This window comes from Haloechinothrix sp. LS1_15 (genome assembly GCF_033042135.1).
Classification (GTDB): domain Bacteria; phylum Actinomycetota; class Actinomycetes; order Mycobacteriales; family Pseudonocardiaceae; genus Haloechinothrix.
This window is the reverse complement of sequence record NZ_WBXM01000007.1, coordinates 1-115,343: the sequence shown is the minus strand read 5'-3', so window position 1 is coordinate 115,343 and position 115,343 is coordinate 1. Positions and strand designations below refer to the sequence as shown.

The 115,343-nt window shown below is 69.5% G+C and carries 103 protein-coding genes and 1 pseudogene (1 of these 104 running past the window's edge); 73 read left to right on the top strand and 31 right to left on the bottom strand.

Going from position 1 to position 115,343, the window contains the following annotated elements; all coding sequences use genetic code 11:
- Both F8178_RS12585 and F8178_RS12580 read left to right on the top strand, forming a co-directional pair.
- On the top strand, positions 1–196 hold the end of the coding sequence (locus tag F8178_RS12585) for a shikimate dehydrogenase (protein WP_317494945.1). It extends 704 nt beyond the left edge of the window; the window shows 196 of its 900 coding nt (coding positions 705–900); the start codon falls outside the window, past its left edge; the stop codon is at positions 194–196.
- A 49-nt stretch (positions 197–245) separates the two neighbouring features.
- Positions 246–1,214, top strand: a complete 969-nt coding sequence (locus F8178_RS12580) for a D-2-hydroxyacid dehydrogenase family protein (protein WP_317494944.1) — start codon at positions 246–248, stop codon at positions 1,212–1,214.
- Between the two features lie 70 nt (positions 1,215–1,284).
- Here the strand turns inward: F8178_RS12580 and F8178_RS12575 are convergent, their stop codons facing one another.
- The 8 genes from F8178_RS12575 to F8178_RS12540 all read right to left on the bottom strand — a co-directional run bounded on the left by F8178_RS12575 (position 1,285) and on the right by F8178_RS12540 (position 6,592).
- Positions 1,285–1,551: a DUF1876 domain-containing protein gene (locus F8178_RS12575; protein ID WP_317494943.1), complete on the bottom strand. Its 267-nt coding sequence runs from the start codon at positions 1,549–1,551 to the stop codon at positions 1,285–1,287.
- A 157-nt stretch (positions 1,552–1,708) separates the two neighbouring features.
- Positions 1,709–2,452 carry a hypothetical protein gene (locus F8178_RS12570; RefSeq protein ID WP_317494942.1) on the bottom strand — a complete coding sequence of 248 codons (744 nt, stop codon included), beginning with the start codon at positions 2,450–2,452 and terminating at the stop codon, positions 1,709–1,711.
- Positions 2,453–2,471: 19 nt separating this feature from the next.
- Entirely contained in the window at positions 2,472–2,966 is a 495-nt protein-coding gene (locus F8178_RS12565; RefSeq protein WP_317494941.1) for a hypothetical protein, read from the bottom strand.
- Positions 2,967–2,976: 10 nt separating this feature from the next.
- Positions 2,977–3,426, bottom strand: a complete 450-nt coding sequence (locus tag F8178_RS12560; protein ID WP_317494940.1) for a hypothetical protein — start codon at positions 3,424–3,426, stop codon at positions 2,977–2,979.
- A 46-nt stretch (positions 3,427–3,472) separates the two neighbouring features.
- The gene (locus F8178_RS12555; RefSeq protein WP_317494939.1) at positions 3,473–4,330 is read right to left on the bottom strand and encodes a hypothetical protein; all 858 of its coding nucleotides are present in this window, start codon (positions 4,328–4,330) and stop codon (positions 3,473–3,475) included.
- Complete coding sequence (locus F8178_RS12550; RefSeq protein WP_317494938.1) at positions 4,320–4,661, bottom strand: hypothetical protein; 342 nt, start codon at positions 4,659–4,661, stop codon at positions 4,320–4,322. Before F8178_RS12550 ends, F8178_RS12555 begins: the two co-directional genes overlap by 11 nt.
- A gap of 134 nt (positions 4,662–4,795) precedes the next feature.
- A complete protein-coding gene (locus F8178_RS12545; protein ID WP_317494937.1) occupies positions 4,796–5,608 on the bottom strand; it encodes a serine hydrolase domain-containing protein in 813 nt (270 codons plus the stop codon).
- Between the two features lie 108 nt (positions 5,609–5,716).
- Positions 5,717–6,592 carry an NAD(P)-binding domain-containing protein gene (locus tag F8178_RS12540; RefSeq protein WP_317494936.1) on the bottom strand — a complete coding sequence of 292 codons (876 nt, stop codon included), beginning with the start codon at positions 6,590–6,592 and terminating at the stop codon, positions 5,717–5,719.
- Positions 6,593–6,679: 87 nt separating this feature from the next.
- Between F8178_RS12540 and F8178_RS12535 the strand changes: the two genes are divergently transcribed.
- From F8178_RS12535 to F8178_RS12505, 7 genes are all read left to right on the top strand, one after another.
- Complete coding sequence (locus F8178_RS12535; protein WP_317494935.1) at positions 6,680–7,027, top strand: helix-turn-helix domain-containing protein; 348 nt, start codon at positions 6,680–6,682, stop codon at positions 7,025–7,027.
- 95 nt (positions 7,028–7,122) lie between these two features.
- Positions 7,123–7,839, top strand: a complete 717-nt coding sequence (locus F8178_RS12530; RefSeq protein WP_317494934.1) for a prepilin peptidase — start codon at positions 7,123–7,125, stop codon at positions 7,837–7,839.
- A gap of 28 nt (positions 7,840–7,867) precedes the next feature.
- Complete coding sequence (gene aroC / locus F8178_RS12525) at positions 7,868–9,061, top strand: chorismate synthase (RefSeq protein ID WP_317494933.1); 1,194 nt, start codon at positions 7,868–7,870, stop codon at positions 9,059–9,061.
- A complete protein-coding gene (locus tag F8178_RS12520; RefSeq protein WP_317494932.1) occupies positions 9,058–9,591 on the top strand; it encodes a shikimate kinase in 534 nt (177 codons plus the stop codon). Before aroC ends, F8178_RS12520 begins: the two co-directional genes overlap by 4 nt.
- Complete coding sequence (gene aroB / locus F8178_RS12515) at positions 9,588–10,697, top strand: 3-dehydroquinate synthase (RefSeq protein WP_317494931.1); 1,110 nt, start codon at positions 9,588–9,590, stop codon at positions 10,695–10,697. Before F8178_RS12520 ends, aroB begins: the two co-directional genes overlap by 4 nt.
- Positions 10,694–11,128 (top strand): type II 3-dehydroquinate dehydratase, encoded by a 435-nt coding sequence (gene aroQ, locus F8178_RS12510; RefSeq protein WP_317494930.1) that lies wholly within the window; start codon positions 10,694–10,696, stop codon positions 11,126–11,128. Before aroB ends, aroQ begins: the two co-directional genes overlap by 4 nt.
- 218 nt (positions 11,129–11,346) lie before the next feature.
- Positions 11,347–12,918: a family 43 glycosylhydrolase gene (locus tag F8178_RS12505; protein WP_317494929.1), complete on the top strand. Its 1,572-nt coding sequence runs from the start codon at positions 11,347–11,349 to the stop codon at positions 12,916–12,918.
- Here F8178_RS12505 and F8178_RS12500 read toward each other — a convergent pair.
- Positions 12,891–13,385 carry a B-4DMT family transporter gene (locus F8178_RS12500; protein ID WP_317494928.1) on the bottom strand — a complete coding sequence of 165 codons (495 nt, stop codon included), beginning with the start codon at positions 13,383–13,385 and terminating at the stop codon, positions 12,891–12,893. The genes F8178_RS12505 and F8178_RS12500 overlap by 28 nt on opposite strands.
- Positions 13,386–13,521: 136 nt before the next feature.
- Between F8178_RS12500 and F8178_RS12495 the strand changes: the two genes are divergently transcribed.
- From F8178_RS12495 to nusB, 3 genes are all read left to right on the top strand, one after another.
- Positions 13,522–14,619, top strand: coding sequence for a Xaa-Pro peptidase family protein (locus F8178_RS12495; RefSeq protein ID WP_317495091.1), 1,098 nt, complete (start codon positions 13,522–13,524; stop codon positions 14,617–14,619).
- Between the two features lie 170 nt (positions 14,620–14,789).
- Entirely contained in the window at positions 14,790–15,353 is a 564-nt protein-coding gene (gene efp, locus F8178_RS12490; protein ID WP_317494927.1) for an elongation factor P, read from the top strand.
- A gap of 91 nt (positions 15,354–15,444) precedes the next feature.
- Positions 15,445–15,894: a transcription antitermination factor NusB gene (gene nusB / locus F8178_RS12485; RefSeq protein ID WP_317494926.1), complete on the top strand. Its 450-nt coding sequence runs from the start codon at positions 15,445–15,447 to the stop codon at positions 15,892–15,894.
- A 9-nt stretch (positions 15,895–15,903) separates the two neighbouring features.
- Here the strand turns inward: nusB and F8178_RS12480 are convergent, their stop codons facing one another.
- Positions 15,904–16,395: a transcriptional regulator gene (locus F8178_RS12480; RefSeq protein WP_317494925.1), complete on the bottom strand. Its 492-nt coding sequence runs from the start codon at positions 16,393–16,395 to the stop codon at positions 15,904–15,906.
- A 337-nt stretch (positions 16,396–16,732) separates the two neighbouring features.
- Between F8178_RS12480 and pyrR the strand changes: the two genes are divergently transcribed.
- From pyrR to metK, 12 genes are all read left to right on the top strand, one after another.
- Complete coding sequence (gene pyrR, locus F8178_RS12475) at positions 16,733–17,356, top strand: bifunctional pyr operon transcriptional regulator/uracil phosphoribosyltransferase PyrR (RefSeq protein WP_317494924.1); 624 nt, start codon at positions 16,733–16,735, stop codon at positions 17,354–17,356.
- Positions 17,353–18,291: an aspartate carbamoyltransferase catalytic subunit gene (locus F8178_RS12470; protein WP_317494923.1), complete on the top strand. Its 939-nt coding sequence runs from the start codon at positions 17,353–17,355 to the stop codon at positions 18,289–18,291. Before pyrR ends, F8178_RS12470 begins: the two co-directional genes overlap by 4 nt.
- Positions 18,288–19,676, top strand: a complete 1,389-nt coding sequence (locus tag F8178_RS12465; RefSeq protein WP_317494922.1) for a dihydroorotase — start codon at positions 18,288–18,290, stop codon at positions 19,674–19,676. Before F8178_RS12470 ends, F8178_RS12465 begins: the two co-directional genes overlap by 4 nt.
- The gene (locus F8178_RS12460; RefSeq protein WP_317494921.1) at positions 19,676–20,260 is read left to right on the top strand and encodes a transporter; all 585 of its coding nucleotides are present in this window, start codon (positions 19,676–19,678) and stop codon (positions 20,258–20,260) included. Before F8178_RS12465 ends, F8178_RS12460 begins: the two co-directional genes overlap by 1 nt.
- Positions 20,257–21,414: a glutamine-hydrolyzing carbamoyl-phosphate synthase small subunit gene (gene carA / locus F8178_RS12455; protein ID WP_317494920.1), complete on the top strand. Its 1,158-nt coding sequence runs from the start codon at positions 20,257–20,259 to the stop codon at positions 21,412–21,414. Before F8178_RS12460 ends, carA begins: the two co-directional genes overlap by 4 nt.
- On the top strand, positions 21,414–24,755 hold the full coding sequence (gene carB, locus F8178_RS12450; protein WP_317494919.1) for a carbamoyl-phosphate synthase large subunit: 3,342 nt from the start codon (positions 21,414–21,416) through the stop codon (positions 24,753–24,755). The genes carA and carB overlap by 1 nt, the downstream gene beginning before the upstream one ends.
- A complete protein-coding gene (pyrF, locus tag F8178_RS12445; protein WP_317494918.1) occupies positions 24,755–25,570 on the top strand; it encodes an orotidine-5'-phosphate decarboxylase in 816 nt (271 codons plus the stop codon). Before carB ends, pyrF begins: the two co-directional genes overlap by 1 nt.
- A 170-nt stretch (positions 25,571–25,740) precedes the next feature.
- Positions 25,741–26,058 (top strand): integration host factor, actinobacterial type, encoded by a 318-nt coding sequence (mihF, locus tag F8178_RS12440; RefSeq protein ID WP_089301118.1) that lies wholly within the window; start codon positions 25,741–25,743, stop codon positions 26,056–26,058.
- Positions 26,055–26,663: a guanylate kinase gene (gene gmk / locus F8178_RS12435; protein WP_317494917.1), complete on the top strand. Its 609-nt coding sequence runs from the start codon at positions 26,055–26,057 to the stop codon at positions 26,661–26,663. Before mihF ends, gmk begins: the two co-directional genes overlap by 4 nt.
- A 143-nt stretch (positions 26,664–26,806) precedes the next feature.
- Positions 26,807–27,079 (top strand): DNA-directed RNA polymerase subunit omega, encoded by a 273-nt coding sequence (rpoZ, locus tag F8178_RS12430; RefSeq protein WP_317494916.1) that lies wholly within the window; start codon positions 26,807–26,809, stop codon positions 27,077–27,079.
- Between the two features lie 136 nt (positions 27,080–27,215).
- A complete protein-coding gene (gene coaBC, locus F8178_RS12425; RefSeq protein ID WP_317494915.1) occupies positions 27,216–28,475 on the top strand; it encodes a bifunctional phosphopantothenoylcysteine decarboxylase/phosphopantothenate--cysteine ligase CoaBC in 1,260 nt (419 codons plus the stop codon).
- 40 nt (positions 28,476–28,515) lie between these two features.
- Positions 28,516–29,721 (top strand): methionine adenosyltransferase, encoded by a 1,206-nt coding sequence (metK, locus tag F8178_RS12420; protein WP_317494914.1) that lies wholly within the window; start codon positions 28,516–28,518, stop codon positions 29,719–29,721.
- Between the two features lie 20 nt (positions 29,722–29,741).
- On the opposite strand, the gene F8178_RS12415 is transcribed toward metK, so the two are convergent.
- A complete protein-coding gene (locus F8178_RS12415; RefSeq protein ID WP_317494913.1) occupies positions 29,742–30,389 on the bottom strand; it encodes a GNAT family N-acetyltransferase in 648 nt (215 codons plus the stop codon).
- 179 nt (positions 30,390–30,568) lie between these two features.
- Between F8178_RS12415 and F8178_RS12410 the strand changes: the two genes are divergently transcribed.
- Positions 30,569–32,629 carry a primosomal protein N' gene (locus F8178_RS12410; RefSeq protein WP_317494912.1) on the top strand — a complete coding sequence of 687 codons (2,061 nt, stop codon included), beginning with the start codon at positions 30,569–30,571 and terminating at the stop codon, positions 32,627–32,629.
- A 904-nt stretch (positions 32,630–33,533) separates the two neighbouring features.
- Here F8178_RS12410 and F8178_RS12405 read toward each other — a convergent pair.
- Together F8178_RS12405 and F8178_RS12400 are read right to left on the bottom strand one after the other, a co-directional pair.
- A complete protein-coding gene (locus tag F8178_RS12405) occupies positions 33,534–34,124 on the bottom strand; it encodes a hypothetical protein (RefSeq protein ID WP_317494911.1) in 591 nt (196 codons plus the stop codon).
- A gap of 378 nt (positions 34,125–34,502) precedes the next feature.
- Complete coding sequence (locus F8178_RS12400; RefSeq protein ID WP_317494910.1) at positions 34,503–39,302, bottom strand: cation-translocating P-type ATPase; 4,800 nt, start codon at positions 39,300–39,302, stop codon at positions 34,503–34,505.
- A 523-nt stretch (positions 39,303–39,825) separates the two neighbouring features.
- Between F8178_RS12400 and F8178_RS12395 the strand changes: the two genes are divergently transcribed.
- The 11 genes and pseudogenes from F8178_RS12395 to F8178_RS12345 all read left to right on the top strand — a co-directional run bounded on the left by F8178_RS12395 (position 39,826) and on the right by F8178_RS12345 (position 52,242).
- Positions 39,826–42,165 (top strand): tetratricopeptide repeat protein, encoded by a 2,340-nt coding sequence (locus tag F8178_RS12395; protein WP_317494909.1) that lies wholly within the window; start codon positions 39,826–39,828, stop codon positions 42,163–42,165.
- Positions 42,149–43,582 (top strand): FAD-binding protein, encoded by a 1,434-nt coding sequence (locus F8178_RS12390; RefSeq protein ID WP_317494908.1) that lies wholly within the window; start codon positions 42,149–42,151, stop codon positions 43,580–43,582. The genes F8178_RS12395 and F8178_RS12390 overlap by 17 nt, the downstream gene beginning before the upstream one ends.
- Positions 43,583–43,705: 123 nt before the next feature.
- Positions 43,706–44,326 (top strand): GGDEF domain-containing protein, encoded by a 621-nt coding sequence (locus tag F8178_RS12385; RefSeq protein ID WP_317494907.1) that lies wholly within the window; start codon positions 43,706–43,708, stop codon positions 44,324–44,326.
- A 147-nt stretch (positions 44,327–44,473) separates the two neighbouring features.
- A pseudogene (locus F8178_RS12380) lies at positions 44,474–45,424 on the top strand (DUF222 domain-containing protein); the annotation flags it as partial.
- 493 nt (positions 45,425–45,917) lie between these two features.
- Positions 45,918–46,859 carry a methionyl-tRNA formyltransferase gene (fmt, locus tag F8178_RS12375; RefSeq protein ID WP_317494906.1) on the top strand — a complete coding sequence of 314 codons (942 nt, stop codon included), beginning with the start codon at positions 45,918–45,920 and terminating at the stop codon, positions 46,857–46,859.
- Entirely contained in the window at positions 46,856–48,280 is a 1,425-nt protein-coding gene (locus tag F8178_RS12370) for a transcription antitermination factor NusB (RefSeq protein ID WP_317494905.1), read from the top strand. The genes fmt and F8178_RS12370 overlap by 4 nt, the downstream gene beginning before the upstream one ends.
- Positions 48,281–48,422: 142 nt before the next feature.
- Positions 48,423–49,097 carry a ribulose-phosphate 3-epimerase gene (gene rpe / locus F8178_RS12365; protein ID WP_317495090.1) on the top strand — a complete coding sequence of 225 codons (675 nt, stop codon included), beginning with the start codon at positions 48,423–48,425 and terminating at the stop codon, positions 49,095–49,097.
- A gap of 101 nt (positions 49,098–49,198) precedes the next feature.
- Positions 49,199–49,870, top strand: a complete 672-nt coding sequence (locus tag F8178_RS12360) for a riboflavin synthase (RefSeq protein WP_317494904.1) — start codon at positions 49,199–49,201, stop codon at positions 49,868–49,870.
- A complete protein-coding gene (locus F8178_RS12355) occupies positions 49,867–51,204 on the top strand; it encodes a bifunctional 3,4-dihydroxy-2-butanone-4-phosphate synthase/GTP cyclohydrolase II (protein ID WP_317494903.1) in 1,338 nt (445 codons plus the stop codon). Before F8178_RS12360 ends, F8178_RS12355 begins: the two co-directional genes overlap by 4 nt.
- On the top strand, positions 51,201–51,707 hold the full coding sequence (ribH, locus tag F8178_RS12350) for a 6,7-dimethyl-8-ribityllumazine synthase (protein WP_317494902.1): 507 nt from the start codon (positions 51,201–51,203) through the stop codon (positions 51,705–51,707). The genes F8178_RS12355 and ribH overlap by 4 nt, the downstream gene beginning before the upstream one ends.
- Positions 51,708–51,843: 136 nt before the next feature.
- Positions 51,844–52,242: a PH domain-containing protein gene (locus F8178_RS12345; RefSeq protein ID WP_317495089.1), complete on the top strand. Its 399-nt coding sequence runs from the start codon at positions 51,844–51,846 to the stop codon at positions 52,240–52,242.
- A 21-nt stretch (positions 52,243–52,263) separates the two neighbouring features.
- Here the strand turns inward: F8178_RS12345 and F8178_RS12340 are convergent, their stop codons facing one another.
- The gene (locus F8178_RS12340) at positions 52,264–53,061 is read right to left on the bottom strand and encodes an exodeoxyribonuclease III (protein ID WP_317494901.1); all 798 of its coding nucleotides are present in this window, start codon (positions 53,059–53,061) and stop codon (positions 52,264–52,266) included.
- A gap of 274 nt (positions 53,062–53,335) precedes the next feature.
- Here F8178_RS12340 and uvrC point away from each other — a divergent pair, with 274 nt between their 5' ends.
- The 12 genes from uvrC (at position 53,336) to F8178_RS12280 (ending at position 69,460) form a co-directional block, all read left to right on the top strand.
- A complete protein-coding gene (gene uvrC / locus F8178_RS12335) occupies positions 53,336–55,441 on the top strand; it encodes an excinuclease ABC subunit UvrC (RefSeq protein ID WP_317494900.1) in 2,106 nt (701 codons plus the stop codon).
- 65 nt (positions 55,442–55,506) lie between these two features.
- The gene (gene rapZ, locus F8178_RS12330; RefSeq protein WP_317495088.1) at positions 55,507–56,364 is read left to right on the top strand and encodes an RNase adapter RapZ; all 858 of its coding nucleotides are present in this window, start codon (positions 55,507–55,509) and stop codon (positions 56,362–56,364) included.
- Between the two features lie 87 nt (positions 56,365–56,451).
- Positions 56,452–57,423: a uridine diphosphate-N-acetylglucosamine-binding protein YvcK gene (gene yvcK, locus F8178_RS12325; protein ID WP_317495087.1), complete on the top strand. Its 972-nt coding sequence runs from the start codon at positions 56,452–56,454 to the stop codon at positions 57,421–57,423.
- Entirely contained in the window at positions 57,414–58,403 is a 990-nt protein-coding gene (whiA, locus tag F8178_RS12320; protein ID WP_317494899.1) for a DNA-binding protein WhiA, read from the top strand. The genes yvcK and whiA overlap by 10 nt, the downstream gene beginning before the upstream one ends.
- A gap of 101 nt (positions 58,404–58,504) precedes the next feature.
- Complete coding sequence (locus tag F8178_RS12315) at positions 58,505–60,061, top strand: hypothetical protein (protein ID WP_317494898.1); 1,557 nt, start codon at positions 58,505–58,507, stop codon at positions 60,059–60,061.
- Positions 60,058–60,849, top strand: a complete 792-nt coding sequence (locus tag F8178_RS12310; protein ID WP_317494897.1) for a hypothetical protein — start codon at positions 60,058–60,060, stop codon at positions 60,847–60,849. Before F8178_RS12315 ends, F8178_RS12310 begins: the two co-directional genes overlap by 4 nt.
- Before the next feature lie 78 nt (positions 60,850–60,927).
- A complete protein-coding gene (locus F8178_RS12305) occupies positions 60,928–65,490 on the top strand; it encodes a hypothetical protein (RefSeq protein WP_317494896.1) in 4,563 nt (1,520 codons plus the stop codon).
- A gap of 271 nt (positions 65,491–65,761) precedes the next feature.
- The gene (gap, locus tag F8178_RS12300; protein WP_317494895.1) at positions 65,762–66,766 is read left to right on the top strand and encodes a type I glyceraldehyde-3-phosphate dehydrogenase; all 1,005 of its coding nucleotides are present in this window, start codon (positions 65,762–65,764) and stop codon (positions 66,764–66,766) included.
- 4 nt (positions 66,767–66,770) lie between these two features.
- Complete coding sequence (locus F8178_RS12295) at positions 66,771–68,000, top strand: phosphoglycerate kinase (protein ID WP_317494894.1); 1,230 nt, start codon at positions 66,771–66,773, stop codon at positions 67,998–68,000.
- Positions 67,997–68,782, top strand: a complete 786-nt coding sequence (gene tpiA / locus F8178_RS12290) for a triose-phosphate isomerase (protein ID WP_317494893.1) — start codon at positions 67,997–67,999, stop codon at positions 68,780–68,782. The genes F8178_RS12295 and tpiA overlap by 4 nt, the downstream gene beginning before the upstream one ends.
- A gap of 100 nt (positions 68,783–68,882) precedes the next feature.
- Positions 68,883–69,113: a preprotein translocase subunit SecG gene (secG, locus tag F8178_RS12285; RefSeq protein ID WP_317494892.1), complete on the top strand. Its 231-nt coding sequence runs from the start codon at positions 68,883–68,885 to the stop codon at positions 69,111–69,113.
- A 5-nt stretch (positions 69,114–69,118) separates the two neighbouring features.
- Positions 69,119–69,460 (top strand): RNA polymerase-binding protein RbpA, encoded by a 342-nt coding sequence (locus tag F8178_RS12280; RefSeq protein ID WP_317494891.1) that lies wholly within the window; start codon positions 69,119–69,121, stop codon positions 69,458–69,460.
- Positions 69,461–69,497: 37 nt separating this feature from the next.
- Here the strand turns inward: F8178_RS12280 and F8178_RS12275 are convergent, their stop codons facing one another.
- From F8178_RS12275 to tkt, 5 genes are all read right to left on the bottom strand, one after another.
- A complete protein-coding gene (locus tag F8178_RS12275) occupies positions 69,498–70,364 on the bottom strand; it encodes a histidine kinase (RefSeq protein ID WP_317494890.1) in 867 nt (288 codons plus the stop codon).
- Between the two features lie 275 nt (positions 70,365–70,639).
- Positions 70,640–71,419 carry a 6-phosphogluconolactonase gene (gene pgl, locus F8178_RS12270; protein WP_317494889.1) on the bottom strand — a complete coding sequence of 260 codons (780 nt, stop codon included), beginning with the start codon at positions 71,417–71,419 and terminating at the stop codon, positions 70,640–70,642.
- Positions 71,416–73,077: a glucose-6-phosphate isomerase gene (locus tag F8178_RS12265; protein ID WP_317494888.1), complete on the bottom strand. Its 1,662-nt coding sequence runs from the start codon at positions 73,075–73,077 to the stop codon at positions 71,416–71,418. Before F8178_RS12265 ends, pgl begins: the two co-directional genes overlap by 4 nt.
- 1 nt (position 73,078) lies before the next feature.
- Positions 73,079–74,212: a transaldolase gene (gene tal, locus F8178_RS12260; RefSeq protein ID WP_317494887.1), complete on the bottom strand. Its 1,134-nt coding sequence runs from the start codon at positions 74,210–74,212 to the stop codon at positions 73,079–73,081.
- Between the two features lie 82 nt (positions 74,213–74,294).
- Positions 74,295–76,403, bottom strand: coding sequence for a transketolase (gene tkt, locus F8178_RS12255; protein ID WP_317494886.1), 2,109 nt, complete (start codon positions 76,401–76,403; stop codon positions 74,295–74,297).
- A 403-nt stretch (positions 76,404–76,806) separates the two neighbouring features.
- Here tkt and F8178_RS12250 point away from each other — a divergent pair, with 403 nt between their 5' ends.
- From F8178_RS12250 to F8178_RS12215, 8 genes are all read left to right on the top strand, one after another.
- Positions 76,807–77,841: a heme o synthase gene (locus F8178_RS12250; protein WP_317494885.1), complete on the top strand. Its 1,035-nt coding sequence runs from the start codon at positions 76,807–76,809 to the stop codon at positions 77,839–77,841.
- Between the two features lie 230 nt (positions 77,842–78,071).
- Positions 78,072–80,420 (top strand): UvrD-helicase domain-containing protein, encoded by a 2,349-nt coding sequence (locus tag F8178_RS12245; RefSeq protein WP_317495086.1) that lies wholly within the window; start codon positions 78,072–78,074, stop codon positions 80,418–80,420.
- A 115-nt stretch (positions 80,421–80,535) separates the two neighbouring features.
- Complete coding sequence (locus tag F8178_RS12240) at positions 80,536–81,120, top strand: FKBP-type peptidyl-prolyl cis-trans isomerase (RefSeq protein ID WP_317494884.1); 585 nt, start codon at positions 80,536–80,538, stop codon at positions 81,118–81,120.
- Between the two features lie 181 nt (positions 81,121–81,301).
- The gene (locus F8178_RS12235) at positions 81,302–82,009 is read left to right on the top strand and encodes a LuxR C-terminal-related transcriptional regulator (RefSeq protein ID WP_317494883.1); all 708 of its coding nucleotides are present in this window, start codon (positions 81,302–81,304) and stop codon (positions 82,007–82,009) included.
- A gap of 693 nt (positions 82,010–82,702) precedes the next feature.
- A complete protein-coding gene (locus F8178_RS12230) occupies positions 82,703–83,092 on the top strand; it encodes a hypothetical protein (protein WP_317494882.1) in 390 nt (129 codons plus the stop codon).
- A 41-nt stretch (positions 83,093–83,133) separates the two neighbouring features.
- Complete coding sequence (locus F8178_RS12225) at positions 83,134–83,913, top strand: hypothetical protein (protein ID WP_317494881.1); 780 nt, start codon at positions 83,134–83,136, stop codon at positions 83,911–83,913.
- Complete coding sequence (locus tag F8178_RS12220; RefSeq protein WP_317494880.1) at positions 83,910–84,620, top strand: ABC transporter ATP-binding protein; 711 nt, start codon at positions 83,910–83,912, stop codon at positions 84,618–84,620. Before F8178_RS12225 ends, F8178_RS12220 begins: the two co-directional genes overlap by 4 nt.
- Positions 84,617–85,789 (top strand): ABC transporter permease, encoded by a 1,173-nt coding sequence (locus tag F8178_RS12215; protein ID WP_317494879.1) that lies wholly within the window; start codon positions 84,617–84,619, stop codon positions 85,787–85,789. Before F8178_RS12220 ends, F8178_RS12215 begins: the two co-directional genes overlap by 4 nt.
- Before the next feature lie 12 nt (positions 85,790–85,801).
- Here the strand turns inward: F8178_RS12215 and F8178_RS12210 are convergent, their stop codons facing one another.
- Positions 85,802–86,767 (bottom strand): quinone oxidoreductase, encoded by a 966-nt coding sequence (locus tag F8178_RS12210; RefSeq protein WP_317494878.1) that lies wholly within the window; start codon positions 86,765–86,767, stop codon positions 85,802–85,804.
- A 102-nt stretch (positions 86,768–86,869) separates the two neighbouring features.
- Between F8178_RS12210 and F8178_RS12205 the strand changes: the two genes are divergently transcribed.
- Positions 86,870–87,199 carry a hypothetical protein gene (locus F8178_RS12205; protein ID WP_317494877.1) on the top strand — a complete coding sequence of 110 codons (330 nt, stop codon included), beginning with the start codon at positions 86,870–86,872 and terminating at the stop codon, positions 87,197–87,199.
- Positions 87,196–88,089 carry a hypothetical protein gene (locus F8178_RS12200; protein WP_317494876.1) on the top strand — a complete coding sequence of 298 codons (894 nt, stop codon included), beginning with the start codon at positions 87,196–87,198 and terminating at the stop codon, positions 88,087–88,089. The genes F8178_RS12205 and F8178_RS12200 overlap by 4 nt, the downstream gene beginning before the upstream one ends.
- On the opposite strand, the gene F8178_RS12195 is transcribed toward F8178_RS12200, so the two are convergent.
- The 4 genes from F8178_RS12195 to mptB all read right to left on the bottom strand — a co-directional run bounded on the left by F8178_RS12195 (position 88,026) and on the right by mptB (position 92,732).
- Positions 88,026–89,051 (bottom strand): COX15/CtaA family protein, encoded by a 1,026-nt coding sequence (locus tag F8178_RS12195; RefSeq protein WP_317494875.1) that lies wholly within the window; start codon positions 89,049–89,051, stop codon positions 88,026–88,028. The two genes, F8178_RS12200 and F8178_RS12195, sit on opposite strands and share 64 nt — an antisense overlap.
- 128 nt (positions 89,052–89,179) lie before the next feature.
- Positions 89,180–89,929 carry an ABC transporter permease gene (locus F8178_RS12190; protein ID WP_317495085.1) on the bottom strand — a complete coding sequence of 250 codons (750 nt, stop codon included), beginning with the start codon at positions 89,927–89,929 and terminating at the stop codon, positions 89,180–89,182.
- 77 nt (positions 89,930–90,006) lie between these two features.
- Positions 90,007–90,951, bottom strand: a complete 945-nt coding sequence (locus tag F8178_RS12185; protein WP_317495084.1) for an ABC transporter ATP-binding protein — start codon at positions 90,949–90,951, stop codon at positions 90,007–90,009.
- Positions 90,952–91,094: 143 nt separating this feature from the next.
- Positions 91,095–92,732, bottom strand: coding sequence for a polyprenol phosphomannose-dependent alpha 1,6 mannosyltransferase MptB (gene mptB, locus F8178_RS12180; protein WP_317494874.1), 1,638 nt, complete (start codon positions 92,730–92,732; stop codon positions 91,095–91,097).
- A gap of 241 nt (positions 92,733–92,973) precedes the next feature.
- On the opposite strand from mptB, the gene F8178_RS12175 reads away from it, so the two are divergent.
- From F8178_RS12175 to F8178_RS12135, 9 genes are all read left to right on the top strand, one after another.
- Entirely contained in the window at positions 92,974–93,786 is an 813-nt protein-coding gene (locus F8178_RS12175; protein ID WP_317495083.1) for a metalloregulator ArsR/SmtB family transcription factor, read from the top strand.
- 108 nt (positions 93,787–93,894) lie between these two features.
- The gene (gene sufB / locus F8178_RS12170) at positions 93,895–95,358 is read left to right on the top strand and encodes a Fe-S cluster assembly protein SufB (protein ID WP_317494873.1); all 1,464 of its coding nucleotides are present in this window, start codon (positions 93,895–93,897) and stop codon (positions 95,356–95,358) included.
- Positions 95,358–96,569 carry a Fe-S cluster assembly protein SufD gene (gene sufD, locus F8178_RS12165; RefSeq protein ID WP_317494872.1) on the top strand — a complete coding sequence of 404 codons (1,212 nt, stop codon included), beginning with the start codon at positions 95,358–95,360 and terminating at the stop codon, positions 96,567–96,569. Before sufB ends, sufD begins: the two co-directional genes overlap by 1 nt.
- A gap of 80 nt (positions 96,570–96,649) precedes the next feature.
- Positions 96,650–97,420, top strand: a complete 771-nt coding sequence (gene sufC, locus F8178_RS12160; protein ID WP_317494871.1) for a Fe-S cluster assembly ATPase SufC — start codon at positions 96,650–96,652, stop codon at positions 97,418–97,420.
- A gap of 75 nt (positions 97,421–97,495) precedes the next feature.
- Positions 97,496–98,800 carry a cysteine desulfurase gene (locus tag F8178_RS12155; protein WP_317494870.1) on the top strand — a complete coding sequence of 435 codons (1,305 nt, stop codon included), beginning with the start codon at positions 97,496–97,498 and terminating at the stop codon, positions 98,798–98,800.
- 3 nt (positions 98,801–98,803) lie between these two features.
- Positions 98,804–99,280, top strand: coding sequence for a Fe-S cluster assembly sulfur transfer protein SufU (gene sufU, locus F8178_RS12150; RefSeq protein WP_317494869.1), 477 nt, complete (start codon positions 98,804–98,806; stop codon positions 99,278–99,280).
- 17 nt (positions 99,281–99,297) lie between these two features.
- On the top strand, positions 99,298–99,702 hold the full coding sequence (locus F8178_RS12145; protein ID WP_317495082.1) for a metal-sulfur cluster assembly factor: 405 nt from the start codon (positions 99,298–99,300) through the stop codon (positions 99,700–99,702).
- Between the two features lie 223 nt (positions 99,703–99,925).
- Positions 99,926–100,528, top strand: a complete 603-nt coding sequence (locus F8178_RS12140; RefSeq protein WP_317494868.1) for a LemA family protein — start codon at positions 99,926–99,928, stop codon at positions 100,526–100,528.
- A 20-nt stretch (positions 100,529–100,548) separates the two neighbouring features.
- Positions 100,549–102,534, top strand: a complete 1,986-nt coding sequence (locus F8178_RS12135) for a M48 family metallopeptidase (protein WP_317494867.1) — start codon at positions 100,549–100,551, stop codon at positions 102,532–102,534.
- 84 nt (positions 102,535–102,618) lie between these two features.
- Here F8178_RS12135 and F8178_RS12130 read toward each other — a convergent pair whose 3' ends face one another.
- On the bottom strand, positions 102,619–103,767 hold the full coding sequence (locus tag F8178_RS12130) for a lycopene cyclase family protein (RefSeq protein WP_317494866.1): 1,149 nt from the start codon (positions 103,765–103,767) through the stop codon (positions 102,619–102,621).
- 43 nt (positions 103,768–103,810) lie between these two features.
- Here F8178_RS12130 and F8178_RS12125 point away from each other — a divergent pair, with 43 nt between their 5' ends.
- The 4 genes from F8178_RS12125 (at position 103,811) to F8178_RS12110 (ending at position 108,295) form a co-directional block, all read left to right on the top strand.
- Complete coding sequence (locus F8178_RS12125) at positions 103,811–105,406, top strand: deoxyguanosinetriphosphate triphosphohydrolase family protein (RefSeq protein ID WP_396345396.1); 1,596 nt, start codon at positions 103,811–103,813, stop codon at positions 105,404–105,406.
- On the top strand, positions 105,403–106,074 hold the full coding sequence (locus F8178_RS12120; protein WP_317494865.1) for an acVLRF1 family peptidyl-tRNA hydrolase: 672 nt from the start codon (positions 105,403–105,405) through the stop codon (positions 106,072–106,074). Before F8178_RS12125 ends, F8178_RS12120 begins: the two co-directional genes overlap by 4 nt.
- Before the next feature lie 161 nt (positions 106,075–106,235).
- On the top strand, positions 106,236–107,864 hold the full coding sequence (locus tag F8178_RS12115) for an ABC-F family ATP-binding cassette domain-containing protein (protein WP_317494864.1): 1,629 nt from the start codon (positions 106,236–106,238) through the stop codon (positions 107,862–107,864).
- 218 nt (positions 107,865–108,082) lie between these two features.
- Positions 108,083–108,295: a helix-turn-helix domain-containing protein gene (locus tag F8178_RS12110; RefSeq protein WP_396345394.1), complete on the top strand. Its 213-nt coding sequence runs from the start codon at positions 108,083–108,085 to the stop codon at positions 108,293–108,295.
- A gap of 4 nt (positions 108,296–108,299) precedes the next feature.
- On the opposite strand, the gene F8178_RS12105 is transcribed toward F8178_RS12110, so the two are convergent.
- Positions 108,300–109,667 carry a glycosyltransferase 87 family protein gene (locus F8178_RS12105; RefSeq protein ID WP_317494863.1) on the bottom strand — a complete coding sequence of 456 codons (1,368 nt, stop codon included), beginning with the start codon at positions 109,665–109,667 and terminating at the stop codon, positions 108,300–108,302.
- Between the two features lie 293 nt (positions 109,668–109,960).
- Here F8178_RS12105 and F8178_RS12100 point away from each other — a divergent pair, with 293 nt between their 5' ends.
- Both F8178_RS12100 and F8178_RS12095 read left to right on the top strand, forming a co-directional pair.
- A complete protein-coding gene (locus F8178_RS12100) occupies positions 109,961–110,668 on the top strand; it encodes an alpha/beta fold hydrolase (RefSeq protein ID WP_317494862.1) in 708 nt (235 codons plus the stop codon).
- 100 nt (positions 110,669–110,768) lie between these two features.
- On the top strand, positions 110,769–111,911 hold the full coding sequence (locus F8178_RS12095; protein ID WP_317494861.1) for an LCP family protein: 1,143 nt from the start codon (positions 110,769–110,771) through the stop codon (positions 111,909–111,911).
- A gap of 18 nt (positions 111,912–111,929) precedes the next feature.
- Here F8178_RS12095 and F8178_RS12090 read toward each other — a convergent pair whose 3' ends face one another.
- From F8178_RS12090 to F8178_RS12070, 5 genes are all read right to left on the bottom strand, one after another.
- Positions 111,930–112,379 (bottom strand): peroxiredoxin, encoded by a 450-nt coding sequence (locus F8178_RS12090; protein ID WP_317494860.1) that lies wholly within the window; start codon positions 112,377–112,379, stop codon positions 111,930–111,932.
- Positions 112,376–112,564 (bottom strand): hypothetical protein, encoded by a 189-nt coding sequence (locus F8178_RS12085; protein WP_317494859.1) that lies wholly within the window; start codon positions 112,562–112,564, stop codon positions 112,376–112,378. The genes F8178_RS12090 and F8178_RS12085 overlap by 4 nt, the downstream gene beginning before the upstream one ends.
- A gap of 58 nt (positions 112,565–112,622) precedes the next feature.
- The gene (locus F8178_RS12080) at positions 112,623–113,498 is read right to left on the bottom strand and encodes an aminoglycoside phosphotransferase (RefSeq protein WP_317494858.1); all 876 of its coding nucleotides are present in this window, start codon (positions 113,496–113,498) and stop codon (positions 112,623–112,625) included.
- A complete protein-coding gene (locus F8178_RS12075; RefSeq protein WP_317494857.1) occupies positions 113,495–114,154 on the bottom strand; it encodes an AAA family ATPase in 660 nt (219 codons plus the stop codon). Before F8178_RS12075 ends, F8178_RS12080 begins: the two co-directional genes overlap by 4 nt.
- A 90-nt stretch (positions 114,155–114,244) precedes the next feature.
- Positions 114,245–115,138: a radical SAM/SPASM domain-containing protein gene (locus tag F8178_RS12070; RefSeq protein ID WP_317494856.1), complete on the bottom strand. Its 894-nt coding sequence runs from the start codon at positions 115,136–115,138 to the stop codon at positions 114,245–114,247.
- Positions 115,139–115,343 lie beyond the last annotated feature (205 nt).

The window sequence follows — 115,343 nt, the reverse complement described above, 5'->3', positions numbered from 1 at the left end:
CATCTACGACCCGTGGCCGACGCCGCTGGCTGAGGCGGTTCACGCCAGGGGAGGCCGGATCGCCACCGGCTTGGACATGCTGCTGCACCAGGCCTTCGGCCAGGTGGAACACTTCACCGGCCGTGCCGCCCCACGCGTGGCGATGCGGGATGCGCTGCGGGAGGCCACCGGGAACGTCGTGCCGCTGCCGCTATGAGCCTCGCCGGGGAGTGCCTGATCGGCCGGTGGGCGATAGCGTGACGATCATGCGGATCGCGATTCTCGACGACTACCAAAACGTCGCACTCGACTTCGCCGACTGGAACTCGCTGGATGCCGAGATCACGGTCTTCACCGATCCGTTCGGCGGCAGGCAGGAGGCCGTCGAGGCGCTGCGTGGGTTCGACGTGGTGGTCGCTATGCGGGAGCGCACCGCGTTTCCCGCAGAAGTGCTGCACGCGCTTCCGGAGCTGCGGTTGCTGGTGAGCACCGGTCAGCGCAACGCGGCGATCGATCTCGACGCGGCTAGCGCGGCGGGCATCGTGGTCAGTGGAACCGGCTACCTGCCGCACCCCACCGCCGAGGCAACATGGGCGTTGATCCTGGCTGCCGCGCGGCGCCTGCCCGCCGAGGAACGCTCGGTGCGTGACGGTGGCTGGCAGGTTCCGCTCACCGGAGAGGTCGGCACCGCGTTGCGCGGTAAGACGTTGGGTGTGCTCGGGCTGGGCAGGCTCGGTGCGCAGGTGTCCGCGATCGGGGCCGCGTTCGGCATGGAGCTGATCGCGTGGAGCCGGAACCTGACCGCCGAGCGCGCGGCCGAGCACGGCGCGACGGCTGTGCCCTTCGACGAGCTCCTGACATCGGCCGATGTCGTGACGATCCACTTGGTGCTCAGCGAACGCACGAGGGGGCTGCTCGGTGCGCGGGAGCTGGGGCTGATGAAGCAGGGGGCGCTCCTGGTCAACACCTCCCGCGGACCGATCGTCGACGAGGACGCGTTGCTGGCTGCGGTGCACCGTGGCGGCATCCGGGCCGCGCTGGATGTCTACGATACCGAGCCGTTGCCGGTGGATCACCCGTTGCGGTCCGCGCCGAACACCGTGCTCACTCCCCACATCGGCTACGTCAGCGACGATGTCTACCGGGTGTTCTACACCGATGCCGTCGCCGATATCGCCGCGTTCGCCGCGGGTGAGCCGATCCGCGTCATGAACGAGCCCGCAGGCCACCAGTGAGCGCGCGAGGACAGGCGCGTGGGCGGCGGTAGGGTCATGTGCCCACGCGATCCGGGTCGAGTGGCCGTCGTCAGTGTGTCAGGTGGGCCGGTTGATGGGTGACGCGCTCGATGTCCTCGGCCGTCACGTCCAGCAGCCGGTGGGCCAGGTCGGACAGTGCGCGTGATGTCGCGAGCTCGTCGCCGATCTCGGGAACGTTGCGGTCCTCGGGGTTCAACCTGGCCAGCCCGACACCGGTCATGTCGGTGCCTCGGTCGCTCTGCAACTTGGCTTTGGCGCGGGTGCGATCGTCGAACTCGTCGATGGTGATCTCGACGTTCCAGTGCTTCTCGTGCATGACCCTCTCCTCACCTCCGCTGCCTGCTGCGCGCAGGGGCATGGTGGTACCGGTGGTGATTCCACTGTCCTCCGCGCCGCGGTGCGAGGCCAGAGCCGTAACGTGTGCTGTACCGATACAGTGACGAGTCCCCGCCGGAGCATTGGGACCGAGCCGGTCAGCTGGCGACGCCGGTCGGTACGTGATCGGCGAGCTCGTGGAGATACCGAGCGCGCTTCTTCGCATCGGTCGGGTTGATCCTGCCCTCGCGCCAGGTGACCATCTCGTTGCCGTGGATGCGTACCGGGCTCTCGCGGGAGAGTGAGGATCGGAGCAGCCAGGAGCACGCGTCTGGCGTGAACATGCGCCGCGCGAACTCGGGATCCGCGGTGGCGATTTCGAACTCGGCGTCGAACTCCTCGGTGCCGATCTGCTGGCCGGTCAGGTCGACATCCTTGCTGGACAGGCCGAACCGGGATCGAATGGTGCGACCGAGAAACCCGCGCCTGGCGATGTCGAGGTCGGGCACGGCAACGGGCAGCTCGACCAGCACGACCTGATACCGACGGAGCGTCAGGCGCCTGCGATAGTCCCTGTCGCTGTCGGAACTCAGGCGCCGCAGGCCCCGCACGCCGCGTCGTGGCCGGTACTCGCGTCGCACGAGCACGAGCTCGAACGCGGTGAACGGCCGGTTGCCGCGCGTGCCGTGCAGCACGTGTCGAGCACGGCGCCACCACGCGGATTCGAACGGGTCGCCGGGAAACCGGCCGGAGTACCGACGGTCGGACGCGTGATAGGACCAGTCGAGCTCGGCCGCCTTGCGTTTCACGGTCTCGCTTCGCTGGCGGTCGGTATACCACAGGTAGCCGAGGACAGCGACGAGCAGTACGGGACCGGCGATGTACCAGAACCAGTCAGGCATGATATCGGCTCCGAAAAATCTAGGACGCTCCGTCGAGTATCGTTCCGGCGACCGTGTCGGCGAGCTCGCACGCGGACATGCCGCTGTTGTCGGACACCGGTGTCACGATGACGCCGAACTGCTGCTCGCCGTTGTCGGAGGTGAGGTTCACGTCGACCCCGCACCCTTCCGCCATCGGCCCGTCCAGCTCCAGGCGTATCGCTTCGATGTCGCGGATCTCGACGGTCTCCTCGGTGTGCATGGCAGAGAGGTCCTCGCCCCGGACGACATTGGCGCCGTCGTAGGTCTCGACCGATCGGTAGTCGCACTGGGTGGCGTCCGTGGACTCCACGTCGATCTGTGACGCGTCCAGGATGTCAGCGAACTCCGCTTCGGTGATGAGATCGCACGCTTGTTCGCCAGGTAGCGCAATGTCGTGCCCGGCCTCACCGTTGCCACACCCGGCGAGCAGTATCGCCAGCCCCGCGAACACTACCCACCTATGCGGGGATGGTCGGTGTGCCGAAACGTTCATCGTGTGCTCCTCACGGTTTCCTTCCGATGCTGAAGTTCGCGAAGTAGTCGTCATCGTCCTCGTCGTGATCGTCCGTCGGTGGTCGCGATCCTGCGGGCGTCGTGGCCGCACCGGCCTCCTCGGCAAGCGGCGCGGGCTGGGGCAACGCCTGGAACGCGGCACGCACATCCGAGTCGTTCGTCGCCGCCCCGGTGAGCACGTCCGACCAGCTCAGCTCCCCGGCCTCGATACGGCGGATCACCACGTCCCACTGCGGTGCGTATCCAGGCCCGGTGACGTACTCTTTGAACCGTTCGATCTCCTCGGCCGTGGGGGGCGTGTCGTTCCGCGCCTCCTTCGCGAGTAACTCGTCGGCCTTCCGGAGATCGGTCGCCGCGGCGTCGGCTGTTGCGTCAAGCCTGCGACGTGCGGCGTCCATCGCATCGAGGTAGTCGCTGGGTCGTGGTCGCTGCCCTGACACCTGAATTACCACCTGCCCGTTGCGCGTCCGGCGCGTCGCGCCGTGGTCACCGCACCTCGTCGGCGACCATATCGTCCAGTTCCTCGAGATCCTCGTCGAGCTTGTCTGCAGTCCGTTCGGCCTTGTCCCGCTGATTCTCCATCTCCGATAGCCCGCTGGTCAGCGAGTCGGCAAGATAGATCATGTCATGGGTGTGATCCACATCGGGGATCGAGGAGATCGCGTCGATGACGTCTTCGAAGGCGTCGAAGTAGTCCTGCATCGCCTCGACGAGCTCCTCGATCCGCCGGTGGATGGTCATGACCTGGTCGACAAGCTCGATGATCTCCTGGACATCGGAGACGTACGGGAAATCGCGGAAGCCGCTGGCAACCCAGTCGATGGCGGCGACGACCTGACCGACTTTCGGTACGACCTTGGCGGCGAGGCGGAGGAGCCGCTTGATGATGCGGTTGATCAGCTCGATGGCCCGCTCGCCAAGGGCGATCGACCAGTCGCCGAGCTGTTCGAACCCTTTGCCCATGGCCTCGGACAGTTTCCCGGCAATGTAGAGCCCGATTGTCCAATGGTTCTCGATATGCTGCTGGTAAGCGTCGGCGGCGTCGCCATACGTCCAGTGCTGGGACAGCAACGTGTGGGTATTGTCGGCGAGGTTCTGCGAGAAGCTCTCGAACTGCCCCGACACGTGCTCCCACGCCTTGCCGTTCTCCTTGATCCGGTTGAAATCTCCGGTGATCGGCGTGACCAGCGTGTCGTAGAGGCCGCGACCGTCGCTGCTGATGAACTGCTGCCAGAGGTGTTCGACGACATCCGTGGCATAGCTGCCGTCGAGCTCGCCGAGGAGATCCTTGGTTTCCCCCGAGGGTTCGAACATCTCGATCTCGGCGGTATCGCTAAACGACAAACTGGTCACCCCCCAGCGGGCCTTGGTGCTGCTCGAGCCGCTCCTCGGCTTCGGCTTCGGCAAGCCCGTAGTCCTCGGCCGCTGCCATGACTCCCTGCGCCGTGCCATTGAGCTTCTCGGTGGCCATCTCGAACAATGGCTCGACGACGCTGTCCTGCAACGCTGTACACGCCTCGCCCAGGGGCGTCAGCAGCCCGGTGAATCCGTCCGGGTTGCAGCCTTCGTACTGCGCGACGAGCCGGATGCGCCGGAACCCGTGGATGCTGAGATGACGGACGTAATCCGCGTAGTCACGCAACTGTAACGGATCGACCTCGTGGCCATCCCCCATAGCGATGATCCCACCCAGTTGTTGTCTCAGTGAACGGTGACCACACCACGCGCACGCGTGGTGAACTGGAGTAGCGCTACGTTAACGTGCCCTCCGCGGCACGGCAACACGTTTCCCCGCATTGCGACGTGGGCTCAGCGCAACTCGGCCAGCACCGCGTCGGTCAGCGTGGGCCAGGCCTCGATGGCCCACGGGCCGAAATCCCGGTCGGTGAGTACGACGCAGGCGGCTCGCGCCTCGGGATCGACCCACACGAAGGTGCCGGACTGCCCGAAGTGCCCGAAGGTGCGGGGTGAGCTGGTGGTTCCGGTCCAGTGCGGGTCCTTGCGGTCGCGGATCTCGAAGCCGAGTCCCCAGTCGTTCGGTTTCTGGTGGCCGAACCCGGGAAGCACGCCGTTGAGATCGGGATGGACCACGGTGGTGGCCTCAGCCAGGGTCGTGGGCGCGACCAGCCGGGGCATCTGCAGCTCGGCGGCGAACTTCGCGAGGTCGTCGACCGTGGACACGCCAGCCGCCCCTGGCGATCCCTCCAGCGTGGTCGCGGTCAGCGCCAGCGGTTCGAGCAGCGCCTCCCGCAGGTAGTCGGTGAACTTGATGCCGGAGCGCTCAGTCAGGGTGTCGGCGAGCTGCTCGAAGCCGGCGCTTGAGTAGATCCTGCGGCTGCGCGGGGCCGCCTGGACCTTGTGCTGGTCGAATGCCAGTCCCGAGGTGTGCGCCAGGAGGTCGCGCACGGTGGCTCCGGGGGGACCCGCCGGGGTATCGAGCTCGAATACGCCTTCCTCCACGGCGATCAGGGCGGCGTACGCGGTGAGCAGCTTGGTCACCGAGGCGATCGGGTAACGCCGCCCGGTGTCCCCGTGCCGAGCCACGACGGTGCCGTCGCTGGTGATCACGGCCGCCGCGGCGGTGTCCACCGGCCATTGGTCGATGAGGCTGAGACTCCGCATAGGCGCTACGGTACGCATTGCCGGTACCGGCGCGAGGTGTGCCCCACGGATGGTCGGCCGTTGCCCGCGGCGGCGCCGCGCCACCCGTGGGGCCGCCGCGGGCAACGGCTACCGGACAGCGAGGTGGTCGTAGACCTTGGACCACCCGAGGTGGCCGTCGCCTGCCGCGACGGTTCGGGCGGCCAGGTCACGCATGGACGCCGCGAGGCTGGTGTCCAACCCCGCACCCTGCCCGGTCTCGACGATGTGCTCCAACGCCGCGTGTTCCATCTCGACGCGGTCCTGCTCCCCCGAGTAGGCCCCGGCGTCGATGTCGCCTGCGATCGCGTCGAGCGTGTCCGGCAGTATCGACAGCATCCCGAGCGCGTAGGGCAGGAAGCTGCGTGCCGACACCTCGCCCGCGCGCCGTGCCATCGCGGCCGCGTGTACGAAGCTGGTCATGCCCGCGAAGAAAACCTCGAGCATGCCCACGTCGAACAGCGGAGCGAGGCCGTGGTCGTCGCCGAGGAAGTCGGCGTTGCCCGCGAGAGCCCGCAGTGTTTCGTGGTGTTGCCGGAAGGCGGATTCGTCGCCGGAGTAGAGGATCACGGCCTCGTCGGTGCCGATCAGCGGCACCGGCACCATGATCGCCGCGGTGACGTAGCGTTCGATACCGCGCTGTGCCGCCCACCGGGCGGTGTCCCGTGCCTGAGTCGGGGTCGCCGACGTGAAGTTCACCACCGGCACCGCCGTAGGAGTGTCGTGCAGCACCTCCCGGACGGCCTCGTGATCTCGCAGGCACACAAGCACCAGTTCCGATGCGTCGACCGCATCGCGCACCGTCGGCGCGATTACGGCTCCGTCGTCCTGCAGCCGCTCAGCCGCTGCGGCGCTGCGGTTCCAGACGGTGACCTTCGCGCCGGATGCCAGCAACGTGCGAGCCAGTGCCGAACCCATCGGGCCGAGTCCGATCACGGTGGTCGAGGGAATGTTGTGTCGTGTCATGCCTACAGATTCGTCAGAAGCGACATGCTGCACAAGTACGCACTAAATTGTCAGGTAGTGACCTTGTGGATAGTGAGGTGCTCGAACATGCCCGGTCCGAACTTTCTCTGTGGACTCGACGCGGCCATCGATGTCGTTGGTGGGAAGTGGAAGGCGCTCATCCTGTGGGCGCTGAGCGTGCAGCCGCGCCGGTTCGGTGAGCTCCGCCGCGAGCTCGATGGTGTCACCGAACGCGTGCTGACCCAGCAGCTCCGGGAGCTCGAACGCGACGGCATCGTGCACCGTGAGGTGTTCCAGCAGGTGCCACCGAAGGTCGTCTACTCGCTCACCTCGTCCGGTAAGGCCCTGGACCGAGCACTGGCCGACCTCGGACGCTGGGGTGAGGAGCACATGGCCGAGCTCAGTGCGATCCGGTCGGGCCACACCCTGAGCTGACACCCGGCGCAGCCGAAGGCCACGCATCGAACCGTGGTGCCACCGGTGTGAGGTTCCCGGCTGCCTGCCGGGCCTTGGGCGCTGAGACTGTATCTGTGACCAGCGCGGAGTATCTCGGAGCCGGCGCCGCGGCCACGGTGGCCGGCTGCGTCCTACCTGCCACGCTGACCGCGGCGATGGCGCGTAGCGTGCTGGCCCGGCTGCCCAACGGAGCCACATTGCCAGCCGGGCCGGTCGAGGCGGTGACCGCGGCCTGCGTGATGGTGGTCGCTGCCCGCTACGTGACGGGCGCGCTGCCGGGGGAGTGGTTGCCGGTGGTGGTGCCGCTCACTGTGTTGGCCGTCCCGCTTGCCCTGGTGGACCTGCGGGAACGCCGGCTGCCCGATCCGCTGACGCTGGCCGCCTGTGCCGCCATCGGCTGCGGGATCGGCTACGCTGCCGTCGCGTCCGGGCAGCCCGAGTTGCTGGCGGGCGCGGCGGCAGGCGCGTGCTTGTACGGCGGGGCGCACCTGGTGGTGCACCTGGCGCGCCCACGATCGCTCGGGGCGGGCGATGTGAAACTCGCGGTGAGTCTCGGTGCGGTGCTCGGCGCGCTCGGACCGTCCGCGCTGCTGCTGGCCGGTGTCCTCGCGCCGCTGGTGACGGTGGTGCTAGCGCTGGTGACGGTGGTGTCAGGGGCGGTAACGGCGCCGCGTCCGGCGCCCCGCTCGTATCGCGGCCGGTGGCCGGGCGACGGGATCCCGCACGGTCCCGGCTTGCTGCTGGCCACTTGGGTGCTGGCGATCGCACCGAGCGAGGGGCTGCTGCGCTGACTCCGCCGGTTCGTGACAGGATCGATGCGTGTTGCGCTGGATAACGGCAGGAGAATCACACGGCCCGAGCCTTGCCGCCGTGCTCGAAGGGATGGTGGCCGGAGTCCGGATCACCACGCGCGAGGTCGGCGAGCAACTGGGACGCAGGCGGCTCGGTTTCGGTCGCAGCCCCCGTATGGGCTTCGAGACCGACGATGTCGCGTTCACCGGCGGGGTGCGGCACGGGGTGACCCAGGGCGGTCCCGTCGCGGTCGAGATCCCCAACGCCGAGTGGCCCAAGTGGGAGAAGGTGATGGCCCCCGACCCGGTCGATCCGGCCGAAATCGAAGGGTTGGCGCGCAACGAGCCGCTGACGAGGCCCCGCCCGGGGCACGCCGATCTACCCGGCATGCTCAAGTACGGCTTCGACGAGGCACGGCCGGTGCTGGAACGCGCGAGCGCCAGGGAGACCGCGGCGCGGACCGCGCTCGGTACGGTGGCCCGCGCCTACCTCAGGCAGCTGCACGGCATCGAGATCATCAGCCACGTCGTGTCCATCGGGCGGGCCGAGGCGCTCCCGGGATCGCTGCCCACTCCTGAGGACCTTGCCGTCATCGACGAGAGCCCGGTGCGGGCCTTCGGGCAGGCCAGCACCGACGCGCTGGTAGCCGAAGTCGACGCGGTGCGCAAAGCAGGTGACACGGTGGGCGGCGTGATCGAGGTCATCGCCTACGGGTTGCCGCCGGGACTCGGCTCGCACGTCCACGCGGATCGCAGGCTGGACGCGCGGCTGGCGGGGGCGCTGATGGGCGTTCAGGCCATGAAGGGCGTCCAAGTCGGCGACGGCTTCACCACGGCGCGCCGGTGGGGAAGCGAGGCGCACGACGAGATCGACCCCGCTGCCCCTCCCACCGGTGTGACGCGCCGCTCGAACAGGGCGGGCGGCCTCGAAGGCGGCATCACCAACGGCGAGCCGCTGCGGCTGCAGGTGGCCATGAAACCCATCTCGACGGTGCCACGGGCGCTGGCCACCGTCGACGTCGCCACCGGGGAGGCCGCCACCGCGATCCACCAGCGCTCGGATGTGTGCGCGGTCCCGCGAGCCGGGGTGGTGCTGGAGTCGGTGACCGCGCTGGTTCTCGCGGACGCGGCGCTGGAGAAGTTCGGCGGTGACTCGCTGGCCGAGAGCAAGCGCAACGCGGAGTCCTATGTCGCGGGATTGAAGGAGTGGTGGAGCCGGTGACCTTCCCGAAAGCAGTGCTGATCGGGCCGCCGGGCTCGGGCAAGTCCACGGTCGGGCCGCTGCTGGCGCAGCGGCTGGGGGTGGAGTTCCACGACGCCGACACCGATATCGAGGCCGCTGCGGGCAAGCCCATCCCGGAGATCTTCACCAGCGAGGGCGAGCCCGCGTTCCGCGAGCTGGAGGCCAAGGTGGTCGCCGAAGGGCTGGCCAACCATCGTGGGGTGTACGCGCTCGGCGGGGGCGCGGTGCTCGACGAGGGAACCCGCGAGCTGCTGGCCGGTCGGACCGTGGTGTTCCTCTCGGTAAGCATGGCGACGGGAGTGCAGCGCACCGGCATGTCGGGCGCCCGGCCGGTGTTGGCGGGGGTGAACCCGCGGGCGACCTACAAGGCGCTGCTCGATGCCCGGCTACCGCTGTACCGGTCGGTGGCGACGGTGGAGGTCGCTACCGATGAGCGCAACCCGGACGAGGTGACCGAGACGGTGGTGCGCGCCCTCGGTGATCACGAACGTGTCGAGGAGGGAGCATGACGGCGCCGGAACGCCTCACGGTGGCCACCGAGCGGCCCTACGAGGTGGTGATCGGCCGAGGATTGCTTGGCGAGCTCACCGAAGCGGTCAGCGACGCCTCGTCGATCGCGATCATCCACCCGCCGACGCTGACCACGACGGCCGAAGCCGCCCGTGCCGAGCTCGCCGAGGCCGGGTTGGACGCGCACCGCGTGGAGATCCCCGACGCCGAGGAGGGCAAGGCGCTGACGGTGGCCGGGTTCTGCTGGGAGGTGCTCGGCAGGATCGGTCTCGACAGGCACGGCGCGATTGTCGCGCTCGGCGGCGGCGCGGTCACCGACATCGCGGGTTTCGTCGCGGGCACCTGGATGCGTGGTGTGCGCCTGGTCAACGTGCCGACCACGCTGCTTGGCATGGTGGATGCCGCGGTGGGCGGCAAGACCGGGATCAACACCGAAGCGGGCAAGAACCTCGTCGGCGTGTTCCACGAACCGCACGCAGTGCTGGTCGACCTGGCGACGTTGCAGACGCTGCCGCACAACGAGCTGGTGGCTGGCATGGCCGAGGTCGTCAAGTGCGGGTTCATCGCCGACCCCGCGATCCTCGAACTGATCGAATCCGACCCGGCGGCCGCGGTCGATCCCGACGGCGGGGCGTTCGCGGAGCTGGTGCGCCGGGCGATCGCCGTGAAGGCCGAGGTGGTGGCCGCCGACCTGCGCGAGTCGAACCTTCGTGAGATCCTGAACTACGGTCACACCCTCGGGCACGCGATCGAACGCAGGGAGCGCTACCGGTGGCGACACGGGGCCGCGGTCAGCGTCGGCATGGTCTTCGCAGCCGAGCTGGCGCGGCTGGCTGGCAGGCTGGACGATGCCACCGCCGACCGCCACGCTGCCGTGCTCTCGACACTCGGGTTGCCGACCAGGTACGACGCCGACGCGTTGCCGCAGTTGCTGGAGGGTATGCGGGCGGACAAGAAGGGACGTGCGGGCGTGCTGCGATTCGTGGTCCTCGATGCGCTCGGCAAGCCGGGCCGGCTGGAAGGTCCGGACCCGTCGTTGCTCGCGGCGGCGTACTCCGCCATCGCGAGCGAGCCCTCCGACGAGAGCGGGAGCGTGCTGCTGTGAAGGTTCTCGTACTCAACGGCCCCAACCTCAACCGGCTTGGCACCAGGGAACCGGCGGTGTACGGCAGCACCGGCTACGCCGATCTGGTGGCGATGTGCAGGCACGAGGCCGAGGAACATGGCCTCGAGGTCGACGTGCGCCAGACCAACCATGAGGGCGTGCTGGTCGAGTGGTTGCACGAAGCCGCGGACGCCGGCTACCCGGTGGTGCTCAACGCCGGGGCGTGGACCCACTATTCGATCGCGGTGCGCGACGCAGCGGCCCAGCTCACCGCGCCACTGCTGGAGCTGCACATCTCCAACGTCCACCAGCGCGAACAGTTCCGGCACCACAGCGTGCTGTCGGATATCGCGACGGGTGTCGTGGCCGGTCTCGGCGTCGACGGCTACCCGCTGGCTCTGCGGTGGCTGGCGCGGCACGCGGCCGGGTAACCGGCGGTACCGCACCGGTACAGCTGGCTGCCACGTGGAGAAAACGTTCGCGACAACTGCGATCACCACCCGGAAGTGCGACGATCACCGTAAGCTGGTGCGCAGCGTCGTGATCACGGCTGCCGGATTGGTTCTCGGCGGGCCGACCAGAGACCGACTGCAGCACACGCTCTCCTCTGGCGGGTACCTGGGCGCGAGCGACGGAGGATCACAAGGCGATGAGCAGGGCAGCGAGAGTGGTGCGGCGCCGCTGGCAGGTAGTCGCGGTGGCCGCGGGCGCGGCCGTGCTCATGGCGTGCACCTCCGCGATTCCGAGCCCAACGGGCACCGGCCACGCCGGTCTCGGCGGCTCCGGCACCGTCGCCGACGGGCTGGCCAACCCCACCGGGGAGGGCGATGGCCACGGCAGCGCCGCCGAGACGGTGACGCTGGCCACCGGTAACCCGCGCGCCAGCCGGGGTGTGGTCGCCGAGGGGGGCGCGGGGGCGCCGTACAACTACACGCCGACCGTGATGCGGGACGGGGACCACACCCGGATGTGGTGGTGCAGCCAGTACAACACCGCCCGGCCCGCGGGCGACGACATCGTGTACGGCGTCGCCGATTCCGGCGCTGATCACTTCACCGGTCCGAACGGGGGAATCCCGCTCGCGGTCTTCTCCGGGAGCTCCAGCGGCTTCGACGCAGTGCACACCTGTGACCCGTCGGTGATCCGTGTCGATGATCGCTACTACCTCTACTACACCGGCGCGGACGGCGACGGCGATTTCGCCAATGCCATCGGGCTGGCCAAGAGCGAGGACGGCAAGAACTGGCGGCGCGTCAACGGTGGCGAGCCGATCGTGCGGGCCGCGTTCGACACCGAGCGGGCCAACACTTACGGCGCTGGCCAGCCCGCGGTGACTTACCTGGAGGGCCGGTACTACCTGATGTTCACCGACACCACCGGACACGCCGCTGGCTGGAACGGTGCCGGTCAGTTCGTGCTGCGCTCACCCGACCCGGCGTTCGCCTCCGATGTCGAGGCGCTCGGCCCTGACGGGTTCGACCCTGTCACCTCACCGGAGGAGACCAGGGAACACGCGGTGATCGACGCGTTCAGCGTGGACCTGATGTGGGTGGCCGCGCTCGACGCCTTCGCGGTGGCCCACCAAACCACCGCAGGCACCACCGTCACCTTCTTCGACAGGGACTTCGCCACCACACCGTACGAGCCGGTGGTGATCGAGGGTCAGTGGCGGGAAGGTCCCGGCCTGCTGCGCGATCCGAAAGGTCATGCCCCGGTGTCGGCGCGCGAGCCCTGCGAGACCGTGCCGCTGGACGTCATCCGCGCGACGCGCAACACCGAAGCCCCGACCGACCTGCGACGTTTCGGGCTCGACCTGGTGGAGGTGGCCGCCTGCGCCGATGCCGGGATCGCGATGGCCGTGCTGGACGGCTACGCCGTCCCCGCCGCGGGCGGTGACGTGGTGGACGGCGAGATGGATGTGATCACCGATAGCGAGGTGGTGAGGGTCCAGCGACGCGAGGTGGCGGAGCTGCTGGCCGACCGGGTACTGGACGTCCGGCCCGGTTCGCTGGGGCCCCTGCGGGCCACGGCGCGGCTGGAGCCGGGCGCGCCGGTACTGTCTTCGCCGAATCACCGGGGCGGCGTGGTGCTCGACGACGACAGGATGTGGCCGGTGGCGGAGGACGGCATCGACGAGCTCGCCGAGCGTAATGGCTCACCGAACAGGACCGTCAGCGACGGTGAGTGGCAGAGCTACCCGGAAGCGCCGGGTTTCGGGTGATCCTCACCAGCCTGCTCATCCGGCAGCACCGATTTCTCTGCCGATGACCCGGTCGAGGAGCCTGCCGAGCGCGCGACCGGCGGCTCGAGCCTGCCGCCGACGAACAGGCCGAGCCCGGCTGGCAGGAGTACGAGCAACGCGACGAACGCCGCCCCCGCGGTCAGCGCGTCGCCCAGCGCGGAGATGCCGGTCTGGTCGACGAACGCAGCCCTGCCCGCCACGTCGAGGATTCCCGCACCGACAGCGGCGATCGCGGTGGCGATGACCCAGGTGCGGCCACGGTTCGGGGCGCGGAGCCAACCGTCCACCGCGCTCCAAGCAGCTGCCGTGCCGATGAGCAGCGCGAAGGCCAGCGAGGTGACCATGGGGGACTCAGTGGGGCGGATCACGGCGAGTTTCGCGAGCGAGACGCTCACCGCGGCGTGCACCACGGCGAGGACCAGGCCGCGTAGCAACCAGGCAGGCACGCCCCCACTGTACGAGCCACGCCGCCCACCTCGCTCGCGGTGGTCAAGCGCGGCCGCCGGTGCCTGCCTGCGACCCGGCGACCGCCCTTGCCGAGACGGCTCGTCCGGATAGGGTGGAGCGGTGTCCGACTCGCATATCCATCAGACGCACGAGGCGCGCAGGGACGCGCTGCGCGCCCGGCTTGTCGAGCACGAGCTCGACGCCATGCTGGTGACCGACCTGCGCAACATTCGTTACCTGACCGGCTTTACGGGATCGAATGCGGCGTTGCTCGTGCACAGCGCCGAGGACAAGCGCAGCGTGTTCTGCACCGATGGCCGCTACGAGCAGCAGGCCGCGGCCGAAGTCGGCCAGTTGGAGCAGGTGATCGAGCGTCAGTGCGGGAGCGCGCTCACCCGGCGCGCGGCGGCCGATCGGGAACGGTTCCGGCGTCTCGGGTTCGAGAGCCAGCACGTCAGCGTGGACACCTATGACGCGTTGCTGGAGCAGGCCGAGGGGGTCGAGCTGCGGCGGGCGCCGGGACTGGTCGAGCGGCTGCGGATGGTCAAGGACGAATCGGAGATCGAAGCCATCCGCATGGCCTGTGCCGCAGCGGATCGCGCGCTGGCCGAGGTGATCGAGCAGGGTGAGGTCCGTGCCGGGATGACCGAACGGCAGATCGCGCGTGAGCTCGAGAGCAGGATGATGGACAACGGCGCTGCCGGTCCCGCTTTCGAGACCATCGTCGCCGCGGGAGCCCACTCGGCGATCCCGCACCACCGGCCCACCGATGCCGAGCTCTGCACGGGTGATCTGGTCAAGATCGATTTCGGCGCCCTTGTCGACGGGTACCACTCGGACATGACGCGCATGCTCGTGGTCGGCCCGCCTGCCGACTGGCAACGCGAGCTCTACCAGCTGGTGCGAACCGCACAGGCGGCCGGGTGCCAGGCAGCCCTCGGTGGTGCGGAGCTCGCGGCCGTCGATCGCGCCGCGCGGGAGGTGATCGAGCGTGCCGGTTACGGTGAGCGGTTCCTGCACGGTCTCGGTCACGGCGTGGGGTTGGATGTGCACGAGGCACCACGGCTGGCCAAGGAGGCCACCGGTACACTGGCCGCCGGAATGACGGTCACCGTCGAGCCCGGTGTGTACCTGGCCGATCGCGGTGGTGTGCGCATCGAGGACACCCTCGCGGTGCGTGAGGACGGCAACGAGGTCCTGACGCTGTCCACCAAGGAACTGGTCACCGTGTGACGGCGGCGCCAGCGAACCGTGGCCGTGGGAGGGTCGTTCCCGCCCTACCGGAGCAAGTCCGGCGGGAACCGCGAGCGCTGCCTGCGCGCAGCGGCGACGGCCTGCGGTGACGTCATCCACCGAGAACATCGTACGAGAGCACCGCGAGCAGCACGGGAGCTAGAAGACCAGTGGCGACCACCAACGACCTGAAGAACGGCCTTGTTCTCAACCTCGACGGCCAGCTGTGGTCGGTCGTGAATTTCCAGCACGTCAAACCAGGCAAGGGCGGCGCCTTCGTCAGGACGACGCTGAAGAACGTGATGACCGGCAAGGTCGTGGACAAGACGTTCAACGCGGGCGTCAAGGTCGACACCGCCACCGTGGACCGGCGGGAGATGACCTACCTCTACAACGACGGCACCGACTACGTCTTCATGGATGGCGAGACCTTCGAGCAGGTGCCGATCCCGCCGGAGACCGTCGGCGACGCCGCACGGTTCATGCTGGAGAACTCCGAGGTGCAGGTCTCGTTCCACGAGAACGTCCCGCTGTTCGTGGAGCTGCCGACCACGGTGGAGCTGACGATCACCGAGACCGGCCCCGGTGTGCAGGGTGACCGCTCGACAGGGGGAACCAAGCCTGCGACGTTGGAAACGGGCACGGAGGTTCACGTCCCGCTGTTCCTCGACACCGGCGAGCGGATCAAGATCGACAGCCGGGACGGCCGGTATCTCGGCCGCGCCGCGAGTTGATCCCCGAGCACGTCCCATGACCCGGATTCGATGACCGCTGCGGCGGGTAGGCGGTAGGAATGTGCGTGACAACTTGCGGTGAGCGGGCGGAATGAGCGCTGATTCCGCGCCGAAGCGAGCTCCGTTCGGGCGGCATGCCGCCAGGCAGCGTGCCGTGGAGCTGTTCTACGAGGCCGAGCAGCGTGACGAGGACCCGGTGTCGCTGACTGCCGGTCGCGTCGGCTCGCCCGACGCCGAGCCGATCGCCGACTACACGATCAGCCTCATCGAGGGCGTCGGCGCCCATCGGGCGCGCATCGACGAGATCCTCGCCGAGCACTCGCACGGCTGGACCCTGGACCGGATGCCAGCGGTGGACCGTGCGGTGCTGCGCATCGGCCTCTACGAGATGCTGTGGGTCGCCGACGTGCCGGACGCCGTTGCCATCGACGAGGCCGTCGGCCTCGCCAAGGAGCTGTCGACCGACGACTCGCCCCGGTTCGTCAATGGCGTGCTGGGTCGCATCGCCACCATCGCGGACCGGTTGCGCGCCGTGCTCTAGCCTGTCTGGTCAGGCGTCGTCCTTGGCGGGCCGAGCCTCCGGAGGGAGGACTCCCCACTCGATGAGCTGCTCGGTCAGTTCACCGGGTGTCATGTCGTAGATGATCGCCAGCGAGCGGAGATCCTCGGTACGGATGGACAGCACCTTCCCGTTGTAATCCCCGCGTTGGCTCTGGATCGTCGCGGCATAGCGGGCCAGCGGCCCGACTTTCTCGGCGGGCAGTTGCTGCAGCCGTTCGAGATTGATCACGATCTTGGTGGCGGGTTCCGCCCCGGAAGGCACGCGTCCCTCCGGCAGCAGCTCGACCACCGGCACGCCGTAGAAATCGGCCAGCTCCGCCAGCTTCTGGACGGTGACGGCCCGGTCGCCGCGCTCGTAGGAGCCGACGACCACCGCTTTCCAGCGTCCACCTGACTTCTGCTCGACCCCGTGCAGGGACAATCCCTGCTGCTGTCGGATACCCCGGAGCTTGGCCCCGAGCGCTTTGGCGTAATCGCCCATATGGTCACATCTCCGTTTCGTGCTCCCCGTCACGCCGGGTTGGCTGGCGGGGACTCAGCGAGTCGAATACTCAGCGTAATGGTTACCTGTTGTCGTCACCAGGTCAACCCGATCCGGTGGCCGAATTGCATCGGTTTCACCGCATCGCCCGATCGGTCGAGCTCAGCGGATCGGCTCGGTGGGAACCGCGCGTATCGACAGCCACCCGGTTGGCGGAGCTCGGTGGCTGCTATTGTCGACGTGATCCCCGCGCACCGCTTCCATCGACGGCAGCGCGGGATGAGGGAGAAGCGGATCCTTTAATGAGCCGTCCAGCGAGGCGGAGAAGGAGAACACCGTGGCACCACCATCGCGTGGTGCGGACCGAACGGCAGGTCAGCCCGCCCCTCGCGAGCTGCTCACCGCCGATGACGTCGCGCGCACCATCGCACGGATGGCCCATCAGGTCATCGAGAAGACGGCGCTGGGATCGCCCGCCGCATCCGACGTCGTCCTGCTGGGCATCCCCACCCGCGGCGCGACGCTCGCGGCCAGGTTGGCTGAACGCATCGCCATCTTCTCCGGAGTGGATGTGCCGTACGGCACACTCGATATCACGCTGTATCGCGACGATCTCCGAAATCACCCGACCAGGCCATTGGAACCGATGGAGGTCCCCGGCGGCGGCGTGGACGACCGGGTCGTAATCCTCGTCGACGACGTGCTCTTCTCCGGCCGTAGCGCACGGGCAGCATTGGACGCGCTCGGTGAACACGGCAGGCCGCGCGCGGTACAGCTCGCGGTGCTGGCCGATCGCGGGCACCGGGAGCTGCCCATCCGGGCCGACTACGTGGGAAAGAACCTTCCGACGGCACGTGACGAGGAGGTGAGCGTGCTGCTGGAGGAGGTCGACGGCAGGGACGCCGTCCTGCTCGTCCGGCCGCACGGCGACGACGCGACGGGTGAGGCGGAACAGGAATGAAGCACCTGCTGGCAACCGCGGACCTCGACCGGGCGGGGGCGACCCAGCTGCTGGACACCGCGATGTCGCTGCAGCAGAACCTGCTCGGCAAGCAGGTGCGCAAGCTACCGACGCTGCGCGGTCGCACCGTGATCACGGTGTTCTACGAGAACTCCACCCGCACGCGCGTGTCGTTCGAACTGGCGGGAAAGTGGATGAGCGCTGATGTGGTCAACGTCTCAGCGGGTGGATCGTCGGTGGGCAAGGGTGAGTCGTTGCGCGACACCGCACTGACGCTGGCGGCGGCGGGCGCGGACTGCGTGGTGCTGCGCCACCCGGCCTCCGGCGCCGCCCACCGGTTGGCCGAGTGGCTCGACGGCACCGGAACCGCGGTCGTCAACGCGGGTGACGGGATGCACGAGCACCCGACACAGGCGCTGCTCGACGCGGCGACCCTGCGGGAGCGCCTCGGCGACCTCGACGGACGCCGCGTGGCCATCGTGGGCGATGTGCTGCACAGCAGGGTCGCGCGATCGAACGTGCACCTGCTCTCGGCGCTGGGTGCCGACGTGGTGCTGGTCGCGCCACCGACGCTGCTGCCTGTCGGGGTGGAGTCCTGGCCGGTGACGGTCTCGCACACGCTGGATGCCGAGCTGTCCGAGCTGGACGCGGTGATGATGCTGCGGGTACAGGCAGAGCGGATGCACGGCGCGTTCTTCCCGTCAGCACGGGAGTACGCGCGGTCCTTCGGGCTGACCGAGGCGCGCGCGGCAGCGCTTCCCGACCACGCTGTGGTGCTGCACCCCGGTCCGATGTTGCGCGGGATGGAGATCGCTTCCACGGTGGCCGACACCCCGAGTTCGGCGATCACTGAGCAGGTGCGCAATGGCGTGCACGTGCGCATGGCCATCCTGTACCACTTGCTGGCCGCGGCGACCGAGGAGGACGAGACGTGACGACTGCCAGCCTGCCGGAAACCGGAACGGTGCTGGTCACCAACGTGCGGCCCTACGGAGAGGGCGAGCCGGTCGACGTGCTGGTCACCGGCGAGCGCATCGCCGAGATCGGGCCGTCCGGCACGGTCACCGCCGAGGAGCACGCCGAGCGTCTGGACGGTCGGGGCGGCGTGCTGCTGCCCGGATTCGTTGACCTGCATACCCACCTCCGGGAACCCGGCAGGGAGGACGCCGAGACCGTGCGGACCGGGTCGGCCGCGGCCGCGCTCGGCGGCTACACCGCGGTGTTCGCCATGGCCAATACCGAACCGGTCGCGGACAGTGCCGTGGTCGTCGAGCACGTGTGGCGGGCAGGCAGGGAGGTCGGGCTGGTCGATGTGCATCCGGTGGGCGCGGTCACCGTGGGCCTGCGGGGCGACAAGCTCGCCGAGCTCGGCACCATGGCAGCGTCGGCGGCCGGGGTGCGGGTGTTCTCCGACGACGGTCACTGCGTCGCCGATCCGCTGATCATGCGGCGGGCACTGGAATACGCCAGGGGGCTGGACGCGGTGATCGCCCAGCATGCCGAGGAGCCGCGGCTGACCGAGGGCGCTCAGGCTCACGAGGGGGAGCGTGCCGCGCTGCTCGGCCTGGCAGGCTGGCCAGCCTCGGCAGAGGAAGCCATTGTGGCGCGGGACTGCATCCTCGCTTCCCACGCGGGAGCGCGGCTGCACGTCTGCCATGTCTCCACCCGCGGCACCGCGGACGTGCTCGCCTGGGGCAAGCCGCGGCACCCGCGCGGCGCGACGGCGATCTCGGCCGAGGTGACACCGCACCACCTGTTGCTCACCGACGAGCTTCTCGCGGGCTACGACCCGGTGAACAAGGTCAATCCGCCGCTGCGGACCGAGTCGGATGTGACTGCGCTGCGTGAAGCGCTCGCCGAGGGGACCATCGACTGCGTGGCGACGGATCATGCACCGCACGCGGTGCAGGATAAGGACACCGAGTGGGCGGTGGCGCGCCCGGGGATGCTCGGCCTACAGACGGCCCTGTCGGTGGTGGTCGAGACGATGGTGCGTCCCGGAATGCTCGACTGGCGTGGGGTGGCGCGCGTGATGAGCGAGCGGCCCGCCGAGATCGCCCGGCTGCCGGACCAGGGCAGGCCCATCGCGGTGGGCGAACCGGCCAACCTGGTGCTGGTCGATCCGGACGCGCGCTGGACGGTGCGCGGTGAGCAGCTGGCCAGCATCGCGGGTAATACCCCGTACGAGGGGATGGCACTGCCCGCCACGGTGCGCGCCACGATGCTGCGCGGCCGGATGACGGCGGCCGACGGTGCCACCGTCGGAGATGGGGTGCGGACAGCGACTGGGGCCACGGAACGGACAGGAGGCGCGCGCTGATGGAACGGTTCCTGCTCACCATGCTCGTGCTGGCATTCTTCGCGCTGCTGGTGTGGCTCATGTGGCGCGGCTGGCGACGCAAGGCCCGACACCAGAGCGCGCAGTACCCGCCGTTTCCCGAGGTTCCCGAACAGCTGGACGCCTCGGCGGCGCGCGACACCGCGACGGGCGTGTACGTCGCCACCACCAGCGCGGGCCGTTGGCAGGACCGCATCGTGGCCAGGGGAGTCGGGATGAGCGGACCGGCCACGCTGCGGCGCTACTCGGCCGGAGTGGTGGTGGACCGCGACGGGGCACCGGACTTCTTCATCCCCGCGGAGTCACTGGTCGACGCGCGGCTGTCGAAAGGGATGGCGGGCAAGGTGATGGGCGTCGACGGGCTGCTGGTGATCACCTGGCGACTCGGCGACCAGCTGGTCGACACCGGATTCCGCGCCGAGGACAAGGCGGCCTACGAGCACTGGTTGCGAGCGCTGCTCGCGATGGCCCCCTCGGAGCAGGATGGCCAGGGACACGCAGCCGACAGCGACCCGGCTACGGGCAGCGAACAGCGGACGATCGAAGGGCGAGGGCACGAACGGTGACGAGGCAGGCAACAGACACGTACCGGGTCAATGCCGGGGACCGGGCACCCGCGGCACTGGTACTCGAAGACGGCGCGGTCTACCGCGGCCTGAGCTACGGGGCGCAGGGAACGGCGTTCGGCGAGGTCGTCTTCTGTACCGGCATGACCGGCTACCAGGAGACGCTGACCGATCCCTCGTACCACAAACAGATCGTGGTGCAAACCGCGCCGCAGATCGGCAACACCGGGTGGAACGACGAGGACGACGAGTCGTCGCGTATCTGGGTGGCTGGCTACGTGGTGCGTGAACCCGCGAGGATTCCCTCCAACTGGCGTTCCCGCCGCCCGTTGCAGGAGGAGCTGGCACGGCAGGGCGTGGTCGGCATCGCGCAGGTCGACACCCGAACGTTGACGCGGCACATCCGCGAGCACGGCGCGATGCGGGCGGGCGTGTTCTCCGGTGACGGGTTGGCTACCACCGACGAGATGGTCGCGCGCGTGGCGGACTCGCCGTCGATGGCGGGCGCCGACCTCGCGGGGGAGGTCACCACCTCGGCGCCGTATGTGGTGCCCGCCGAGGGCGAGGCCCGGTTCCGGGTTGCCGCCATCGACCTGGGCATCAAGAGCAACACCCCTCGGATGATGAGCGCGCGTGGCATGGAGGTGCACGTGCTGCCCGCCACCGCCACGATGGCGGACGTGCGGGCCATCGAACCGGACGGGGTATTCCTGTCGAACGGGCCGGGCGATCCGGCCACCACTGCACACGCGACCGCCTTGACCAGGGAAGTTCTCGACCGCAAGCTGCCGCTGTTCGGGATCTGCTTCGGCAATCAGATCCTCGGGCGGGCGCTCGGCCTGGACACCTACAAGATGCGGTACGGCCATCGCGGCATGAACATCCCCGTGATGGATACGGCTACGCGCCGTATCGCGATCACCGCGCAGAACCACGGATTCGCCCTAGAGGGCGAGCCGGGCGCGCGGTTCACCTCGCCCTACGGCGCGGCCACGATCAGTCACTACTGCCCCAACGACGACACGGTCGAGGGGGTGCGCTGTCACGACGTGCCCGCCTTCGCCGTCCAGTACCACCCCGAAGCTGCCGCAGGACCACACGATGCCGCGATCCTTTTCGACGAGTTCGTGGCGCTGATGGAGGACGCACGCTGATGCCGAAAAGGACGGATCTTTCCCACATCCTCGTGATCGGATCCGGGCCGATCGTGATCGGTCAGGCCGCCGAGTTCGACTACTCGGGTACGCAGGCCTGCCGGGTGCTGCGCGAGGAAGGATTCCGGGTCAGTCTGGTGAACTCCAACCCGGCGACGATCATGACCGATCCGGAGTTCGCCGATTCCACTTACCTCGAGCCGGTCACGCCGGAGTTCCTGGAACAGGTCATCGCCACTGAGCGGCCGGATGCGCTGCTGGCCACGCTCGGCGGACAGACGGCGCTGAACGCCGCCGTCGAGCTGGACCGGCGTGGCGTGCTGGAACGCTACGGGGTGGAGTTGATCGGCGCCGACATCGAGGCGATTCAGCGCGGCGAGGACCGACAGAAGTTCAAGGACATCGTGCGCGCCGTCGGTGGCGACGTGCCGCGCAGTGCGGTGTGCCAGACGATGGACGAGGTCCGTGAGTGCGTCGCCGAGATCGGGCTGCCGGTGGTGATCCGGCCCGCGTACACCATGGGCGGCCGTGGCTCTGGTATGGCCCACACCCCAGAGGACCTTGAGCGGATGGCTGCCTACGGGTTGTCCGAGAGCCCGGTCTGCGAGGTACTGGTCGAGGAGAGCGTGCTCGGCTGGAAGGAGTACGAGCTCGAACTGATGCGTGATTACCGCGACAACGTCGTGGTGGTCTGTTCCATCGAGAACGTCGACGCGATGGGGGTGCACACCGGCGATTCGGTGACGGTGGCGCCGTCGATGACGCTGACTGACCGCGAGTACCAGCAGATGCGTGACGTCGGCATCGACGTGCTGCGCGAGGTCGGGGTCGACACCGGTGGCTGCAACATCCAGTTCGCCTTCCACCCGGACACCGGGCGCATGGTGGTCATCGAGATGAACCCGAGGGTGTCGCGGTCCTCTGCGCTGGCGTCCAAGGCCACCGGCTTTCCCATCGCCAAGATCGCCGCCAAGCTCGCGATCGGCTACAGTCTCGACGAGATCACCAACGACATCACCGGCGAGACCCCCGCCAGCTTCGAGCCCACGTTGGATTACGTGGTGGTCAAGACGCCGCGGTTCGCCTTCGAGAAGTTCCCCGGCGCCGACCCGGAGCTGACCACGACGATGAAGAGCGTCGGTGAGGCCATGGCGGTGGGGCGCAGCTTCGTCGAGGCGCTCGGCAAGGCGCTGCGGTCGATGGAGACCCGCTCGCTCGGGTTCTGGACGCAGCCGGACCCCGAGGGTGAGACGGTGGAGTCAGCGCTGGATGCGCTGCGCACCCCGCACGACGGCAGGCTCTACACCGTGGAGCGGGCGCTGCGCCTCGGCGCCACGGTCGAGCAGGTATGCGAGGCGAGCTGGATCGACCCGTGGTTCGTCGACCAGATCCTCTCGCTCGTGGAGCTGCGCGCCGAGATCACCGAGGCGGCTGTGCTCGACGAGGCGTTGCTGCGCAGGGCGAAGCGGTTCGGGGTGTCGGATCGGCAGATCGCCGCGTTGCGGCCGGAGCTGGCCGGGGAGGACGGCGTGCGCACGCTACGGCACCGGCTCGGCGTGCGGCCGGTGTTCAAGACGGTCGACACCTGCGCGGCCGAGTTCGCCGCCAGGACGCCGTACCACTACTCGGCATACGAGAGCGATCCCGCCGCCGAGACCGAGGTGGTCGCGCAGCGCGACAGGCCGAAAGCCATCATCCTCGGCTCCGGGCCGAACCGGATCGGGCAGGGCATCGAGTTCGACTACTCCTGCGTGCACGCCACGCTCGCGCTCCGCGAGGCCGGCTACGAGACCGTCATGGTCAACTGCAACCCCGAGACGGTCTCCACCGACTACGACACCTCCGACCGCCTGTACTTCGAGCCGCTGACCTTCGAGGACGTGCTCGAGGTCGTGCACGCCGAGCAGGAGTCGGGCACCGTCGGCGCGGTGATCGTGCAGCTGGGCGGGCAGACGCCGCTGAGCCTGTCGCGGCGGTTGGCGGCCGCCGGGGTCCCCATCGTGGGCACCTCGCCGGAAGCCATTCACCTGGCCGAGGACCGGGGTGCGTTCGGCGATGTGCTCGGCGCCGCCGGGCTACCAGCACCACGCTACGGGACCGCCACCTCGTTCGAGGGAGCCAAGCTCGTCGCCGAGGAGATCGGCTACCCGGTCCTGGTGCGGCCCTCGTACGTCCTCGGCGGGCGTGGCATGGAGATCGTGTACGACACCGAGCATCTCGCCTCGTACATCACCAGGGCCACCGAGGTGAGCCCGGAGCACCCGGTACTGGTGGACCGCTTCCTCGACGACGCCATCGAGATCGACGTGGATGCTCTCTTCGACGGCGAGGAGCTCTACCTCGGCGGGGTCATGGAACACATCGAGGAGGCCGGTATCCATTCCGGAGATTCCTCGTGCGCGTTGCCGCCCATCACCCTCGGCAAGGCCGACATCGAGCGCGTGCGGGCTTCCACGGAGGCCATCGCCAGGGGCGTCGGGGTGCGCGGTCTGCTGAACGTGCAGTACGCGCTGGCGGGTGACGTGCTGTACGTGCTGGAGGCCAACCCGAGAGCATCACGCACCGCACCGTTCGTGTCCAAGGCGACCGGTATCCCGCTCGCCAAGGCGGCTGCGTTGATCATGACCGGGGCCTCGATCAAGGAGCTTCGCGCGCGCGGGGTGTTGCGGGCGACCGGGGACGGCGGGACGTTGCCGCCCGACGCGCCGGTAGCGGTCAAGGAGGCGGTGCTGCCGTTCCACCGCTTCCGCACCCCGGAGGGACACGGGGTCGACTCGTTGCTCAGCCCCGAGATGAAGTCGACGGGTGAGGTGATGGGAGTGGATGCCGCCTTCGGCATGGCGTTCGCGAAATCACAGGTCGCCGCGTACGGGCCGCTGCCGACCTCGGGAACGGTGTTCGTGTCGGTGGCCAACCGGGACAAGCGGGCGCTGATCTTCCCGGTGAAGCGGCTGGCCGATCTCGGGTTCGAGATCCTCGCCACGTCCGGTACCGCCGAGGTGTTGCGGCGCAACGGGGTGCCGTGCGCGGAGGTGCGCAAGTACTCCGATGACACGGGAACCACCAGCGGTGCGCGGGGGCCCGGCGAGCCCACCATCGTCGACATCATCCTGGACGGCGGGGTGGATATGATCATCAACACCCCCTACGGCAACAGCGGCCCGCGCATCGACGGCTACGAGATCCGTACCGCCGCGGTGGCCCGCAACGTACCGTGCATCACGACGGTGCAGGGCGCCGCCGCGGCCGTGCACGGGATCGAGGCCTCGATCCGCGGGGACATCGGGGTGCGGTCATTGCAGCAGCTGCACGCGGCGATGGCCCCGGCAGGGGATTCCTGATGCGATTCGGTGCCCGGTTGGCCGCGGCCATGGCCGACCGGGCAGGCCCGTGCGCCGGGATCGACCCGCACCCGGCGCTGCTGCGGGAGTGGGGCCTGCCCGAGGACGTGACCGGGCTGGAGCGGTTCGCCGCCACCTGTGTCGAGGCATTCGGCGACCTGGCGCCGGTGATCAAGCCGCAGTCGGCGTTCTTCGAGGCGTACGGCTCGGCAGGGATCGCGGTGTTGGAACGCACCGTTCACGCCTGCCGCGAGGCCGGTGCGCTGGTGTTGCTCGACGCCAAGCGGGGCGATATCGGCTCGACGATGGCGGCCTACGCCCGTGCCTATCTCGCCGAGGACGCCCCGCTGGCGGTCGATGCCGTGACGCTGTCGCCGTACCTGGGGTTCGGCTCGCTGGAGCCGGCGCTGGCCGAAGCCGAGCGCAGCGGTCGCGGGGTGTTCGTGCTCGCGCTCACCTCGAACCCGGAGGGTGCCGAGGTGCAGCGCGCTACGGTCGACAACCGTAGCGTGGCGCAGCGGATCGTGGACGGGGCGGCCGAGCGCAACGCAGGCGCCGAACCGTGGGGCGATGTGGGCGTGGTGGTCGGGGCGACATACGGCCGCACGGGCCTGGACCTGAGCGGCCTGAACGGTCCCGTACTCGCGCCGGGGTTCGGGGCGCAGGGCGCCACGGTGGAAACGCTCCGCTCGGCGTTCGGCACGGGTCTGCGGGGGGTGCTGCCCGCCTCGGCGCGTGACCTCCTCACACCTGGTCCCGGCGTCGCTGCGCTGCGCGACCGGTTCGCGGAGGTGGCGGCGAAGCTCACGGCATGACGGGGCCGTGCAGCGGGCTCCGAGGGTCGTGTGAGGCCGCTCGAGAGCGTGCCATAGCCCGGCACTAGGCAAAATTCCGGCCAATAAACCGACCCCGCATTGTGAATCGGTGGTGAGGATGGGTACCGTCTCGTCGACGAAGGCGAACATGACGCGTATCGGAGGAAATCGTGGCTCTTCCCCAGCTGACCGAGGAACAGCGTGCTGCTGCGCTGGAGAAGGCTGCTGCCGCACGCCGCGCACGCGCCGAGCTGAAGGAGCGGCTGAAGCGCGGTGGCACGACCCTGGCCGACGTGCTGAAGCAGGCCGATGAGGACGAGACGCTGGGCAAGATGAAGGTCTCCGCCCTGCTCGAGTCGCTCCCCGGCGTCGGCAAAGTTCGTGCGCAGCAGACGATGGAGAAGCTGGACATCGCACCGAGCCGTCGGCTGCGTGGTCTCGGCGAGCGCCAGCGGAAGGCGCTGCTTGCCGAGTTCAGCGACGAGTGACGGCGGCGAACCCGTCCGGTGGTGAGCCGGGGGCGGGCCCGCGGGCCCGCCCCCGGCTCACCGTTGTCTCCGGCCCGTCCGGTGTGGGCAAGTCGAGCGTGCTCGCCGAGCTGCGGACGCTGGTTCCGGACGTGTACTTCAGCGTGTCGGTCACGACGAGGGCAGCCAGGCCGGGCGAGGTGGATGGTGAGCACTACCACTTCGTCGACAGGGAAACCTTCGAGGCCATGGCGGCAAGGGGAGAGCTGCTGGAGTACGCCGAGTTCGCGGGCAACCTCTACGGAACGCCGCGCGGGCCGGTCACCGAGGCGCTGGCCGCCGGACGGCCCGCGGTGCTCGAGATCGAAATCCAGGGTGCGCGGCAGGTACGGCGGGCCATGCCCGAGGCGCAGCTGGTCATGCTGGTCCCGCCGAGCTGGGAAGAGCTGGTCGGTAGGTTGACCGGTCGCGGCACCGAGGAGGGCACCGCGGTGCGCACCCGGTTGTCGGTGGCAGCGGAGGAACTCGCCGCCGCCGAGGAGTTCGACGCACACGTTGTCAATACCGATGTGCGCACCGCGGCCGAGCAGTTGCTAACCTTGATATCCGGCAAGACCGTGAGTTAGGAGCTGCGTCGACGCCATCGCGACGAGCGGTGACCAGCAGCAGGAAGTAGCGACAGGCAGCCACAACCACAGCGGTACCTCGCAGGGAAGCCGTTTCCCGCCTGCCGCGAGGACCGCGGCGAACACCCACAGGAGCGCAGCGAGTGAGCACGACTCTTGGCCTTCATGGTGAGAAGCTGGAAGGCATCACCCACCCGCCGATCGACGACCTGCTCGATCGGGTCAGCTCGAAGTACGCGCTGGCCATCTACGCCGCCAAGCGGGCGCGTCAGATCAACGATTACTACGCCCAGCTCGGTGAAGGGCTGCTGGAGTACGTCGGCCCGCTGGTCGATCCTGGCCCGCGCGAGAAGCCGCTGTCGATCGCGCTGCGGGAGATCCACTCCGGGTTGCTCGAGCACACCGAGGGCGAGTGACCGGCACGTGTCCGGGCACGGTCGCTGACGAGGCCACGCCCGAGTGCCTGCCCGCTCGCTCACCGCACGTCACGGTAGGTGGTCGCGGTACAGCGGGGTGCTGGATCACCACGGCCTGTGAAGGAACAGCCCGGAGATGACCGAGGACGCAATGCGCGCGCCGCGCGTCGTGGTGGGGGTCGGCGCGGGCATCGCCGCGTACAAGACCTGTGAGGTGGTGCGGGGGCTGGCCGAGTGCGGCCACGACGTGCGGGTGGTGCCGACACGTTCGGCACTCGAGTTCGTCGGCGCGGCCACGTTCGAGGCACTGTCCGGTAACCCGGTGCGTACTGAGGTGTTCGCCAACGTGCCGGAGGTCGAGCACGTCCGGATCGGCCAGCAGGCCGACCTGGTGGTGGTTGCTCCTGCCACCGCCGACCTGCTCGCCAAGGCTGCGCACGGCCTAGCTGACGACCTGCTCACCAACACGTTGCTCACCGCGCGCTGCCCAGTGGCGCTGTTCCCCGCGATGCACACCGAGATGTGGGAGCACCCCGCGACACGCGCCAACGTGGCCACGCTGCGGGCGCGGGGCACGATCGTGCCGGATCCCGACACCGGCAGGCTCACCGGAACCGACTCGGGCCCGGGGCGGATGACCGACCCGTCCGAGATCGTGGACCTGGCCCGGTTGCTGATCGACGAGCCGCACGGCCTGCCGAGGGATCTCGAGGGCGTGCACGTCGTGGTCTCCGCGGGCGGCACCCGCGAGCCACTCGATCCGGTGCGATTCCTCGGCAACCGGTCGTCCGGTAGGCAGGGATACGCGCTGGCGCGAGTGGCCGCTGCCAGGGGAGCGCGGGTGACGTTGGTGTCGGCGCACACCACCTCGCTTCCGGTGCCTGCTGGGGTGGAGGTGGTGCATGTGTCCACCGCCGATGAGCTCCGGCACGCGGTGCACGAGGCGGCGAAGTCGGCGAGCGTGGTCGTGATGGCCGCGGCGGTGGCGGACTTCAAACCGGCCGCGCTGGTCGAACACAAGATCAAGAAGACCGACACCGAACCCGAGCCGGTCGTGCTGGATCGCAACGCCGATGTGCTGGCCGAGCTGGTCGAGAACCGGCGCGGCTCGCAGGTGATCGTGGGGTTCGCCGCCGAGACCGGTGACGGTGGCAGCGACGTGCTCCAGCACGGTCGCGCCAAGCTGCGGCGCAAGGGTAGCGACCTGCTGGTGGTCAACGCCGTCGGAGACGGCAAGGCGTTCGAGGTGGAGGAGAACTCGGGGTGGCTGCTGGCCGCCGACGGTGCCGAGACCCCCATCCCGTTCGGCTCCAAGTCCCAGCTCGCGGCGGCGCTGTGGGACGCGGTCAGCGAGCTCCTGGCGCGCGACCGTGCCGGAGGCGAGACGCGCGGCTAGGCTGAACACGGCACCGTGTAGTGCGAAAGGGCAGGTCGCCGTGAGTACCAGTTCACACCGCAGGCTCTTCACGTCGGAGTCGGTCACCGAGGGGCATCCGGACAAGATCTGTGACGCCATCAGCGACACGGTGCTCGACCGGCTCATGGAGCTCGATCCGACGAGCAAGGTGGCGGTGGAGGCGCTGGTGACCACCGGCCAGGTTCACATTGTCGGCGAGGTCACCACCTCGGCGTGGATCGACGTGGCGAGCATCGCTCGCGAGGTGATCGTCGAGATCGGCTACGACTCGTCCGACAAAGGGTTCGACGGGAACACCTGCGGCGTCAATGTGGCCATCGGCACGCAGTCGGCGGACATCGCGCAGGGGGTGGCGCAGGCGTACGAGTCCCGGAGCGGCCAGGCGGCGGACACCTCCCTTGCTGCCGCCCAGGGAGCTGGCGATCAGGGATTGATGTTCGGCTACGCGTGTACCGACACGCCGGAGCTGATGCCGCTGCCGATCGCGCTGGCCCACCGGCTCTCGCACAGGCTGGCGCTGGTACGCCGCGACGGCGCCGTGGCGTACCTGCGACCGGACGGTAAGACTCAGGTCACCGTCGAGTACGCGGGGGATGAGCCGGTGCGGCTGGACACCGTCGTCGTGTCCGCGCAGCACGCACCGGATGTCGAGCTCGCGGGGCAGCTGGTTCCCGAGGTCACCAAGCAGGTGCTGGAGCCGGAACTGACGGATCTGGGCCTGGACACCGAGCAGGTGCGGCTGCTGGTGAACCCGACGGGTCGGTTCGTCCTCGGCGGTCCCGCCGCCGACGCAGGCCTGACGGGCCGGAAGATCATCGTCGACAGCTACGGGGGTATGGCGCGCCACGGCGGCGGCGCGCTCTCCGGAAAGGATCCATCGAAAGTGGACCGTTCCGGCAGCTACGCGATGCGCTGGGTCGCCAAGAACGTGGTCGCCGCCGGGCTCGCGTCCAGGGTCGAGGTCCAGGTGGCCTACGCCATCGGCACGGCCCGGCCGGTCGGCCTGTTCGTGGAGACCTTCGGTACCGAGACGGTGGACCCTGCCCGTATCCAACGCGCTATCGAGGAGGTCTTCGATCTGCGGCCGGGTGCCGTGGTCGCCGAGCTCGACCTGCTGCACACCCGGTACCGGCCGGTGGCCGCCTACGGCCACTTCGGACGGCCGGAGCTGGACCTGCCGTGGGAGCGCACCGACCGGGTCGAGCAGCTACGCCGCGCGGCGTAGCGTGGCGCGTCGCGGGTTGGTCACGTCGTCCGGACCATGGTCTGCTGGTGCAGGCGGCGGCCCTGGCTGCGGATTCCCGGGATCGGCGGGTTCGGGCCGTGCGCGACGAACCCCATACGTTCGAAGAAGCGCACCGCGCGGGTGTTCTCCACCAGCGTCTGCAGATAGCAGCCCGGGGTGCCGGTGTCGGCGAGACGGTCGAACCAGCGTTCCATCAATGCGGCGGCGACTCCGGTGCCCCGTGCCTGCGGCAGCACATTGATGTGCAGGTGGGCGGGCCACCGCGGATCATCGAGTTCCACGACGGGAGGGTGCCTGCGTACCCGCGCGCCCGCCGAGTCGAGCAGGCTGCGGGCGAAGAAGGGAAGGCAGCGAGGCCGGAGCATCAGCCGGTGCCGCCGGATGGCCCGTTCCATCCGCTCGCGCTCGCTCGGTAGGGCGGAAGTATCCAGGCAGCCCGTCAGGTAGCCCACCATGGTCCCGTGGAGGAACGCGAGGAACAGCGAGTCCGGCGCGAGGTCCATATAGGGAGCGAGGTAGACGTCGGTCTCGGAGTCCCGGTGTCCCCAGAGCGCGTCGGGTGGTGCGCCTTGCCCCGCGCTGGCGAACAGCGCGCGTAGCGGCTCGGTGTCGGATTCGCGGAACGTGCGGATCTCCGGTGTGGCCACGGACGAACCCCCCTTGCCTTCCGGTGGCTGATCCGGGTGATTCTGCCGTATCCGCTGCGATGATGGGTGTCAGAGATGCGAATCGTTCGATCCGGTAGTGGGGGGTGCAGCGGTTGAGCGTCGGGTGAACCAAGGGGTATCCGGAGGCGCCCTCACCGCCCCTGGTAACAAGAGCAGCGATGGCAACAGCGAGCCGTAGCAGGAAGGGGCAGCGCAGGCCGGCGGCCGAGGCGCCGGTCGCGCGGGTGTACGTCGACGTGCCGCTTGCCCACCTGGACCGGCCGTTCGACTACCTGGTCCCGCACACGCTCCACGAGGCCGCGGTGGCGGGCTGCCGGGTGCGAGTGCGGTTCGCGGGCCAGCTGGTCGACGGGTTCCTGCTGGAGCGGGTCGCCGACAGCGAGCACTCCGGGCGGCTGTCTTACCTGGAACGGGTGATCTCCAGCGAGCCGGTGCTGAGCGCGGAGCTGGCCGCCCTGGCGCGGGGCGTCGCGGACCGCTATGCGGGAACGATGATCGATGTGCTGCGGCTGGCGATCCCGCCCCGCCACGCCAGAGCCGAGCGGGAAGCCCCCTCTGGCGACGCGGGCGACGCAGGCGGGCACATCGGCTCGGTGGCGCCCGCCGCGCCGGATCAGGCAGGGTGGCGACGCTATCAGCACGGTACTGCGTTGCTGTCGGCGCTGGCAGGCGGCAAGCGAGCCAACGCGGTGTGGCAGGCGCTGCCGGGTGAGGACTGGCCGATGCGGCTGGCCGAGATGGCCGTGACGGTGGCCGGGGCCGGCCGGTCGGCGCTGCTGGTTGTGCCGGATCACCGTGACCTCACCAGGGTGCACACCGCTTGCGCGGACCTCGCGGGCAGCCAGGCGGTGGTCGCGCTGACCGCAGGTCTCGGCCCCGCCGAGCGGTACCGTCGGTGGCTCGCGGTGCGCCGCGGTCGGGTACGGATCGTGGTCGGCACCCGCGCGGCGATGTTCGCGCCCGTCACCTCGCCCGGGGTGTTCGTGGTCTGGGATGACGGTGACGACCTGCACGCCGAGCCACGGTCGCCGTACCCGCACGTGCGGGACGTGCTGATCCAGCGGGGGCACGGCAGCGGCACCGGGGTGGTGGTAGCGGGCTTCGCGCGTACCGCCGAGGCGCAGCTGCTGCTCGAATCCGGCTGGGCGCACCCGGTGCAGGCCACCAGGGAGGAGGTCCGCGCAGCCGCGCCCCGCACCGTGGGGCTCGGCGATGAGTACGAGCTGGCCAGGGATCCGGCTGCCGGTGCTGCCCGGCTGCCAGCGGCCGCGTTCGAGGCTGCCCGCGCGGCGCTGGCAGCGGGCGCACCCGTACTGGTACAGGTCCCGAGGCGCGGGTACGTGCCCGCGCTGGCGTGCGCCCGCTGCCGGGAGCCCGCCCGCTGTAGGCAGTGCGCGGGCCCGCTGGCGCTGCGCGGCAGGCACGGCGGCGAGGCGGGCGCGGCCGGTGGTGACGCGGGCGGCGGGGACGCGCACTGCCGCTGGTGCGGCGCGGTCGAATCGCACTTCCGCTGCCCGAGCTGCGCGGCCACTCGGCTGCGTGCGGTGGTGGTCGGCGCGCAGCGCACCGCGGACGAGCTCGGCAGGGCGTTTCCCGGCACCGCGGTGCGCACCTCCGGTGGGTCCGAGGTACTCGACTCGGTCGGGGACAAGCCAGCCGTGGTGGTGGCCACGCCCGGGGCGGAACCGGTGGCCGAGGGCCGCTACGGCGCGGCGCTGCTGCTGGACGGGTGGGCGCTGCTTGCGCGCCCGGACCTGCGCGCGGGCGAGGAGGCGCTGCGGCGGTGGATGGCAGCGGCCGCGCTGGTGCGCCCGGCGAGCGAAGGCGGCCGCGTCGTGGTTGGTGCGGACAGCGGGCTGCCGCAGGTGCAGGCGCTGCTGCGGTGGGACCCCGGCTGGTACGCCGAGCGGGAGCTGGCCGAGCGACGCTCGCTGGGTTTCCCGCCTGCGGTGCGCATCGCCAGCGTGCAAGCCAGGGCGGATGTGCTGGCGGACTTCCTGATGGAGCTGGCGCTGCCGGAGGAGGCCGAGGTACTCGGACCGGTTTCGGTGGCACCGGCCGCCGAAGGGGAGGAGGAGGTCGAGCGCGTGTTGATCCGCGTCGCGCGCACCGGCGGCAGGGAACTCGCGACGCGGCTCGCCGCCGCCCAGGCCGGTCGTAGCGCCCGCAAGGCGGCCGATCCGGTCCGCGTGCAGCTCGACCCGCTGGAGCTGATCTAGTGGCGTGTGTCGATGGTTGTTCGCGGTCTCGTCGCCTGAGCTCGGTTCGGCGAATCGACCTGCTTGGACCATGTGGCCGGGCCAGCGAGCGGAGATCCGCCGGAGTGTGCGGTTCGAGGCGACCACGGCCTTCGACCTACAGCGGGGCGTTACGGTGTGACACGGGACGGGTCTTTCTGTACGGCGGACGAGTGGCCATCACTTCTCATCCTGCCGCCGAAAGACCCGTAGCCGTCCCCTGTGTCAGACCCCGTCAGCCGACGCCAACGTCATGTCCCGCAACACCCAGAGGTCTATTCACAAGTCGGTGGACGAGGCTCGCCCTCGAGTGACTCGCGGCCGACGACCGCAGGTCACAGGAGATGTCCGGAACCCGTATTGCGGTGAATAGGCCGGCTACTGAATAAGGGTGCTAAACTCTGAAACTGTTCTGGCATCTTTTTACTCCATTGGAGTCCTCGATCGATACTCCAACAATTGCGTGAGAGTCTCCCGGAGCGTGCGCATCGTCAGTGGCATAGATGAACCCGGTCCTTGCCCCGCCTCGACTCGATGCTGGGAACGGCGGCATTTCATCTGTCTGACCGTCGGACCCCGTAACAGTTACCCAAAGTATCCCTTCTTCGCTTGTGCTAAGCCACGGGCCAAGGTCCACACCAATGATTCTGAAACTAGCAGTATTACTTAGCATATCATGCTCGACCTGGGTTGCGAAAACGGTGTCACCGCAGTTCGGAGGCCGAAAGGTGTCGGGCTCGCCGGCGGCGACCGCTGACGGCAGGAGCGAAAGAGTGAAAGCTAGAATAGAAGTATTCAGTAATTGCTTGAGTGGCACTCTTTTCGGTATTGCCCCCACGTTTCATCTATATATTTTTGTTAGATATCCTCAGTTTAAGGGTCGCGTTCACTTTAGGTGTCGTCGCGGTAGATAGATATCAAGGTTTTTGCAGTGTTCGATGGCGTAATCATCGAGTTCGATGCCACATCCGTAGACTCCCAGGGAAACTTGCTTGCTCACGAGATTTGCGATCGCACACCAGGCATCTCCTATGCGATAGTGAGCGAAGTCGGTTTCCGCACCGTCGACCGTTCCCGTGGCGCCCGTCCAAGGGGCTGTGTCCGGTTGACGACTCAACTGTTCCAGTATCGTTGAATGTTGGTAGAATTCGGCCGAACGGCGACCGTTACTTTGTGTTGGATACGCCAAGTGAATGAGCCCGAGTAAGACACCGAGCGCCGCGTCAACGAGCGCGGAATCGTCTGAGGAATTCCGATAACGTAGCGTTTCGAGGTTAGCCACGGTGCTGGTAACAAGCACCGAACTATCACCAGCCGGATCGCCGTGACCGAGATCAACATGCCAGATCGGTGCGTAGGACCCAAGGGGGCCGGGGCGCCGGAAACGATCCCACTTCTCCAGCCATCGGGTGCCATTAAACGCTCTGCTCAATCCATACACCGGAAATTGCGGTTGTTCCGGGAGTGGACCAAACATGTCCGGTCGACCCTCGGCGTGTTTCCCCGTGCGCTGATAGTAACGGTCTCGGTACGTGACGAGCAACGAAGTTGTGGCGCGTTCGAGGGGGAGGTGTGACGCCTGAGGCCAGTGAGCTAGGTGTTGCTGTGATGGACAAGGTTGGTCGGGCGGGGCTGTCGGGCGAGCAGGAGCGTGAGGTGTGGCGTCGGTGGAAGCGCGGGTGTTCGTTCAGCGATATCGCCCGGACATTGGGGAAGGTGCCGGGCTCGGTGCTGATGCACTCGCTGAGCTGGAACCAGGCCACCGAACATCATGCCTCACCTGTGGTTTCTCTCCGCTCCTCGGCTGTGCCGCCCCCCGCCAGCGGGCTTGTGAACAACCCTCCGGAGGTGACGTTCAGTGCCTTCGGGAGTCTGGGCGGACGAGGCGGCCGGCGACCTGGGAGCCGATCGTGGCGGCGGCCGCCGAGCCGGCCGCTAGCGACCAGCCGACGGGCCCGAGCGGGCGGCAGCCGAACAGGCCGCTGACGATCGGGGTCTGGATCACGGCTACCAGCACGATGCCCGAGGCCACGCCGGTGAGCAGGGTGGTGGGCCTGCGCCAGCCGCCTGCCGCGATCGTCTGTCCGAGCTGGGTGCCGACCAGGGCGGCCAGCCCCACGGTTCCCGCGCGGGTGCGGGTGCCGGTGAACCGCGCGACCGTCCACGCGGCTGTGGCGCCCAGCGCGGTTGCGGTGCCGCGCACCGCGACGTCCCTGCGCAGCGCCTCGCCGAGGGAGACATCGGGGCCTTCGCGCAGCAGCGTCTCGGGGGAGACGTCCGCCGGTGGCCGTACCGCGATCGCGACCGCGGGAGCCAGGTCGGTGAGCAGGTTGACCAGCAGGAACTGGCGTGGCCGGAGCGGGGCACTGCGGCTGAACAGGCTGGCCAGCGCGGTGAAACCGATCTCGCCGAGGTTGCCCCCGACCAGCACCGCCAGCGCCTCCCGGATCGAGCCCCACAGCGCCCGCCCCTCGGTGATCGCCGCGATCAGCGTCTCCACACGATCATCGGTGATCACGATGTCGGCGGCCTCGCGTGCCGCGGAGGCGGAGCGCCGCCCTAACGCCACTCCGACGTCGGCGAGCCGGATCGCCGCGGCGTCGTTGGCGCCGTCGCCGGTCATCGCCACGGCTGCCCCACGCCGCTGGAGGCTCTCCACGACACGCATCTTGTGCGCGGGCGTGACGCGGGCGACCACGGTCGCCTTCGTCAGCACCTGATCCAGAGCCTCGTCGTCGAGTTCGTCGAGCTCGGCTCCGGTCACCGAGGTGGAGGTGTCCAGGCCCAGCTCGGCGGCGATGCTGGCCGCGGTCTCGGCGTGGTCTCCGGTGATCATCATGGTGCGGACCCCCGCCTCACCGATACCGCGCACAGCCTCGGCGGCCGTAGCACGCACCGGGTCGGCGAACGCGAGCAGCCCAACCAGGGTCAGCCGTTCGAGCCGGTCGGTCTCCAGCTCGGGACGTTCGGAAGCGGAGCGCTCGGCCACGGCCAGTACCCGGTGGCCGCGTGCGGCCAGCTCGCTCGCGTGCGCCAGCAGCCGTTCCCGCTCGGCATCGTCGAGGTCGACCCGCGACTCGTCGTGACGCCATGCGGTGCAGGCCTCGACCACGACCTCTGGGGCACCCTTGACGACCAGCCGATGCCCGGAGCCGTTGTAGCCGAGGACGGCGTGCACGCTGCGGCTCGCCTCGAACGGCAGCTCGGTGACCACCCGCCATCCCACGTCCTCATCGGCGGTGACACCGTACTCGCGTGCCGCTTCGTGCAGCGCTTCGTCGATGTCGTCGAGCTCGGCCAGCTCCTGCCCATCGTCCGGCTGCTCGCTGGCGCGGAGCGCCGCGGCCACGCGGGCCCGACCGGCGGCGCCGATGCGCCCGACCGGCTCCAGCCGCCGCCCGTCGGAGACCCCGACCAGCCGGACCCGCCCGTCGGTGAGCGTTCCGGTCTTGTCCACGCACAGCACGTCCACCCTGCCGAGGGCTTCGACGGTGCGGGGGTTGCGCACCACCGCGTTGTAACTCGCCAGCCTGCGCGCCCCCGCCAACTGGCCCGCGGTTGCCACGAACGGCAACCCTTCGGGCACCGAGGCGACAGCGAGGCTGACGGCGGTGCCCGCGATGTCATGCAGCGGCCAGCGGCGCAGCAACCCGATACCGGCGATCCCCGCCGCGGTGCCGATGGCCGCGGGCAGCAACCGTCGGGTGAGCTGTTCGAGCCGCAGCTCCACCCCGCTGGGTGGTGGCGGTCCTGCCAGCGCGAGGCTGCGTGCCACCTCGGTGTGCTCGCCGGTCGCGGTCACCACGGCACGAACCGAGCCGGAGGCCACGGTGGTGCCCTGGTAGAGCATGCAGTGGCGATCGGCCACGTCGGCACCGGGACACGCCTCGGAGGTCTTGGCCACCGGCAGGGATTCGCCGGTCAGGCTCGACTCGTCGACCTCACACCCGTCGACGTCGAGTACACGTGCGTCGGCGGGCACCACGTCGCCCGCGCGCAGCAGCATCACGTCGCCGCGCACTAACCGGTCCTCGGCGATGGTGATCTCGCGGCCGTCGCGCAGCACCGTCGTCCAGGACACGTCGTCTTCGAGCAACCGACGCACCGTGGTGTCGGCGCGCAGCCGCTGGAGGCCGCCCACGGCGGTGTTCAGGCCGATGAGCCCGAGCACGAGCCCCGCGTCGGTCATCGATCCGACGGCGGCGGACAGCCCCGCACCCGCCGCCAAGATGGGGTTGAGGGGGTTGGCCAGCTCCGCGAGGAACGGCTCAGCAGGCGAGACCTCGCGCCCGCCGCCGCCTGCGGTGGAGCGGCGCTGCGCCGCGTCCTGCTCGCTCAAGCCCCGGTCGGGGTCGCCGCCCAGGATGGCCAGCACGCGACTCGGATGGAGCGCGTGCCAGCGGCCCTGATCGGGAACCCTCGGGCGGGGTGTGTGCGCGAGCCGCACGGCGGCCCAGGTGCCCGCGATCAGCGAAGCGGCGGCCGCGCCGCCGGCCATGGCCATCGCCCGCGAGCCGGCCGCCAGCCTCGGCCCGGTCAGCGCGACCAGCGCAGCCAGCGCCGAACCGCCTGCTGCGAACTGCGCGGCGCGGGTGCTGACCTGGCGCGCGACGCTGGTGGCGTCGATCAGCGTGGCCGCGTCCGCGAGCTCCCGTCCCAGGATGAGATCGGCTCCCCATGAGGGCCTGCCGGTCGGTGCCACCACGCCAACCCCCACGTCGGCGGCGGCCAGCGCGGCATGGCCCTGGCGGGCCACGACCAACACGCCCGCGCCCTCCGCCTGCAACCCGCGTACCGCCGCTCCGAGGTCGCAGTCGGCTTCGAGTAGCCGGTCGGCGCCCAGCTGCTGTTCGTCGGGCGCCCCCGCGTGGTGGTTGCGCCTGCGCACCACGAGCCGGTGCCCGCAGCGGCGAACGGCTTCGGTGACCCGTTCCAGCCCTGGGTCGAACTCGGGTACCGCGTGGACCAGATGGGAGGCCTCGCCGCGATGCAGCAGCGCCAGGACGATGCCGCCACGTTCGCGCATCTCCGTGGCGAGGGTGGTCGCACCGGGCGGGAGGGACGGCGGTGACGACGCGGTGTGCCGCGCGGTGTCGCTTTCCAACTCGTGGTAGGGCACGAGCTGCCAGTCATGCTCGGCACGTGCCACTTGCGGGTCGTCCACATCGAACAGCGTCTCGGCCATGCGCCACGCGGCGTCGGTGGGCGGTGTGCCGTCGGGGCGCGCGAGCTCGTGGATCCGCCACCGGTCGGTCACCAGCACGTCGGCGTCCAGCACGACCGTGTCGACGCGGTCGAGGCGGCGCAGCGCGGACCCGTCCAGTGGGATCGTCCCCCGGTAGGCGAGGGTACGTCCGAGGTGAGCGGCGAAGCCCTCGCGGCCGATCCGGGCGGTGCGCGGGGTGCCTGCCAGGAACGCGTCCGTGGCGCGGCGCGGGTCACCGGTGGCGAGCAGGGTGGCGCCGAAACCGCCGAGGGAGGCTTGTGACAGGCGGCGGGTCACCTTCTCGATCGGCCCGTCGGGCAGCGGGACGGGACGCGGTCCGATGTCGGGAGGTTCGATGGACTCGTCGCCGCACGCCGCGTACAGTTCCGGCTCGCGCTGCTGCCAGACATGCCTGCGCGCGCGGAGTTCGCCGAGCGTGAGGGTCTGCTGCGCGAGGTCGACCACGACCCCGACCGGTCCTTGCGCGAAACCCGATGCCGCGGCGCCCGCCAGCGGCAGGACGAGTGCGGTGGCGCGCCTGCCGAGCACGCGCTCGATCCGTTCCCTTGCCCAGCTGTGGTTGTTGAGTGCGCCGATCAGCCCGGCGTACTCGACGGGAAGTCGCGCCAGCCGTGCCACCCGCCCGGTGACGGACCAGCCGAGGCTGAGCACGTCGCCGACCATGATGGCGATGACGCGGTTCACGGGTTCCACATCGGCCGGATGCTCGGCACGCTCGTCGGTGTCCCAGCCGGGCCGGGACTCCTCCCGCCGGGCTCCGTGCAGCCGTTCGAGGCCTTCGATGATCTCGATCAGCGAGGTCAGGGTGGTGGTGCCGCCCTCGAAAGCGACCGCGACACGGCCGGTAATGGCGTTCACTTCGGCCCAGTGCACGTCGTCGAGCTGGCGCAGTCGCTGGGCGATGCCCCGACGCAGCCCGACCGCCTCCGGTTCCGAGATGCCGTGCACCTCGATGTGCGCGTGTCCGTGCTCCTCGTCCTCCCACACGCGGCGGTGCCTGCCGACGGTGTCCTCGACGAGGTCCACGGTCTCGGTCACGACCTCGTCGAGCAGCTCGTTGCCGTCCTCGACGAACTCCTCGACGCGTTCGGCCCCGTCGCCGAGCAGATCGGCGACCTTACCGACCAGCGAGGCCGGGTCGGCAGCGTCCCCGGTGTCTTCGACGTCTCCGGTGTCTTCGGCGTGGGTGGGCAGTCCATTGCGGGCCCGGCTGGCCGTCGCCGTCGCGGCGGCGCCGGTGTCGGTGGCAGGCTCGCTACCCTGTCCGCCATCCAGTCCGGTGGCTTGCTCGCCGTGCTGGCCGTCGGTGCCCGGTGCGGTCAGCACGCGGCTGGCTATACGGGCGGGGATCGCGGCGAGTCGCAACGGCAGCGTGGCCACCGTCCAGGAAGCATCGGCGAGAGTGCTCGTCACCCCTCGTACCGTCATCGTTCCTTCCGGCTCTACGCGGCGTGGTCTCCCACACGGTTCGGTGGGGTAGTGGATCGCCGTACCGGCCAACCGGTGCTCGCGACCGGAGTCCGCGCATATGCGTTCCGGCCGCGGAACGGACCGGGGACCGGGACCGGATGCCCAATGTACACCTCTGCAGGCCGCCGGGCCGGATCGAACTCGTGTCTCCGGCCGCATGTCGACCGTTCGAGGGAGCGCCTGAGGTGATCCGGCGCGGCACTGGATCGGCGGCGTCACGGTGCCGCCGGGCGCGGCCCGGCGAGCCGTGCGGGGCGGCCATCCGGGTGAGCCGTAGGGAATCACGGCCCGTGGTCCCGTTGATGCCTTTCCGTGCACGCGTCGTTTGGTTAGGCTCGGGTGCTACCGAGACCGTGCCGTGCCGGCGAACGGGGGCGTGCCGTGCCGGTGTGGCGGGTGGCCGTTGAGCACCGATCAGCGGTGGCCGGGACAACGGGCACAGGGGGGCCACATCGAAGGATGGGGTACCAGCATGGGGGCAATGGGTCGCGGACCGGGCGGCGAGGTGCGTTCGCTGCCGTTCGGCACGGAGTTGCGGCGGATGCGCGTTCGCCGCGGGATGTCGCTGGCGGAATTGTCTCGGCTGGTCAGCTACAGCAAGGGCTACCTGAGCAAGATCGAAACGGGAGACAAGCCCGCCACCTACGACGTGGCGCGGGCTTGCGATGCGGCGGTCGGTGCGGGCGGGACGCTGGTCGAGCTCGCCGCTCGCGGCCAGGGCGGGATGGTGTCGCCCCCGCCCGCGCAGCTGCCCACTGCGGGCGCGGGTTTCGTCGGGCGCGACGACGAGATCGACGCGCTGAACGCCTCCCGAGAGGCGGGTGCGGGCGTGGTGGTGATCAGTGGCGCTCCCGGGGTGGGCAAGACGGAGCTGGCGCTGCATTGGGCACACCGACTATGCGACCGCTACCCCGACGGGAGCCTGTTCGCGAACCTGCGCGGTTACGACCCCGAGGGCGAGCCAGCCGAACCGGCGGAGGTGCTGGAAGCGTTCTTGCGTGCCTTGAACGTGCCATCGGACGTCGTTCCCAGAACCCTGGAGGGCAAGGCCGCGCTGCTGCGTACCCGGCTGGCGCGTAGGCGCGTCCTCATCGTGTTGGACAACGCCGTGTCCACGCGGCAGGTGCGACCACTGGTACCAGGATCCGCGGGCTGCCTGCTCGTCGTCACCTCGCGGAGCTCGCTGTCAGGGTTGGCGGCACGGGAAGGCGCCTGCCGGGTACTCCTCGATCCGTTGCCGGAGGCGGATGCCGTCGACCTGTTGCGCCACGGCGTCGGAACATGCCGTGCCGACCGTGAATCGGCCGCTGTGCACGCGTTGGCGGCACACTGCAGTCGCCTCCCGCTGGCGCTGCGCGTAGCCGCCGAGCGAGCGCGGAGCAGGCCACGCCTGGGGTTGGCCGATATCGCCAGGGAGCTGGCTTCTGAGCGTCACCGGCTGGACGCGCTGTCGGCCGTGGACGATGCGACCACGGCGGTGCGTGCGGTGTTCTCCTGGTCCTACCGGGCGTTGCCGCCGGACGAGGCGCGGCTGTTCCGGTTGTTCGGCCTGCACGGCGATGCCGAAACCAGCGTGGGTGCGGCCGCGGCGCTCGCCGGTACCACACCGCACCGAGCGCGTCGCCTGCTGGACGTACTCAGCGGAGTGCACCTACTCAGCGAGGTCGCCCCTGGCCGCTTCCGGTTGCACGATCTGCTCCGCCTGTATGCCAGGGAGCAGGTGGAGCGGTACGAGCCGGGGCAGGAGCGTCGTGCCGCGGTGCGGCGATTGGTCACCTGGTACCTGCGGTCCGCCAATGCGGCGCTCGCGTTGCTGGTCCCGTACGGCAGGCCCGACTTGCTGGATACCGAGAGCTCCGACAGTGGGGGCGAGGATGACGTACACCCCGAGCGATTCGTCGGTTACGACACCGCACTGCGATGGTGCGAGACCGAGTGCGACACCGTCGTCGCCGTCACCCGGCAGGCCAATGAGTACGGCTTCGACGAGCTGGCCTGGAAGCTCCCGTTGGTGTTTTGGGATTTCTGGCACCTGCAGAAGCGCTGGGCACCGTGGATCGACGCGCACACGATCGCGTTGGAGGCAGCGCAGCGCTCGGGCGATGCGTGGGCCGAGTCGTGGGTGCGGATGAACCTCGGCGTGGCCTATCAGGACCGGCACCAGTTCAAGCTCGCGTTCGAGCAGCTGCACGAGTCCTACGCGATGCGCTTGCGGATCGGCGACGAGTGGGGACTGGCCTGGAGCCGTTACGCGCTCGGCACGAGCGCGCAGGCCGTCGGTCACGACTCGGACGCGGCGACCTACATCGACCAGGCGCTGTCCTACTTCGACGAAACGGGAAACCTGCTGGGTCGGGGTCTGTGCCTGGTGGGACTTGGTGACGTGCACCGGCGGCGCGGACGATACGGTCGGGCGCTGACCTGCCTCGAACGCGCCGTCGAGTGCTTCAGGGCGCTCGGCTACCAGCACGGCGAGGGCTACGCGGCGACGAAGCTCGGGACGGTGCTGTACGAGATCGGGCGGCCATGGGACGCGCTCAACCACGCGCGCACGTCACTGGTGCTGAGCAGGCAGGCCAGCGATCACCAGGGTGAGGCGCTCGCGCTGGACAACTTGGCGCTGATCCTGCACGAGCTGGGCCGGTCAGCGGAAGCCGTGAGCCGGTGGCGCGAGGCCGCCCGGATCCTCGACGAACTCGACGATCCCAGAGCGGCCGACGTGCGAGCACGCCTGTCGACCGTCATGAAGCACGCACCGCCTACAGCGGTGCAGGACACACCCGGTATGAACAGAGGGAGCCGCGATGCCGACGCCCGCTGATGGATCCCAACGTCCGGCCCGGCCGCGTGGGGAGCGCCAAGGCGGCGCGACCGCCCGCTACCTCGATTCGCTCGCCGTGCCACACGGCACGGTGCTGACGAGCGGGTCGACTCGTTCGGCCGTCGCAGGGGACTTCGGTGGTGTGGTCTACCGGGAACCAGACGCGGTGCTGCGACCCGAGTCCGCGGACGACATCGCCGCGGCGCTGCGGTGGGCGTGCCGCCACGAGGTTCCGGTGGCCGCGCGTGGCGCGGGTCATTCGGCGAACGGGCAGGGGCAGCTCGGAGACGGTCTCGTGGTGGATACCCGCTCGTTGGACGCGGTCGAGATGCTCGACACCGAGCACGTGTCGGTCGATGCCGGGGCGTACTGGAGCGCGGTGGCCGAGGCCACCCTGCCTCACGGTAGGACACCTGCGGTGTTTACCGATTACCTGGAGACCACCGTCGGCGGGACGCTGTCGGTGGGCGGCATCGGTGGCGCATCGCACCGCTGTGGGGCGCAGACCGACGGCGTCGCGGAGTTGGACGTGATCACCGGCGAGGGGCAGGTGGTGCGCTGCTCGCCGGAACGCGATCCGGACCTGTTCGACGCCGCGCGTGCCGGTCTCGGCCAGTACGGCATCATCGCGCGCGCCACCGTACGGCTGGTCGAGGCCTGGTCCGAGGTGCGCCGGTACCGGCTGCCGTACGACGACCTGCCTACCTTCACGGCCGATCAGCGCAGGCTGGCCCTCGAACGACGCTTCGACTACCTGGAGGGGTTCGCCGAGGTCACCGAGGATCGCCGCATCGCCTACGTGCTGGAGGTAGCCACCTTCGTGCCCGCTGCCGGGAAGGTCGACGATGCGGCGATGGTGGGCGACCTGCGCTACGAGCGGGGCGGGGAGGAGGTCGAGGACCTGTCCTACCGGGACTTCCTCGGTAGGCTCGAGCCCGGGGTGGCCGCGAGGCAGGAGGTCGGCGAGTGGCGATGGCCGCACCCGTGGCTGAACGTCTTCCTGCCCGACTCGGCAACCGACGCGGTTGTGGGCGGCGTGCTCGCCGATCTGGAACTGTCCGACATGGACAACTTCGGTGTGGTGCTGATCTATCCCGTCGACACGACCACGGTGGCGACCCCGCTGCTGCGGATGCCGGGCGAACGGCTCGCTTTCCTGTTCGGGTTGCTGCTGTCGGCCTCCCCGGACGAGCCGGGCTCGGTCGAGCGGTTGAGCGAGCAGAACCGGCGGTTCGCCGAGCGAGCTCGCTCGGCGGGTGGGTACGTGTATCCCATCGGGCCACCCTCGCTGAGCCCGCAGGAGTGGCAGCAGCACTACGGTTCACGGTGGCGGGATGTGGTCCTCGCGAGGAACCGGTACGATCCTTCCCGGATCCTTACCCCCGGCCCCGGACTCGTCGTGCCCCGCCGCCCGTGACACGGGCGATCGCCGGAACGTACGGTGGATACTCGGCGCGATCGAGCGATTACCACCGGTGTTTCCCAGCAGTCAACGGTCCATCCCTCGACGCCGTCGCGTGCCAGGCCGATAGTGAGGGGTATGCGTAGCGCGATCACGGTCTACGACCTGGACCGGAGCCCTTCCCACGACGTCCGGTGCACTACCTGCGGGCAACCGCTCGGATGGTGGAACACCGACCGGCTCACCGGCACCCTCGACCGCTGGGGGTGGCAGGAGCGCGCCCAGCGGGAGCTGGACCGCGCGCGGTGCCTGCGCGAGCCGCTGGCAATACTGCTCGTCGACTTGGACTGGTTCAAACGGATCAACGACGAGCTTGGTCATCCCGCCGGGGACACCGCGCTGCAGGCCGTGGCCTCGGTGCTGCGCGGCGGCATCCGGCAGCAGGACGTGCTCGGTCGCTACGGCGGCGACGAGTTCCTGATCCTGCTACCTGGCACGTCTCGTTCGGGTGCTGCCGCTCTCGCCGAACGTGTGGTGCAGGCCGTAGCCACCACGACCGTGGAGGTCACCACAACCGAGGGAACCGCGGTGACGCTCGACGGGTTGACCGTCTCGGCCGGGCTGGCCTGTCGCGACAGCCACGACGAGCTCGACCTGCCGCAGCTGGTGTTGCGGGCCGATGCGGCCTTGCAGCGGGCCAAGCGCGGCGGGCGCGGTCGGGTGAGCGATGCGATGGGTCAGTGGTGCCGCGCCTCGTGACGTCGCCTGTTGACGCGGGGTCGTGTCACTGGAAAGTGTGGAACATGTGTTCGATTGCGGTGTTAGAGTGGGGGTGTGAGCAGGGGAGTTGTTGTTGATCGTCAGGATCCCGGAGTGGCCGGTGAGGCGGCCGGGATCTGGTCGTTGATGACCTCGGAACTGGCGTATGCGTGGTCGCCGCAGGATCTGGTGGCCTTCGCCGCTGGCGACGGGCAGGTGGATTGGCAGCATCTGGGCACCGATGCGGTGGTCGAGCACATCGGCGCCTGCCAGCGGTTGATCGCCCAGGTCCAGGCCAGCCAGCTGGCCGCGATCGCCGAGCTGACCGCCCGGCGCGGGGATGAGCGCGCCACCGCTGACGAGGTCGCGCTGGAAATCGCGGTGGGCAAGCATGCCGCCGACCGCCAGGTCGGGCTGGCGCGCCGGCTGTCCGAGCGGTTTCCGAAGCTGCACGCGGCCATGGTTCGCGGCGAGCTGGATGCCACCAAGGCCGCTCGCATCTGCGACACCGCCGCCACCCTCGATGACGAGCAGGCCGGGCAGCTCGACGAGTTCCTGCAAGGGCGGGTGGCCGGGCGCACCGCCGGAGCGATCCAGCAATCCGCCCGCTACCAGGTCGACCGGCTCGACCCCGACGGCGCGGCCCGCCGCGCCGAACACCGCCGCCGTCAACGCCGGGTCGAAGTGCTGCCCGGTGAGGACGGCATGGCCGAACTCTGCGCCGACCTGCCCGCCGAAACCGCGAGCGCGGCGTATACCCGCATCGACACCCTCGCCCGCGCGGCCCATACCACCGCCGACGAGCGGTCGCTGGACCAGGTCCGCGCCGACGTGCTGGCCGAACTCCTGCTCGGGCACAACCACACCGGCCGCCGCATCGACATCCAGGTCACCGTCCCGGCCGATACCCTGCTCGGCACCGCCGAGCTGCCCGGCATGCTCGGCGGCTACGGGCCACTGCCCGCCCCGGTGGTACGCGAGCTGGCCGCCGACCCCACCAGCACCTGGCGACGACTGATCACCGACCCCGCCAGCGGGCACATCATCGACGTCGGCCGCACCCGCTACCGACCCCCAGCCTCCATGGCCCGCTACGTCCGCACCCGCGACCAACACTGCCGCTTCCCCGGCTGCCACCGACCCGCGCGGCACCGCGGTTGGTCCACCCGCCGTCCGGTAGACGGGGCCCGGCTCGTGCCGGGTCGCGGCTGCCGGAACATTCTCTTGGCGGGTGGACCAGAGCGTCAGATCAAACACTGCGACTTGGACCACAACACCGCCTGGCAACACGGCGGCACCACCACCGCAACCGGGCTCACCACCCTCTGCCGCCGCCACCACCAACTCAAAGACCGACCCGGCTGGCACTACCACCACACCCCCACCGGCGATCTCATCATCACCACCCCCAGCCGACGCCACCACACCAGCCAACCCCCACCAGCAGCCGAACCCCAACCCGAACCCTCACCGCCACAACCCGACCCCAACGACGACCCACCACCCTTCTCACCACGTGGCGCCGGAAACGGCGCCAGCCAGGGCTACCGAGCCCGCACGTTGCGTGGCCACACCGTAGACTCGGCATGCGATGCGCCTGGTCTTCGCTGGAACACCCGATACCGCCGTGCCTTCGCTGCGCGCGTTGCTCGACACGTCACACCACGAGGTGGTCGCCGTGGTGACCCGTCCGGACGCACCAGCAGGCAGGGGCCAGCACGTGGTGCGTTCCCCCGTTGGCAAGCTCGCCGACGAGCACGGCATCGAACTGCTCACCCCGCACAGCAGCAAGGACGCGGACTTTCTCGGGCGGCTGGCCGAGCTACGGCCGGAGGCGTGCGCGGCCGTGGCCTATGGGGGTCTGCTCGGGCAGGAAGCCCTCGACATCCCCGAGCACGGCTGGGTGAACCTGCACTTCTCGCTGCTGCCCGCGTGGCGCGGCGCGGCACCGGTGCAAGCCGCTATCCGCGCCGGTGACGAGTTCACCGGCGCGACCACCTTCCGGATCGTGCGTGAGCTCGACGCCGGACCCGTGTTCGGGGTCGTCACCGAGCCGGTGCGGCCGGACGACACGGCAGGTGATCTGCTGGGTAGGCTCGCGGAGTCGGGAGCGCGACTGCTGGTCTCCACACTCGACGGCATCGCCGACGGCAGCGTGGAAGCCGTCCCGCAACCCGCCGACGGTGTCAGCTACGCCCAGAAGATCACCCCCGAGGACGCCAGGGTGGACTTCACGCTGCCCGCGCTGGCGGTCGACCGGCACGTGCGGGCGGTCACCCCGGAACCCGGAGCGTGGGCGGAGTTTCGAGGAAAGCGGATCAAGCTCGGTCCGTTACGGCATCCCGACGAGGTCGCCGAGCTGGTTGCGCGGCTGGCTCCGGGAGAACTGTCCGCGGGGCGCGACCGTGTGCTGGTCGGCACCGCCACCGAACCACTCGAGCTCGGCGAGGTCCAGATGCAAGGGAAGAAGCGGATGCACGCCGCGGACTGGGCCAGGGGAAGCAAGCTCGAGCAGGGGGAGCGACTGACATGAGCCCGGGCAAGCGTAGGCCGTCGCGTCCCGGTAACACGCGACCCGCCAGGAAGAAGGAAGGCCCCCGTAAGCCACCCGCGGTCGACCCGGCCCGGCGCGTGGCATTCGACACGCTGCAGGCCATCCGCACCCGCGACGCCTACGCCAACCTGGTGCTGCCCGAGTTGTTGCGGGAGCGCGGTATCACCGGCCGGGACGCGGCGCTGGCCACCGAACTCACCTACGGCTCGGCACGGTTGCGCGGGCTGCTCGATGAAGTCATCGCGGCGTGCGCGGACCGGGCGTTGTCGAGTATGGATGGTGACGTGCTCGACGCGTTGCGGCTCGGTGTCTACCAGTTGATGCGGACACGCGTGCCGGCACACGCAGCCGTGGCCGCCACCGTGGACCTGGTGCGAGCCACCGCCGGATCGGCGGTATCCGGATTCGCCAACGCGGTGCTGCGTCGTGCGGCGACCGACGACGAGCAGGGTTGGGTCGAACGGCTGGCACCGCCATACGAGACGGACCCGATCGGGCACCTGGCCATCCGGACGGCGCACCCGGCATGGATCGTACGGGCGTTCGCCGAAGCGCTGGGGGACACCGGCACGGAACTCGCCCAGGCGCTCGAGGCCGACAACACGCGTCCCGAGGTGCACCTGGTGACCAGGCCCGACGCACTCAACGCCGCGGAGCTTGCCGCACTGACCGGGGGAGAGGTGATGCCGTACTCGCCGTACGGGGTGCGGCTGGACGCGGGTAGCGGCGACCTGGCCGACTCGGAACCGATCCGGCAAGGGCTGGCGGCGGTGCAGGACGAGGGCAGCCAGCTGTGCGCGCGGGCGCTGGCTGAGGTGCCGCTCGACGGGAAGCCAGATCGGCGGTGGCTGGACCTGTGCGCGGGCCCCGGCGGTAAGGCGCGGCTGCTCGGTGCACTCGCCGCGTCGACCGGCGCGCATCTGGACGCGGTCGATACGGCCGAGCACCGGGCCGCTCTGGTCCGCGAGGCGGTCGACGGGTTACCGGTGACGGTGCACACCGCCGATGGTCGGGCGAGCGGGTTGTCTCCCGGATACGACCGCGTGTTGGTGGACGCGCCCTGCACCGGGCTCGGCGCGCTGCGGCGGCGTCCCGAGGCGCGGTGGCGCCGATCACCGTCGGACGTGGCCGATCTCACCCGGCTGCAGGGCGAGCTGCTCGCCGAGGCGCTGCGCCTGACGCGCAGCGGGGGCGTGGTCTGCTACGTGGTGTGTACCTTCCATCTGGCCGAGACCGAAGGGCTGGTCGGCGAGGCCGTCCGAACCAGCGGCGCGAGCAGGCTGGATGCGCGGCCGTTCTTCCCTGGCGTGCCGGATCTGGGGGGTGGGCCTGACGTGCAACTGTGGCCTCACCGGCACGGCACCGACGCGATGTACTGCGCGCTGCTCCGGAAGCCGTAACCGGGACCGATAGACTTACACGGAGTGTGACACCAGTGCGAACGGCCGAGGCCATCCGCGCCGCGGTGCCGATGGGCGGCGCTGGTGGTCCAGGCGGTGACCCGATGGCGACGGAACGGGACGTAGCGTGACGAACAAGCCCATGATCGCTCCGAGCATCCTCTCCTCGGACTTTTCCCGGCTCGGCGAGGAGATCGAGGCGGTTTCCGTTGACGGGGACACCCGGGCCGACTGGATCCACGTGGATGTCATGGACGGTCACTTCGTGCCCAACCTCACCATCGGACTGCCCGTGGTCCGCTCGTTGCTGCAGGTCGCTCGGGTGCCGCTGGACTGCCACCTCATGATCGAGGACCCGGATCGTTGGGCACCCGGCTACGCCGAGTCAGGAGCTCACAACGTCACGGTGCACGCCGAAGCTGCGCGTGACCCGGTGATGCTGGCCAAGAACCTGCACGCCGCCGGAGCCCACGCGGGCCTGTCGGTCAAGCCGAACACGCCATTGGACGATTACCTGGACGTGCTGCCGCACTATGACACCTTGCTGATCATGTCCGTCGAACCGGGTTTCGGTGGCCAGGAGTTCATCCCCGAGGTCCTCGACAAGGTGCGCCGTGCACGGAGGCTGGTGGACACCGGCCACCTACGGCTGCTGGTCGAGATCGACGGCGGCATCAACAACGACACGATCGAGCAAGCCGCCGAGGCCGGGGTCGACTGTTTCGTCGCCGGTTCAGCGGTGTACGGGGCGGAGGATCCCGGGCGGGCGATCGCGCATCTGCGGCAGCAGGCGAGGCGACACGGCTGCCGGGGCTGAAGCGGTCGGCTCGGCTCGACCGGCCACGAACGCCCGTGCGGCTCGGAACTGGCCGCAGCGAGCCCCGAGTGGGAGCCTGGACACGAACGAGGAGGCAGGCAATGTTCACCGGCATTGTCGAGGAGATCGGCGAGATCGTCGGTATCGAGCACGTGCCGTCCGCGGCACGGCTGGCCGTGTCGGCTCCGCTGGTGACCACCGACGCGCGGCACGGCGATTCGATCGCGGTGAACGGCGTGTGCCTCACGGTCGTCGATGTCTCCGGTAGCCAGTTCACCGTGGATGTGGTGCACGAGACACTGCAGCGGTCGAGCTTGGGCAAGGTGCACATCGGCGACCGCGTCAACCTCGAACGCGCCAGCGCGGTCGGCGACCGGTTCGGTGGCCATATCGTGCAGGGGCACGTGGACGGTGTGGGAACCTTCCTCTCCAGGGGGCCGGACGGGATGACCCGTTTCTCGCTGCCACCGGAGCTCAACCGTTACGTGGTGGAGAAGGGTTCGATCGCCGTCGACGGCGTCTCGCTGACCGTGGCGCGGCTGGACGGCGACGAGTTCAGCGTCGCTCTCATCCCGACCACCCTGGAGATGACCGTGCTCGGCGCCAAGGCGCCGTCGGATCCGGTCAATATCGAGGTCGACATCCTCGCCAAGTATGTTGAGAAGCTGATACGACCGCACCGTGACGACGGTGACGCTACCGACTCCGGCGCCCCGCACCGAGCCACTTCGGAGGACAATGGCGGTGAGCCGGAAGCCGAGGAGAGGGCATGACCAACATCGAGCGCGCGATCGCCGACATCGCCGCCGGTAAGCCCGTCGTCGTGGTCGACGACGAGGACAGGGAGAACGAGGGCGACCTGATTTTCGCCGCCGAGAAGGCGACACCCGAACTCGTCGCGTTCATGGTGCGTTACACCTCCGGCTACATCTGCGTACCGCTGACCGAGTACGACGCCGACCGGCTCAACCTGCCGCCGATGTTCCACACCAACCAGGACGCGCGGGGTACCGCCTACACGGTCACCGTCGACGCCAGGGAAGGTGTCGGCACCGGGATATCGGCGTCCGATCGCGCACGCACGATCAAGCTGCTGGCCGACCGGTCGGCCACCGCTGACGACTTCACCCGCCCCGGACACGTCGTCCCGCTGCGCGCCAAGGAGGGCGGGGTGCTGCGCAGGCCGGGACACACCGAGGCCTCGGTGGATCTGGCGCGCATGGCCGACCTGCGGCCCGCAGGCGTGCTCTGCGAGATCGTGTCGCAGAAGGACGAAGGCGAGATGGCGCGCTACGACGAGCTGGTGGTCTTCGCCGAGGAACACGAGCTGACGCTGATCACCATCGCCGACCTGATCGCCTACCGGAAGCGCACCGAGAAACAGGTCGAGCGTGTCGCGGAGGCTCGCGTCCCGGTCCGGTACGGCACGTTCCGCGCCATCGGTTACGACAGCCTGCTGGACGGCATCGAGCACATCGCGTTCGTCTACGGCGAGATCGGCGACGGCGAGGACGTGCTCGTTCGGGCGCACTCCGAATGCCTGACCGGTGACGTTTTCGGGTCGTTGCGCTGCGACTGCGGCCCACAACTCGAGGCGGCGCTGCAGGCGGTGGCCGAGGAGGGGCGCGGGGTGGTGCTCTACATCCGCGGCCACGAGGGGCGCGGTATCGGCTTGCTGCACAAGCTGCAGGCCTACCAGCTGCAGGACGACAACGGGCAGGACACGGTGGACGCCAACCTGGCACTCGGGGTGCCAGCGGACGCGCGAGACTACGGCACCGGCGCGCAGATCCTGGTCGATCTGGGGATCAAGTCCATGCGCCTGCTCACCAACAACCCGGCCAAGCGGGTCGGTCTCGAGGGGTACGGGCTCCGGGTCACCGGGCGGGTTCCGCTGCCCACCTCTCCGACCTCGGAGAATTACCGGTACCTGCAGACCAAGCGGGACCGGATGGGGCACGAGCTGGCGCACCTCGAACAGTTCGACGAGGTGGGTGCCGCGTTACATACCGGGCGAACCGCCGGGACCGCTGCCACCACCGACGGCAGCGGCGACGGAACCAACCGGACCGCGATGGGACACGAGGACGGTGGTGTGCGGGCATGAGTGGCCAGGGGCGGCCCGAGATCGAGTTGGATCTCAGTGACTGCGAGAACCTCAGGGTGGCCATCGCCGCGACCCGGTGGCACCCGCGGATCACCGACAACCTGCTGGAGCGGGCGCGCACCGCGTGCGCCGAGGCCAGGCTCAGCGACGGACCCACCGTTGTGCGGGTGGCGGGTGCCATGGAGCTGCCGGTGGTAGTGCAATCCCTGGCAAGGGACCACGACGCGGTGGTCGCGCTCGGCGTGGTGATCCGCGGTGGCACACCGCATTTCGACTACGTCTGCGACGCGGTCACCACGGGCTTGACGCGGGTGGCGCTCGACGAGGCCACCCCGATCGGCAACGGCGTGCTCACCTGTGACACCGAGCAGCAGGCATTGGACCGTGCGGGCCTGCCGTCCTCGGTCGAGGACAAGGGATACGAGGCCGCGGCGGCCGCGCTGGACACCGCACACGTGCTGCGGGGGTTGCGGCAACCGTGGACCGAGCGCGGGTTCGTGTAGCCGACCGGGTTACGCGAGCGGCGGGGTTTCCCGCGCCCGCGGCCCCCAGAACGACACCGAGCGGGGTGAGGAAACCGTGAACAGCAACAACGTCGATTCCGACCAGGTGCAGTACCGGCCACGCAAGGTCCTGTGGATGACCGTGCCGTGCGCCATCGCGATCGTCGCCGCCTTCACCGCCGTGGGGTTGCTGCTGCGCACCTCCGAGACCGGCGTGATCTTCTACACGTCCGACCAGATCGCCATGATCATCGTCGGTCTCATTCTGGCGGGCCTGACGATGCTGTGGGCGGTGCCCCGGGTGCGGGCGACCAGCGAGGGGATCGAGGTGCGCAACGTGCTCACCAAGCGCTGGTTCACCTGGGACGAGATACTCTCGGTGAGCTTTCCCGATGGGGCATCGTGGGCGCGGCTGGAGCTACCCGACGACGAGTACTACTCGGTGATGGCGGTGCAGGCGGTGGACAGGCACTACGCGGTCGAGGCGGTCCGGACGTTGCGGAAGCTCCATAAACAAGCCCACCAGCGCAGCTGACGGCTCGGGTCCCCCGCGCTCTCAGAGATCCACGTCGACGACCACGGGGGCGTGGTCGGACGCGCCCTTGCCCTTGCGCTCCTCGCGGTCGACGTAGGCGTCGGTGACCCGCGTGGTCACCGCCGCGTTACCGTACGCGAGATCGATGCGTATCCCCTTGTTCTTCGGAAACGCCAACCCCCGGTAGTCCCAGTAGGTGAACGGCCGGTCGTACTTCAGCGGACGCGGAACGATGTCCTCCAACCCCGCCTCGCGCAGCATCGCGAGCGCCTTGCGCTCGGCCTCGGTGGTGTGTGTCGTCTGCTCGAACTCGGCGGTGTCCCAGACGTCCTCGTCGGCCGGGGCGATGTTGAAATCCCCGAGCACCGCGAAGGGCCGCCCATCGGCCAACTCGGCGGTGGCGGTCGCGCGAAGCGCCTCCAGCCACCGCAGCTTGTAGGTGTAGTGCGGATGCTCCACGTCTCGGCCGTTCGGCACGTACACAGACCAGATCCGCACCGGGCCGCAGGTCGCGCCGACCGCCCGAGGCTCGGGCACAGGGTCCGTACCATCCTCGGCCGCGTACCCGGGCTCGTCACGCAACCCCCTGGTGACCTCGCCCAGCCCGGCACGCGACAGGATGGCTACCCCGTTCCAGCGCCCGGTGCCGTGCGCGGCGACCTCGTAGCCGAGCTCGGCGACCGCATCGGTGGGGAAGTTCTCGGCGGCGCACTTCAATTCCTGGAGGCACACCACGTCCGGCGAGGCGGCGGACAGCCAGTCCACCAGCCGGGACCGCCGCGCCCCGATCGAGTTGACGTTCCAGGTGGCGATGCGCATGCCGGGATGTCCTCTCGTGTGTTCGGCAGGATGGTGGGCCGCGCTGCGGCGGTGACCACGGATCGGGGTCACGGAAAGTCTGCCACAGAGCCATGTCCGTGGCCGCCGTCCCCGGCGACCGGCCAGGATCGGGCCCCGACGGGACCCCGCACGGTAGGTCACCCTGCCACGGACCACCGACACCGGCCGTACCACGGCCGTACCATGGCGGTGACCGGCGCGGGAGGGTCACCGGGTGGGAGCTCGCCGCTCGGTCGACCCGTACGCTGAAGGTGTGGCCGATCCGTCCACCTACCGACCCGCACCACGAGACATTCCCGACGCACCGGGCGTGTACCGCTTCAGGGACGCCAGCGGCAGGGTGATCTACGTCGGTAAGGCCAAGAGCCTGCGCAGCAGGCTCGGCTCGTACTTCGCCGACCTCAGCAGCCTGCATCCCCGCACGCGCCAGATGGTCACCACGGCCTCCGGCGTCGACTGGACCGTGGTGGCCACCGAGGTGGAGGCGCTACAGCTCGAGTACACCTGGATCAAGGAGTTCGACCCCCGGTTCAACGTGCGGTACCGGGATGACAAGTCCTACCCGGTGCTCGCGGTGACCATGCACGAGGAGTACCCGCGTCCCCACGTGTACCGGGGCCCGAGGAAGAAGGGCGTGCGCTACTTCGGGCCGTACGCCCACGCGTGGGCGATCCGGGAGACCCTCGACCTACTGTTGCGGGTGTTTCCCGCCCGGACCTGCAGCAACACGGTGTTCCGCAGGCACACCCAGATCGGGCGGCCGTGCCTGCTCGGCTATATCGGCAAGTGCTCGGCCCCGTGCGTCGGCAGGGTCAACGCCGAGGAACACCGGACGATCGTGCAACAACTGTGCGAGTTCCTCTCGGGCAGGACCGACAACATGGTTCGCGAACTGGAGCGCGACATGAACCGCGCGGCCGAGGACCTGGACTTCGAACGAGCCGCGCGGCTGCGTGACGATGTGGCAGCGCTCCGCAAGGCCATGGAGAAGCAGTCCGTGGTTTTCGGTGACGGGACCGATGCGGATGTGGTCGCGTTCGCGCACGACGAGCTGCAGGCCGCCGTGCAGGTATTCCACGTGCGTGGCGGTCGGGTCCGCGGGCAGCGAGGCTGGGTGGTCGACGTCGACGAGGCCCCGGTCGACGATGCCGACGGCGGCGAGCACGCGGCTTCGGGCGCCGGGCACGAGGCGGTAGGCGCGGATCGCGAGGAGGCGGTGCGCGCGCAGCTCGTGACGCAGTTCCTCACCCAGTTCTACGGCCAGCAGGCGGAACTGGCCGAACAGGTCGCCGATAGCGGACCGCCGGTGCCGAAACACGTACTGGTCCCCACGTTGCCTGCCGACGTCGACGCGCTGGCGCGTTGGTTGAGCGAGCTGCGCGGCTCCCGGGTGCGGTTGCGTGTCCCGCAGCGAGGGGACAAGCGCGCGCTGGCCGACACCGTGGCCCGCAACGCCTCGGAAGCGCTCGCGCAGCACAAGCTGCGCCGCGCGGGCGACCTCACCGCCCGGTCGGCTGCGCTGTCCGAACTGCAGGAACAGCTCGGGTTGGACACCGCGCCGCTGCGGATCGAGTGTGTGGACGTTTCCCACATCCAGGGCAGCGATGTGGTCGCCTCGCTCGTGGTGTTCGAGGACGGCGTACCGCGCAAGTCGGAGTACAAGCGCTTCTCAATCAAGCAGGCGGCCAGCGAGGGAGACGTGGCCGCCATCGCCGAGGTGGTCCGGCGTCGATTCGCCAGGTACGTCGCCGAAAGCAGCGGCGCCACCGAGACCGGCGAGCCCGGTGACAGCGGTGAAACCAGTGAACGCGCCGGGGTGGGTGGCGCGGTGGGAAGTGGTGAACCGGCCCGGCCCGCCAAGTTCGCCTACCCGCCGAACCTGCTCGTGGTCGACGGGGCCGGGCCGCAGGCCACCGCCGCGGCCGACGCGCTGGCCGACCACGGCGTCACCGACGTCGCCGTGGTCGGGCTCGCCAAGCGGCTCGAAGAGGTCTGGCTTCCAGGGGAACCCGATCCGGTGATCTTGCCCCGCAGCTCGGAGGCGCTCTACCTGCTGCAGCGCGTACGCGACGAGGCCCACCGGTTCGCGGTCCGGTATCACCGCACCAAGCGGTCCCGTAGGGTGCAGGCGTCCGAACTGGATTCCGTTCCCGGACTGGGGCAAGCCCGCAAGGCCGCGTTGATCAAGCACTTCGGCTCGGTCAAGAAGCTGAAGCAAGCGACGGTCGAAGAGATCGCCGGGGTGCGCGGGGTCGGCAGGCACACGGCGGAGGTGGTGCACGCCGCGCTGCACGGCATCGGCGGGCCCGCCGGTGGCACGCAAGGCACGAGAGACAGACAGGAACCCGAGACACGATGAACCAACCGATGAGTCACCCCAGCGGACCGCCCCAACCGTCCGACCCGTCCGGAGCGGGCTCCGGCATGGATGTCGCGGTGGTGACGGGCCTGTCCGGAGCGGGCCGCAGCACGGCTGCCAAGTGCCTCGAGGACCTCGGGTGGTTCGTGGTGGACAACCTGCCCCCCGAGCTGATCGTGACCATGGTCGAGCTCGGGGCGCAGGCCCGCGGCGCGATCACCAAGGTGGCCGTGGTGATGGACGTGCGCTCGCGCGCGTTCACCGACGATCTGGCCTCGGTGATCAAGGAACTCGACACGACCGGCTACAAGCCGAGGGTGCTGTTCCTGGAGGCCTCCGACTCGGTGCTGGTCCAGCGGTTCGAGGAAGTACGGCGCGGCCACCCCATGCAGGGTGACGGCAGGCTCGCCGACGGCATCAGCGCGGAACGAACCCTGCTGGAGCCGTTGCGGGACGAGGCCGATCTCGTGGTGGACACCTCCACGCTGTCGGTGCACGAGCTCCGTGCCAAGATCGAGGACGCGTTCGGGTCGGAAGCCAGCATGCGGACGAGGGTGACGGTGCTGTCGTTCGGCTACAAGTACGGTCTGCCGATGGACGCCGACCTGGTGATGGACGTCCGGTTCCTGCCCAACCCGTTCTGGATCCCGGAGCTGCGCGAACTGTCGGGTCTGGATAACGAGGTGCGCAACTACGTGCTGAGCCAGGAGGGGGCGGAGGACTTCCTCGCGCAGTACCAGCAACTGCTCCGCCTGGTGGGTGCCGGCTACCGCAGGGAGGGCAAGCGGTACCTGACGCTCGCCGTGGGCTGCACGGGGGGCAAACACCGGAGCGTGGCCATTTCCGAGGAACTGGCCAGGCGGATGTCAGCCGAGGACGGTACGGCGGTGAAGGTGGTGCATCGGGACCTGGGTCGTGAGTGAGGGAGCGAATGATCACCAGCAGCGACGAGGTGGCAGGCCGGTTCGGCGTTGCCGGGCGGGATCGTGTCCATGACTGACCGGCGAGGCCTGCGGGTGGTCGCGCTCGGTGGCGGGCACGGCCTGCACGCCACGCTGACCGCGATGCGCAGGATCACCTCGGATGTCACCGCGGTGGTCACTGTGGCCGACGACGGCGGCTCGTCGGGCAGACTCCGGCGCGAGCTAGGGATCCTGCCGCCCGGTGATCTACGGCAGGCGCTGTCGGCGCTGGCTTCCGCGGAGGACGGGGACGAGCTGTGGCCCCGGGTGTTCCAGAGCCGGTTCGGCGGAACCGGGGCGCTGGCCGGGCACGCGGTCGGCAACCTGCTGCTCGCGGGATTGTTCGAGGTGACGGCTGATCCGGTCAGGGCGCTCGACGAGGCATGCCGGTTGCACGGGATCTCGGGCAGGGTACTGCCGGTGTCGACCGAGCCGTTGTGCATCGAGGCGCAGGTATCCGGCCTGAACGGGAGCCCGGAGTGGCACACCATCCGCGGCCAGGTGGCCGTGGCGAGCACCCCGGGGAAGGTGCAGCGTATCAGCCTGTACAGCGAACAGGACCCGGAAAGGGCGCCGCGTGCCTGCGGCGCGGCGGTCGACGCCGTACTCGGTGCCGACGTGGTACTGCTCGGGCCGGGTTCGTGGTTCACAAGCGTCCTGGTGCACCTGCTGCTACCGGAGCTGCACGAGGCACTGGTGACCACAGAGGCCACCACGGTCGTGATCCTCAACCTCGTCCCCCAGCCGGGGGAGACCGGCGGGTTCTCACCGGAGCAGCACCTCGACGTACTCTGCGATCATGCGCCCGAGCTGGAGGTCGATGCGGTGATCGCCGATCGAGCATCGGTGCCGATGCCGGCCCGGTTGTACCGGGCGGCGGCGCGCCTCGGGGGACACGCCTATCTGGCCGACGTCGCCGCTCCCGGCGTCGCCGGACGGCATTCCCCTGATGCGCTGGCGAGGACTGTGCGAGAGGCTCTCGGGATACCCGAGGCCGGAATGGAGGGGCCATGGCGATGACCGCGGCGGTGAAGGACGAGCTCAGCCGCCTCGAGGTGAGCAAGACCGGTCCGCGCCGGGCCGAGGTCGCCGCGATGCTGCGTTTCGCGGGGGGCCTGCACATCGTTTCCGGCAAGGTGGTCGTGGAAGCCGAGCTGGACACCGGCTCCGCGGCCCGCAGGCTCCGCAAGGAGATTCACGACCTCTACGGCTACCAGTCGGACGTACACGTCATCACCTCCAGCGGGCTCCGCAAGGGCACCCGATACGTGGTGCGCGTTGTCAAGGGCGGGGACGGCCTGGCACGCCAGACGGGGCTGATCGATCAGCGGGGCAGGCCGGTGCGTGGGCTGCCCGCCGCCGTCGTGTCCGGTTCGCTGTCCGAGGCCGAGGCGGCGTGGCGAGGGGCGTTCCTGGCCCACGGTTCGCTGACCGAACCGGGACGATCCTCGGCGTTGGAGATCACCTGCCCCGGGCCGGAAGCCGCGCTGGCCTTGGTCGGGGCGGCCCGCAGGCTGGGTATCACCGCGAAGTCCCGCGAGGTGCGCGGCGCGGATCGCGTCGTGGTCCGCGACGGCGACGCCATCGGCGCGTTGCTGACCCGGCTGGGTGCTCATACGAGTGTGCTCGCGTGGGAGGAGCACCGGACACGTCGCGAGGTGCGGGCCACTGCCAACCGGCTGGCCAACTTCGACGACGCCAACCTGCGCCGCTCGGCGCGCGCGGCGGTTGCCGCGGCGGCCAGGGTCGAGCGCGCGATGGACATCTTGGGTGACGAAGCGCCCGAGCACCTGGTCAGCGCGGGCAGGCTCCGGCTGGCCAACCGGCAGGCTTCGCTGGAGGAGCTGGGTCAGCGATCGGACCCGCCGATGACCAAGGACGCCATCGCGGGCCGGATCCGCAGGCTGCTGGCTATGGCCGACAAGCGAGCGACGGAACTCGGCATCCCGGACACCGAATCGGCTGTCACCGACGAGCTGCTCGAGGAGGGGGAGCACTGACCAACGCTGCGCGGGAGTCAGCCGCGGTGCGGGAAACCGCAGGCGCCCGCCACGCACCCGTGGCCGCCGCGACCACACGCGGCACGCTACCGTTGCGCGCTGTGCGTGATGATGTGACCGCTCATCCCGGCGGGGCCGGCGCAGTTGACGACGGTCTCGCCCGCCGGTTGAAGGCACTGGCCTGCACTGCGCCGCTGCACGACCTGGATGCGCGGAAGTCGAAGTTGGACTGGGCCGACGCCGGTGTGTACCAGATGGCCGAGATCGCGTTGCACACGATCGACCAGGTCACCGTCGCGATGGACTTCGACACAGGCGCCGATCACGAGCAGATCGTGCAGCGGCTCGTGCCGTTCGTCGCAGCGCAGGCGCCGTCACGCCCGGTGGGCGAGCACGAGCGGGTGGCGCGCTGGGTGCTGGACAACCTGATCAATGTCGGTACGGTCGATCGCGGATTCCGGCATGTGTACGGGGTGGTCGCCGACGACGGTACGTACCAGCGACGGGCCTTCGACTTCAAGCTGCTCGTCGAGGTCGCCACCCCGGCGGGAGAGGTGTACCTGCGCGCCAGCGACGAGGCCATCAACGTGCTGGTCGGGGCGCTCGACACGGATGTGGAGTCCGCTCAGGTCGCCGCCGAGGTGAAGCTGGAGAACCTGATCACGCGGGGCAGGCTCGCCGACGCCAAGCTAGCCGCCGAACAGGCCCGGTACCGCACCGTGCAGTACGGCGAGACGTTGCGCGCCATGCTGGAGGCGACCCGACGCGACGTACGGGCGGTCGACTGGGAGGAGACCATCCCCGAGCTGCTGGATTCCGCGCTGGCGCACATCGAGTCGCGGTTCCGCGCGGAGAACGCGATCCTGCGCAACATCACCGCGGCCCGTGACGAGGCCGAGGATCTCGACCACAAGCGGCACGCCGCCGAGCTGGTCGAGATCGTTTCCGACTGCATCACGCGGCACACCCAGCTACAGGCGCGGTTGCAGGCCGCGGGGGCGACGTTTCGGGCAGAACAGGACAGGCAGGAGTTCTCGGGCCCACCGCGACGTGGCGGGGTGGACCTGTTCGGCCAGTTGCTCGTGCCCGCCCTCGACCTGCCGGTGGCTCGCGCCGTTGGCCCGGTCGAGGCGTACTTTGCGGCTGCGGGTGGTGTCGCGGTACCGGGGTGTGCCACGTTGCCGTCGCTGGTGTCGATGCTGCTGCGTCCCGCGCCCGAACGGGAGACGGTGGTCGGGGAGGTCCCCGAGCCGGAGCTCACTCCGGCTGAGCAACCGACCAGGTTCACAGCGGAGCACGCCGAACAGGCCGACAAGCTGGTCGCGATGCAGCAGCGGCCGGTGCGGCTGTCCGACCTGCTCGCGCAGGCCAGGACCATCGACGCCGACCTGCCTCTGCTCGTGGCACTGCGGGCGGCGCATGCCTACGGCGCCGACGTGGGCACGGCCGTGCGGCAGGGCGAGCAGGCGATCGTGCTCGCCGCCGACGACGGGACACCGCTGGCCGACGAGCGGTTCGGAGGCAGTGACCTGCTGCTGGCCACGGTCGAGGTGGACGCCGCCGGTGCTTCGCACGGCGGGCCCGGCCAGCGGCAGCCGCGCGGCGAGCACGAGGACCAGGACCAGGAGAGCGACGCAGTGCTGGAGGAGGGCAAGTGAGCGGGGTGACGGACACCGAGGCCGCGGCTCGATTGATCGGTTTCGGGTTGCGGCCGAAACAGGTACCCGCCCGTGACACCGCGTACGCCGACCTGGTGCGCAAGTATCAAGCCGATGGCCAGTTCAAGCAGCTGACCCACGCCGTAGCCGCCGGTCTCGGCCTGCTCGTGCTCGAGGTGAACCAGCAGGCCGGTGCGGTACTCGCGGCGGGGGAGGAGTCGGCCTTCGAGATCAAGATGGACAACTACGCTCGCCAGAGCAAGATCAGGGAACGGCGGGAGACCGAGAAGGTCATGCACGGCGTGATCCACCTGGCGACCGCGGCGCTGGCGTTCCCCCGGCCGGATGATCTTGCCAACGACACCTACATCGGAAGGGTGTCGGTCGAGCAGATCGACAGCGTGGTGCGGGAAGCCTGCCGCATCCTTGACGAGCGCGCTGCGCAGGCGGAAAGCAATGGTGACCCGCTCTCCGACGCACCGGAACTGGAGCAAGCGTGGCGGGTCTACGCTCGACGACCGGCGGCGGCAGCGACCAAGGACGGACGGCTCGCTCCGGACACCACCCGTGGCATGATCAGCCGGGCACTACGGTTCCTCGCAGAGCAAGGTTTCCTGGTGCACATCAGCTCGGATCGCGGCGGTACGTACCGCACGACGCCGCGGTACCAGATCCAGGTGCGCGAGCTGGCCGCGGATCGCGCGTTCGGCGAGCTACTCGATCTCGACGTGGTCGCGGTGGCCGACGACGTCGGCACGCTACGTGCCGACACCAGCGAGACGCTCTAGCGGCCTGCCCGGCCACCGGCCATACCCCTGGGACGGTGATCGGGCGAGGAGACGAACAGGGATCAGCGGAGGTAGTCGATGTACGAGCTGTCGCGTGTGCGGTTGCATTCGGTCGGCCCTCCTGGAGCGCGCTACCAGGATGTCGTGCTCGACTTCAGCGGTGCGGGCGAGGTGATCAGCGCTCCCGCGCAGGACGCGCTGTTCAGCGCCGGGGTGCAGCTGTCGGCGGCAGGGGATGCCGACGGCGGGGGCGTGGTACGGCGGCCGTCCCCGGCCAGTGTGCTGTTCCTGGAGAACGGCGGGGGCAAGTCGGTACTGATCAAGCTGATCTTCTCGGTGATGCTGCCCGGCAGGCGTCAAGTGGTCGGCACCACCAGCACCCGGGTGCTGGAGAAGTTCGTCGGAGCCAAGGACGTCGCACACGTGGTGCTCGAGTGGCAGCACACCGGGACCGGCCAGCGGTTGATCACCGGGAAGGTCTCGGAATGGCGGGGGCACGTCGTCTCCTCCGATCCGGCGAACCTGATCGACTCGTGGTACTGCTTCCGGCCGAGCGTGACGCTGAACCTGGACACGCTGCCGCTGACCATCGACGGCAAGCTGCTGACCATGGCGGCGTTCAAGGAACGCCTCGACACCGCGCACAAGGCCGAGCCCGAGGTGGACCTGTTCTGGACCCGCAGGCAGCGCGAGTGGACCGAGCGGCTCGCGCAGCTCGGGCTGGACACCGAGCTGTTCCGCTACCAGCGTGCGATGAACGCCGGTGAGGGCGAGGCGGTGGACGCGTTCGCGTTCCAGACCGACGAAGCGTTCGTGGAGTTCCTGCTCCGTGCCGTGATGGACGAGCAGGCGCCCGCCGACGTGGCCGATGTGTTGGCCAGCTACGCCGACAACCTCGCGCAACGCGGGCAGCTGCAGGTGGAGCGCGATTTCGTGGCAGGCGCACTCGAGCTGCTCGAGCCACTGGTCGAGGCCGCGGATGCCGCGGATGCCGCCAGGCAGGAAGCCGAGGCGTCGCGGCAGCACGCGTCCCGGTTCGCCGCGGCTGTGGTTGCCCGGCGGGAGACCGAGCAGCAGCGGCTCGCCGAGCTGCGGGATCAGGTGGCGGACCTGCGCACCGAGGAACGGTTGGCCGAGGGCGATCATCGCAGGAAGGATGCGGTGGTCACCGAGCTGCGCCGGGTGGTCGCGCTGCTGCGGTTGGACGCCGCCCAGGCTGACGCGGACCGGCTGGCCGAGCAGGTGGCCGAAGCCAGCGTGACTGCACAGGCCTGGCGTGCCACGTCCACGGTGTTGACCCACCTCAATGCGGCGCGCAAAGCCACCGCCACCCGTGACCTGGTTGGCCACCGGCAACAACGCGCGCAGCCCGCGCTCGCCGCGAAGAACGCGGCGGCGACGGCACTGGCCAGAGGTTTGCTGGCGCTGGCAGAGGACGCGGACTCCGGTGCCGAGACGGCGCGGCACGCCGCGGCGGCGGCGCGGGAGGAAGCGAACACCGCGCAGGACCGGCGGGACACGGCCATGGCCACCGCCGCCGAGCACGCCGCGCGCGCCGAGCAGCTGGAATCCCGCATCGGCGAGGTGGAGCAGCGGGTGCGGGATGCCATCGCGGCCGGTGTGCTCGACGATGGCGCGGGCGTTGACGACATCGCAGCCGCCGAGCGCGCCGCGCGGGAGGCCGCCGAGCAGGCCGAGCGGGACCTCACCAGGCATGAGCGGGAACTCGCCGAAGCCGAGACGGAGTACGCCACCGTGAGCAGCGAGCTGCAGGAGGAGCGCAGGCGGCTTGGCACGCTCGAGGCGCGGGAGGGCAGTGCGCAGGCGGAGCTGGACCGGGTCACCGAACGTAACGAGGAGCTGGCAGGCAAGTCACGGCTGGCCGAGTTACTCGGCAGCGAGGACGTGCGGCTGGACGTCGACCTGCCAGCGCTGCTGACCCGGCTCGCCGAAGCGCGCGCCGAGGCCGAGCGCTCGGCCACCGAGTTGCGCATGGCCGAGGCCACCGACGAGCGGGCACTGGCGGCGTTGGGCAGTGGCGGCCTGTTGCCGCCACCGGAGGACGTGCAGCGGGCGCTCGATATCCTCGAGCAGGCGGGGATCACCGCCTGGTCGGGGTTGCGGTACCTGTCGACGTTGCCCGCCGACCGGGCCGACGCTGTGGTGCGTCGCCACCCGCACCTGGTAGGGGGTGTGCTGGTCAACGACCCGTCCCGCATCGAGCGGGCCCGGGAGGTGCTCACGGCCTCGCCGCTGCTTCCCGCTTCGGCGCTGGCGGTCGGCTGCACCGAGGCCGTTTCCGGGCAGGGCGACGAGCTCGCCCCCGGCGCGGAGTTCGTGATCCCGCCGAACCCAGCGTTGTACGACGAGGCCGCGGCCGAGCGGGAACGGACGGCGATCAGCGAGCGGCAGGCCGAGCGCAAGCGGGAGCTGGCGCGGTTGAGCGAGCAGTCGGCCGCGGATGCCGAGCTGGAGTGGCAGCTCCGTTCCTGGCGGGAGGAATGCCCGCCGGGCACGCTGGCCACGCTGACCGAGCGCGCCGCCGATGCGCGCACCGAATGCGAGCAAGCCCAGGTGGCGGTCGAGCGGGCGAGGCAGCGGGTGGACAGCACCGTCACGCGGCGGGACCGGCTTCGCGAGGAACTGCCCGCCAGGCGGGAGACGGCACGCGTGGCGGCCGAGCGGGCGCGCTCGCTTGCCGAGCTGGCCGGTGCCGTCACACGGGTCGCTGAGTGGCGGGACGACGCCAAGGCGGCGCGCGAGCAGGCCGAACGGCGGCAGGCCGAGGCCGCCGACGCCGAAGCGCTGGCCGCGCGGTGGCGTGAGCAGGCGGCCGAGGAGCAGCGCACCGCGGACGGGCATCACCGGACCGCGGCCAGTGCGCGTGCCGAGCTCGCCGAGGTGCCGGGTGGCGGCTCGGTGACCACCGACGACCCGGTTCCCGACGAGCCGGTCGAGGTGCTGCGCCGGAGTCTGGCCGAGGCCGCCGACGCCTACGCCAAGGTCGAGGTGGGTAACGATCTGCGGGCCGAACTGGATCACGCCGAGCAGGCCGAGGCGGCGGCAAGGGCGGAACTGGAAGCCCTCGATCCCGAGGTACGGCAACTGGCGGAGCAGTTGCTGGACTCACCGGACGGTGCGGACGCCGCCTCCCGCGAGGCGGCGCGGCAGCGCGCCGAACGGGAACTCGCGGCGGCGCAGGAACAGCGGGCCGACGCCGTAGCGGCGGTGGCTACGCAGCGCGCCGAGCTGGAGGCCCTGCCCGCCGCGCCTGCCGTGCTCGACGACGTACAACGCCCGGGATCGGTGGCCTACGGCATGGAGCTGATCAGCACGGCGCGGCAGGAAGCGGCGGCGGCGAGCCGGGAGCTCGACGAGGTGCAGCGACGGTTGAGCGAGGCCGAGGAGGTCCTCGCGGCGGCAGAAGCCGCGGCCACCGGCTTTACCATGCTCGCCGAGTCGGTGGTGCCGGTAACCGGCACCGGTCGGGCGAGCGCGGCGATCGCCGAAACGGCGGACGCGGGCAGCAGCGGCGGCCCGGCGGGCACCGGTGGCGGTGCCGCCTGCCAGACAGGTGTCGAGGCGTTCGACGGGGATCTGGACGACGCGCGTGCACGGTGGAGCTCGCTGAGCTCGACGCTGGCCACGGTCGACGAGGCGGTCGCCGCTGCCGACAAGTGGGTCCGGGCGCGAGCCGACGCGCTGGTCTCCTACGCCGCCGAGGAACGTTTCGAGTCGCTGTCGAGCCCGGTACGGCGGCAGATCGTGGCGGTGCGCAGGGACCGGCTCGGCGAGCACGCCGGGGAGTGGATCTCGGCGCTTCGCCCGCGCCTACGCAGCCTCACCGGCGATCTCGAGCACATCGATCGCCACCGCTCCGGGATCGTCACCCGGCTACAGGGCATGGCCGAGGGCGCGCTGCGGCTGTTGCGATCGGCGCAGCGGCTCTCCCGGCTGCCCGACGGGCTCGGCGACTGGTCGGGCAGCGAGTTCCTGCGTATCAGGTTCGCCGAGCCCGACGAGACCATGCTGGTCGAGCAGCTCGGTGAGGTGGTCGACGAGGTCGCGGCCGGTACCGCGCGACAAGGCAGGTCGGGGGAGAAGGACGTCAAGCGGGACGGGATGTCCCTGCTGTTGCGGGCGGTGCGGGCGGCCGTGCCGAAGGGGTTCCACATCGAAGTGCTGAAACCGGACTCGGTGCTGCGTACCGAGCGGCAACGGATCTCGGAGATCAAAGATGTCTTCTCCGGGGGCCAGCAGCTCACCGCCGCCATCGTGCTGTACTGCACGATGGCGGCGCTGCGTGCCAACGATAAGGGTCGTCCGCGCGACTCCCACGCGGGTGTGCTGTTCCTCGACAACCCCATCGGCCGGGCATCGGCCGGTTACCTGCTCGAACTGCAGCGTGCCGTGGCGCGGGCGCTCGGCGTGCAGCTCGTCTACACCACAGGGCTGTTCGACGCGAGCGCGCTGAGCGAGTTCCCGCTGATCATCCGAATGCGTAACGACGCCGACCTGCGTGCGGGCCGCAAGTACCTCTCGGTCGAGGCGACCATGCGGGAGGCGATCGATCAGCTCGGCGAGCCGGACGGGGTGGGGCGGATCTCGGCGACCCGGGTCTACCAGCGTGCGCAGGCGTGACCCACCGCCCGGGCGAGAATGGCCTCCGGGTGGCCGTCACGTACTGAGTGCTGCCGCGGAGCCGGGCTCACGGTCATCTTGATCGATCAACCGGGTTCGGGATAGGCTGCCCGCGCACCCGGCGCCGTGGGTGAGGGCCGGTCGGATCCGCGCTGGCCATCACGCTAGGGTAGCGGCTGGGTTCGGCTGGCGTGGGCCGAGCGTGCGTAGCCGCCGAGCGGCATCGTGTGAACCCCGCACATGACCCCGCACAGACAAGGAGAGCAGAGCAGTGACGGTTCGTGTAGGTGTGAACGGCTTCGGCCGGATCGGCCGGAACTTCTTCAGGGCCGTGCAAGCGAGCGGTCAGGACATCGAGGTGGTCGCCTTCAACGATCTCGGTGATGTCGCCACGATGGCGCACCTGCTCGCCTATGACAGCGTGCTCGGCAGGCTCGACTCCGATGTGGCGGCTACCGAAGATGGCATTCGCGTGGGTGGCACGACCATCAAGGCATTCGCCGAGCGGGATCCTGCCAACCTGCCGTGGGGCGATCTCGGGGTCGACGTGGTCGTCGAGTCGACCGGGCTGTTCACCCAGGCCGACGCCGCGCGCAAGCACGTCGAGGCGGGCGCACGCAAGGTGATCATCTCCGCACCGGCCAAGGGGGAGGACCTCACGGTCGTGCTCGGCGTGAACGACGACCAGTACGACGGCACACAGACGATCATCTCCAACGCCTCGTGCACCACCAACTGCCTCGGTCCGCTCGCCAAGGTGTTGCACGAGAACTTCGGCATCGAGCACGGCTTGATGACCACGATCCACGCCTACACCGCCGACCAGAACCTGCAGGACGGCCCGCACAAGGATCTCCGCCGCGCCCGTGCCGCCGGGCTGAACATCGTGCCGACCAGCACCGGTGCCGCCAAGGCGATCGGCCTGGTGATGCCCGAGCTCAACGGTAAGCTCGACGGGTACGCGCTGCGGGTGCCGGTGCCCACCGGATCCACGACGGACCTGACGGCCACGCTGCGCAACGAGGCCACCATCGAGGACGTCAACGCGGCGTTCAAGGCGGCCGCGGACGGCCCGCTCAAGGGGATCCTGCGCTACAGCGAGGAGCCGCTGGTGTCCACCGATATCGTGACCGACCCGGCATCCACCATCTTCGACGCCCCGCTGACCAACGTGGTCGGCAACCAGGTCAAGGTGGTCGGCTGGTACGACAACGAGTGGGGTTACTCCAACCGGCTCGTCGACCTGGTTACCCTCGTCGGCTCGAAGCTGTCCTGACGTGATGAGTGCTGTCACGACAGTCGACGACCTGATCGCCGCCGGGGTGCGCGGCAGGGGTGTGCTCGTACGCGCCGACCTGAACGTCCCGTTGGAGACCTCGGGCCCGGCGCCCGAGGTCACCGACGACGGCAGGATCCGTGCCGCGCTGCCCACCGTGCGGCGGCTGCTGGATGCAGGTGCGCGCGTGGTGGTGGCCGCCCACCTCGGTAGGCCGAAGGGTGAGCCCGAGCCGCGGTACTCGCTCGCACCGGTGGCCGCGCGTATGGCGGAGCTGCTCGACGAGCGAGTGCCGCTGGCAGGCGATGTGGTGGGTGACTCGGCGAAGGCCACCGTGTCAGGGCTGGCAGACGGCGAGGTGGCGCTGCTGGAGAACGTGCGCTTCGACCCGAGGGAGACCAGCAAGGACGCCGGCGAACGAGCCGAGCTGGCAGCGGAGCTGGCGGCGCTGGTCGGCACCGACGGCGCGTTCGTCTCGGACGGCTTCGGGGTGGTGCACCGCAAGCAGGCCTCTGTGTACGACGTCGGGCACGTGTTGCCGGCCTACGCTGGTGATCTGGTGCTGGCCGAGGTGTCGGTGCTGCGCGGCCTGACCGGGGATCCAGCACGCCCGTACGCGGTGGTGCTCGGGGGCTCCAAGGTCTCGGACAAGCTCGGCGTGATCGACGCGTTGCTGCCGAAGGTGGATACCCTGCTGGTAGGCGGCGGAATGTGCTTCACGTTCCTCGCCGCCCGCGGTTACGACGTGGGGGACTCGCTGGTCGAGCGCGACATGATCGACGAGTGCAAGCGCCTCTTGAACGAGGGCGGATCGGCGTTGGTGCTGCCGACGGACGTGGTCGCCGCGGACGCCTTCGCCGCGGACGCCGCCACCCGCGTGGTGCCCGCGGAGGCCATCCCGGCTGGCTGGATGGGACTGGACATCGGCCCGGATTCGGTGCGGGCCTTCACCGAGGCGCTCGAGCCCGCACGCACGGTGTTCTGGAACGGCCCCATGGGTGTGTTCGAGATGAGCCCGTTCGCAGAGGGAACCAAGCAGATCGCTCGAGCCATCGCCGGGAGTGAGGCGTTCAGCGTGGTCGGTGGCGGCGATTCTGCAGCCGCGGTGCGTACCTTCGGCCTGGCAGAGGAAAGCTTCGGACACATATCCACCGGCGGGGGCGCCTCGCTGGAATACCTCGAGGGCAAGGAACTGCCCGGTGTCGCTGTACTCGAAGGAGGGGGCGTCGCGTGACGACCAAGCCGCTCATCGCAGGCAACTGGAAGATGAACCTGAACCACCTCGAGGCCATCGCCCTCGTGCAGAAGATCGCGTTCACGCTTCCGAAGAAGTACCTGGAGAACGTGGATGTCGCCGTGCTCCCGCCGTTCACCGACATCCGCAGCGTGCAGACCCTGATCGAGGGCGACAAGCTGGCCATCCTGCACGGCGCGCAGGACGTGTCCGCGCACGAGTCCGGCGCCTACACCGGCGAGGTGTCCGCGGCCATGCTTGCCAAGCTGGGCTGTACCTATGTGGTGGTCGGGCATTCCGAGCGCCGGGAGCACCACGGCGAATCCGACGACCTGATCAACGCGAAGGTACGCATCGCGCTGAAGCACGGGCTGACACCCATCCTGTGTGTCGGCGAGCCCCTCGAGGTGCGCGAGGACGGGCGGCAGCTCGACCACACCACCGAGCAGCTGTCCGCTGCCCTGCGGCGGGTCTCCGCCGAGCAGGCGGGCCAGTGCGTCATCGCCTACGAGCCGGTCTGGGCGATCGGGACCGGACGGGTGGCCACCCCCGCCGACGCGGAGGAGGTCTGTGCCGCGCTACGTGACACGCTCACCACGAAGTACGGCGAGGAAACCAGCGCGGGCATCCGCATCCTGTACGGCGGTTCGGTGAAGTCCAGTAACATCGCCGACCTGGTACAGCAGCCCAATATCAACGGGGCGTTGGTGGGTGGTGCCAGCCTGGACGCCGACGAGTTCACCAAGCTGTGCGCCATGGCGGCGGGCGGGCCATTACCGTGACGGGCCCGACACCGGCGACGGTCATGTCGGGTAACCTGGAAGGCGGCTCGGTGCGGTAGCGCCCGGCCGGATGGCGTGCACTTCCAACCGTGAGGACGACATGGAATTCTTCCTGAGGGCCCTGCTGGTTGTCAGCAGCATCAGCCTGATCGCGGCGGTGCTGCTGCACAAGGGACGCGGCGGCGGGCTGTCGTCGTTGTTCGGCGGTGGCACCCAGTCGAGTCTCGCAGGCTCGAGCATGGCGGAGAAGAACCTGGACCGGATCACGCTGGCCATCGGTGCGGTCTGGCTGATCAGCATCACCGGTGTCGGCCTGATGATGAAGGTCTGAGGCGCATGGTCGACGGTCACGCCATTCGCGGATCCAAGGTAGGATCCGGCCCGGCAGGGGAAGCCGAGCGGGGAGAGGTCGCCCCGCGCCACACGGTCTCGTACTGGTGCGCCAGGGGGCACGAGTCGACGCCGGCGTTCGCCGCCGACGTCGAGGTACCCGCCGAGTGGGAATGCCAGCGCTGCGGCCTGCCCGCGGGCCGCGACCGCCGGAATCCGCCGACCGAGCCGCGCAGCGAGCCCTACAAGTCACACTTCGCCTACGTGCAGGAACGCCGTAGCAAAGAGGAAGGCGAGGCGATCCTCGCCGAGGCACTGGAGCGGCTCCGGGAACGCCGCGGGCGCTGACGCAGCGTCCGGCGCGCGGCTGGGCGGCGCCTGCGAGCTACCGGCGCATCGTGTCGATCGGATAGCGCGCGGTGACCTCAAAGCCACCGTCGTCAGTGGAACGGGCATGAAACCTGCCGCCGAGCAGCAGCGCCCGCTCGGCGAGGCCGGCCAGCCCGTGACCGCCGGAAGGTAACGGTGCGCCTGCCGCGGTAGGGGGTGTGTTGCGCACCTCTACCCGTACCGCCTCGCCGTCATAGCCAATACGGACCGTGGCCGTCGCGCCAGGGGCGTGTTTGCGGGCATTGATCAGTGCTTCCTGCACAGTGCGGTACACCGCGATGGTCACCGGCTCGGGCACATCCTGCGGCAACGGATCCCGGTGAAACCGGGTGACCACGCCGACGGCCTCAGCGAGGCATTCCAGTCGGGAGAGATCGTGGCACCCGTCCCTGGGTTCAGCGCCTGCGCGCAGCATGCTGATCACCGCCCGCAACTCGTCCAGTGTCCGGTTGCTCAACTGGCTGATGACCCCGGCGGTCTCCCTGGCTGCCTCGACCGTGCCCGCGGACTCCAGCGCGTTGGCCTGCATCGTGATAAGCGTGATGTCGTGGGCCACCACGTCATGCATATCCCGTGCCAGCCGGGCACGTTCCTCAGCGGCGACCTGCTGGCGCTGCTCCTCCTGCCAGGCGGCGCGGTCACGTTCGAGTTCGGCGACACGGCGCCGGAGCAGGCGCAGCCGGTGGGTCAGCACCCCGATGACGCAGGCGGATGCCGCCACCAGCAGGGGGAGCCCGATGGTCAGCAGCCAGTCGCGCCACGAGCCGCCCGGCAGGGCCAGCTGTACCAGGGTGGCCCCCGCGATCGTGGCCATGGCGAGCACCGCGTATCCGAGGTAGGTCCGGTACGCGCGGCGCCGCACGATCGCACGGGCGGTTCGCTGCCGTGGTATCGCTCGACGACGATCAATCCCGATGTTCTGTTGGAACGGTGACATGGCGAGTCCGTTCGTAAGCACTGCGACAGGCCTCCGGTTCTCACCTGACTGGTGGGTCTCCTACAGGGAAGGAGCCGATCCAGGGGCCTGCGGGACGCGCAGCGCGTCACTCCGCTCGATTCCTGTGCTTATGCAAACGAATGGGAACGGCAGCCGGGCGTCGTGTGGCACACCGAACCCGGCAGAGCAGGTGTGTCTGATCAGAGCAGGTGTGTCTGATCCAACTCGGGCAGCGCCGATGCGGCGCCGGCATCCAGGAGCCACCGGGTACGCGACCGGCCACGTGCCCCGGCCACCGGCAGGTTGACTTCGTCCGCGCCGGTATAAGCCGCGGCGAGGACGTCCGCCTTCGCCTCGCCCGCCGTGACGATCCACACCTCGCGCGCCAGTCGGATCGCGGGCAAGGTCAGCGACACCCTGGTAGGAGGCGGCTTGGGGCAGTCACGCACGGCGGTGACCAGGTGATCGGTGTCGCGGGCCGCTGGTGAGGACGGGAAGATCGACGCCACGTGTCCCTCGCCGCCCACGCCGAGCAGCAGCAGGTCGAACATCGGCGCGCCGGTGCGGTGCTCGCCGCGCGCCTGCCGGTCGAGTACCTCCGCGTACCACGCGGCCGCCGCGCCCACATCGTCCCCACACCACCCGTCGGAGGGGGGCATGGCATGGATGCGGCCGGGATCGACATCGACGTGATCGAGCAGGGCCTCGCGGGCCTGCTTCTCGTTGCGTTCCCCATCGTCCCGTGGCACGAACCGCTCGTCGCCCCAGTACACGTCGAGCCGACCCCAGTCGATGGCGTCCCTGGCGGCACAGCGGCGCAGCGCGTCGAGCACGGCGATACCGATCCCGCCGCCGGTCAGCACCACCGATGCTGACCCTGTGGCCGACTGCACGTCCGTCAGCGTGGTGACCATGCGGGCTGCGCAGGCCGCGGCCAGTACGTCAGCGTCCGGGTAGACGACGACCTGTGGTGCGGTCATAGGCCCTCGATGGCGCGGATCAGCTGCGCGAGTCCCGCGGCCCTGTCGGTCAGGTGCAGCCGCAGCACCGGAAACCCGCGTTCGGTGAGGACCCGGCCGTCCCCGACGGCTTGCGCCAGCTGGAGTTCGCCGAGGGTGTAGGGCATGCCCGGCACCGCCAGATCCCGCTCTGCCTGCCCGGTGATTTGCAGGAAACTGCCGTTGGGATGTCCGCCCTTGTGGTACTGCCCCGTCGAGTGCAGGAACCGTGGGCCCCACCCGAAGGTGACGTGGGCCGGAACGCGCCTGGCCAGCTCCGGTCGCAGCAGCGATGCCGAGGCGTCGTCGAGACGGTCGAGATACGCGTGTACCGCCAGGTAGCCTCCGTGCCGCACAGTGGCGAGGAACGTGCGTAACACGCCGTCGAGATCGTCTGGAGTAGCGTCGGTCCCCGCGTTGCCGTACACCTCGACCGCGCCGACGGCCAGCAGCAGCGGCGTCTCGCCCGCTCGGGCTCCGGAGGCAGCGTCCGCATCACCGGAGTCACCGCTGTCCAGCAGTGCCCGTGCCGCCTGCTTGGCGGCCTCGACGTCGGGCTGATCGAACGGGTTGACACCCAGCAGGCGCCCCACGATCGCGGTGGCGTACTCCCAAAGCAGGAACTGAGCGCCCAGCGGCCCCTCGGTGGCCACCGCGGCACCGCGCCGGGCCGGGCCGATCGCGACCGGTGTCGCGTCAGAACCCGGCATCTGGAACGCCGGTGCGTCGATGCTTTCCACCACAACCGGCAGCAGACCGGTGCCCTGCTTGCCGGTGGACTCCGCCAGCAGCTGCTCGATCCAGTCGCCGAAGCCGGTGAGCGCACCGGGGCCACCGAGGTCGGAGTTGGTCAGCACGACCTTCTCCGCGCCCTCGAGGTGTGCGGCGGCCAGCGCCGCAGCCAAGCGGTGCGCGGGATTGTCAGGGGAATCGGCCGACAGCGCCTCGGCAGCCGCTGCCGCCTGGTCCAGCATCCGGGCGATATCCGCTCCCGCGAGTCCCGCGGGCACCAGCCCGAACGCGGACAGCGCGGAGTACCGGCCACCGACGTGCGGATCGGCAAGGAAGGCCCTGCGGTACCCCTCGCGCTCGGCCAACTCGGCCAGCGGGGTGCCCGGATCGGTGACCACGATGATCCGGCTAGCCGGGTCGATACCTTCTTCGGCGAAGGCGTCGACGAATACCCGCCGGTGGCTGTCGGTCTCCACCGTGCCGCCGGACTTCGAGGAGACCACCAGCACGGTCCTGGCCAGCTCCCCTGCCAGCGCGTCGGCAACCTGGCCGGGGTCGGTGGTGTCCAGTACGGTCAGCGCCACCCCTTCGGTCTTGGCGATCACCTCGGGGGCGAGTGACGAGCCGCCCATCCCCGCCAGTACGACCCGGTCGATGCCCTCGTCGAGGAGCTGCTCGCGCAGCGTGGCGATCTCCCCGATGAGCGGGCGGGAGCTCTGGTGCAGCGCCGTCCATCCAAGCCGTATGGCGGCCTCGTCCCGCGCCTGTTCGCCCCATAGCCCAGGATCCTGCGCGGTCAGCCGGGAAGCCACGCGGTCGGTGACCAGCTCGGCGATCAACGGCTGGGCAGCGGCGTCCAGTCCGGTGCTGGCGATGGTGACGGCGTTGATCTCGCTGACCTCACCCATGTCAGCGGCCGCTTCCCGCGTCGCCTGCCGCGGCAGCCAGCTCGGCTCGCACGGTGTCGAGCAGCTCGGCCCAGGATTTCTCGAACTTGGCCACCCCTTCGTCCTCGAGGGTGACGAACACGTCGTCGAGATCCACACCCACGGCACGCAGCCCGTCGAATACGGCACGGGCCTGCTGCTCGGTACCGGTCACCACGTCACCGGCGATCTCGGCGGACTCGGCCACCGCGTGCAGGGTGTCTTCCGGCATGGTGTTCACGGTGCCGGGCACGACCAGCTCGTCGACGTACCGGGTGGGACGGTATGCCGGATCCTTGACTCCGGTGGAGGCCCACAGCGGCCGCTGTGGGCGCGCGCCTGCCGCTGCCAGCCGCTGCCAGCGCTGTTCGCCGAAGAGCTCGGTGTAGGTGGCATACGCCAGCTGGGCATTGGCGATCGCCGCGGTGCCGAGCAGGTCCGTGGCGCGCTCGGCATCGCCTGCTCGCAGGCGCTTGTCCACCTCGGTGTCCACGCGGGAGACGAAGAACGAGGCGACCGAGGCGACCGAGGCGAGGTCGTGGCCGTTGTCGGCGGCCTGCTCCAGCCCCGCGAAGAACGCTTCGATGACCTCGCGGTACCGCTCGACGGAGAAGATCAGCGTGACGTTCACGCTGATTCCCTCAGCCAGTGTGCGGGTGATCGCGGGTAGCCCTTCGCGAGTCGCCGGGATCTTGACGAGCAGGTTGGGCCGGTCGACCACCTTGGCCAGCTCAGCGGCCTCGGCCACGGTGGCTTCGGTGTCCCGTGCCAGGCGCGGATCCACCTCGATGGAGACCCGCCCGTCGACACCACCGGTGCTCTGGTAGACGTCGCGGAAGACGTCGCAGGCCTCCCGGACATCGCTGGTGGTGATCTCACGGACCGCGGTGTCCACGTCCGCGCCCCTGGTGGCCAATTCCCGGACCTGGTCACGATAGGCGGCCCCGGAGGCCAACGCACCGGCGAAGATCGTCGGGTTCGTGGTGACACCGGTGAGGTGGTAGTCGCGGATGAACTTGGTCAGCTGCCCCGACCGCAGCCGTTCGCGCGAGAGGTCGTCGAGCCAGATCGATACGCCGTGTGCGGCGAGCTGGCCGAGTCGGTCGGTCGTCGTCATGGGGTACGGGCTCCCTTCCGTTCGTAGGGCAGCTCGGTGTCGCGGGCCTGCCGGGCCCGAGTCCCGGACGGCCTCGAGGCCCTTACTGGCCAGTGTTGCCGATACTGCGTCGCGCGGCATCGGCGACTGCCTCGGCGGTGAAACCGAACTCGTGGAACAGGGTCTGGTAGTCGGCCGAGGCGCCGAAGTGTTCCAGGGAGACGATCTCGCCGGTGGCACCGACCAGCCGGTGCCATGGCTGCGCGATACCGGCTTCCACCGCCACGCGGGCGTGCACGCGGGAGGGGAGGACATGCTCGCGGTAGGCGGGGTCCTGCTGGTCGAACCACTCGACGCAGGGCATGGACACCACACGTGCGGCGATTCCCTCGCTGGTGAGCTGCTCGCGCGCGGCGACCGCCAGCTGGACCTCGGAACCGGTGGCGATGAGGATCACATCCGGCTCGGTGTCGCCTGCGGGGTCGTCGGTGAGGATGTAGCCGCCCCTGGCCACGCCCTCGGCGCTGGTGCCGTCGAGCACCGGCACGTTCTGGCGGGTCAGAGCCAGCCCGGTCGGTGCGTCGGTGATCTCCAGGGCGCGCCGCCACGCCGCCGCGGTCTCGTTCGCATCAGCCGGGCGTACCACGTTGAGGCCGGGGATGGCCCGCAGCGACGCCAAGTGCTCGACGGGCTGGTGCGTGGGCCCGTCCTCGCCGAGGCCGATCGAATCGTGTGTCCAGACGTAGGTCACCGGCAGCCGCATCAGTGCGGACAGCCGGACTGCGGGACGCATGTAGTCGGAAAAGATCAAAAACGTGGCGCCGTACGGGCGGGTGTGGCCGTGCAGCGCGATCCCGTTGCAGATCGCGGCCATCGCGTGCTCGCGAACGCCGAAGTGCAGGTTACGGCCGTAGGGCTGGGCCGTGAACAGCTTCGTGCTGGCACTGGACGGGCCGAACGAGTCGGCATCGGGGATCAGGGAATTGTTGCTTTCCGCCAGATCGGCCGAGCCGCCCCACAGCTCCGGCAGCACCTCGCCGAGGGCGGCCAGCACGGCGCCCGAGGCCTTGCGGGTGGCGATGCCCTTGGCATCGGGTTCCCACGAGGGCAGCGCCTCGGTCCAGCCGGTGGGCAGCTCGCGCGCGGCGAGGCGCTCGGCCAGCTGCTTGCGCTCCGGGTTGGCGGCCGCCCAGTCGGCGTAGCGCTGCTCCCAGTCCGTCCTGGCCCGCTTGCCCCGCTCGGCGACATCGCGCACGTGCGCCAACACCTCGTCGGCCACGGCGAAGTCCTGCTCGGGATCGAAGCCGAGGACCCGCTTGACCGCGGCGACCTCCTCGGTGCCCAGCGCGGCGCCATGGGCCTTGCCGGTGTTCATCAGCTTCGGCGCGGGGTAGCCGATCACGGTCCGCAGCACGATCAACGAGGGCCGCTCGGTCTCGGCCTTCGCCGCCTCGACGGCGGCCTCGAAGCCTGCCACGTCCTCGCCGGAGGAGACGACCTGGACGTGCCAGCCATAGGCCGCGTAGCGGGCGGCGGTGTCCTCGTCCAGTGCAATCGCGGTGTCGTCCTCGATGGAGATCTGGTTGTCGTCGTAGATCACCACCAGGTTGCCCAGCTGCTGACGGCCGGCCAACGAGGACGCCTCGGAGGTGACACCCTCCTCGATATCACCGTCCGAGGCGATCACGTAGACGTGATGGTCGAAGATGCTCTGCCCTGCGGGCGTATCCGGGTCGAACAGTCCGCGCTCGCGGCGGGCGGCCATGGCCATCCCCACGGCGTTGGCCAGCCCCTGCCCGAGCGGGCCCGTCGTGGTCTCCACCCCGGCGGTGTGCCCGTACTCGGGATGACCCGGGGTGTGCGAACCCCACCGGCGCAACCGCATGAGGTCGTCGAGCTCCAGCCCGTACCCGGCGAAGAACAGCTGGATATACAACGTGAGGCTGGAATGGCCAGCCGAGAGCACGAACCGGTCCCGACCCCGCCACGAGGGGTCAGACGGGTCGTGGCGCATCACACGCTGGAACAGCGTGTACGCCGCAGGCGCCAGGCTCATCGCCGTGCCAGGGTGACCGCTGCCACAGTGCTGCACCGCATCGGCCGCCAACACCCGAGCGGTATCCACCGCCCTGGTGTCGAGCTCGGTCCAGTCCTCCGGCAGCCGCTGACGCAGGCGCGGGTCATCGTCGGCAAGGGTGGTGGTCTCCGACACTGGTTTCCTTACTCTCGCTGTCGCGGTTCGTTACGTGTGCCGTCGCGCTCGTCGAGGCTGATCGGTGGGTGTGGGGGAGGGCACAGTACTACACAACGCTGCTACACAACGTCGCACAGCGCTATTCAGCGCTGCGGAGGCGCCGGACACCCGCGCCAGCCTAGCGGTTGTCCGGTGTGCACCCGTGCGCCCCGAGCCGGAGCACCCACCGCAGATCGTACTCGATGCCGTGATTACCATGTTTGAGCGAAAGCCGAGGCAGTTGCGCGGGCGGCGCGGGCGGTGGGGTCATCGTGGTACGCGTCGCGGCGTTCGGCAGGACGAGACACTGCGAGGCGCGGTGAGATCCCGACAGGCCCCAGAGGGCCCCGCGGATCGTGCGGGCCCCGGAAGAAGGAGTGACATGACGTTGGTCAACGCTGGCTCGTCCAGCGAGCCGGGTGCCGACGTCGAGTCCCCGCGTTCCGGCGCGGCCCCTGGTGAGGACGCTGGGCAGCGCCGGGCGTCACGTGGCCGCCGGGCGGTGGCGGTCGGCGGTTGGCGGCGCGGCCTACAGCGCGTCGGGGCGTACGTCGCGCTGGCCAAGCCCCGGGTTATCGAGCTGTTGCTGGTGACGACGATTCCCGCGATGTTCCTGGCAGGCAGGGAGATCCCGTCACCGTGGCTGGTATTGGCCACGCTCGCGGGCGGAACGATGGCGGCGAGCAGCGCCAACGCGCTGAACTGCGTGCTCGACGCGGACATCGACAAGGTGATGAACCGCACCAAGAAGCGTCCGCTGGTGCGTGACTCGGTGCCGAGGAGCCACGCGTTGGTCTTCGGTCTCGCGTTGGGCGTGGGCTCGTTCAGCGTGCTGTACCTCACCGTGAACACGCTCGCTGCGCTGCTCGCCGTCGCCACGATCGCGTTCTACATCGGCGTGTACACCCTGCTGCTGAAGCGGCGCACCGCGCAGAACGTGGTGTGGGGCGGCGCCGCCGGCTGTATGCCGGTCGTCATCGGCTGGGCCGCGGTGACCGGGACCGTGGAGTGGCCCGCGTTCGTGATGTTCGGGGTCATTTTCTTCTGGACCCCACCGCACACCTGGGCGCTGGCGATGCGCTACCGGGAGGATTACGAGCGTGCGGGCGTGCCGATGCTGCCCGTGGTCGCCAGCCCGGTGCACGTGGCGCGGCAGATCGTCGTCTACTCCTGGGTCATGGTGGGCTGGACGCTGTTGCTTGTGCCCGCGACGAGCTGGATCTACGCGCTGTTCGCCATGCTTGCTGGCGGCTGGTTCCTGTTCTACGCGCACCGGCTGTACGCGGCCGTGCGCGACGGCGAGAAGACCAAGCCGATGGCGCTGTTCCACCGCTCGAACACGTACCTGATGATCGTGTTCTGCGCGCTCGCGGTGGACGCCGCGATCGGACTGCCGGCCCTCGGCTTCCCGCTGTAGCGCCGCACCCCGGCGGCGGACAGCGTTCTTGCTGGCGAGCCCGTTCAGTACTGGGGTACGTTGGATGGTCGGCGTCTCCGGCTGCGTCGCGATCCGCTGAGTCCCCGGACGGGATGTGATCCGGCGGCCAGCCGTGCTCGCCCGCGGACGGTTCGCCCGTGGCACCGGAGGAGCAGACAAGTGGGGGTGTGGTGACCGCATCCGGCCAGCACGACACGACCGGCACCGGTATCTGGCGGAACCAGCGGGACGGCGACGATCCGGCGGACGACCTCGCTGCCGAGCAGCGGTACGTCGCCAAGCTGTACCGGAAACTGGACGAGGAACGCCAGAAGGCCTCCCGCGAACTCGATCGCGCGCTCACCAGGGCGGGGAGCACGCCATGGGAACGGACCGAGCGGGACGTATCCGCCACGATGTACCGCGAGCGGCTGGCGCAGCTCGACGGGGTCGAGGCGGGGTTGTGTTTCGGCAGGCTCGACAACACCGATGGTGAGACCATCCACATCGGCCGGATTGGGTTGCTCGACGAGGATGGCGATTACGAACCGCTGCTCGTCGACTGGCGCGCCCCGGTGGCACGACCCTTCTATCTGGCGACGGCGGCCTCGCCGCAGGGCGTGCGGCGCAGGCGGCACCTGCGGTTGCGGCTGCGGAACGTGGTCGACATCGACGACGAGATCCTGGACCTCGACGCCGAGGACTCCGGCCGGGACCTGGGGCTGGCCGGGGAAGCGGCGTTGCTCGCCGCGCTCAACCGCCAGCGTGGCGAGCACATGCGCGACATCGTGGACACGACCCAGGCCGAGCAGGACCGGATCATTCGCGCCCCCGCCGCAGGCGTGCTCGTGGTGCAGGGCGGGCCGGGAACCGGCAAGACGGCGGTGGCGCTGCACCGGGTGGCGTACCTCCTCTACGAGCACCGGGAGTCGCTGTCCAGCCGCGGCGTGCTCGTGCTCGGGCCGAACACCACGTTCCTGCACTACATCGGCCAGGTGCTGCCATCACTCGGTGAGACGGGTGTGTTGCTCGCCACCATGGGTGACCTGTTCCCCGGCATCCGGGTGCGCAGCGCGGACAGCAGGGAAGGCGGCGAGATCAAAGGACGCACCGCCATGGTCGACGTGCTCGCCGCGGCCGTGGCGAGCAGGCAACGGGTGCCGGACGAACCGCTGACGGTGCACAGCGAGCGGGACACGTTGGTGGTGGATCCGGAGACCGTAGCGGCGGCCAGGGCCAAGGCCCGCGCGAGCGGCAAGCCGCACAACCTCGCGCGTCGGGTGTTCCGCGAGACACTGCTGGCCATGCTCGCCGAGCAAGCGGCGCACGGGTTGGCCACCGAGATCCTGGACGGTGTCCCGGACATCGGCTACACCGACGACGAGGATCCCGACACCGAGCTGCTCGACCGGCAGGACGTCGCCGATATCCGGGATGAGCTGGCCCGCGAGGAGGCGGTACAGCGGGTGCTGGACTGGCTGTGGCCCGAGTACACCCCGCAGCAGCTCCTCGGTGAGCTGCTGACCGATCGGGAGGACCTGGCTCGGGCGGCGGGCGAGGACCTGTCCGCGACGGAGATCGACGTGATCGTGCGCAGCAAGTCGATCGCCTGGACCCCCGCCGACGTCCCGCTGCTTGACGAACTGGCCGAGCTGCTCGGCGAGGACGACAGCGAGCGGCGCGCCCGCGCCGAGCACGCCGAACGGGAAGAACGGGCCTATGCCGAGGGCGTGCTGCACGTTCTGGAGCAGGACGACGAGCTGGCCGACGAGGAACGGCTGCGGGTCGCCGACATCCTGGACGCCGAGCTGCTCGCCGAGCGCGAGCGGGAGCGCAGCGAGCTGACGGCGGCGCAGCGGGCCGCGGCGGATCGCAGCTGGACATTCGGGCACGTGGTGATCGACGAGGCGCAGGAGCTCAGCGCCATGGATTGGCGGTTGATCATGCGCCGGTGCCCGAACCGGTCGATGACCGTGGTGGGTGATGTGGCGCAGACCAGCGCATCGGCGGGCGCGTCGAGCTGGGCCGAGGTGCTCGAACCGTACGTGGCGACCCGGTGGCGGCTGGCGGAGCTAACGGTGAACTACCGCACACCAGCCGAGATCGCCGAAGTGGCGGCTACCGTGCTCGCCCGGTTCGCACCAGCGATGTCGCGTCCGCTGCCGGTTCGGCACGCCGGGAACGAACCCTGGCAGGTGGAGCTGGCTGGCGAGCCGGTCGAATCCCGCCTGCCTGACCTGGTGGCCGCGGAGCTGTCGATGATGCGGGAAGGGACGCTCGGCGTGCTGTGCCCCCGGCAGCGACAGCCCGAGCTGTCCAGTGGGCTGTCGCGGGGGATGCCCGGAACGCAGGACGGCGCCGACAGGGTGTCGTTGCTCACCGTGGAGCAGGCCAAGGGGCTGGAGTTCGATGAGGTCGTGGTGGTCGCGCCGGACGAGATCGCCGTCGAGTCCGAGCGGGGGCTAAACGATCTCTACGTTGCCCTGACCAGGGCTACGCAACGGCTGGGAGTGGTGCACCCCGGTACAGCGGGCGGCGGCGTGCTGGACGGCGTGATTGGTACGAGCACGCATCGCTGACCTGACCTGCTCCGGCCCCGGGGTCCACGGCAGCAGGGGCGGCATTGTCATACCGGTCTCGCGTGCCGACCCCGTCCGCAGAGCGGCCGGTTGGTCGACCGCTAAGCTAACGGCCATGCGGAAACCAGGCACAATCGTCACGGCGGTAGCCGCAGCGCTCGTCCTCGGCGCATGCAGCCCGCCCGGTGAGCAGGAGTCGGATGAACCGCCAGGCACGGACCTGACCCCGGTCGAGCCGGCGGACGCCGACGACACGGACGACGCCGACGACGAGGATCACTGCACGGCCGAGGATTTCACGGTGGACGGCGATCCCGGTGAACGACCGGAGATCACCGTGCCGGAAGACTGCGCGGCACCGGAGGAGTTGCTCGTCGAGGACCTCGAGGAGGGCACGGGAGCCGAGGCGCAGGAAGGCGACACCGTCGAGGTGCACTACGAGCTGGTGACCTTCTCCGACGGCGAGTGGGTCGACGGCTCGTGGGAACGGGACGAGACCTTCAGCGTCGACAACGTCGGCCAGTCGGAGATGGTGATCGACGGCTGGAACGAAGGTCTGCTCGGCATCGCGGAGGACACCCGCAGGCTGCTGGTGGTGCCGCCGGAGCTGGGCTATGGCGAGCAGGGCAGCCCACCCGCGATCGGCCCGGACGAGACCCTGGTGTTCGTCATCGACGGGGTATCGGTCACCGGCGGCTGAGAATCGATACTCGGCTCGGCGGGCACCATGGGGGTGCCCGCCGTCGGGGCTGTGAAGCGTGCTGCGAGGCGCGGGAACCCTGGATGGGACCGCCCCGTGGTCGATACGATCTGAGCGAGTCGTGTACGTACCGTCGGGCCCCGCCGCGCGGGGCCCGACGGGATCTCATCATGGGGGCTTCGTGGACGATCATTCCAGGCCAGATGTTCGTTCTGGGGACGGTAAGTACCTTGACATCGTGGTGGTGACGCCTCGTTCGATTGGTGGTGTTGGCGCCATCTCGCTAATTCAAGCGGATCCTGGACTGCGGTTAGTCGACGTTATCGATAACCATCACAGTCTAGCTGCGAGACTCGCCGAGTTACGCTACGACGTCGTTGTCGTTGATACGGTTACGTGCGGTTGGTCGAATCTCCGTCACTGGAGTGAGGAACTGACACGATCGGCGACAATCGCACCGGTGATCGTTGTCGGCCGTGCGGTGTCGATTCCGCAGGACGTGACGTCGCTACGCGATGGCGCTATAGCAGGCATTATCACCGTAGACGATCAAGCGGGACACCTTCGAGATGTGGTGCACACGGTATGCGACGGTACGACCTGGGTGAGTCCACGAGTGGGTGAGTCGCTGCTGCGAATCTTTCAGGGAACCGGGGACGACACATTGAACGGAATCGAATTGAGTCGCCGGGAGGAAGAGATCGTATCTCTGGTGGCAGATGGGTACACGGACCGGAAAATCGGCCAGCTAAAGCACTTGAGTGAACGCGCTGTAAAATATCATGTGTCGAATCTTATCAACAAGTTCGGCGCATGTAATCGTGCGCACCTGGTGAGGAAATGGTTGTGCGCACGCTGGGCGGGTCTGCTTGCTGCTAGCTACGAGTGAACTGGTCGTTCGGGTAACGGCGGTGTGCCTGAAAGATACGGGACATCATCCACCTCGTGTCACACAATGGTGTGTGGCGCCGCGCCGACGGCGTCGACAACGGTCGTACACTGGGAGGATCAATGAGGTTGGCAACCAAGTTCGTCGCCGGGGCGGCGAGCGTTATCACGATGTCCCTGCTCGGTCTCAGTGGGGCACAAGCCCAGGATCAGACGCACATCGGTGGTGAACTTAATCGAGGCGGTTATCTCGTACAGTACAGCAATTACCGGACACATACCTACACTGGTCCGATCGTTTTGGATTTATACGATAATACTGCTACGTATACAAGATTGGGCTTGCGTGACACAGCCAACGACCAGTTCACCAGGACAAACCAATGGAATGGGACCGGGACGCAAACATTCAGGCTGCACGATGGGTCGACCACGATTCCCTCAGGGAAGAGGTTCGCATTTAACGGGCGAATGGGAGAAGCGAGGTGGTGGCAGGATAATACCTGGGCTGGCCATCTAACTTATTGAACTTACTGAGCGAGAGCCGAGTGGTGGGCGAGTGTGTGTTGGCTCACCACTCGGCTCGCGAGCGACACACAGCCGAGGCAAGCCTATGCGAACATCACGGGTAGCGATCACGATGGTGGCGCTAGCAGCGTTGACCGCGTGCTCTGATTCGGGCGGGGATGGGCTGATGGACGCCGAGGAAGCGCGCGCCGAATACGAGCATGCCCAGCACGATCTCGAACTGCCGGACGGAATGGAGTTCCCCGACGAGTATCCGCCTGCGAGCGATGAGCCCACTCGTTACGAGGAAGGGCACGGCCAGGGATTCGCTGAATCGTTCTATATCTGCGCGTGGCAACGGGAGTGGCTGGACGTCTACGCCGAGGACGAGGACGCCGCCAGGGAAGCGTTGGCGATGCTGCACGAGGCGCGTGATACACGTTTTATGCGTGAACAACTCGACGATGCGGGGCGGGAGCTGTACGACGAGTACCTGAGCCAGGCGGAACTCGGCGACCCCAGCGGAATTCGTCACGATGTGGAGTTGAACTGCACTGGGCGGTTGAGTCCGGAATGAGGTACGCGATACGGCTCGTTCGGCTCGTCGTAGCTACGGTGGTGACGGTCGCAGTGGTGGCCTGCGGCGAGGACGGGGCGTCCGAGCGGTCGGTGCCCGAACTGGAGCCGCGGTCGGACATCACCCGTACGGTTACCGCCGAGCAGCGGGATGTGGTCAGTGTGCTCACCCTCGATGCCCAGGTGGTGGCGAACCCGCGGTTCATCGTGGCGGCGCCGGAAGATGGAACGCTGGTGGTGGAGCGTACCGAAGGGGAGCGTCTTGGCGCGGTGCTCGCTGGCGAGGAGCACGACATCGAGCTTCCCAGCCAGGCTTCGCTGGAAGAGTGGCTGGTCGACGACGGTGAGGACGTTGTCGAAGGGTTACCGGTCGCCACTGCCACATGGACCGGTTACGGCGTCGTCGCTGAGGTCGCCCCCGAAAAGGCGCACCGGCTCTACGGCGAGCTCGGTCCGGTGCGTGTCGAGATCCCGTCCGGTCGGGGGCCTTTCGACTGCACGCTGCTGGGCACGGTCCAGAGTGCGGACTCCAGCGGGGACATGCGGGTGGTGTGCGCACCGGATGACGAGGTGCGCGTGCACGCTGGCGCTCCCGCACTGATGGGGGTCACCACAGGCCGGGCTGAGGACGTCGTCGCGGTGCCGGTCGAGGCCGTGGCGGGGGTCACCGGCACCGGCTCGGTGGACGTGGTGGACTCGGACGGTGAGCGAGTCACCCGGGAGGTGGAGCTCGGGATCACCGACGGTGTGGTGATCGAGGTCCGCGCCGGCCTGGATGGCGGTGAGGAACTAGCCGTGCCCGCACCAGGGGTGGGGTCGTGACTGCCCCGCTGATGGCGATGTCGGGAATCGGGAAGTCCCTCGGACAGGGCGCTACCCGGCAACGGGTGCTCGACGGGATGACCGTGGACGTCTACGAAGGGCAGAGCATGGCGATCCTCGGTCGGTCGGGATCGGGCAAGAGCACATTGTTGAGCCTGATGGCACTGTTCGACTCGCCGGACGAGGGCTACTACGAGCTGGACGGTCGCGACGTTACCCGGGTGCCCGATGCGGTCGCCGCAAGGCTGCGCAGCGACACTTTCGGTTTCGTCTTCCAGCGGTTCTATCTGCTCCACCACTTGACCGCCGAGGAGAACGTCGCGGTTCCGCTGCTCAACGGGCGCGACTGGACGCCAGGCCGCAGGCGTCGCGAGCGGGCTCGCGCCGTACTGGCTGAGGTCGGTCTCAGTGAGCTGGCATCACGCTACCCGGCACAGCTCTCCGGTGGCGAGCAGCAGCGAGTGGCCATCGCCAGAGCGCTGCTACGCCAACCGCGTCTCGTGCTGGCAGACGAACCCGTCGGCTCGCTCGACTCCGTGACCGGCTCGGAGGTCATCGAGCTGCTGCGTGGGCTGACACGGCGGGGATGCGGGGTGGTCATGGTCACCCACGACGAAAGCTACGCCAACCGGATGGATCGGGTGTTACGCATCGCGGACGGCCGCGTGGTGAGTGACGGCACCGGAGGCAAGCGGTGCGGCCGATGATGACCGGTGTCCGCACGGCTGCGGTCGTCGCCACACAGGGTTTGCGAGCGCGCCCGCTGCGAAGCGCGCTGGCGGTACTGAGCCTGTTCGTCGGCGTGCTGGCCATTACGGTGGTGCAGGCTTCGTCCACGGTGGCCGAGCGAGCCGTGGTGAGCCAGGCCGAGCGCTCGTCCGGTCACGCACCGACCTACACGGCGTCGTTCTCACCGGGCGATGTCCGCACCGTGGCGGAGCTGGAGACGCTCACCCGGGGGACCGACGCGGTGGCGGTGGTGACGGCGCAGGGAGCGCTCGGGGATACCCGTGATGTTCACGACGGCGCGCACCTGGGGCTGGAGCTGATGGCGATGGACGGCGACATCCGGACCATCCGTCCCTTCCGAGTTCTCGCCGGGGAATGGTTGACCTTCGCCGATCAACCCACACTCGCGCCGCGGTTGGTGTTGAACGAATCCGCCGCCGAGCTCCTGACCGACCGGGAGGTGCACGCGGAGCTGCGCATCGGCGAAGATGGTCCTGCTCCCACTCCGCGGGTGCTCGGTGTGGTCGACGACGGTGACGGTCAGCCCATCGCCTACACCCGCCTGGACGAGGCGCTGCGGTGGAGCCCGGCCCTACTGGAACGCGCAGGCGTGACCGTGACGGTGCACGATCCCGGCTCGCGGCAGCGGACCACGATGGCGGCACGGATCGGTGCCATGGAGCTGGGTGGTGACGTGACGTTCGCCCGAACCGACACGGTGGAGCAGCAGGCCGACAGTCTGGCGCTGGTGCGGACACTGTTCACCGTGCTGGCGGGAGTCGCTGTGGTCGTCGGCACACTCGGTATCCTCAACATCGGGCTCGCGACGGTGCGTGAGCGGGTGGACGAACTGGCGCTGCGGCGCGCCGTCGGTGCCGGGCGAGGACACCTGGCTGGCATCGTTCTGGCTGAGGCGCTCCTGGTCGGCGCGGTCGCCGCCGCCGCTGCCATCCTGGTCTCACTGCTGGCCACCGGGCTGGCCACCGACCTCCTCTACCGCGGTATGCCGGACGGTGCCGGGCTCGCGTTCCCGGGGGCAGCGGTGCTGCTTGGCACCGGAGTCAGTCTGGGCGCCGCGCTACTGGGTGCGGCCGTTCCCGCCTGGCAGGCCGCTCGCATCCCGATCGCGCGGGTGATGCGGGCATGAGAACCGCCCCGGCTACGGCAGCAACAGCAGCTTGCCGGTGGTGCGCCGGGCCTCGAGGTCGGCGTGTGCCCGCGCGGCGTCGGACAGCGCGTAACTGCCGCCGGTGCGGATCGTCAACCGCCCGCCTGCGAGGGCATCGAAGATCTCCCCGGCTCGCCACTCCAGCTCCTCCCTGGTGCGGACATAGTCGGCCAGCTTGGGCCTGGTGAGAAACACCGACCCCGCGCTGTTGAGCCGCTGGGGGTCGAACGGTTCGACCGGCCCGCTCGCCGCGCCGAACAGCGCGAGCATGCCCCTCGGGCAGACCGAGGCGAGGCTCTCGTCGAAGGTCGCGCGGCCCACACCGTCGTAGACCACGTCGACCCCCCGGCCACCGGTCAACGAGCGGACGCGGGAGCTGAAGTCCTGGTAGCCGATGACCTCGTCCGCACCCGCGCTGCGGGCGAGCCGTTCCTTCTCCGTGGTCGACACCGTGGTGATCACCGTCGCCTTGCGTGCCTTGACCAGCTGGATCAGCAGCAGGCCGACTCCACCGGCTCCGGCGTGCACCAGGACGGTCTCGCCAGCGGCGACGGGGTGCACCGAGGCCACCAGGTAATGGGCGGTCATGCCCTGCAGCATCGCGGCGGCCGCGGTGGCGCTGTCGATGCCGTCCGGCACGGGAACAGCCTGTTCGGCAGGTACCCGCACCTGCTCGGCGTAGCTGCCGAGGGTGTGCCCCCAGGCGACCCGGTCGCCCACGCGGAAGCGATCGACCCCGCTACCGAGGGCGCTGACCGTGCCCGCACCCTCAAGGCCGGGAACGAACGGGAGCTCAAGCGGGTAGGCACCGCTGCGGTGATAGGTATCGATGAAGTTGACCCCTGCGGCGTCGACATCCACCAGCAGCTCTCCCTGCCCCGGTTCGGGGACGTCGCGTTCGGTGTAGGTCATCACCTCGGGGCCGCCCGTCTCGGTGACTCGAACGACTTTCGGCATCCGTGCTCCCTTCCCGTGCCGCCCGCGTTGGTGAGCGGGAACACGCGTGGCCCCCCTCCCGTGGCACCCCGCGGCGCGCGGCACTGCCTTACACTGTGCACCGTGGCTGACACGGTAGCGGAGCAGAACACGGGAACCGATGACGCGCCGAAGCAACGGGATGTCGCCGTCGCGCGGCGGTTCGTCGCCGAGCACGGCAGCCCCGCCCGCGGCGTGGTGCAGGGTATCGGTCGCAGCGGGGTGCGGGTCGTGCTGGTCGGCGCAGACGGTGCGATGGGCGATGTACTGGTGCCGTCGGTGCGGGCGGGCGAGGCGCTCATCGACCGCGTCGACGGGCTGGAGCGCGCGAACTGGGACGCGGAGACGGTCAACGCCACCGACATCGGACCCGAGCGCCGTCGCCGGATGGGGCGGTCGCTGACGCGGGCATGACGGCCCGTCCGACCGTCCACCTCGCGACCTGCGCCAAGCTCCCTAGCGGCGACGGTGACGAGACCGGGTTGCCGCGTGCGTTGTCCGAACGGGACTGTGCGGTGCGCTGGATCGTCTGGGACGATCCGTCGAACCCGGTCGCTGCTGCCGATCTCGTGGTGCTGCGCGCGACGTGGGACTACCCGGAGCGGCGCGCGGAGTTCCTGGCGTGGTGCGAGTCCGTCCCCCGGTTGTGCAATGCCGCCGGGGTGGTTCGGTGGAACACCGACAAGGCCTACTTGCTCGATCTCGAAGCGGCGGGCGTACCCGTCGTGCCGACCGAAGTCGTGCCGCCCGGCGCCACGCCGCGCTGGCCCGATACGGAGTTCGTGGTCAAACCCTCCGTCGGCGCGGGATCCCGCGGGGCGCGCCGGTTTCCCTCTGGGGGATACGACGCCGCGAGCGAGCACCTGAACACGGTGCACAGCAGGGGAGTGGCGGCGTTGGTGCAGCCCTACCAGCCGTCGGTGGACACCGACGGCGAGACGGCCGTGGTCTTCTTTGGTGGTGCCTACTCGCACGCCTTCGGTAAGGGACCCATGTTGACACGCGCGGCTGCCACAACCGGGGCCGACGGGTCCGGTTTGTTCCTCGCCGAGAAGCTCGCCACCGCCGAGCCAGACGGTGACGTGCGCCTGCTGGCCGAGGACACACTGGACGCTACGAGCGGCATTCTCGGCGTGTCACGTTCGGAGCTGCTCTACGCCAGGGTGGACGTGGTGCGGGACGGCTGCGGCCGTCCCGTGGTGCTCGAAGTGGAGCTCAGCGAGCCCTCGCTCGGGCTGCGTCAGGCAGGACCCGAGGCCACCGCGCGGTTCGCGTCGGCCATCGCGGCGCGGCTCGGTGGCTGAGGCGCGTCACCGCGGTCGCGTCCCGCGCACCACAGCGAGGCGGTGGCGATGAGCACGGCGAACGAACCCAGCACGTGCAGCGACACCAACGGCTCCGGCACCCCGAGGCGGTACTGGACCACCCCGAGCACGCTCTGCGCCAACGCCAGCGCCCACACCACGGCGTAGCGCCGCCGGAAGCCCGCCGATGCGCCGCCGCGGGCCGCCTGCAGCCCGATGGCGATCAGCACCAGCAGAAACACCCCCAGTGCCGCAGCGTGCACGCCGGCCACGACATCGATGGGCGCGTCGAGCCGCTCGGTGTCCGGATCCCCCGCATGCGGGCCCGCACCGGTGAGCACCGTGCCCGACACCAGGACCACCGCGATCGCGACACCGAGGGAGACCAGCAACGCGCGCCCCCGCGCCCCCAGGTGGAACCGTGCGGGTTCGTCGCCCTCATGGAAGGCATGGGCCAGCAACACGGCGAGCCACACCAGCACCGTCGAGGCGAGGAAGTGGGTCGCCACCATCCACCAGACCAGATCCCACATGACCGTCAGCGCCCCGATACCGCCCTGGGCGGCGACCCCGGCCACGATCGTCCACCCGAGCACCACCGGTCGTCTGCGCTCGGGGTGTGCCTGGCGGATCCGCCACGCGGTGATCAGCGCGATGCCCGCGACGAGGATGACGATGATGGTGAGCAGTCGGTTGCCGAACTCGATCCACTGGTTGAGCATCGGATACTCGGGATTCTCGTACGGCAGCATCGCGCCCGGCTGGCATTGCGGCCAGGTCGGGCAGGCCAGCCCCGAATCGGTGACACGGACGATCGAACCCGTGACCCCGATGCCCGCCTGGGTCGCGACGGTGGCAATCCCGATGGCGGTACGCGCCGCCGCCGACGGGTAGGGCACACGGGAGATCAGCGCGCTGGGGGATACGCGCCGCACGCGAGATATCAGCGAACTGGCGGACACGCGTCGATGGTATGTGGTGCGTGATCGTCGGTGTTGATGACCCCGTTCCCGGTGTGACCCGGCCGACCACCGGGTAGGCGGGAGCCGGAAGCGCGTGTGCCGTTGGCAGGCCGCGGGCGCGGCGCGTCTCAGGTCAACCGGGTGGTCCTTGTCGCAAGCGCTGCGGCTGCCGCGGCCCACAGCGCCAGCACGACAAGGGCGGGCCACGAGGTGGTGCCGTCGAGCAGCGCCACCCGCAATCCCTCGGCCAGCGCACCGGAGGGGAGCAGCAGGACGACCTCGGCGATGCCGGGCGGCAGCACCTCGGGCACCAGCAGAATCCCACCGGCCAGCAGCAGCACGAACCAGACGATGTTCGCGACCGCCAGCACCACGTCGGCGCGCAGCGCGCCGCCGAGCAGCACACCGAGGGCACCGAACGCGGCTGTACCGAACATGATCAGCGCCGCGGCTGGAGCGAGTCCCGCGAGCGCGGGCGCCCAACCGAGTGCCAGTGCCACGGCACCGAGCACCAGCACTTGCAGCCAGACCACCACCAGGGCGGCGACCAACCTGCCGCAGACGAGTAGCCAGCGCGGCAACGCCGTCGCCGAGAGCCGTTTGAGCACGCCGTACTTACGGTCGAAGCCCAGCGAGATGGCCTGGCCGGTAAACGCCGAGGACATCACGGCGAGAGCCAGGATGCTAGGAGCCACCCAGCCGACCCGGGAAGCGACCTCGGTGCCAGCCGCGCCGGTAGCCGAGGACTCGGGCGCGGGCAGCACGTCGAGCAGGCTCAACCCGACGAGCAGTGCGAGGGGGATGAGCACCGTCAGCAGTAGTTGTTCGCCGTGGCGCAGCGTCAACAGCGTCTCGACCCGAGCGTGCGCGAACAGCATCCCCGGCCGGCTCCCCGCTCCGGGGGCGGGGGTGAACGTGCCCGGCGGGAACCGGCCTGGTGTGGGCTCGGCGCCGCTCACGACCGCAACTCCCTGCCGGTGAGTTCCAGGAAGACCTCTTCGAGATCGCGGTTACCGACGTGCAGCTGCTCGGCGAGCACGCCCTGCTGGGCGCACCAGGCGGTGACGGTCGAGACCACCTGTGGGTCGACGTGCCCGTCGACGCGGTAGGTGCCCGGGCTCAGCTCCCGTACGCGGTAGCCCTCGGGCAGCGCGTCGACGAGCAACCCGGTGTCGAGCCCGGCCTGGGCTCGGAACCGTACGTGACCGCCGTCCCGCTCGGCGCACGTCAACGATCGCGGGGATCCCTCCGCGATGATGCGCCCGTTGTCGATGATCACGACACGGTCGGCGAGGGTCTCGGCCTCCTCCATCAGGTGCGTGGTCAGCAGGATGCTGACTCCGTCGGCGCGCAACGCGCCGAGTAGCTCCCACACGAGCCGTCTCGCCTGCGGATCCATCCCCGACGTCGGCTCGTCGAGGAAGACCAGCGACGGTCTACCCACGATGGCGCAGGCCAGCGACAGGCGCTGTTGCTGGCCGCCGGAGAGCCGTTTGAACGCCACTCGCCGGTGATCGTGCAGGCCGAGGATGCGCAGCAGCCAGTCCACATCGAGTGGCCGCGCCGCGCAACGGGCGATCAGCCGGAGCATCTCCTCGGCACGGACACCGGGATAGGCCCCGCCGCCCTGTGGCATGACGCCGATCATCGGGCGCAGCGTGGCCGCCTCGGCGACGGGGTCGAGGCCCAGTACGCGCGCGGTCCCGGCATCGGGGCGTAGATGTCCCTCGCAGATCTCCACGGTCGTCGTCTTACCGGCGCCGTTGGGCCCGAGCAGGGCCAGCAGCTGGCCACGCGGCACGGCGAGGTCGATGCCGTCCACGGCAGTGACGGTGCCGAACCGCTTCACCAGCCCGGAGATCTCGAGCGCGGATCGATCGCCCCCGACGCTCGGATCCAGCTGGGGGAGGGACGACGTACCGGACTCGTTCACAACACTCAAGGGTAAAACCTCGCTTCACGGCACCTCACCGCGCCGGTCACCGTGGTGACGTGCGACGCCCTCGGCCTGGGGGTCGGTGGATCAGGATCAGGTCAGGGAAATCACGGTGCGGGTTCACCGCGAGACCGCTGCGCCAGCGGCTGCAACGCGGTCTTCGGCAAAATCGGCACCGCACGCGCGAGTAGTAGCAGCGCGATCACGATCACCACGGCCGCGGCCAGGTAGGCCTGGGACAGCACGTACTCCCGGCCGTCGAAGGTGCTCCCTGTCGGGGGGATCACCATCGCCATGGCGGCACTTCCGGCAGCGGCGACGACCCGGAAGCGAGCGGTGGCCGCGGCTGCCGCCAGTGGCACCACCGCCCACAGCAGCCACCAGGGATGCAGCGAAACGTGGAGGGTGACGATGGCCGCCATGGCGATGCCCAACCCGATGACGGGGCGCAACCGCCAGCGGAAGCTGTCGAGCAGCAGTTTGACGGTGAGCGCACCGGCGACCAGTACCCCCAGGGTCGCCAGCACGCTCGCCAGGGCATCGGTGTGATCGCCGAGCCCGAGGTGGGCACCGAGCAGGCCGCCGAGGTTCGCCAGCTGCGACACCGGGGAAAGCCAGGTGCGGATCCGCGCTGGGGTGCTCAGCGACTCGAACCAGCCGAATCCCAACCCCGTGGCCAGCGATACGGTGACCACCACCGTGACGAACACGACGGTCAGCGCCAGCGCGGCGCGGGCGAGGTCACGGAGCCGCCCGTGCCACCTTCTGGCGATCATGACGCCGTAGAACCCCAGCGCGACGGCCGCCTGGATCTTGATGGTCGCCGCCAGGCTGATCAGCACAGCGCCGATGAGCAGGCCAGCGAGCTCGCCGTTACGCAGCGGGGGCGGTCGGTCGCCGGAAACCCGCACCGGCAGGCGTGCCAGGCCCACGGCGATGCCGGTCAGCATCAGACCGATGGCGATGGCCTCGTTGTGTACGCCGGCCACCAGGTGGAACAGCACCAGCGGGTTGGCCACCCCCAACCAGAGCGCCGTGACGGGTGGCACGCCGAACCGGCTGGCGAGGCGGGGCAGTGCCCACACGATCAGCCCGATCCCGATCAGCGCGAGCACCCGATGCGCGAGGACCCCGAGAATCACGCTGCCGCCGCTGACCGAGTTGAGCCAGCTGCCGATGGTCAAGAACAGCGGGCCGTAGGGGGCAGGGGTGTCGCGCCAGACGTTGGACACACCCATGGTGAAGGGGTCGTCGACGCCGAGTGCCGCCGCGGGGCCGAGCGTGTAGGGATCCATACCGCGTCGGACGATCTCGCTCTGCGCCAGGTACACGTAGGCGTCGCGGGAGAACAGCGGGGGGACGAGCAACAGCGGGACCGACCAGCACGCCAGCGTCCCGATCACCTGCGCCTGCGAGGCGGTTGTCGGCCTGCCGGGCCGGGTGAACCGGCCGAGCAGCAGCCACGCGGCGACCATGATTCCCATACCCGCGAAGGCGAGTGCCAGCGACACCGTGGTGGCCCGGGAGAACAGTCGCAACACCGCGATCTCGTGCACCGGGTTGAGTACCGGGGCGGCTCCCGCTCCCAGCGAGCCCGTGGCCAGCAGCAGCGAGCCCGCGATACCGAACCTGCGGATCAGGGTCAGGCTGCGTCGCTCACCGGTCTCCAGCGCGCCATGTGGGGCTGCCGGGGCTGCCTCCCGGCCCCGATCCGCCGGGTGCGCTGCGTCGCGAGCCGTCGCCACGCGGGCAAGCGTATCGGGTGCCTGTGTCGCGGGCTGCCTGCCTGCGGGAACCGCGGTCCCGCCAGTCGCCGACCTCACCCGGCGACCACCATGGGTGATCCACATCACCGCTGGCGGGACTGGCTTTGCCGTGGCCGCCGAAATACGACACACTTGTGTTGTGGAATTAAGTGGAGCTGTCGACAACGTCGCCAAGCGGGACGGCGAGCCGGGCGTGACCGGCCGTCCCGCCAGTGGTGACGTGGTGGCGGCATCCGCCGCCGCACCGGCGCCCGCCGCCGCACCTGCCACGCACGAGGGCGGGACCCGGCACGAGGTCGCCCGCCTGCTGTTGGAGGAGGGGCCGATCACGGCGGCCGCGGTGGCCGACAGGCTGGGTATCAGCCCGACCGCGGTACGCAGGCATCTGGACGCGCTGCTGGCCGATGGGGAAGCCGAGACGCGGGAGGCTCCCGCGCGGCTCCGCAGGGGTCGCGGGCGTCCGGCCAGGTTGTTCCTGCTCACCGACGCGGGCAGGGCCCGGTTCGGGCACGCCTACGACGATCTGGCGGTGTCGGCGATCAGGTTCCTCGCCGAGCACGGCGGGCAGGAGGCGGTGCGCAGCTTCGCCGAGCACAGGGTGACTAAGCTGGTCGGTCCGTACCGGGAGACCGTCACCCGACAGCCGGACGTCGCCTCCCGTGCGGAGGCGCTGGCGACCGCGCTGAGCCGGGAAGGTTACGCTGCGTCGACGGCTGCGGCGGGCAGCGGTGAACAGCTGTGCCAGCACCACTGTCCGGTCGCGCACGTGGCTGCGGAGTTCCCGCAGCTGTGCGAGGCGGAGACCGAAGCGTTCGCCAGGCTGCTCGGCACGCACGTGCAGCGGCTGGCGACGATCGCACGCGGCGACGCCGCGTGCACCACGCACGTCCCCGTGGGCACTACCGAGGGCTCGCGGGGCAAGCACACAGGAGCCTGGGCGGGCTACTCCCGTGGCGGTGGCGAGGGCGATCCGAACACCGCTCGCGAGGCCGCGGATAGTCCCGTGGACGGCCCGGAACCCGACCGGGCCTAGCCGAAGCGGCGGGGATCGGTCCCGAGCGGCCGGGAACAGCCGGGAACAACCAGGCATAGCCAGGAATAGCCCGAACATGGTGAACGAAGGAGACGGAGGGGAGCCCGCATGACTGCCGCTGCAGAGCAGCCCACCACCGCGGTGCCGACGTCCCAGGGACAGCAGCTGTCCCAGGAGGAGACCATCGAGTCTCTCGGCAGGTACGAGTACGGCTGGGCCGATACCGACGTCGCAGGCGCGAAGGCCCGTCGCGGGCTGGATGCCGACGTCGTCCGGGAGATCTCGGAGAAAAAGGACGAGCCCGAGTGGATGCTGGAACGGCGCCTGAAGGCCCTCAAGCTGTTCGACCGCAAGCCGATGCCGACGTGGGGCGCCGATCTGTCGGAGATCGACTTCGACACGATCAAGTACTTCGTGCGCTCCACGGAGAAGCCCGCGCAGAGCTGGGACGACCTGCCGGAGGACATCCGCAACACCTACGACCGGCTCGGTATCCCGGAGGCCGAGAAGCAGCGGCTGGTGGCAGGGGTCGCGGCGCAGTACGAGTCCGAGGTGGTCTACCACCAGATCCGTGAGGACCTGGAGAAGCAGGGCGTGCTGTTCCTCGACACCGACACTGGGCTGCGCGAGCACCCCGAGCTGTTCGAGGAGTACTTCGGCTCGGTGATCCCCGCGGGGGACAACAAGTTCTCGGCGTTGAACACCGCAGTGTGGTCCGGCGGTTCGTTCATCTACGTCCCCAAGGGCGTGCACGTGGACATCCCGCTGCAGGCCTACTTCCGGATCAACACCGAGAACATGGGCCAGTTCGAGCGCACGCTGATCGTCGTCGACGAGGATGCCTACGTCCACTACGTGGAAGGCTGCACGGCGCCGATCTACGACTCCGACTCGCTGCACTCGGCCGTGGTGGAGATCGTGGTCAAAAAGGGCGGGCGGTGCCGCTACACCACGATCCAGAACTGGTCGAACAACGTGTACAACCTGGTGACCAAGCGTGCCAAGGCCGAGGAAGGTGCCACCATGGAGTGGGTCGACGGCAACATCGGCTCCAAGGTGACCATGAAGTACCCGTCGGTGTTCCTGACCGGTGAGCACGCCAAGGGTGAGGTGCTGTCGGTGGCCTTCGCAGGCGAGAACCAGCACCAGGACGCAGGCGCGAAGATGGAGCACCTGGCGCCGCACACCTCCTCGTCGATCGTGTCCAAGTCGGTCGCGCGCAACGGTGGCCGCACCTCGTACCGCGGCCTGGTCAAGGTGGCCAAGCGCGCCCACCACGCGCGGTCCACGGTCAAGTGCGACGCGCTGCTGGTGGACAACGTGTCGCGGTCGGACACCTACCCCTACGTCGACATCCGCAACGACGACGTGTCGATGGGGCACGAGGCGACCGTGTCGAAGGTCAGCGACGACCAGCTGTTCTACCTCATGCAACGGGGGCTGACCGAGGACGAGGCCATGGCGATGATCGTGCGTGGTTTCGTGGAGCCCATCGCCAGGGAGCTCCCGATGGAGTACGCCCTCGAGCTCAACCGCTTGATCGAACTGCAGATGGAAGGAGCCGTCGGCTGATGACAGCCACGGGTGTCGAAGAGAACTACTCGGGTACGCCTGCCACCGCGGGCGCGGACAGCAACGTCGCCACCGCCGTCGAGGCGGCCGGAACGGCCGCCTCGCGCGGTGAGCGGTTCACCGGTTTCGATGTCGAAGCCTTCGAGGTGCCCAGTGGCCGGGAGGAGAACTGGCGCTTCACCCCGATGAAGCGGCTTCGCGGCTTGCACGACGGCTCGGCCGTGGCCGATGGCAAGGCGGTCGTGGACGTCGAGGGGCCCGCCGAGGTCTCGGTCGAGACCACCGACCGCGCCGATGGCAGGCTCGGCGCCGCGGGCGCACCGAGCGACCGGGTGTCCGCGCAGGCATACAGCTCGTTCACCAACGCCACCGTGGTGACCGTGCCTGCCGAGTCCGTGCTGCAGTCGGCCACCACGGTGCGCGTGACGGGTCCGGGTGAGGGCAAGACGGCCTACGGCCATCTGCAGATCCGCGTGGAGCAGTTCGCCGAGGCCGCGATCGTGCTCGATCACGTCGGTTCCGGTACCTACGCCGACAACGTCGAGTTCGTCGTCGGCGACGGTGCCAAGCTCACCGTGGTGTCGGTCCAGGACTGGGCCGACGACGCGGTGCACGTCTCGGAGCAGCACCTCAAGCTCGGCAGGGACGCGACGCTGAAGCACACCGTGGTCACCCTCGGCGGTGACCTGGTCCGGATCTCGCCGACGGCGCGGTATGCCGGCGCGGGCGGGGACGTGGAGATGCTCGGCCTGTACTTCGCGGACGCGGGCCAGCATCAGGAGCATCGCCTGCTGGTCGACCACGCAGTGCCGCACTGCAAGTCGAACGTGCTCTACAAGGGTGCGCTGCAAGGCGACGGCGCACACGCGGTGTGGATCGGTGACGTGCTGATCCGCGCGGCCGCTGAGGCGACCGACACCTTCGAGCTGAATCGGAACCTGGTGCTGACCGAGGGGGCGCGCGCCGACTCGGTACCCAACCTCGAGATCGAGACCGGCGAGATCGAGGGAGCCGGGCACGCCAGCGCCACCGGCCGGTTCGACGACGAGCAGCTGTTCTACCTGCAGTCGCGGGGAATCCCCCACGACCAGGCGCGCAGGCTCGTGGTGCGCGGTTTCTTCCACGAGATCCTGATGAAGATCGACGTAGCCGACGTGCGGGAGCGGCTCGAGGCGGCCATCGAGGCCGAGCTCGAGGCGGTCAACGTCTAACGCCGCCTCGCGCCGCCTGCGCCGCGGGCGCCGGCCCACAAGACCACAATTGGACGGTTGAGAGTAGGAAGCAAGCATTCATGGCCACTCTGGAAATCAAGGACCTGCACGCCAGCGTCACGACCGACGAAGGCGCCACGCCGATCCTGAACGGTGTCAACCTGACGATCGGATCCGGTGAGACGCACGCGATCATGGGGCCGAACGGCTCGGGCAAGTCGACGCTGTCGTACGCCATCGCGGGTCACCCGCGCTACGAGGTGACGTCAGGCGAGGTGCTGCTTGACGGTGAGAACGTGCTGGAGATGGGCGTCGACGAGCGAGCGAGGGCCGGGCTGTTCCTGGCGATGCAGTACCCGGTCGAGGTACCCGGCGTGTCGATGTCGAACTTCCTGCGCAGTGCCGCGACCGCCGTCCGAGGCGAGGCCCCCAAGCTGCGGCACTGGGTCAAGGAAGTCAAAGACGAGATGGCCAAGCTGGGCATCTCCGGCGAGTTCGCGGACCGCAGCGTGAACGAGGGATTCTCGGGCGGCGAGAAGAAGCGGCACGAGATCCTGCAGCTGAGCCTGCTCAAGCCGAAGTTCGCGGTGCTGGACGAGACGGACTCGGGGCTGGACGTGGACGCGCTGCACGTGGTCTCGCAGGCGGTCAACGAGTTCCGCGCGAACAGCGACGCCGGGATCATGCTGATCACGCACTACAGCAGGATCCTCAAGCACGTCGAGCCGGACTACGTGCACGTCTTCGCCGACGGCCGGGTCGCCGAATCGGGTGGCAAGGAGCTCGCCGACGACCTCGAGGCGAGCGGCTACGCGAAGTTCACCGGCAAACAGGAGCCTGCGAAGATTTGAGGCACCCACAGCGAGACGCGCGGCAGCCGGGGCAGGCGCACCGGCGGATCCAGTGGTCAGAGAGGAGCAGGCACGATGACAGCCACAGCGGTTGACCACACCCATCGCGCGGCGCCCGAGCCGCTGGACGTCGCCGCGCTCCGCGCCGACTTCCCGATACTGGCGCGTACGGTGCGCGACGGTAAGCCGCTGGCGTACCTCGACTCGGGAGCCACCTCGCAGCGGCCCGCGCGAGTGCTCGACGCGGAGCGGCGGTTTCTGGCCACGTCCAACGCGGCGGTACACCGCGGGGCACACCAGCTGGCCGAGGAGGCCACCGATGCCTATGAGGACGCGCGGTCGGCGATCGCGCGGTTCGTGGGTGCCGACGTGGGCGAGCTGGTGTTCGTCAAGAACGCCACCGAGGCGATCAACCTGGTGGCCTATTCGATGAGCAACGCGGCCACCGCGGGCGAGGCGGCCGAGCGGTTCCGCATCGAAGCCGGTGACGAGATCGTGGTCACCGAGATGGAGCACCACGCCAACCTGGTGCCGTGGCAACAACTGTGCCAGCGGACCGGGGCGCGGCTGCGCTGGATCGGCGTCACCGACGAGGGCAGGCTCGATCTCGACGACCTGAACGAGGTCATCACCGAACGCGCGAAGGTCGTCGCTTTCACCCACCAGTCCAACGTGCTCGGTACGATCAACCCGACGGAGCCGATCGTGCGACGGGCCGCGGAGGTGGGTGCGCTCACGGTGCTCGATGCGTGCCAGTCGGTGCCGCACGGCCCGGTGAACGTGGCCGACCTCGGTGTCGACTTCGTGGCGTTCTCGGGGCACAAGATGCTGGGACCGTCTGGTATCGGTGTGCTGTACGGCAGGCGCGAACTCCTCGAGGCGATGCCGCCGTTCCTGACCGGCGGCTCGATGATCGAGCAGGTGTGGATGGAAACCTCCACGTTCGCCCCGCCGCCGCAGCGGTTCGAAGCGGGCGTGCCGATGACCTCGCAGGCGGTTGGGCTCGGCGCCGCGGTGGCGTACCTGTCGGAGATCGGCATGGACCGGATCGCCGCCCACGAGCGGGCACTGACCGGGGCCGCTGTCGAAGGGCTCGGCGGTATCGAGGGGGTACGCGTCATCGGACCCACCGAGCTCGTCGACCGCGGCGGTGCGGTGTCGTTCGTGGTCGATGGCGTGCACCCGCACGATGCGGGTCAGGTGCTGGACAGCCTGGGACTCGCGGTGCGGGTGGGGCACCACTGCGCGTGGCCGCTGCATCGCAGGATGGGTGTCCCGGCGACCGTGCGCGCCTCGTTCTACCTGTACAACAAGGAGTCCGAGGTGGACGCTCTGGTGGAAGGCGTGCGAGAGGCTCAGCGGTTCTTCGGGGCGGTGTGAGGCGTGCAGCTGGAGAGCATGTACCAGGAGATCATCCTGGACCACTACAAGAACCCGAACGGCAGGGGGCTCCGTGAGCCGTTCGACGGCGAATCCTTCCAGGTCAACCCGACCTGCGGCGACGAGGTCACGTTGCGGGTGCACCTGGAGGGCGAGGGGGACGAGGCACGGGTCGCCGATGTCTCCTACGACGGTCAGGGCTGCTCGATCAGCCAGGCCGCGACCTCGGTGCTGACCGAGCTGGTCGTCGGGCACACGGTGAAGGAAGCCTGCACCACCATGCAGGCGTTCGTGGAGTTGATGCAGGGGCGAGGGCAGGTGGAGCCGGACGAAGAGGTGCTCGCCGACGGCGTGGCCTTCGCCGGCGTGGCCAAGTATCCGGCGCGGGTGAAATGCGCCCTGCTCGGCTGGATGGCCTTCAAGACCGCGCTCGTCGAGGCAGGGCAGAGTCCGGAAGCGAATGGAGTGGAAGTGCCGTGACCCAGGAGCAAGACCAGGTGGCGCCAGCGCAGGCAGGCGATTCGCGAGAGGGTCGCACCGCCGCGGATCTCCCCGAACAGCAGGATGTCGTGCCGCAGGCTGAGGTGGCCGCGATCGAGGACGTCGAGGAAGCGATGCGCGACGTCGTCGACCCGGAGCTCGGCATCAACGTCGTGGATCTCGGCCTGGTGTACGGCGTCCGGGTGGACGAGAACAACGTCGCGACCATCGACATGACGCTGACTTCGGCGGCATGCCCGCTGACCGACGTCATCGAGGATCAGACCGCCTCGGTGTTGGTCGGCAACGCCCCTGTGGTGAAGGACTACGTCATCAATTGGGTGTGGACCCCGCCGTGGGGCCCGGAGAAGATCACCGACGAGGGGCGCGAGCAACTCCGGGCACTCGGATTCACCGTATAAGCGCAGTGACCGGGCGGCTGGTGCTACGCTCGGTACAGCGTCATCGTGCGGGGAGGAGCCCTTCGAACGGGGAACTCACCGGCACGAATCAGCCTGCCTGTCGCAAGCGCATGCGAGGCGCGCGCTCCGGTTGCGGGTCGCGCGTTGTGGCGTGCATGCTTCGAGCAGGCTCCGACCATCGAGACGTGCGGGTCTCTACTACCCGGCATGGAGGAGAGGTTTCATGGGGACGGCTTTGATCCTGACTCTGGTGGGGCTGCTGCTCATCGTCGTGCTGATCGTGATCGGCGTGATCTCGATCTACAACGGACTCGTCAGGCACCGCAACGCGTATAAGAACGCGTTCGCCCAGATCGACGTCCAGCTCACCCGGCGGCACGACTTGATCCCGAACCTCGTGGAGACCGCCAAGGGCTACATGAAGCACGAGCGCGAGACGCTCGACGCGGTGATCTCGGCGCGTTCCGGGGCGGTCAACGCGCAGGAGACCGCGCGGAACAACCCGGGTGACCCGAACGCGATGCAGCAGCTGTCGGGGGCGGAGAACATGCTTACCCAGACACTGGGCAGGCTGTTCGCGCTGTCGGAGGCCTACCCCGACCTGAAGGCCAATCAAAACATGATGCAGCTCTCCGAAGAGCTCACCTCGACCGAGAACCGGGTGGCGTTCGCCAGGCAGAGCTTCAACGACGCGGTGATGGCCTACAACAACAAGCGCGAGGTGTTCCCGGCGAACATCATCGCGGGCATGTTCGGGTTCCAGCCCGCCGCGCTGCTCGAGGTCGACGACCCCGGCAAGCGTGAAGCTCCCGAAGTGTCGTTCTGAGTTCACCGGACGGGCGGCAGATGAACTTCTTCGAGCGCCAGCATCAGGTACGTCGGATCTCGCACCGGTTGGTGCTGCTGTTCCTGGTCGCCGTGGTCGGCATCGTCCTGGTGATCAACGTGATCGCGTTGACCGCGTTCGACATGTGGGAGCAACCGGCCGAGCAGCTGCTGACCGCGATCATCGTGATCAGCGGGATCACGATCGTGGTGATCGCGCTGACTTCGTTGTTCCGCATGATGGCTTTGCGGAACGGTGGCGGAGGCGCGGTCGCTCGCAAACTCGGCGGTGTCTACGTCCCCGAGGACACCCAGGACCCACAGTTGCGCAGGCTGCGCAACGTGGTCGAAGAGATGGCGATCGCCTCGGGCGTGGGGGTGCCCGAGGTATACGTGCTACCGCAGGAGCCGGGGATCAACGCGTTCGCCGCGGGCTGGTCGCCGTCCGACGCCGCGGTCGCGGTCACCAGGGGTGCGCTGGAACGGCTCAACCGGGATGAGCTGCAGGGCGTCATCGCCCACGAGTTCAGCCACGTCATCAACGGCGACATGCGGTTGAACATCCGGCTGATAGGTGTGCTGTTCGGCATCATGGCCCTGGCGGTGGTGGGCCGCATCATGCTCTACGGCAGCCGCGGCGGCGGACGCAACGGCGCACCGATCCTGCTCATCGCGCTCGGTTTGCTCATCGTGGGCTACGTCGGCGTGGTGATGGGCCGATTGATCAAGGCGGCCGTCGCCAGGCAGCGCGAGTACCTCGCCGACGCCTCGGCGGTGCAGTTCACCCGGCAAACCGAGGGGATCGCCGGTGCGCTGAAGAAGATCGGCGGCCTGGAGACCGGGTCGAAGATGCGCGACGGGCACGTCGAGGACGTCAGCCACATGCTGTTCGGCGAGGGCATGAACTTCTCCAATGCCTTCGCCACCCACCCGCCGCTGCCGGAACGGATCAAGAAACTGGATCCGTCCTTCGACCCGAGGGAGCTGGAGCAGCTACGTAAGCGGTGGGCGTCGTCACCACCGTCCGGCCTGCAAGAAGACCGGGCGAAAGGCCTGGCCGAGGGTGCGGGCGGGGCAGCTCCGAAGGGCTCGCCGAGCACCGGATCGTCCGGTGCTGCCGTACCTCGCGGCGGGCAAGCCCCCCGCGAGGTGCCGGTGCAGTCGTACGCGGTGGTGGCCGGTGTCGGCGCGCCGAGCGCGGACTCCTACGAGCAGGCAGGCGACATCCTGCGGCGGATCCCCGCGGAGCTGATGCAGCGAGCCAGGGATCGCGAGCGGGTGGTCTCGCTTGTGTACGCGCTGCTGCTGTCACCGGAGCAGGAAGTGCGCAGCACGCAGCACGCGGCGCTGGCGCGCCGGTACGGCCGGGAGCTCGCCGACACGGTGTGGCAGGACGCGAGTGCGGTGGCCGAGCTCGACCCGGGATTGCGGTTGCCATTGCTCGAGGTGGCGTTCTCGGCGCTGCGCCACAGGGACGGGTCCGAGTTGCAGGCCGTGATGGACGGCGTGGCCGAGCTGATCGGCGCCGACGGGCGGTTGAGCGTGTTCGAGTACTGCCTCGGCACGCTGCTGCACCGCGAGTTGTACGAGGCGGTGCACCACACGTCGCCGTGGCGGGCGCGTGGCAAGCATGACCTGGCACGCAACGCGCGCCCGATCGCGATGTTGCTGGCGGTGCTCGCCCGCGCGGGGCAGGGAGACGAGCGGGCGGCCCAGGCCGCCTACCACGCCGGGATGGCCCGGCTGCTGCCGAACAGTCAACTCCCGTACCAGCTGCCGCAACAGGGGCTGATGGAGCTGGACAGCTGTTGGCCCGCCCTCGACGGTCTCGGTAGCAGGGAGAAGCAACACGTGGTGGCGGGAATGGTCGACGTGATCAGCCACGACGGCGTGGTCACCGTGGAGCAGGCCGAGCTGCTGCGTACCGTGTGTGCCCTGCTGCACTGCCCGCTGCCACCCCTGGAAGGGGTACGTGGCCCCGGCACGGGCGGTGTCCCCACCAGCTAGGGGCGCCCGGCTGCGAGCCGAAGGGGCCGTTCGGTACATACATGGCACCGAAGAGGCCCTTGGGCTCGCACCCCGGCCCCGCGGCTAGGCGAGGTAGCGGCGTAGCCGCCAGGGGACGGCGTCGAAGAGGGCGGCCATGGCGGTGGCGGTGCCGCGCGGGTCCTCGCGCCCGGACAGGTACGCCCGCTGTAGCTCGGCCGGAAGCTCGAAGAAGTGCTCGAAAAATTCCGGAACCGCGGCGGCGGGCATGCGCAGCAGCGCTCGCAGTCCCATGCGGCGCAGCGCGTGCACGGCCAGCGCCCGCGGCGGCCACATCGCGTACCGGGCCTCGGCCGCCGCGCGGTGGGGGGCACCGGGAAGATGCTCGGCCAGCACGGCCGCCAGGCGCGGCGCCAGGGTCAGCGCGGTGACCAGCTGGTAGCCGGTCGCGGGGTGGGTCAAGCCCGCGGCTGCCCCGAATCGCATCGGACCGCGATGCGCCGACGGCGGCCCGGCCCCGGCGACCGGGGCGTCGAGCGGGATGCGCACCTGTTCGACCGGCCCGGCATGCTGTGTGATCCCGGCGGCGGCCAGCCGGGTGCGTAACCGCCGCGCGAGGACGTCGAAGCCAAGACCGGGACGTCGTGCCAGCGAGGTTTCCTCGAGCAGCACCGTGTCGGGCCCGACGGGAAGGGCGTAGAGAAAGGTGGGCGGTATCGCCTCCGGCACGGCCTGCCGCCAGTCCATGATCCACGCCGCCTCCGGCGCGTCCGGTACGAGGCGGCGCGCGTACTCGGCGGGTACGGTCACGCCGACGGCGGTCTGCTCGGCGGCTTGCCGACTCCGGCGCCGTCGCGCCCCGGTCGCGTCGACGACGAGGCGTGCGTGCAGCTGCCGTTGGTCGGTCGTGCGCAGGCAGGCACCGCCACGGTGGTACCCGCTCGCGGTGACCCGGCTCGCCACCACGGTCACGTCCGGGGTGTGCAGCAGCCGTGCCAGCGCAACGTTGTCCAGCACCACGTACTGCCTCGGTAGCGTCCTCCCGGTCATGGCGTGCGTCCGGGTGATCCCGGGCATTGTGGCGATAGCAGGCGTCAAGGGGTCGGGAATTTCGTCGCGCCATGCCCCGTAGGTCGCGGACCACACGCGGTGCGGCCGCTCGTCGATCAGCGCCGTGTCGAGCCCGGCGGCCGCGCAGGAGCTCGCCAGCGCCCATCCGGAGGGCCCGCCGCCGATCATCGCGATATCGAACACGTCCTTACCTCGCCGGAACGGGCGTGGGCATTACGGTGGAGACGTGGAGGAGACGAGCTACACCGGCAGTACGGGGGAGCGGGCAGCTGTACGGGCGGCGCGCCGCGACGGCGCCGCGCTGAACTCCGTTGGCACGCCTGCCTCGGCTGACGAGGCGTTTCGGGTCGACCGGGACAGGATCGCGACCTCGCCGTTCTTCGCCAGGCTCGGCGGGGTGACCCAGGTGGTCAGTACCACCGACTCGGGGCTGCTGCACAACAGGCTGACGCACAGCCTGAAGGTAGCGCAGGTCGCCAGGCGAATCGCTGAGCGGCTCGGGGCGGCCACCGAGGACGCCGCGTTGGTGGACAAGCTCGGCGGGTGCGATCCCGACGTGGCCGAGGCGGCCGCGCTCGCCCACGATCTCGGTCACCCCCCGTTCGGGCATCTCGGCGAGCAGGTACTGGATCACATCGCGCGGGAACGGTTCGGGCTCGTCGACGGGTTCGAGGGCAACGCGCAGACGTTCCGCATCTTGACCACCACCGATGTGCGTGGCCCTACCGCGGTGGGGCTGGACCTCACGGCCGCGGTCCGTGCGGCGGTGTTGAAGTACCCGTGGGCGCGGGTCGGTTTTCCCGAGCCGCATCCCTCGTCGATGCCGGTCCCGCCGCGCGGGGCCGCCGAGCCGCCGGAGGCGCCGGGAACCGGCTCTGCCAAGTACTCGGCGTACTTCACCGAGCTCGACGATGTGGAGCAGGCGCGTGCGCCGTTCATCCGGCAGATCGAGCCATGGCAACAAACTGTCGAGGCGTCGGTGATGGACACCGCGGACGACATCGCCTACGCGATTCACGACCTACAGGACTTCCATCGCATCGGGGTGTTGCAGCAGGCGAGCGTGGCAGGCGAGCTGGAGCACTGGACCCGCAACGCCCTCGAACTGGCGTCGGTTCCCGATGCGGAGCTGGCTACCAGTCGGCACAAGCCCGGCTACTCACTGGAGCGGATGCGCCGCAGGCTACATGCCAAGGATTCCTGGGTGGTCAGTGACGACGTGTTCGCCCACGCTGTCGTCCGGGTGCGTCACGAGCTGGTGGACGGCTTGCTGGCCGCGGTGTTCGACGGTTCCGTCGAGGCGGAACAGGCGATCGCGGAGTTCTCCACGCGCTGGACCGAGCGGCTCGTCGGCGGGATCGTGCTGACCGAGTCCCCGTCGACCCGGTCGGGGCATGTCACGCTCCGCGCCGAGCAGTGGCACGAGGTCCAGGTGCTGAAGTGGGTGCACAGCCGGTTCGTGTTGCTACGCCCCGATCTCGCGCTGCACCAGCGCGGCCAGGCGTCGCTGCTGCGGTCGCTGGTCGACGAGCTGGACAGGTGGGTCTGCGACGGCCACGAGTGGTACCGGATCCCGAGGCGGCTGCACGACCTTCTCGAACTGGCCACCAGCGAGTACCAGCGGCTCGCCGAGCAGCGACCGGAACTGCTGGACATCCCACGCGCGAACGGGATGGGCGAGCCGCCCGGCCGCGAGCGGCTCGCCCGGGGCCGGGCCATCGTGGACTTCGTGGCCTCGCTGACCGACAAGCAGGGCGCCACGTTGCTGGACGCGCTGGCCGGTCGGACATCGGCGCCGTGGTCGGATGCGTTCGTGCTATGAGGGTGCGCGAGGTCGCGGGCGGCGGGCGTGCCGTCGAGGTTCCGCCCCACCGGTTGCGCCGCTGGTTCGACAACTTCGCCCGCAGAAACGACGGTGTGCGTGAGACCGGCATCGGTGCCGAGGAAGTCACCGTGTGGGGCGGTAACGGCACGGTGGCCACCGCCGCGGTGCCGTTCCCGCCACTTTCCGGGGCGAGTTCGGGCACGTATCAGGGGTTGGCGGTCGACGCCCTCGTCGAGCACGCGGAGCGATCGCGGCGCATCGGTTTGGTGCTGCTGCGTAAGGGAGCGCACAGCATCGGGGTGGTCGAGGATGGTTCGGTGGTCGCCTCGCGGACGGCGCGGCATCGCGTGCAGGGTCGCAATGCCGCGGGTGGGTGGTCTCAGCAGCGCTTCGCGCGGCGGCGGCAGGAGCAGGCCGCGGACGCGTTGCGCCGGGCGGCCGACGATGTCGAGGAGCTGCTGGTACCCGAGGTGGTGCGGCTCGACGCTATCGTGCTCGGCGGGGACCGTGGCGCGCTGGACGAGCTGCGAGCCGATCGGCGGCTGGCGCCGGTACTGCACCTGGCCACCGGGCGGGTGCTCGACGTGCCCGAACCGCGCAGGAGTGTGCTGGACGAGGCGGCTGAGCGGGCCGTGGCCGTCGAGGTCGTGGTCCGCGACGGGTGAGTCGGACCACGCCGGGACGCGGCGGGTCGTGCGCGGTGCGTAGACTCCGTGCCATGGTCGTTCGCCTGGAATGAGTCGCATGCCGCCTGCCCGCGTGTCAACGTGGGCGAGGTGACCGGGGGACAGGACCGATCGACCATGACGTTTCCTTGGAGTTTTCTGTGATCACGGCTACCGGCCTCGAACTCCGTGCCGGTTCACGCATCTTGCTGGAATCGGCCTCGCTCCGGGTCCAGCCGGGTGACCGCATCGGCTTGGTGGGGCGTAACGGAGCGGGTAAGACCACCACGCTGCGGGTGCTGGCAGGTGAGGGTGAGCCGTACGGGGGTGTGGTCAACCGAGGCAGCGACCTGGGGTACCTGCCGCAGGACCCGAGGGAGGGCAATCTCGCGGTCAGCGCGCGGGACCGGGTGCTGTCGGCGCGTGGCCTCGACGAGATCGCCCGCGAGATGGAGAAAGCCCAGGTGGCGATGGCCGAACTCGCCGACGATACAGCGCGGGACAAGGCAGTCCGTGCCTACGGCAGGCTGGAGGAACGGTTCGCCGCACTCGGTGGTTACGGCGCGGAGAGCGAGGCGACCCGCATCTGCGTCAATCTGGGTCTGGAACAGCGGGTGCTGACTCAACCGTTGGGTAACCTCTCGGGTGGCCAGCGCAGGCGCGTGGAGCTGGCGCGCATCCTGTTCGCCGCGTCCGAGGCAGGCCCGGACGGTCGATCCAGCCGTGTCCTGCTGCTTGACGAACCCACCAACCACCTCGACGCCGACTCGATCGGCTGGTTGCGTTCCTTCCTCAAGGCGCACGAGGGAGGACTCGTGGTGATCAGCCACGACGTCGACCTGCTCGATGATGTGATCAACAAGGTGTGGTACCTGGACGCCCAGCGTGGCGCGGTGGACATCTACAACATGAGTTGGAGCCGGTACCTCGAGGCGCGCGCCACCGACGAGAAGCGGCGTAGGCGTGAACGGGCCAACGCCGAGCGCAAAGCCGCCGCGTTACAGAAGCAAGCCACCAAGCTGGGCGCGAAGGCCACCAAGGCAGTGGCGGCCAAGAACATGGCGCGCCGTGCCAACGAGATGCTCTCCGGGTTGGAGGACGTTCCCACATCGGAGAAGGTCGCCACGATCAGCTTCCCGGCACCGGCGCCGTGCGGCAAGACCCCGCTCAGCGCGGAAGGGCTGTCCAAGTCGTACGGTTCGCTCGAGGTGTTCACCGGTGTGGACCTGGCCATCGACCGTGGTTCGAGGGTGGTGGTTCTCGGCCTCAACGGTGCGGGAAAGACCACGTTGCTGCGGCTGCTCGGCGGGATGGAGGACGCAGACGCCGGCCATACCGTCGCCGGGCACGGGTTGCGTGTCGGGTACTACGCCCAGGAGCACGAGACGCTCGACCACAACGCCACGGTGTGGCAGAACGTCCGGTACGCCGCTCCCGACGCGGGCGAGCAGGAACTGCGCACGCTGCTCGGCACCTTCCTGTTCTCCGGCGAGCAGCTGGAGCAGCCAGCGGGCAGCCTCTCGGGGGGAGAGAAGACCCGGTTGGCGCTGGCGGGATTGGTCTCCAGCGCGGCCAATGTCCTGTTGCTGGACGAGCCGACCAACAATCTGGACCCGACGAGCCGCGAGCAGGTGCTCGACGCGCTGCGCAGCTACGCGGGCGCGGTCGTGTTGGTGAGCCACGATCCGGGGGCGGTCGACGCGCTCGAACCCGAGCGGGTGATCCTGCTGCCCGACGGCAGCGAGGATTTCTGGTCGGAGGAGTACCGGGAACTCATCGAGCTGGCCTGACCCGACAGGGTTGTTCATCAGTGTGTCGTCGAAGACGCCAACCACCGGCCGTCCTGACGCGGACGCATGCTGGGTTCCACCGACGTGATTACGCCGTCCGTGGGTGATCTCCGCAAGCAATTCCGGTTCCCGTCTGGCGTTTCGCCGCTTCGTGTTCGATCATTGCGATAAGGGGCTTGCTGTGGCCCAGACCACTCTCCGGTAGGAGGCGGGATATCGTGGCTGATCTGAAGAAGGGCGCACGCATCACCGGCGATACGCGGCACAAGCTTGCGGCCGACCTGAAGAGGAAGTACGAGAAGGGTGAAAGCATCCGGAGCCTCGCCCAGTCCACCGGACGCTCCTACGGGTTCGTCCACCGGGTGTTGTGCGAGTCCGGGGTTCAACTGCGCGGACGCGGCGGAGCGACACGGTCGAAGAAGAAGCAGTAACCTCTCACCTCTCGCGAAACCGGCCGGGTGACCGCGGTGCACGCGACGATGACAGCGGCGGCGACGCCGTTGTGACGGGCGTGGTGGGCGCACGCTCGTCCTCGCTCCGTTCCGGCAGGGCCAGTCGCACGCCGGTCAGCACCAGCGGGTAGATCAAGTAGCCCCAGCGGGTTGCGGGTGCGAGCACCATGGCTACTCCCAGCCCGACGGCGAGTCGCCAAGCGGCGTCGCCCGCCGTGCGCGGCGGGCTGGCGAGCACCCACGCCGCGACCAGCACCGCTGCGGTCGCTAGCAGCAGGAGTGCGGCCGCGTGTCCCACCGGGCCCGTGCTGGCTAGCAGGTGTCCCGGTAAGGGGCTGGTGGCCGGGGATTCCGCGGCCGCGGTCCCGGTCGGGAAGCGCACGACGTGCTCGATGAAGGCTTCGGGGGCGCGGAGCCAGATCGGCACGCTCACCGCCGCGATGGTCGCCAACAGCGCGGTGGTGTACCGCGCCAGTGCCGCGGTGCCGCCGCGTGCCAGCAGCACGGCGAGTACGAGTACCGCAGGTACCGCGGTGAGCTTGGTGGCGATCGCCAGGGCGAGTATCACGCCCGCGGCGGCCGCCCGCAGGCGCGCTGCGAGTGCGATGGCGAGGATCAGCAGGCCGAGCACGGCCAGATCGGGCCCGGCGACCGCTGCCGTCAGCGTCGTGGGCGGCGCGGCCAGCGCCAGCTGCGCCGCGGGCACCGGAATGCGTGGCCGGGACAGGATCAGCCAGCTCGCCAGCAGGCAGGCGGCGGCGATGAAGACGAAGACCACCCGCACGTCGGTTCCCGCCGCCAGCGCGGGAGCGGTGGACTCGTCAGCCAGCGCTTTCGGTAACCCGAACAGCGCCATGACCGGGCCGTATGGCGTGTAGTCGTACGGCCCCGGAAGCCGATCCAGCGTGGCGATGTCCAGGTAGGGTGTGCCGGTGTCGAGCAGGAGCCGAGCCGCGCGTTCGACGACCCACACCTCGGGCTGTGCTGCCCACGTCCCCGGGTCGACTGGCCGTTCGGCGCTGCTGATCCGGCGCAGGATCAGGTAGATCAGCGGTGCCAGCAAGGCACCTACGACGGTGAGCAGGATGCCGACCCACCGCGAGTGCCACCACCGACCACCGCGCGGGAGCCCACGGCGTGCGCGTACCAGTAGCCACGTGCTGTGGGTCGCGGCCAGCAGGTAGCCGGTGGCCGCGAACGCGCCCCAGACACGGTGGCCGTAGTACTCGGGGACGAATGCGGTGATCAGCGCGAACGCCGCGAACGCGAGGTAGACGAGCAGGTCGGTGCCTGGAGTGTCGCGTGGGAGGCGGGTGCGCCGCGCCAGTGCCGCCCACGAGCTGTGCTGCACCTGTCCTCCCTGGCCTGCTGCATCCCGGCGCGCCCGGTCAGCGGGTGCGACTCGCCCCTCCGCCCGAGGCTACCGGCCCTCCGGGCGGGCCAGCGGCACCGGCCGCGGCGCCGCGGCCGGGTGGCGGCCGGGTGGCGGCCGGGTGGCGGCCGGGTGGCGCAGCGTCATTGGAGCGGGGGTCACCGCCATGGCTGGTGGTTGCTGGATGATGGTGACCGTCCCTACCGAGCCTCCCGCTCGGTGCCCGACCCGACGGCGACACAGGTGGCATGGTGTATCAACGGTCGCGACGCATGCCGAGACCCGCCCTGACGCGGCTGCCCTCGCCAGCGCGCACGCGCGGTGTGGTGCTGCTGCTCCACGGTGGGGCGCAGTACGGTGAGCAGCCGATCACCCGCCGGTCCCTACCGCACCTGCGGATGCTTCACCTGGCTGCGGTGGTGCACGGGGCCGCAGCTCGGCACGGTATCGCGGTGTGGACACTGCGGAACCGGTTCCGCGGCTGGAACGCCCCGCGGCTCGATCCGGTGCGGGACGCGCGGTGGGCGATGGCGCGGTTGCGTGCCCGCCATCCCGAGGTGCCAGTCGCGCTGGTCGGGCACTCGATGGGCGGCAGGGTCGCCATCCGGCTCGCCGAGGATCCGCAGGTGACAGCGGTGTGCGCGCTGGCACCGTGGACCACGGACGCGGAGTGGGTAAGCCCGCTGCGGGGGGTGCGCACACTGATCGTCCACGGCTGTGAGGACGACGTCACCTCTCCCGAGAGCTCGTACGCCTTCGCCAGCAGGGCGGCCGAGGTGACCACCGTGGCCCGTTTCGAGCTGCCCGGTGAGGGGCATCGCATGCTGCGCCGGGCACCGACTTGGAACCGGCTGGTGCGCGCGTTCGTTCTCGAATCGTTCGGCCTCGCGCACCCCGACCCCATCGTCGCGCGCGCGTGGCAGCGCACGGAGGGTGACCGGCTACGGTTGACGGTTGCCGCGGGAGGGAGGACGGGGTGAAGCCCCACCGCACAGCGGTGTAGGTTCGGCAACACGCACGGTGCGTCCCCGGCGGGCGGGTGTGCCTGCCGGTAACGCAGCCCTCGACGAGTGGAGCGGGATGAGCTTTCGCGGTCACGACGACGGTAGGTCGCGCGCGCAGCGTGGCTGGCAGCGGGGTGGTCGGCGGGAACACCAGGCAACGAGGATGATGCCGTTGCCGGGCGGCGGTAACCGGCCTGCCGGGCGGGCGCGTTCCTCGCAGGCGACGGCGCGGCAGCCGCACCGCCCGCCGGTGAAACCGCGACCGGCGCGCAGGAAGCGGTCTCGGATGCCGCGCGTGCTCGGTGCGTTGGCCGCGGTCTTCCTGCTGCTGCTCGCCGCTGCGTGGATCTACGTTGACCTGTCGCTGGACCGGACCGAGGCGATCACGGATTACGAGGGCAGGCCGGCTGCCGCGGCGGGCACCAACTGGTTGATCGTCGGCTCGGACAGCCGTGAGGGGTTGGACGCCGAGGACAGGGCACGCCTGGCGACCGGAGATGACGGGGGAGAGGTGGCCGACACCATCATGTTGGCGCACATTCCCGACAACGACACCAAGCCGACCCTGATGAGCGTTCCCCGCGATCTGCGCGTGGACATTCCCGGTCACGGCAGCGGGCGGGCGAACGCGGCCTACTCCCTCGGCGGCCCGACCGCGCTGGTGCGCAGCGTGGAGCAGCTGACGCAACTGCGGATCGACCACTACGTCGAGATCGGCTTCGCGGGTTTCGAGAGCATCGTCGACGCCATGGGCGGTGTGGAGATGACCATCGAATCCGACATGCACGACACCCGCACGGGGCGCACTGTCGAGGCGGGGGAGCGCAAGCTCAGCGGCGAGGAGGCGCTGCACTTCGTGCGGATGCGCTACAGCGACGCGACGCCGCGTTCGGACCTGGACAGGATCTCCAACCAGCGTGAGTTCCTCGGCGCGCTCGCCAGCCAGGCCGCGAGCCCAGGGACCCTGTTGAACCCGTTCCGTGCGGTGCCGCTGATGCACGCTGGCCCGCAGGCGCTGACCGTCGACGACTCCGACCGGCTGCACCACCTGGTGCGTCTCGCGTGGGCGATGCGCGGGATCTCGGACGGTGGGGTGGTGACCACCACGATCCCGGTGGCCACGGCGGCGGCCGCGGAGCTGGACCACGCCCGCGCCGAGCGGATGTTCGAGGCGTTACGTACCGATCAGCCGGTCCCTGAAGACCTGGTTTTCGAGTGATCGCGCGCCGGATGGCCGTCAGCGGGCGCGGAGCCGGGCCAGCGCCCGCTCGGCGTGCACGTTCATCCTGATCTCGCTTTTAATGACCTCGATGATCCGACTGTCGGTGTCGATGACGAAGGTCTGACGTTTGGTCAGGAGCGGGCCGAACTTGCGGCGTACGCCGAACTGCGCGGCCACCGCACCGTCTGGATCGGACAGCAGTGGGTAGTCGAAGCTGTGTTGTTCGGCGAAGGTGGCCTGCTTGTCGACGCTGTCCGGGCTGATCCCGAGCCGCTGGGCACCGACCTGGTCGAACTCCGCTCTGAGGTCGCGGAAGTGGCAACCTTCCGCGGTGCATCCCGGTGTCAGGGCGGCGGGGTAGAAGAACAGCACCACGGGTCCTTCGGCGAGGAACTCGTGCAGGTTGCGCGGGGTTCCGGTCTGATCGGGCAGGGTGAAATCGGGCGCGTATTCGGGTGCTGTCATGCGTTCATCCTGCCAGGCAGGCCTGCCCCGCCGGGGTCCCGGCTGCCCGGCCGCTGGTCCTTGCCCGTGACCTGGGCGACAAGGCGAAGTAGCGGTGGTTCCAGCTCCGGGAAATCGCCGATGCATGCCACGCGTCGCAACAGCCGTGCGGCGGTGTGGAGCAGGGCCTGGTGCGTGGGGCTCATCCGGCGCCGGTGACCGCGGGGAGTGCGTAGTGACCGCCCGCACCGTTACGGCGTCGGTTCAGCCGAAGCGGGTGTCCGGCGAGATCTTTCCGCTGTCGACGAGCAGGCTGTGGGCGCGGGCGCGCAGCGGCGTGATGAGCTGGGGGTGATCGCCGAGCGTGGCCCGGTACAGCAGTCGCGCCGTGACGAAGAGCTGGGCGGTACGCCCGGTCGGACTGTCCAGAACGTCGCTGAAGTGCCTGTGCACGGCGGCTGCGATGTTGGGGGCCGCGAGACTGTAGAGGTAAAGGGTGGCGGCATCCGTGCCGACCGGACCGCGCCCCCACCCTTCCCAGTCCAGAACCCCGAATGGCTCCCGGTGCAGGTTCGCCCAGTGCAGATCGCCGTGCACGGTCTCCCACCGATCGACCGCCACGGTCACGCCGGGACCGAACGCCGCATCGACGCGGTGATCGACCCTGGGTTGGTCGGCGTTCACCCGCGATGTTGGGGCGCAGGACAGATCGCGAAGGAAACCCGTGAGCTGGGACCACCAGCCCTCGTCGAGCGCGAGATCCGGGCCGGCGACGGGGTCCGGTGAACACGGCGTCCCGGCCAGCTGGGTCATCAACTCCGCGCGGACGTGCCGGGCGGGGTTGTCCCGCCACTCCACGACGTCGAGAACGCGCGGCTTCGCGAGGCCTTCCAGGTCGTTCGCGTCGAGGTTTCCGGTCCACATGAGACCGTCCGCCCATCGGGGAGCTTCGGTCACGACTCGCAGCCAGCGCGGATGTTCACCGGCGCGCACTGGTGCGCCGAGGGAGCGGTCCCGCCAGCCGAAGACGGCTGGTCCGTCAAGCGTCACCCGGAACCGGCGTGCGGCCCGATCGAGGAGCTCGCGCATCCACTCCCGGTAGCGCCGGTCGGCCTCGGGGCTGCCTTCGCCTGCGGTCATGGCGTGATGTGGCGCAGGTAGATGGTGGGGTCGGCGAGGAACCGCCGCCATTGCGTGGTCAGGTCTAGTTCGTCCCATTTCGCGCGGCGGGTGCCGTGCTCGCCGATCTCGATGATGTCCGCCCCTGGGGTGGACGCGAGGATCGGTGAGTGGGTCGCGCAGATGATCTGCGCCCCGGACTTACCGAGGTCGTGCATCAGCACGACGAGTTGCAGGCACGAGGAGAACGACAGCGCGGCTTCCGGCTCGTCCATCAGGTAGAGCCCCGGTGCCTGGAACATCTCGGCGAACACGGTAAGGAACCCCTCGCCGTGGCTCATCTCGCTGGTATCGGCATCCCAGTAGCCACGCATCCCGGAGACGGCGTTCATCAGCCCGAACGCGGTCTCCGCCCGCAGGAAAAACCCCTTCCGCTTCGTGCGTGGCCCGGTGCGCATCCGCTGGCCTTCCAGAGTGGTTTCCAGCTCCAGTAGCTCACCGAGCGGGGTTTTCGGGCGGTCGTTGACGTACTTGCGCCCTGCGCGGCCGCCGTGTGCGTCGAGCTTGAACGCCTCGGCGATCGCCTCGATGACGGTGGATTTCCCGGAGCCGTTCTCGCCTACGAGGAAGGTGACCGGCGCGGTGAAGTCGAGGCCGTGCTCGGCGAGTTCGGCCACGCACGGCACCGTGAAGGGCCACTCGGACAGATCCGGGCGGTGCTCTTCACTGAGGTACGCACGGCGGACAAGCAAACGAATCGCCCCTGGTCAGCGGTAGTCGGGTGCACACGCTCCAACCGGTCGGCAGTTGCCTGCCGGACGGCAGGCCGGGCTGCACGACGGGCCACATTGAGGGTCGCACATGTTCGGCACGCACGGCATCGACGGCACCCGCGTGGCGAACTCGGCCCGCAGCTCCGCGCGCACCCGCTCAGCCTCGGGAGCGGAGAGGATCTGCGCGAGTTCGGCCGCCAAGACGCTGCCGGCGGGTAGCCAGCGGGAGAACACGCACGGCCACACCGCACCGTCCGGGGAGATCGCGGCCACACCATCGCCACAGCGTCCGCACAACTGGTCGGTACTGGCCTGCCGGTCGCGGCTACCGCGCCCGACCTGCCGCAGCCGGTCGTAGCCGATCTCGGTTACGCCCAACTCAGCGAGCTCGGCCTGCGCGGCCTCGGCGCGCTGACCGCCGCCGAGATCGATCACCCCGGCGCGCAGCGGGATGCCGCGCCGGACTGCCTCGGCGATGTTCGCCTTCGTGCGCGTGTGGCTGGGGCGACCGGTGATGCTGGCGTGCTGCGCCGGGTCGTCGGAGTAGTAACTAGTGGCCAGCGACACGCCGGTCCGGGCGAACAGCTCCCACAGTTGGTCGGTGACGTGCACCAGGTTGGTGAACACCTCCACGGCCAGGCCGTGGTGCAGGGCGTGCTCGACCAGCCGCGGCAGGTCCGGGTGCAGGGTTGGTTCCCCGCCGATGAACTGCACCATCTCCACCCCGAGCGCGGCGGCCTGATCGAGCACCCGCAGCCAGTCCGTGGTGGTCATCGCGCCGTGCGTGCCGGACGGCCCGGATTCGGCGTAGCAATGCGAGCAGTCGAGCTGGCATTTGCCGGTGATCTCCAGCCACAGAAATCGTGGCGCTGGTGCGGGATACGGCACGCCTTCCGCGTTCTAATCCATTGTGGCGCTCTCCTCACCTTCTGTGGCCTGCCGTGGTCGGGCAGCGTCGCGGTGGCTGTTCGCTGGTGGTGTGGTGGTGTCCGGCCGGGCCGTGGGGGTCGGGGCGCGGCCACGGCCCGGCCGGAGCGGGTGGCCGGGCGCGGCGGGAGGGGTAGGGCGCGCCCGGCCGGTCTCTAACGCTCGT

What these genes read in the sequence shown, in the direction of transcription:
- F8178_RS12580 (WP_317494944.1), top strand. Translation starts at nt 246, where the DNA reads ATGCGGATCGCGATTCTCGACGACTACCAAAACGTCGCACTCGACTTC.
- F8178_RS12575 (WP_317494943.1), bottom strand. Translation starts at nt 1,551, where the DNA reads ATGCACGAGAAGCACTGGAACGTCGAGATCACCATCGACGAGTTCGAC.
- F8178_RS12570 (WP_317494942.1), bottom strand. Translation starts at nt 2,452, where the DNA reads ATGCCTGACTGGTTCTGGTACATCGCCGGTCCCGTACTGCTCGTCGCT.
- F8178_RS12565 (WP_317494941.1), bottom strand. Translation starts at nt 2,966, where the DNA reads ATGAACGTTTCGGCACACCGACCATCCCCGCATAGGTGGGTAGTGTTC.
- F8178_RS12550 (WP_317494938.1), bottom strand. Translation starts at nt 4,661, where the DNA reads ATGGGGGATGGCCACGAGGTCGATCCGTTACAGTTGCGTGACTACGCG.
- F8178_RS12545 (WP_317494937.1), bottom strand. Translation starts at nt 5,608, where the DNA reads ATGCGGAGTCTCAGCCTCATCGACCAATGGCCGGTGGACACCGCCGCG.
- F8178_RS12540 (WP_317494936.1), bottom strand. Translation starts at nt 6,592, where the DNA reads ATGACACGACACAACATTCCCTCGACCACCGTGATCGGACTCGGCCCG.
- F8178_RS12535 (WP_317494935.1), top strand. Translation starts at nt 6,680, where the DNA reads ATGCCCGGTCCGAACTTTCTCTGTGGACTCGACGCGGCCATCGATGTC.
- aroB (WP_317494931.1), top strand. Translation starts at nt 9,588, where the DNA reads ATGACGGCGCCGGAACGCCTCACGGTGGCCACCGAGCGGCCCTACGAG.
- F8178_RS12505 (WP_317494929.1), top strand. Translation starts at nt 11,347, where the DNA reads ATGAGCAGGGCAGCGAGAGTGGTGCGGCGCCGCTGGCAGGTAGTCGCG.
- nusB (WP_317494926.1), top strand. Translation starts at nt 15,445, where the DNA reads ATGAGCGCTGATTCCGCGCCGAAGCGAGCTCCGTTCGGGCGGCATGCC.
- F8178_RS12480 (WP_317494925.1), bottom strand. Translation starts at nt 16,395, where the DNA reads ATGGGCGATTACGCCAAAGCGCTCGGGGCCAAGCTCCGGGGTATCCGA.
- F8178_RS12470 (WP_317494923.1), top strand. Translation starts at nt 17,353, where the DNA reads ATGAAGCACCTGCTGGCAACCGCGGACCTCGACCGGGCGGGGGCGACC.
- F8178_RS12460 (WP_317494921.1), top strand. Translation starts at nt 19,676, where the DNA reads ATGGAACGGTTCCTGCTCACCATGCTCGTGCTGGCATTCTTCGCGCTG.
- carB (WP_317494919.1), top strand. Translation starts at nt 21,414, where the DNA reads ATGCCGAAAAGGACGGATCTTTCCCACATCCTCGTGATCGGATCCGGG.
- pyrF (WP_317494918.1), top strand. Translation starts at nt 24,755, where the DNA reads ATGCGATTCGGTGCCCGGTTGGCCGCGGCCATGGCCGACCGGGCAGGC.
- coaBC (WP_317494915.1), top strand. Translation starts at nt 27,216, where the DNA reads ATGACCGAGGACGCAATGCGCGCGCCGCGCGTCGTGGTGGGGGTCGGC.
- F8178_RS12410 (WP_317494912.1), top strand. Translation starts at nt 30,569, where the DNA reads ATGGCAACAGCGAGCCGTAGCAGGAAGGGGCAGCGCAGGCCGGCGGCC.
- F8178_RS12405 (WP_317494911.1), bottom strand. Translation starts at nt 34,124, where the DNA reads ATGTTTGGTCCACTCCCGGAACAACCGCAATTTCCGGTGTATGGATTG.
- F8178_RS12400 (WP_317494910.1), bottom strand. Translation starts at nt 39,302, where the DNA reads ATGACGGTACGAGGGGTGACGAGCACTCTCGCCGATGCTTCCTGGACG.
- F8178_RS12395 (WP_317494909.1), top strand. Translation starts at nt 39,826, where the DNA reads ATGGGTCGCGGACCGGGCGGCGAGGTGCGTTCGCTGCCGTTCGGCACG.
- F8178_RS12390 (WP_317494908.1), top strand. Translation starts at nt 42,149, where the DNA reads ATGCCGACGCCCGCTGATGGATCCCAACGTCCGGCCCGGCCGCGTGGG.
- F8178_RS12385 (WP_317494907.1), top strand. Translation starts at nt 43,706, where the DNA reads ATGCGTAGCGCGATCACGGTCTACGACCTGGACCGGAGCCCTTCCCAC.
- fmt (WP_317494906.1), top strand. Translation starts at nt 45,918, where the DNA reads ATGCGCCTGGTCTTCGCTGGAACACCCGATACCGCCGTGCCTTCGCTG.
- F8178_RS12370 (WP_317494905.1), top strand. Translation starts at nt 46,856, where the DNA reads ATGAGCCCGGGCAAGCGTAGGCCGTCGCGTCCCGGTAACACGCGACCC.
- rpe (WP_317495090.1), top strand. Translation starts at nt 48,423, where the DNA reads ATGATCGCTCCGAGCATCCTCTCCTCGGACTTTTCCCGGCTCGGCGAG.
- F8178_RS12360 (WP_317494904.1), top strand. Translation starts at nt 49,199, where the DNA reads ATGTTCACCGGCATTGTCGAGGAGATCGGCGAGATCGTCGGTATCGAG.
- F8178_RS12355 (WP_317494903.1), top strand. Translation starts at nt 49,867, where the DNA reads ATGACCAACATCGAGCGCGCGATCGCCGACATCGCCGCCGGTAAGCCC.
- ribH (WP_317494902.1), top strand. Translation starts at nt 51,201, where the DNA reads ATGAGTGGCCAGGGGCGGCCCGAGATCGAGTTGGATCTCAGTGACTGC.
- F8178_RS12345 (WP_317495089.1), top strand. Translation starts at nt 51,844, where the DNA reads ATGACCGTGCCGTGCGCCATCGCGATCGTCGCCGCCTTCACCGCCGTG.
- F8178_RS12340 (WP_317494901.1), bottom strand. Translation starts at nt 53,061, where the DNA reads ATGCGCATCGCCACCTGGAACGTCAACTCGATCGGGGCGCGGCGGTCC.
- rapZ (WP_317495088.1), top strand. Translation starts at nt 55,507, where the DNA reads ATGGATGTCGCGGTGGTGACGGGCCTGTCCGGAGCGGGCCGCAGCACG.
- whiA (WP_317494899.1), top strand. Translation starts at nt 57,414, where the DNA reads ATGGCGATGACCGCGGCGGTGAAGGACGAGCTCAGCCGCCTCGAGGTG.
- F8178_RS12305 (WP_317494896.1), top strand. Translation starts at nt 60,928, where the DNA reads ATGTACGAGCTGTCGCGTGTGCGGTTGCATTCGGTCGGCCCTCCTGGA.
- F8178_RS12295 (WP_317494894.1), top strand. Translation starts at nt 66,771, where the DNA reads ATGAGTGCTGTCACGACAGTCGACGACCTGATCGCCGCCGGGGTGCGC.
- secG (WP_317494892.1), top strand. Translation starts at nt 68,883, where the DNA reads ATGGAATTCTTCCTGAGGGCCCTGCTGGTTGTCAGCAGCATCAGCCTG.
- F8178_RS12280 (WP_317494891.1), top strand. Translation starts at nt 69,119, where the DNA reads ATGGTCGACGGTCACGCCATTCGCGGATCCAAGGTAGGATCCGGCCCG.
- pgl (WP_317494889.1), bottom strand. Translation starts at nt 71,419, where the DNA reads ATGACCGCACCACAGGTCGTCGTCTACCCGGACGCTGACGTACTGGCC.
- F8178_RS12265 (WP_317494888.1), bottom strand. Translation starts at nt 73,077, where the DNA reads ATGGGTGAGGTCAGCGAGATCAACGCCGTCACCATCGCCAGCACCGGA.
- tal (WP_317494887.1), bottom strand. Translation starts at nt 74,212, where the DNA reads ATGACGACGACCGACCGACTCGGCCAGCTCGCCGCACACGGCGTATCG.
- F8178_RS12250 (WP_317494885.1), top strand. Translation starts at nt 76,807, where the DNA reads ATGACGTTGGTCAACGCTGGCTCGTCCAGCGAGCCGGGTGCCGACGTC.
- F8178_RS12240 (WP_317494884.1), top strand. Translation starts at nt 80,536, where the DNA reads ATGCGGAAACCAGGCACAATCGTCACGGCGGTAGCCGCAGCGCTCGTC.
- F8178_RS12230 (WP_317494882.1), top strand. Translation starts at nt 82,703, where the DNA reads ATGGACGCCGAGGAAGCGCGCGCCGAATACGAGCATGCCCAGCACGAT.
- F8178_RS12215 (WP_317494879.1), top strand. Translation starts at nt 84,617, where the DNA reads ATGATGACCGGTGTCCGCACGGCTGCGGTCGTCGCCACACAGGGTTTG.
- F8178_RS12210 (WP_317494878.1), bottom strand. Translation starts at nt 86,767, where the DNA reads ATGCCGAAAGTCGTTCGAGTCACCGAGACGGGCGGCCCCGAGGTGATG.
- F8178_RS12200 (WP_317494876.1), top strand. Translation starts at nt 87,196, where the DNA reads ATGACGGCCCGTCCGACCGTCCACCTCGCGACCTGCGCCAAGCTCCCT.
- F8178_RS12190 (WP_317495085.1), bottom strand. Translation starts at nt 89,929, where the DNA reads ATGCTGTTCGCGCACGCTCGGGTCGAGACGCTGTTGACGCTGCGCCAC.
- sufB (WP_317494873.1), top strand. Translation starts at nt 93,895, where the DNA reads ATGACTGCCGCTGCAGAGCAGCCCACCACCGCGGTGCCGACGTCCCAG.
- sufD (WP_317494872.1), top strand. Translation starts at nt 95,358, where the DNA reads ATGACAGCCACGGGTGTCGAAGAGAACTACTCGGGTACGCCTGCCACC.
- sufC (WP_317494871.1), top strand. Translation starts at nt 96,650, where the DNA reads ATGGCCACTCTGGAAATCAAGGACCTGCACGCCAGCGTCACGACCGAC.
- F8178_RS12155 (WP_317494870.1), top strand. Translation starts at nt 97,496, where the DNA reads ATGACAGCCACAGCGGTTGACCACACCCATCGCGCGGCGCCCGAGCCG.
- F8178_RS12140 (WP_317494868.1), top strand. Translation starts at nt 99,926, where the DNA reads ATGGGGACGGCTTTGATCCTGACTCTGGTGGGGCTGCTGCTCATCGTC.
- F8178_RS12135 (WP_317494867.1), top strand. Translation starts at nt 100,549, where the DNA reads ATGAACTTCTTCGAGCGCCAGCATCAGGTACGTCGGATCTCGCACCGG.
- F8178_RS12120 (WP_317494865.1), top strand. Translation starts at nt 105,403, where the DNA reads ATGAGGGTGCGCGAGGTCGCGGGCGGCGGGCGTGCCGTCGAGGTTCCG.
- F8178_RS12100 (WP_317494862.1), top strand. Translation starts at nt 109,961, where the DNA reads ATGCCGAGACCCGCCCTGACGCGGCTGCCCTCGCCAGCGCGCACGCGC.
- F8178_RS12095 (WP_317494861.1), top strand. Translation starts at nt 110,769, where the DNA reads ATGAGCTTTCGCGGTCACGACGACGGTAGGTCGCGCGCGCAGCGTGGC.
- F8178_RS12090 (WP_317494860.1), bottom strand. Translation starts at nt 112,379, where the DNA reads ATGACAGCACCCGAATACGCGCCCGATTTCACCCTGCCCGATCAGACC.
- F8178_RS12085 (WP_317494859.1), bottom strand. Translation starts at nt 112,564, where the DNA reads ATGAGCCCCACGCACCAGGCCCTGCTCCACACCGCCGCACGGCTGTTG.
- F8178_RS12080 (WP_317494858.1), bottom strand. Translation starts at nt 113,498, where the DNA reads ATGACCGCAGGCGAAGGCAGCCCCGAGGCCGACCGGCGCTACCGGGAG.